This window comes from Nitrosospira sp. Nsp11 (assembly GCF_900142705.1).
Taxonomy (GTDB): domain Bacteria; phylum Pseudomonadota; class Gammaproteobacteria; order Burkholderiales; family Nitrosomonadaceae; genus Nitrosospira.
Genome location: NZ_FRBV01000005.1, coordinates 56398 through 171740 on the forward strand (window position 1 = coordinate 56398; position 115343 = coordinate 171740).

The 115343-nt window shown below is 54.1% G+C and carries 112 protein-coding genes and 4 pseudogenes (2 of these 116 only partly in view); 60 read left to right on the forward strand and 56 right to left on the reverse strand.

The window, feature by feature from the left end:
- The 6 genes from BUA28_RS07845 to BUA28_RS07865 all read right to left on the reverse strand — a co-directional run.
- Positions 1 to 1620: the 5' portion of a portal protein gene (locus BUA28_RS07845; RefSeq protein WP_178297955.1), read on the reverse strand. It extends 333 nt beyond the left edge of the window; the window shows 1620 of its 1953 coding nt (coding positions 1-1620); the start codon lies at positions 1618 to 1620; its stop codon lies off the left edge, out of view.
- Positions 1617 to 2870, reverse strand: a complete 1254-nt coding sequence (locus BUA28_RS07850; RefSeq protein ID WP_072767563.1) for a PBSX family phage terminase large subunit — start codon at positions 2868 to 2870, stop codon at positions 1617 to 1619. The genes BUA28_RS07845 and BUA28_RS07850 overlap by 4 nt, the downstream gene beginning before the upstream one ends.
- Positions 2871 to 2913: 43 nt before the next feature.
- The gene (locus BUA28_RS07855; RefSeq protein WP_072767564.1) at positions 2914 to 3450 is read right to left on the reverse strand and encodes a terminase small subunit-like protein; all 537 of its coding nucleotides are present in this window, start codon (positions 3448 to 3450) and stop codon (positions 2914 to 2916) included.
- On the reverse strand, positions 3447 to 3779 hold the full coding sequence (locus BUA28_RS07860; RefSeq protein WP_072767565.1) for a hypothetical protein: 333 nt from the start codon (positions 3777 to 3779) through the stop codon (positions 3447 to 3449). Before BUA28_RS07860 ends, BUA28_RS07855 begins: the two co-directional genes overlap by 4 nt.
- A 32-nt stretch (positions 3780 to 3811) precedes the next feature.
- Complete coding sequence (locus BUA28_RS15870; RefSeq protein WP_178297958.1) at positions 3812 to 3985, reverse strand: hypothetical protein; 174 nt, start codon at positions 3983 to 3985, stop codon at positions 3812 to 3814.
- 161 nt (positions 3986 to 4146) lie between these two features.
- A complete protein-coding gene (locus BUA28_RS07865; RefSeq protein WP_072767566.1) occupies positions 4147 to 4533 on the reverse strand; it encodes a hypothetical protein in 387 nt (128 codons plus the stop codon).
- 565 nt (positions 4534 to 5098) lie between these two features.
- Here BUA28_RS07865 and BUA28_RS07870 point away from each other — a divergent pair.
- The 3 genes from BUA28_RS07870 (at position 5099) to BUA28_RS07880 (ending at position 7870) form a co-directional block, all read left to right on the forward strand.
- Positions 5099 to 5674 carry a hypothetical protein gene (locus BUA28_RS07870; protein WP_143148465.1) on the forward strand — a complete coding sequence of 192 codons (576 nt, stop codon included), beginning with the start codon at positions 5099 to 5101 and terminating at the stop codon, positions 5672 to 5674.
- Positions 5675 to 5685: 11 nt separating this feature from the next.
- Positions 5686 to 6090 carry a Bor/Iss family lipoprotein gene (locus BUA28_RS07875; RefSeq protein ID WP_072767568.1) on the forward strand — a complete coding sequence of 135 codons (405 nt, stop codon included), beginning with the start codon at positions 5686 to 5688 and terminating at the stop codon, positions 6088 to 6090.
- Positions 6091 to 6286: 196 nt separating this feature from the next.
- Positions 6287 to 7870, forward strand: coding sequence for an FAD-binding protein (locus tag BUA28_RS07880; RefSeq protein WP_072767569.1), 1584 nt, complete (start codon positions 6287 to 6289; stop codon positions 7868 to 7870).
- Positions 7871 to 7926: 56 nt separating this feature from the next.
- On the opposite strand, the gene BUA28_RS07885 is transcribed toward BUA28_RS07880, so the two are convergent.
- The 3 genes from BUA28_RS07885 to BUA28_RS07895 are packed head-to-tail and all read right to left on the reverse strand — an operon-like array spanning position 7927 to position 9608.
- Positions 7927 to 8541 (reverse strand): hypothetical protein, encoded by a 615-nt coding sequence (locus BUA28_RS07885; RefSeq protein ID WP_072767570.1) that lies wholly within the window; start codon positions 8539 to 8541, stop codon positions 7927 to 7929.
- 45 nt (positions 8542 to 8586) lie between these two features.
- Positions 8587 to 8988, reverse strand: coding sequence for a hypothetical protein (locus tag BUA28_RS07890; protein ID WP_072767571.1), 402 nt, complete (start codon positions 8986 to 8988; stop codon positions 8587 to 8589).
- A gap of 53 nt (positions 8989 to 9041) precedes the next feature.
- Complete coding sequence (locus tag BUA28_RS07895) at positions 9042 to 9608, reverse strand: NADPH-dependent FMN reductase (RefSeq protein WP_072767572.1); 567 nt, start codon at positions 9606 to 9608, stop codon at positions 9042 to 9044.
- Positions 9609 to 9965: 357 nt separating this feature from the next.
- Between BUA28_RS07895 and BUA28_RS07900 the strand changes: the two genes are divergently transcribed.
- Positions 9966 to 10574 carry a PEP-CTERM sorting domain-containing protein gene (locus BUA28_RS07900; protein WP_072767573.1) on the forward strand — a complete coding sequence of 203 codons (609 nt, stop codon included), beginning with the start codon at positions 9966 to 9968 and terminating at the stop codon, positions 10572 to 10574.
- A 125-nt stretch (positions 10575 to 10699) separates the two neighbouring features.
- On the opposite strand, the gene BUA28_RS07905 is transcribed toward BUA28_RS07900, so the two are convergent.
- From BUA28_RS07905 to BUA28_RS07930, 6 genes are all read right to left on the reverse strand, one after another.
- Positions 10700 to 11830: an NAD(P)-dependent alcohol dehydrogenase gene (locus BUA28_RS07905; RefSeq protein WP_072767574.1), complete on the reverse strand. Its 1131-nt coding sequence runs from the start codon at positions 11828 to 11830 to the stop codon at positions 10700 to 10702.
- Positions 11831 to 11947: 117 nt separating this feature from the next.
- Complete coding sequence (locus BUA28_RS07910) at positions 11948 to 13492, reverse strand: FAD-binding oxidoreductase (RefSeq protein WP_072767575.1); 1545 nt, start codon at positions 13490 to 13492, stop codon at positions 11948 to 11950.
- Positions 13493 to 13515: 23 nt separating this feature from the next.
- On the reverse strand, positions 13516 to 14493 hold the full coding sequence (locus BUA28_RS07915; protein WP_143148466.1) for a hypothetical protein: 978 nt from the start codon (positions 14491 to 14493) through the stop codon (positions 13516 to 13518).
- Between the two features lie 40 nt (positions 14494 to 14533).
- Positions 14534 to 14866, reverse strand: coding sequence for a c-type cytochrome (locus tag BUA28_RS07920; protein ID WP_072767577.1), 333 nt, complete (start codon positions 14864 to 14866; stop codon positions 14534 to 14536).
- Positions 14867 to 15110: 244 nt separating this feature from the next.
- Positions 15111 to 15824 (reverse strand): autotransporter outer membrane beta-barrel domain-containing protein, encoded by a 714-nt coding sequence (locus BUA28_RS07925; protein ID WP_072767578.1) that lies wholly within the window; start codon positions 15822 to 15824, stop codon positions 15111 to 15113.
- Entirely contained in the window at positions 15818 to 16108 is a 291-nt protein-coding gene (locus tag BUA28_RS07930) for an autotransporter outer membrane beta-barrel domain-containing protein (RefSeq protein ID WP_072767579.1), read from the reverse strand. The genes BUA28_RS07925 and BUA28_RS07930 overlap by 7 nt, the downstream gene beginning before the upstream one ends.
- Before the next feature lie 168 nt (positions 16109 to 16276).
- Between BUA28_RS07930 and BUA28_RS15875 the strand changes: the two genes are divergently transcribed.
- The 7 genes and pseudogenes from BUA28_RS15875 to BUA28_RS07965 all read left to right on the forward strand — a co-directional run bounded on the left by BUA28_RS15875 (position 16277) and on the right by BUA28_RS07965 (position 20168).
- Positions 16277 to 16576, forward strand: coding sequence for a hypothetical protein (locus tag BUA28_RS15875; RefSeq protein ID WP_178297960.1), 300 nt, complete (start codon positions 16277 to 16279; stop codon positions 16574 to 16576).
- A 517-nt stretch (positions 16577 to 17093) separates the two neighbouring features.
- The gene (locus BUA28_RS16080) at positions 17094 to 17321 is read left to right on the forward strand and encodes an SDR family oxidoreductase (protein WP_256598267.1); all 228 of its coding nucleotides are present in this window, start codon (positions 17094 to 17096) and stop codon (positions 17319 to 17321) included.
- Between the two features lie 51 nt (positions 17322 to 17372).
- Positions 17373 to 17651 (forward strand): tetratricopeptide repeat protein, encoded by a 279-nt coding sequence (locus BUA28_RS07945; protein WP_072767580.1) that lies wholly within the window; start codon positions 17373 to 17375, stop codon positions 17649 to 17651.
- Positions 17652 to 18079: 428 nt separating this feature from the next.
- On the forward strand, positions 18080 to 18976 hold the full coding sequence (locus BUA28_RS07950) for an ArdC family protein (RefSeq protein WP_083569928.1): 897 nt from the start codon (positions 18080 to 18082) through the stop codon (positions 18974 to 18976).
- A 17-nt stretch (positions 18977 to 18993) separates the two neighbouring features.
- Positions 18994 to 19254, forward strand: a pseudogene (locus BUA28_RS16260) (DUF4160 domain-containing protein).
- The gene (locus tag BUA28_RS07960; protein ID WP_072767582.1) at positions 19209 to 19541 is read left to right on the forward strand and encodes a DUF2442 domain-containing protein; all 333 of its coding nucleotides are present in this window, start codon (positions 19209 to 19211) and stop codon (positions 19539 to 19541) included. The pseudogene BUA28_RS16260 and the gene BUA28_RS07960 overlap by 46 nt, the downstream one beginning before the upstream one ends.
- Positions 19542 to 19715: 174 nt before the next feature.
- A complete protein-coding gene (locus BUA28_RS07965; protein ID WP_072767583.1) occupies positions 19716 to 20168 on the forward strand; it encodes a hypothetical protein in 453 nt (150 codons plus the stop codon).
- 246 nt (positions 20169 to 20414) lie between these two features.
- Here BUA28_RS07965 and BUA28_RS07970 read toward each other — a convergent pair whose 3' ends face one another.
- Positions 20415 to 20696, reverse strand: coding sequence for an HU family DNA-binding protein (locus BUA28_RS07970; RefSeq protein ID WP_072767584.1), 282 nt, complete (start codon positions 20694 to 20696; stop codon positions 20415 to 20417).
- 651 nt (positions 20697 to 21347) lie between these two features.
- Between BUA28_RS07970 and BUA28_RS07975 the strand changes: the two genes are divergently transcribed.
- From BUA28_RS07975 to BUA28_RS07985, 3 genes are all read left to right on the forward strand, one after another.
- Positions 21348 to 25505: an RHS repeat-associated core domain-containing protein gene (locus BUA28_RS07975; protein WP_072767585.1), complete on the forward strand. Its 4158-nt coding sequence runs from the start codon at positions 21348 to 21350 to the stop codon at positions 25503 to 25505.
- A gap of 9 nt (positions 25506 to 25514) precedes the next feature.
- Positions 25515 to 26321, forward strand: a complete 807-nt coding sequence (locus BUA28_RS07980) for a hypothetical protein (protein WP_072767586.1) — start codon at positions 25515 to 25517, stop codon at positions 26319 to 26321.
- 176 nt (positions 26322 to 26497) lie between these two features.
- Positions 26498 to 26761, forward strand: a complete 264-nt coding sequence (locus BUA28_RS07985) for a hypothetical protein (protein ID WP_072767587.1) — start codon at positions 26498 to 26500, stop codon at positions 26759 to 26761.
- Between the two features lie 255 nt (positions 26762 to 27016).
- Here the strand turns inward: BUA28_RS07985 and BUA28_RS07990 are convergent, their stop codons facing one another.
- From BUA28_RS07990 to BUA28_RS08025, 7 genes and pseudogenes are all read right to left on the reverse strand, one after another.
- Complete coding sequence (locus BUA28_RS07990) at positions 27017 to 27787, reverse strand: autotransporter-associated beta strand repeat-containing protein (RefSeq protein ID WP_072767588.1); 771 nt, start codon at positions 27785 to 27787, stop codon at positions 27017 to 27019.
- Entirely contained in the window at positions 27711 to 28586 is an 876-nt protein-coding gene (locus BUA28_RS07995) for an autotransporter-associated beta strand repeat-containing protein (protein ID WP_072767589.1), read from the reverse strand. Before BUA28_RS07995 ends, BUA28_RS07990 begins: the two co-directional genes overlap by 77 nt.
- 19 nt (positions 28587 to 28605) lie before the next feature.
- A complete protein-coding gene (locus BUA28_RS08000; protein ID WP_143148468.1) occupies positions 28606 to 29046 on the reverse strand; it encodes a hypothetical protein in 441 nt (146 codons plus the stop codon).
- A gap of 159 nt (positions 29047 to 29205) precedes the next feature.
- Positions 29206 to 29841, reverse strand: a pseudogene (locus BUA28_RS08005) (IS5 family transposase); the annotation flags it as partial.
- Between the two features lie 55 nt (positions 29842 to 29896).
- Positions 29897 to 30154, reverse strand: a complete 258-nt coding sequence (locus tag BUA28_RS08010) for a hypothetical protein (protein ID WP_143148469.1) — start codon at positions 30152 to 30154, stop codon at positions 29897 to 29899.
- Positions 30155 to 30841: 687 nt separating this feature from the next.
- Positions 30842 to 32059, reverse strand: coding sequence for a DUF2252 family protein (locus BUA28_RS08020; RefSeq protein WP_072767593.1), 1218 nt, complete (start codon positions 32057 to 32059; stop codon positions 30842 to 30844).
- A gap of 47 nt (positions 32060 to 32106) precedes the next feature.
- Entirely contained in the window at positions 32107 to 32364 is a 258-nt protein-coding gene (locus tag BUA28_RS08025) for a hypothetical protein (protein ID WP_072767594.1), read from the reverse strand.
- Between the two features lie 272 nt (positions 32365 to 32636).
- Between BUA28_RS08025 and BUA28_RS08035 the strand changes: the two genes are divergently transcribed.
- Entirely contained in the window at positions 32637 to 33164 is a 528-nt protein-coding gene (locus BUA28_RS08035) for a DUF4142 domain-containing protein (protein ID WP_072767596.1), read from the forward strand.
- A 303-nt stretch (positions 33165 to 33467) separates the two neighbouring features.
- On the opposite strand, the gene BUA28_RS08040 is transcribed toward BUA28_RS08035, so the two are convergent.
- Positions 33468 to 33869 carry a hypothetical protein gene (locus BUA28_RS08040; protein ID WP_072767597.1) on the reverse strand — a complete coding sequence of 134 codons (402 nt, stop codon included), beginning with the start codon at positions 33867 to 33869 and terminating at the stop codon, positions 33468 to 33470.
- 608 nt (positions 33870 to 34477) lie between these two features.
- Here BUA28_RS08040 and BUA28_RS08050 point away from each other — a divergent pair.
- A complete protein-coding gene (locus BUA28_RS08050) occupies positions 34478 to 34987 on the forward strand; it encodes a hemerythrin domain-containing protein (RefSeq protein WP_072767599.1) in 510 nt (169 codons plus the stop codon).
- A 261-nt stretch (positions 34988 to 35248) separates the two neighbouring features.
- Here the strand turns inward: BUA28_RS08050 and BUA28_RS08055 are convergent, their stop codons facing one another.
- Positions 35249 to 37465: a sugar nucleotide-binding protein gene (locus tag BUA28_RS08055; RefSeq protein ID WP_072767600.1), complete on the reverse strand. Its 2217-nt coding sequence runs from the start codon at positions 37463 to 37465 to the stop codon at positions 35249 to 35251.
- Between the two features lie 740 nt (positions 37466 to 38205).
- Between BUA28_RS08055 and BUA28_RS08060 the strand changes: the two genes are divergently transcribed.
- Together BUA28_RS08060 and BUA28_RS08065 are read left to right on the forward strand one after the other, a co-directional pair.
- Complete coding sequence (locus BUA28_RS08060) at positions 38206 to 40845, forward strand: NAD(P)-binding protein (RefSeq protein WP_072767601.1); 2640 nt, start codon at positions 38206 to 38208, stop codon at positions 40843 to 40845.
- Positions 40846 to 40943: 98 nt separating this feature from the next.
- The gene (locus BUA28_RS08065) at positions 40944 to 41363 is read left to right on the forward strand and encodes a CBS domain-containing protein (protein ID WP_072767602.1); all 420 of its coding nucleotides are present in this window, start codon (positions 40944 to 40946) and stop codon (positions 41361 to 41363) included.
- Between the two features lie 139 nt (positions 41364 to 41502).
- On the opposite strand, the gene BUA28_RS08070 is transcribed toward BUA28_RS08065, so the two are convergent.
- Positions 41503 to 41784, reverse strand: coding sequence for a KGG domain-containing protein (locus tag BUA28_RS08070; RefSeq protein WP_072767603.1), 282 nt, complete (start codon positions 41782 to 41784; stop codon positions 41503 to 41505).
- Positions 41785 to 42034: 250 nt separating this feature from the next.
- Positions 42035 to 42754: an Npun_F0296 family exosortase-dependent surface protein gene (locus BUA28_RS08075; protein WP_072767604.1), complete on the reverse strand. Its 720-nt coding sequence runs from the start codon at positions 42752 to 42754 to the stop codon at positions 42035 to 42037.
- A 328-nt stretch (positions 42755 to 43082) separates the two neighbouring features.
- On the opposite strand from BUA28_RS08075, the gene BUA28_RS08080 reads away from it, so the two are divergent.
- Entirely contained in the window at positions 43083 to 43532 is a 450-nt protein-coding gene (locus BUA28_RS08080; RefSeq protein WP_072767605.1) for a site-specific integrase, read from the forward strand.
- A gap of 139 nt (positions 43533 to 43671) precedes the next feature.
- Positions 43672 to 43842 (forward strand): annotated as a pseudogene (locus BUA28_RS16265) (IS5/IS1182 family transposase); the annotation flags it as partial.
- Positions 43843 to 44323: 481 nt separating this feature from the next.
- Here BUA28_RS16265 and BUA28_RS08090 read toward each other — a convergent pair.
- Complete coding sequence (locus BUA28_RS08090; protein ID WP_072767607.1) at positions 44324 to 47143, reverse strand: PAS domain-containing hybrid sensor histidine kinase/response regulator; 2820 nt, start codon at positions 47141 to 47143, stop codon at positions 44324 to 44326.
- 480 nt (positions 47144 to 47623) lie between these two features.
- Between BUA28_RS08090 and BUA28_RS08095 the strand changes: the two genes are divergently transcribed.
- The gene (locus tag BUA28_RS08095; protein WP_072767608.1) at positions 47624 to 49732 is read left to right on the forward strand and encodes a PAS domain-containing hybrid sensor histidine kinase/response regulator; all 2109 of its coding nucleotides are present in this window, start codon (positions 47624 to 47626) and stop codon (positions 49730 to 49732) included.
- Between the two features lie 155 nt (positions 49733 to 49887).
- Positions 49888 to 50778 carry an alpha/beta hydrolase gene (locus BUA28_RS08100; RefSeq protein ID WP_072767609.1) on the forward strand — a complete coding sequence of 297 codons (891 nt, stop codon included), beginning with the start codon at positions 49888 to 49890 and terminating at the stop codon, positions 50776 to 50778.
- A 67-nt stretch (positions 50779 to 50845) separates the two neighbouring features.
- Here BUA28_RS08100 and BUA28_RS08105 read toward each other — a convergent pair whose 3' ends face one another.
- Complete coding sequence (locus BUA28_RS08105) at positions 50846 to 51874, reverse strand: fatty acid desaturase family protein (RefSeq protein ID WP_072767610.1); 1029 nt, start codon at positions 51872 to 51874, stop codon at positions 50846 to 50848.
- 158 nt (positions 51875 to 52032) lie between these two features.
- Between BUA28_RS08105 and BUA28_RS08110 the strand changes: the two genes are divergently transcribed.
- Positions 52033 to 52452 carry a MarR family transcriptional regulator gene (locus tag BUA28_RS08110; protein WP_256598269.1) on the forward strand — a complete coding sequence of 140 codons (420 nt, stop codon included), beginning with the start codon at positions 52033 to 52035 and terminating at the stop codon, positions 52450 to 52452.
- A 309-nt stretch (positions 52453 to 52761) separates the two neighbouring features.
- On the opposite strand, the gene BUA28_RS08115 is transcribed toward BUA28_RS08110, so the two are convergent.
- Positions 52762 to 53061: a hypothetical protein gene (locus tag BUA28_RS08115; protein ID WP_072767611.1), complete on the reverse strand. Its 300-nt coding sequence runs from the start codon at positions 53059 to 53061 to the stop codon at positions 52762 to 52764.
- Between the two features lie 89 nt (positions 53062 to 53150).
- On the opposite strand from BUA28_RS08115, the gene BUA28_RS15525 reads away from it, so the two are divergent.
- Positions 53151 to 53396, forward strand: coding sequence for a hypothetical protein (locus BUA28_RS15525; protein ID WP_143148471.1), 246 nt, complete (start codon positions 53151 to 53153; stop codon positions 53394 to 53396).
- The gene (locus BUA28_RS08120; RefSeq protein WP_072767612.1) at positions 53359 to 54858 is read left to right on the forward strand and encodes an FAD-dependent oxidoreductase; all 1500 of its coding nucleotides are present in this window, start codon (positions 53359 to 53361) and stop codon (positions 54856 to 54858) included. The genes BUA28_RS15525 and BUA28_RS08120 overlap by 38 nt, the downstream gene beginning before the upstream one ends.
- A 50-nt stretch (positions 54859 to 54908) precedes the next feature.
- Here BUA28_RS08120 and BUA28_RS08125 read toward each other — a convergent pair whose 3' ends face one another.
- Positions 54909 to 55637 (reverse strand): hypothetical protein, encoded by a 729-nt coding sequence (locus BUA28_RS08125; RefSeq protein ID WP_072767613.1) that lies wholly within the window; start codon positions 55635 to 55637, stop codon positions 54909 to 54911.
- Positions 55638 to 55769: 132 nt separating this feature from the next.
- On the opposite strand from BUA28_RS08125, the gene BUA28_RS08130 reads away from it, so the two are divergent.
- On the forward strand, positions 55770 to 56888 hold the full coding sequence (locus BUA28_RS08130) for a GGDEF domain-containing protein (protein ID WP_072767614.1): 1119 nt from the start codon (positions 55770 to 55772) through the stop codon (positions 56886 to 56888).
- A gap of 21 nt (positions 56889 to 56909) precedes the next feature.
- Here BUA28_RS08130 and pyk read toward each other — a convergent pair whose 3' ends face one another.
- Positions 56910 to 58397, reverse strand: a complete 1488-nt coding sequence (gene pyk, locus BUA28_RS08135; RefSeq protein ID WP_072767615.1) for a pyruvate kinase — start codon at positions 58395 to 58397, stop codon at positions 56910 to 56912.
- A 182-nt stretch (positions 58398 to 58579) separates the two neighbouring features.
- Positions 58580 to 59062: an MgtC/SapB family protein gene (locus BUA28_RS08140; protein WP_072767616.1), complete on the reverse strand. Its 483-nt coding sequence runs from the start codon at positions 59060 to 59062 to the stop codon at positions 58580 to 58582.
- 411 nt (positions 59063 to 59473) lie between these two features.
- Here BUA28_RS08140 and BUA28_RS08145 point away from each other — a divergent pair, with 411 nt between their 5' ends.
- Positions 59474 to 59899: a PRC-barrel domain-containing protein gene (locus BUA28_RS08145; RefSeq protein WP_072767617.1), complete on the forward strand. Its 426-nt coding sequence runs from the start codon at positions 59474 to 59476 to the stop codon at positions 59897 to 59899.
- Positions 59900 to 59968: 69 nt separating this feature from the next.
- Here BUA28_RS08145 and BUA28_RS08150 read toward each other — a convergent pair whose 3' ends face one another.
- Positions 59969 to 61720, reverse strand: coding sequence for a protein adenylyltransferase SelO (locus BUA28_RS08150; RefSeq protein WP_072767618.1), 1752 nt, complete (start codon positions 61718 to 61720; stop codon positions 59969 to 59971).
- A gap of 86 nt (positions 61721 to 61806) precedes the next feature.
- On the opposite strand from BUA28_RS08150, the gene BUA28_RS08155 reads away from it, so the two are divergent.
- From BUA28_RS08155 to BUA28_RS08170, 3 genes are all read left to right on the forward strand, one after another.
- Complete coding sequence (locus BUA28_RS08155) at positions 61807 to 62067, forward strand: hypothetical protein (RefSeq protein ID WP_072767619.1); 261 nt, start codon at positions 61807 to 61809, stop codon at positions 62065 to 62067.
- 482 nt (positions 62068 to 62549) lie between these two features.
- On the forward strand, positions 62550 to 62948 hold the full coding sequence (locus BUA28_RS08165) for a hypothetical protein (protein ID WP_072767621.1): 399 nt from the start codon (positions 62550 to 62552) through the stop codon (positions 62946 to 62948).
- Between the two features lie 213 nt (positions 62949 to 63161).
- Positions 63162 to 64091 carry a pyridoxal-phosphate dependent enzyme gene (locus tag BUA28_RS08170; protein ID WP_072767622.1) on the forward strand — a complete coding sequence of 310 codons (930 nt, stop codon included), beginning with the start codon at positions 63162 to 63164 and terminating at the stop codon, positions 64089 to 64091.
- A gap of 606 nt (positions 64092 to 64697) precedes the next feature.
- Here BUA28_RS08170 and BUA28_RS16270 read toward each other — a convergent pair.
- Positions 64698 to 64898, reverse strand: a pseudogene (locus BUA28_RS16270) (helix-turn-helix domain-containing protein); the annotation flags it as partial.
- A 128-nt stretch (positions 64899 to 65026) separates the two neighbouring features.
- Here BUA28_RS16270 and BUA28_RS08180 point away from each other — a divergent pair.
- Positions 65027 to 65530: a hypothetical protein gene (locus tag BUA28_RS08180; protein WP_072767624.1), complete on the forward strand. Its 504-nt coding sequence runs from the start codon at positions 65027 to 65029 to the stop codon at positions 65528 to 65530.
- Positions 65531 to 65630: 100 nt separating this feature from the next.
- Positions 65631 to 66992, forward strand: a complete 1362-nt coding sequence (locus BUA28_RS08185; protein WP_083569940.1) for a SulP family inorganic anion transporter — start codon at positions 65631 to 65633, stop codon at positions 66990 to 66992.
- 378 nt (positions 66993 to 67370) lie between these two features.
- On the opposite strand, the gene BUA28_RS08190 is transcribed toward BUA28_RS08185, so the two are convergent.
- Complete coding sequence (locus BUA28_RS08190) at positions 67371 to 67922, reverse strand: hypothetical protein (protein ID WP_083569930.1); 552 nt, start codon at positions 67920 to 67922, stop codon at positions 67371 to 67373.
- Positions 67923 to 67936: 14 nt separating this feature from the next.
- Entirely contained in the window at positions 67937 to 68407 is a 471-nt protein-coding gene (locus BUA28_RS08195; protein WP_072767625.1) for a hypothetical protein, read from the reverse strand.
- A gap of 323 nt (positions 68408 to 68730) precedes the next feature.
- On the opposite strand from BUA28_RS08195, the gene egtB reads away from it, so the two are divergent.
- The gene (gene egtB, locus BUA28_RS08200) at positions 68731 to 70038 is read left to right on the forward strand and encodes an ergothioneine biosynthesis protein EgtB (RefSeq protein WP_072767716.1); all 1308 of its coding nucleotides are present in this window, start codon (positions 68731 to 68733) and stop codon (positions 70036 to 70038) included.
- A 198-nt stretch (positions 70039 to 70236) separates the two neighbouring features.
- Positions 70237 to 70383, forward strand: a complete 147-nt coding sequence (locus BUA28_RS15885; RefSeq protein ID WP_178297962.1) for a hypothetical protein — start codon at positions 70237 to 70239, stop codon at positions 70381 to 70383.
- Between the two features lie 30 nt (positions 70384 to 70413).
- On the opposite strand, the gene BUA28_RS08205 is transcribed toward BUA28_RS15885, so the two are convergent.
- From BUA28_RS08205 to BUA28_RS08230, 6 genes are all read right to left on the reverse strand, one after another.
- Positions 70414 to 71775 (reverse strand): amidohydrolase, encoded by a 1362-nt coding sequence (locus tag BUA28_RS08205; RefSeq protein WP_072767717.1) that lies wholly within the window; start codon positions 71773 to 71775, stop codon positions 70414 to 70416.
- Between the two features lie 49 nt (positions 71776 to 71824).
- A complete protein-coding gene (locus tag BUA28_RS08210) occupies positions 71825 to 73099 on the reverse strand; it encodes an O-acetylhomoserine aminocarboxypropyltransferase/cysteine synthase family protein (protein WP_072767626.1) in 1275 nt (424 codons plus the stop codon).
- A gap of 101 nt (positions 73100 to 73200) precedes the next feature.
- Entirely contained in the window at positions 73201 to 73893 is a 693-nt protein-coding gene (locus tag BUA28_RS08215) for a hypothetical protein (RefSeq protein WP_072767627.1), read from the reverse strand.
- Between the two features lie 272 nt (positions 73894 to 74165).
- Positions 74166 to 74690 carry a hypothetical protein gene (locus tag BUA28_RS08220; RefSeq protein WP_072767628.1) on the reverse strand — a complete coding sequence of 175 codons (525 nt, stop codon included), beginning with the start codon at positions 74688 to 74690 and terminating at the stop codon, positions 74166 to 74168.
- 199 nt (positions 74691 to 74889) lie between these two features.
- A complete protein-coding gene (locus tag BUA28_RS08225) occupies positions 74890 to 77415 on the reverse strand; it encodes a mechanosensitive ion channel domain-containing protein (protein WP_178297964.1) in 2526 nt (841 codons plus the stop codon).
- A 291-nt stretch (positions 77416 to 77706) separates the two neighbouring features.
- Positions 77707 to 80079, reverse strand: coding sequence for a catalase (locus tag BUA28_RS08230; RefSeq protein ID WP_072767630.1), 2373 nt, complete (start codon positions 80077 to 80079; stop codon positions 77707 to 77709).
- 491 nt (positions 80080 to 80570) lie between these two features.
- Here BUA28_RS08230 and BUA28_RS08235 point away from each other — a divergent pair, with 491 nt between their 5' ends.
- Complete coding sequence (locus tag BUA28_RS08235; protein WP_072767631.1) at positions 80571 to 81509, forward strand: NAD(P)/FAD-dependent oxidoreductase; 939 nt, start codon at positions 80571 to 80573, stop codon at positions 81507 to 81509.
- A gap of 70 nt (positions 81510 to 81579) precedes the next feature.
- On the opposite strand, the gene BUA28_RS08240 is transcribed toward BUA28_RS08235, so the two are convergent.
- Complete coding sequence (locus tag BUA28_RS08240; RefSeq protein WP_083569931.1) at positions 81580 to 82035, reverse strand: carboxypeptidase regulatory-like domain-containing protein; 456 nt, start codon at positions 82033 to 82035, stop codon at positions 81580 to 81582.
- Positions 82036 to 82159: 124 nt separating this feature from the next.
- Positions 82160 to 82570, reverse strand: a complete 411-nt coding sequence (locus BUA28_RS08245; RefSeq protein WP_143148474.1) for a hypothetical protein — start codon at positions 82568 to 82570, stop codon at positions 82160 to 82162.
- Positions 82571 to 82984: 414 nt separating this feature from the next.
- On the opposite strand from BUA28_RS08245, the gene BUA28_RS15890 reads away from it, so the two are divergent.
- The 7 genes from BUA28_RS15890 (at position 82985) to BUA28_RS08280 (ending at position 87836) form a co-directional block, all read left to right on the forward strand.
- Positions 82985 to 83152, forward strand: coding sequence for a hypothetical protein (locus BUA28_RS15890; protein ID WP_178297966.1), 168 nt, complete (start codon positions 82985 to 82987; stop codon positions 83150 to 83152).
- A 171-nt stretch (positions 83153 to 83323) separates the two neighbouring features.
- Positions 83324 to 83848: a PRC-barrel domain-containing protein gene (locus BUA28_RS08255; RefSeq protein WP_072767634.1), complete on the forward strand. Its 525-nt coding sequence runs from the start codon at positions 83324 to 83326 to the stop codon at positions 83846 to 83848.
- A gap of 392 nt (positions 83849 to 84240) precedes the next feature.
- Positions 84241 to 84831 (forward strand): PRC-barrel domain-containing protein, encoded by a 591-nt coding sequence (locus BUA28_RS08260; protein ID WP_072767635.1) that lies wholly within the window; start codon positions 84241 to 84243, stop codon positions 84829 to 84831.
- Positions 84832 to 85099: 268 nt separating this feature from the next.
- Positions 85100 to 86080, forward strand: a complete 981-nt coding sequence (locus BUA28_RS08265) for a DnaJ C-terminal domain-containing protein (RefSeq protein WP_072767719.1) — start codon at positions 85100 to 85102, stop codon at positions 86078 to 86080.
- Positions 86077 to 86439 (forward strand): chaperone modulator CbpM, encoded by a 363-nt coding sequence (locus BUA28_RS08270; protein WP_083569932.1) that lies wholly within the window; start codon positions 86077 to 86079, stop codon positions 86437 to 86439. The genes BUA28_RS08265 and BUA28_RS08270 overlap by 4 nt, the downstream gene beginning before the upstream one ends.
- A gap of 256 nt (positions 86440 to 86695) precedes the next feature.
- Complete coding sequence (locus BUA28_RS08275) at positions 86696 to 86902, forward strand: hypothetical protein (protein ID WP_072767636.1); 207 nt, start codon at positions 86696 to 86698, stop codon at positions 86900 to 86902.
- A 70-nt stretch (positions 86903 to 86972) separates the two neighbouring features.
- Entirely contained in the window at positions 86973 to 87836 is an 864-nt protein-coding gene (locus BUA28_RS08280) for a hypothetical protein (RefSeq protein WP_072767637.1), read from the forward strand.
- Positions 87837 to 87987: 151 nt separating this feature from the next.
- On the opposite strand, the gene BUA28_RS08285 is transcribed toward BUA28_RS08280, so the two are convergent.
- Positions 87988 to 88401, reverse strand: a complete 414-nt coding sequence (locus tag BUA28_RS08285) for a Fur family transcriptional regulator (protein ID WP_072767638.1) — start codon at positions 88399 to 88401, stop codon at positions 87988 to 87990.
- Positions 88402 to 88613: 212 nt separating this feature from the next.
- Here BUA28_RS08285 and BUA28_RS08290 point away from each other — a divergent pair, with 212 nt between their 5' ends.
- The 11 genes from BUA28_RS08290 (at position 88614) to BUA28_RS08345 (ending at position 101395) form a co-directional block, all read left to right on the forward strand.
- Positions 88614 to 89483, forward strand: coding sequence for an all3515 family Zur-repressed PEP-CTERM protein (locus BUA28_RS08290; protein WP_072767639.1), 870 nt, complete (start codon positions 88614 to 88616; stop codon positions 89481 to 89483).
- The gene (locus tag BUA28_RS08295; RefSeq protein WP_371915210.1) at positions 89473 to 90744 is read left to right on the forward strand and encodes a GTP-binding protein; all 1272 of its coding nucleotides are present in this window, start codon (positions 89473 to 89475) and stop codon (positions 90742 to 90744) included. Before BUA28_RS08290 ends, BUA28_RS08295 begins: the two co-directional genes overlap by 11 nt.
- A 287-nt stretch (positions 90745 to 91031) precedes the next feature.
- A complete protein-coding gene (gene dksA / locus BUA28_RS08305) occupies positions 91032 to 91454 on the forward strand; it encodes an RNA polymerase-binding protein DksA (RefSeq protein ID WP_072767641.1) in 423 nt (140 codons plus the stop codon).
- Between the two features lie 27 nt (positions 91455 to 91481).
- Positions 91482 to 92246: a DUF1826 domain-containing protein gene (locus BUA28_RS08310; protein WP_218124742.1), complete on the forward strand. Its 765-nt coding sequence runs from the start codon at positions 91482 to 91484 to the stop codon at positions 92244 to 92246.
- A gap of 205 nt (positions 92247 to 92451) precedes the next feature.
- Positions 92452 to 92787, forward strand: a complete 336-nt coding sequence (locus BUA28_RS08315) for a hypothetical protein (protein WP_072767642.1) — start codon at positions 92452 to 92454, stop codon at positions 92785 to 92787.
- A complete protein-coding gene (locus BUA28_RS08320) occupies positions 92787 to 94931 on the forward strand; it encodes a VTT domain-containing protein (protein WP_072767643.1) in 2145 nt (714 codons plus the stop codon). The genes BUA28_RS08315 and BUA28_RS08320 overlap by 1 nt, the downstream gene beginning before the upstream one ends.
- A gap of 123 nt (positions 94932 to 95054) precedes the next feature.
- A complete protein-coding gene (locus BUA28_RS08325; RefSeq protein WP_072767644.1) occupies positions 95055 to 95741 on the forward strand; it encodes an endonuclease/exonuclease/phosphatase family protein in 687 nt (228 codons plus the stop codon).
- 501 nt (positions 95742 to 96242) lie between these two features.
- A complete protein-coding gene (locus BUA28_RS08330; RefSeq protein WP_083569933.1) occupies positions 96243 to 96788 on the forward strand; it encodes an SRPBCC family protein in 546 nt (181 codons plus the stop codon).
- Between the two features lie 366 nt (positions 96789 to 97154).
- Entirely contained in the window at positions 97155 to 97661 is a 507-nt protein-coding gene (locus BUA28_RS08335) for a DUF4142 domain-containing protein (RefSeq protein WP_072767645.1), read from the forward strand.
- A 95-nt stretch (positions 97662 to 97756) separates the two neighbouring features.
- Positions 97757 to 100603: a cation-translocating P-type ATPase gene (locus tag BUA28_RS08340; protein ID WP_072767646.1), complete on the forward strand. Its 2847-nt coding sequence runs from the start codon at positions 97757 to 97759 to the stop codon at positions 100601 to 100603.
- 264 nt (positions 100604 to 100867) lie between these two features.
- Complete coding sequence (locus BUA28_RS08345) at positions 100868 to 101395, forward strand: DUF1269 domain-containing protein (RefSeq protein ID WP_072767647.1); 528 nt, start codon at positions 100868 to 100870, stop codon at positions 101393 to 101395.
- Positions 101396 to 101615: 220 nt separating this feature from the next.
- Here BUA28_RS08345 and BUA28_RS08350 read toward each other — a convergent pair whose 3' ends face one another.
- The 3 genes from BUA28_RS08350 to BUA28_RS08360 form a co-directional block, all read right to left on the reverse strand.
- On the reverse strand, positions 101616 to 102062 hold the full coding sequence (locus tag BUA28_RS08350) for a YjjA family protein (RefSeq protein ID WP_072767648.1): 447 nt from the start codon (positions 102060 to 102062) through the stop codon (positions 101616 to 101618).
- Between the two features lie 46 nt (positions 102063 to 102108).
- A complete protein-coding gene (locus BUA28_RS08355) occupies positions 102109 to 102618 on the reverse strand; it encodes a hypothetical protein (protein ID WP_072767649.1) in 510 nt (169 codons plus the stop codon).
- A 219-nt stretch (positions 102619 to 102837) separates the two neighbouring features.
- Entirely contained in the window at positions 102838 to 103062 is a 225-nt protein-coding gene (locus BUA28_RS08360) for a hypothetical protein (protein WP_143148475.1), read from the reverse strand.
- 123 nt (positions 103063 to 103185) lie between these two features.
- Here BUA28_RS08360 and BUA28_RS08365 point away from each other — a divergent pair, with 123 nt between their 5' ends.
- A complete protein-coding gene (locus BUA28_RS08365; protein ID WP_143148476.1) occupies positions 103186 to 103692 on the forward strand; it encodes a hypothetical protein in 507 nt (168 codons plus the stop codon).
- A gap of 404 nt (positions 103693 to 104096) precedes the next feature.
- Positions 104097 to 104702, forward strand: a complete 606-nt coding sequence (locus tag BUA28_RS08370; RefSeq protein WP_072767652.1) for a UbiX family flavin prenyltransferase — start codon at positions 104097 to 104099, stop codon at positions 104700 to 104702.
- An 831-nt stretch (positions 104703 to 105533) separates the two neighbouring features.
- On the opposite strand, the gene BUA28_RS08380 is transcribed toward BUA28_RS08370, so the two are convergent.
- From BUA28_RS08380 to BUA28_RS08400, 5 genes are all read right to left on the reverse strand, one after another.
- On the reverse strand, positions 105534 to 105836 hold the full coding sequence (locus BUA28_RS08380; RefSeq protein ID WP_083569934.1) for an EexN family lipoprotein: 303 nt from the start codon (positions 105834 to 105836) through the stop codon (positions 105534 to 105536).
- A gap of 351 nt (positions 105837 to 106187) precedes the next feature.
- A complete protein-coding gene (locus BUA28_RS08385) occupies positions 106188 to 106709 on the reverse strand; it encodes a hypothetical protein (RefSeq protein WP_072767654.1) in 522 nt (173 codons plus the stop codon).
- Positions 106699 to 106821 carry a hypothetical protein gene (locus tag BUA28_RS16275; RefSeq protein ID WP_256598270.1) on the reverse strand — a complete coding sequence of 41 codons (123 nt, stop codon included), beginning with the start codon at positions 106819 to 106821 and terminating at the stop codon, positions 106699 to 106701. The genes BUA28_RS08385 and BUA28_RS16275 overlap by 11 nt, the downstream gene beginning before the upstream one ends.
- Positions 106822 to 107115: 294 nt before the next feature.
- Positions 107116 to 107793, reverse strand: coding sequence for a DUF6475 domain-containing protein (locus tag BUA28_RS08395; protein WP_072767656.1), 678 nt, complete (start codon positions 107791 to 107793; stop codon positions 107116 to 107118).
- The gene (locus BUA28_RS08400) at positions 107783 to 108766 is read right to left on the reverse strand and encodes a YdaU family protein (protein ID WP_072767657.1); all 984 of its coding nucleotides are present in this window, start codon (positions 108764 to 108766) and stop codon (positions 107783 to 107785) included. The genes BUA28_RS08395 and BUA28_RS08400 overlap by 11 nt, the downstream gene beginning before the upstream one ends.
- 179 nt (positions 108767 to 108945) lie before the next feature.
- Between BUA28_RS08400 and BUA28_RS08405 the strand changes: the two genes are divergently transcribed.
- The 4 genes from BUA28_RS08405 to BUA28_RS08420 all read left to right on the forward strand — a co-directional run bounded on the left by BUA28_RS08405 (position 108946) and on the right by BUA28_RS08420 (position 111009).
- On the forward strand, positions 108946 to 109488 hold the full coding sequence (locus tag BUA28_RS08405; RefSeq protein ID WP_072767658.1) for a helix-turn-helix domain-containing protein: 543 nt from the start codon (positions 108946 to 108948) through the stop codon (positions 109486 to 109488).
- 293 nt (positions 109489 to 109781) lie between these two features.
- Positions 109782 to 110003, forward strand: a complete 222-nt coding sequence (locus BUA28_RS08410) for a hypothetical protein (RefSeq protein WP_072767659.1) — start codon at positions 109782 to 109784, stop codon at positions 110001 to 110003.
- A gap of 87 nt (positions 110004 to 110090) precedes the next feature.
- Positions 110091 to 110423 (forward strand): hypothetical protein, encoded by a 333-nt coding sequence (locus BUA28_RS08415; protein ID WP_072767660.1) that lies wholly within the window; start codon positions 110091 to 110093, stop codon positions 110421 to 110423.
- 328 nt (positions 110424 to 110751) lie between these two features.
- Positions 110752 to 111009: a hypothetical protein gene (locus BUA28_RS08420; protein ID WP_072767661.1), complete on the forward strand. Its 258-nt coding sequence runs from the start codon at positions 110752 to 110754 to the stop codon at positions 111007 to 111009.
- A 138-nt stretch (positions 111010 to 111147) separates the two neighbouring features.
- On the opposite strand, the gene BUA28_RS08425 is transcribed toward BUA28_RS08420, so the two are convergent.
- Positions 111148 to 112326 carry an alginate O-acetyltransferase AlgX-related protein gene (locus BUA28_RS08425; protein WP_083569936.1) on the reverse strand — a complete coding sequence of 393 codons (1179 nt, stop codon included), beginning with the start codon at positions 112324 to 112326 and terminating at the stop codon, positions 111148 to 111150.
- Between the two features lie 17 nt (positions 112327 to 112343).
- Entirely contained in the window at positions 112344 to 113822 is a 1479-nt protein-coding gene (locus BUA28_RS08430) for an MBOAT family O-acyltransferase (protein ID WP_072767663.1), read from the reverse strand.
- Positions 113823 to 114533: 711 nt separating this feature from the next.
- On the opposite strand from BUA28_RS08430, the gene BUA28_RS08435 reads away from it, so the two are divergent.
- Positions 114534 to 115343: the 5' portion of an acetyltransferase domain-containing protein gene (locus BUA28_RS08435; protein ID WP_083569942.1), read on the forward strand. It continues 405 nt past the right edge of the window; only the first 810 of its 1215 coding nucleotides appear in the window; its start codon is at positions 114534 to 114536; its stop codon lies beyond the right edge, outside the window.

A 115343-nucleotide genomic window follows, 5' to 3' on the forward strand; every position in this document is an offset into this window, starting at 1 on the left:
TTGCTGCGCCCGAAAACTGGGCGTGGCAGGTATATCTTCCAGCACGACCTTGACCTGGGCGGTTGCGATATCGTTCTCCACTACCGGGCCCGTGTCGGTAATCACCGAGCGGTTGAAGTACACGGTCTTCTGGCCGGCGCCACGCTTGACCGCCACGGCGGTTGCGCTACCCAGCATGTCCTGCTTGATGAGTGCCAGAAGCTGCTGCCCGACTATTCGCCGGGCATAACGGAAATTATCGTTGGGTTCAGCCAGAACGGTGGAGCCCTGCTCCACCAGGCTGTTTATGGCGACGCCACTGGTGGCCGTGGTATCCGCCCCTAGCATGGCACGGTATATGCCGCCCACTTCCTCGATTCTCCGCTTGCGCTCCTGCATCAACTGGAACACTTGCGCTGCAAGCTGGTGCTCACGCGTTACCTTGAATCCCGCGGTGTTCCGGCGCTGGGCGTTCAGAACAGTCATCGATCGCAAGCTGCTGATATTCTGCGCAACTTCGTGGTATGAATTCTGGCTGAGGTCGAGCGCGTCATTGTCCACCTCGACTTTTACCGAATTCAGGACCTCATAGAGCAGAATATCCAGGTCGATAATCTGATCCTGTGGCCCGCGCATATCGCGAATCAACCCGTAGGGCGCTCTGCTGCGATCTTTGCGAAAACACCAGAACGGTACATAAGGGAAATCCGTATTCGGCAACGGGCTTGGCACGTCCATCAATTTATGCGGCCCCAGCCAGATCGAGACGCGCGTTCTTGCGAGCAGCGATTTCTGTACCTGTACCCGTCCTTGTACTACCGCCATGTGATGGTACGGATTCTCCTCCCGGTATTCGATGGCTTTACCATCCGGCAACGCCAGCACATACCCCTCCTCGAAATGCCGGTACCACAACTCGGAAAGCCTGACCATGCCCGAGCTCCGGTTCAGGTAATCCTGCTGGCCCTGGCCCCAGGCTCGCTCGATCTCGTAGGCTCTGGCCATGCCGGTGTCAGTTCCATCATAGACGTCCAGGTTGTTCCATCCGCACCAACTGTTCTGTATGAGCTCTGCCTGATCCGGCAGCATTAATGACGCTTGCAGGCGGTCCACCCATTTATCACGCCTCAGATAGCGCGCGTCGGACAAGTCCGGCTCCTTCGCTGTCCAGTCCCAGTAGATCTCGTTACGGTGCACTTCCCGCACGCGATACGGATATTTCAGCGGATCGAATTCCCGGGACACTTCAATCCACCCAATCCCGGCACGAATCATGCTGGAATAGGCGTCGGACATCGCGCGGTCGGCGCGTGACTCGGTTTCTGCCTCCTTGATCCTTGCGGAAAGCCCTTCAGCGATCTCGGCCTGGCTCTCGTCGTCCGAGGTAACTTTATAATCGGTGCGACTACGCGCTTCCAGGCCCAGCACGGCATTGATCGTAGGCTTGATCAGATTCGAGTCCTGGGGTGGAATGCCCGCTTCCTTCAGTCGCTGGACCACCTCCGGGGTTGTCTGAGCGCCGTCGTAGTAATCGCAATCGGTGTCTGAATCGAGCCGCCACTTCGGCTGCTGGCGAATATCGCGGCAGATCTTGTCGTAAGCCTCAACCGATATATCCGAGGTGATTTTATGTTCGATCATGCGCGCCACCCCTTCATGCTGACACCGCGCACGCTGGCACCCGGTTTCTCATCCTCCACCGATACAGCAAAATACCTGAACGCATCTGCGGCGTGGCTATGATAATCGTGTAATGGCCTGCCACTGAATTGCCTGGATTCAGGATCGACGTCGAATCGATAACGCCTCAAGCTTTGCAATCCTTCGGTGCATTTCTGTTCGTCGAAATAGCAACGATTGAATATCGTTCTCCCGGCATTGATTCCGTCGGCAACTGAAAGATTCGGCACTATCCTCACCTTTCGCCCGGCCGCAAGCATGATCTCCTCCACGCTCCGGCCGGTCGCCAGCGTTTTAGCTTTTGCATCATGGGGCAACCAATCAGTACCATATAGATATCCCTTGTTTTGCAGCACGCTGATGTAATGTTGTATCGGCATCTGGTTGCTGCTGTAATAATCGATCAATCGGAGTTCGTTCCCCACCGCCTGGGCAAACCATATACTGGTGTTATCGGCCCACCCCAGGTCAAAGAAGGTATGCACCTGCTTTGCGGCATCGTAGGGCACGCTCCGGATGCGCCCTTCTTCCTGGGCAAGCCTGAGTTCTTTCGCATAGATCGCCCCGTCCAGCGTCACCCTGCAATTTCCTTCCCAGACGTTCTGGTAAGCATCGGGATCACGGGCTTTCAACGCATCTTTTTCCCGAAGCAATGTTTCGGGAAACCATGGGTTGTCATTCCAGTTGATCTTCACCACGACGGCGTCAGGCGGGGGAATGACGACAAACCGCTGATGCGTCTCGTCAGTTTCCAGTTCCGGGTTGTAAGTAACCCATATTTCCGATCTGTCTTTACGAATAGTCGGAATAAGCGTATCCCAGCTCGATTTGCTGACCGTCTGCGCCTCCTCAACCCAGACCCGATCAACGCCTTCAAACGATTTGATCTTGGTCACATTATTGCGCAGCCCGGCAAATATGAATTCGGAACCATTGGCCCCCCGAATCAGGCTGTTTTGTATCTCATAAAAACGTCCCAGTCCCGTTGCCTCGATCTGCGCCTGCAACAGGTGATGCACAGATTCAACGATAGAGTTCTGGAACTCTCTCGCGCACAGGATGCGCAATGGGGTAGCAGCCGCCTGTATCAATAACGCCCTCGCTACACCCCAGCTTTTTGCGCCGCCGCGGCCGCCGTACAGAACCTTGTATCGAGCCGGCTCGAACAGGAACCGGAGCTTGGCCGGAAACTCCGCCCTATGCGGGGCCATAACATGAGGTCCTTGATGCCCTGTATCTCGGTCCCATATATTTTTATATGACCTGTTTGCCGGCATCGGTTGTAGAGACAAAAGCCACCTCGACGCTTTGCATCGCCTGTCTTTTTGTATCACCCGCCTCGTGCGTTATTGGAAGTTTGTCGCCGTATTTCCTGGGCGCCAACCTCGCGGCATACCATTTGCGCGCATCGATGCGCAATTGGGCGCGTGCGATAACCTCTCGATCTATCACTTGCTTGCCCTTTTCATCGATATAAGTATCTTTTGATCCGTCGTCGGAAATTTCGATGATTTCTTCAGCGTAAGCATCCACGCAAAGTTCTTTTGCGCGCAGATATTGCCGCATGAGATCTTCATCGCACGCCAACCAGTTCCATAAGACGCGTTGACTGATGCCGACTTCCACGCACATTGCCCGGGCCGATCTGCCAAGTGAAATACCAGCAAAAATCGCGTCCAGCAGTTCAGGTGTTTTAATTGTCGATGCGCCCTTTTTTTTTCCAGATACTGTCGCGCCTGCTTGATTCTTCGCTGCTTTTATTGAAAGCACTTCACGTTCAAATTCACTCATGATCCGGCTTTTTCAGCGCTCATCGCACCCTCTTTTTTTGTCTCTTTGTTACAGCCTTTCATGGCTGCGAGTAATTTAACCTCACATGCCCATCTCTCCTCGATTTCAGCACGCAGCGCCCTGTTGATGGTGACTGCATCATCTTTTGCCGAAGTACGATCAACCGCATAGGCTGATTTACATTCAGGTGGAGTCTCAACCAGACACGGCACAGCAATTTGTTTTTCGATTACCTGCGTCTGAATTACCGGCTTGCCAGCGCAACCGGCCAGCAGCGTTACAAATACCGACACCAGCGCGAGGCGGGCGTAGCGCGTCATCAATTGCATATAGACATACCTGAATGAATAAGGATTAAAAATCAGTTGATGTCGAACGCAGCAACACGGCACTCGACGGCCTCCGCCAGCACCTCGGCAGCATGCAAAAAGACGTGGGTTACCGCTAAATCAACGGGCGAAGCGTCCTTGATTAGCGCCAGGCAATGCGCGAGAAAGCGCATAGCTATTCCTATGTAACGGATAGCAACGAGCATGACGCGGACCGATAGGCATCAGGCAGGGCGTGAGGAGCTCATAGTTACTCTATGCAACAACGGGTACGCCGCATGAGCGCCAATTCGATAGGCATCAGGCAGGGCGCGAGAAGGCGCATAGTTAATCTATGCAACGCCGAGCAACACAGCCTGATGCCAATCTAGTTATTTTGGCGGCGGCTTTTTACGTACTCTATCTGCTCGTGGGCCAACACCTCACATTGATATTCCAATGCTACTGGCGGAAGAGAGATTATTTTTTTTGCGTGGTTTGTGTGTTTCGCAGCAACCGACTCTGCGCGTCGCATCGCCACCGCCGCGTTTTTATCTCGCATGGCTGAGGCCGCCTCCAGCGCATCCATTGCGCTGCGCACGGATTGAATATCCGTCGCGCATTTGTCGTTCGCTGCCGATAGCACGGCGTTACTGGAACTGAGCCGCTGTATCTCCGACGCGGACCGCCAATTGCTGACTGCAAAACCGCCACTAAAGGCAAGAGCGACAAAAATTGCGAGGACGATTGCTATAATCGCTGGACTGCTGATCATTTACGTTTGCCTATCAAGCTGTTGAGAGCGGGCAATAAAAAACCCGCATGAGGCGGGTTGGCTAGTAGTCAGGATACTGCGTAAGCGCAGATCCTATTTCATAGGACGTAGGCGTTGATTACGCAAAGCGCATTGCGCCGTATGGGCGTACAAGAATTTCTTCAAATATTATTGCTTCCTGGAGGGCAGGCAAAAAAAAGCCGCTAAAAAGCGGTCAATAAAAAACCCGCGAAAGGCGGGTGGATGTGAACCCCACTGTAGCGGGGTTTTTAGTTTTAGTGATCGTGCACGGAAATCCACAATATGGAAGCGAATTATACAGCGTTACCGGTCGTTGTCAAGAGGTTTCTACGTTAAAAGGTATAGAATGGAAAATCACTATGTTGCGGTATTCAATTTCCCATAGAGCGCTGCCGGAAATTGTCTTCACTGGAGAAAAATTCACTCAGCTACAATGAAAATTGATTTTTTGCCGCCGGCTGCTATAAATAAAAGCGACCGGGGCGGTGCGGTATAATGATTCAGCGGACCCTTGCTTCGATACTCACACTTTCTTGAGATATCCGTGATCAAACCTTTCATAGTGCTCTTCATATTCGGTCTGGCATATTCGGGCCAGGCGCCAGCACAGGAATGGGGGGCTGCAAACCAGGACGCCGCAGCCAATCCCCCTGCGGAGATAATGCAGGACAACCCGTTCATTTATCCCCCGGCAATGAGTAACCCGCTTGTGCCTTTGGGGGCGTCGCATAAACAGGCTCAGCGCCTTGATCGATCTTCACTTGGCGGGCCGGTCGTGGTATTGCCCATGCCCCCGATGGGCGGTGGTTCGGGCTATAACACCATGCAGGGGTTCCAGTATCCCGGCAGTTATATGCCGCGGGACACGCCTCTTCACAAAGTTAATGGTTATGTGGTTTGCGATCCGCCTGATCTGGCTGAGGAAGCGGCGACGGCCGAAGCCACGACAACCGCACCAGCGCGGCGTTTGGTCAAAATCACGTCAACACGACCCTTGGCGGCGCCTGGCCGTCAGCAGCCTTGTCCAGTCTATACGGTAAACGGCGAGATCGCAAAACAACAAAGCCACACCGCTACAACCAGGCCTTCAAGCCCAAACGCACCAAAAATTATGCGATAAGGAGAGCGGTAATGGGAACCGCAAGCATGAGAGAGCGCGGCACAGGTAAGGAATTTCGCTCCTGGTGTGTTGCTGCCTGCATGGGCCTTTTTTTCCTGTCCGGCTGCGCCAGTTTTCAGGTCAGTGTTCCAGATTCGGACCCTATAAGTCCTGAAGGGCATACTGCGGGTTACCAAAGCAGGACTATGCACGCGTATTTTTGGGGATTGATGCTGGACCCCCAGGTTTTTGCAGCGGAATGCCATGGCCAGGGTATCAACGATGTCGTAATCTACCGTACGCTGGCTCATGATCTTGCCGGTGTTATCACCTTGGGTCTTTGGATGCCGACGGAGGTGCACTTCCGCTGCAAAGCACCGCCGACAAGGCCGGGCACGCTTCCTGTACCGCGAAAAAGATCACGGAACGTTTCTTGATAAGTATCAGCCGGCAGCCTGTCGGACTTGAAGAATCGCAGCGAAAGTGACTCGGTGAGGAAAAATATTGAGGATTTTGAAGGCCAATAGTTATTCTACTGGCCGAAAAAGCGGCGAGATATGAGCCAACCAAGCGCTTTCGCAGCCGATTTCCTTTAAGTCCAACAGGCTGCCAGAACCATAAGGAAGCAAGAATATGCCAAACGGACGACACGAAAACAGCTCGGATGAACGAATTTTTTTTCGCCCCACCATCCTCGAAACCGGACGGCACGACTCTTTCAGGCAGACGATCGAAGGAGAATACGTCTTTCGCATCGATCGGGGCGGCAAGCCGCCTTTCGACACTTACAATGAAGCGACAAAGGGATTGCAGGGCATCATTCAGGCTTGCGTTCGGGATGGCAAGTCTCTGCGCGCGCATGGCAGCCTGTGGTCGCTGAGTACCGTCGCCGTCACCAATGGCCGCCTGATAGACAACACAGCATTGCGACTGGCGTTCGAGGTCCCGCATGCGCTGACCGATTCCGGGTATGCAGGCGATTCCGCGAAACTGCGCTTCATCGAATGCGGCAACTCGGTTGCCGCGCTGAACGAATATCTCTTTGCCAGCGGCTTGTCGATCAAAGGTTGCGGCTCCAACAACGGCCAGACCGTCGCTGGCGCGGTCTCGACGGGAACCCATGGTGGCGCTTACAACTTTGGTGCGATGCAGGAGATGGTCGTCGGGTTGCACCTTATCACCGGACCGAACAAGCAAGTCTATCTGGAGCGGAAATCATATCCCGTGATGCAACCCGCCTTTGCGGAGAGCATAGGCGCCGATTTCATACAGGACGATACCCTTTTCAACGCTGCGCTGGTGAGCCTGGGCTCCTTCGGCATTATTCACGGCATCATGATTGAGACGCGTGCGCTTTTCATTCTGAATGCGGTCCGATTCCGGCATCCGTATGACGCCACGCTCAAGGCCGCGATCGCCGCCTGCGACCCGACTCTGATTCCCCTGCCGGCGATAGCCAATGCCGTGCCCAAAGACAATCCCTACCATTTTGAAATATTCTTCAACCCCAACGAGGGCACACCCCCTGCCGAAGCCATAGTTCTCGTAATGTACGAATCAGCCTATGATCCGGATAATTACACATCGCCGGAATGGAATGCCGGAGAGCCCGGCCTGGGCGCCTCCGGCCTTGACATTATGGGCGCGCTGGTGGGGAAAATTCCCAGTCCGATAAACAAGCTGGCCCTGCCATTGCTCAACAGCCAGGTAGAGGCGGAGTTCTCGCCTTATTTCAAAAAGGCGATCATCCGCGATCTTTTCCGAGGTGAAAAAACTTTGGGCAAGACTCTCGGCTGCGGTGTCGGAATGCCCGTCTCCCGTGCGATCGAGGCAATGGAAATCGCTTTCAGGATATACAAAGACGCAAACGTCGTCCTGCCGCTGATACTCTCGCACCGTTTTGTCAAAGGCACACAGGCACTGCTCGGATTCACCCGCTTCGACATCACGGTAGTCCTGGAAATGGACGCGGTGAACACCCCGGAAACTCGCGCCTTCTACAACAAGGTCTGGGAAGCCCTGGATGCGGCAGGTATTCCCTTCACCTTGCATTGGGGGAAATATAATGCATTCCTTACGCCTGATCGTGTACGTAATTGCTATGGGGACGTCTCCGTCGACCATTGGCTTGCCAGCCGCGAGACGTTGCTCGAAAGCGCAGCAGTGCGGAAGATATTCAACAACGACTTCACTGCTGGCGTAGGGCTGACGAACTGAAACCGGATCCTGCGGGGAACCGCGGCATCTTAAAAAATGTAGATTTTTACCATGCGCTATTGCACGGGGGTGACGCGTATCACTCTTGGATCGTCGGCAAACTCAAGCAGCAGCCGCCGCACGCGTTCCTGCCAGGCATTGGCGAAGGCGACCCGCTGCTCATCGTCCGCGTTGCCATACAAAATGGCGGCCATGCGCGCGCCTTGGGCAGGGTCGCCGGGAACAGGAGAAACGTCCAGGCTTACCGTAACGCCCGCGCCGGTGTCGAGCCGCTTGAAGCTGATGGCTTCGCCCTCTTTGCGTTCAGCAAAGCTGAGTAGTCCCTTGCGTCTGAAGCGCCCCTGGATGCCGTGAAAGCCGTTGTCCGAGGCGGCCCCGGTAAGCAAAGTCAGCACTTGTGCCGTCACGCCGGTGGTGCCTTCGCTTTCTGGCGCCGGCATGTGTATGGCAATGGCGCCGCGTTCGGCAGGCTCATCCGGAAAGAGCGCAGCCAGCGCGGCTCGTCCCATCAGAAACGCGCCCGCGACGGTAGGACAGGAATGTCCAGCCAAGCGCACGGCGTCGGCATAATGATATTCAAGCACGCCATCTCGCGCAGCGCCCAGCATCTCGGCGAATGGGTCGCGGGTACGAACAACCGGAGCCTGTTCATAAAAATCAGGATAATTCATGCGAATCTCTTCCTTATGGGTTAGTTGAATAGACCGTGGCGAAGCCTAAGCATCAGCATTGTCAACGCAAGGGTGCGACTGCAGCCGGGGGAAAAACACGCGCTCCTCGAAGCGCACGTGGGTTACGATAAGGTCGGCAAACCTGCGCAATCGCACGGCTGGCTCAAGTAAGCATGGTCCGCAGGCAAGCATCCTCAGTTCGACGTGCTCGGCGAGAATACGTGCAACCGCTTGCGCCTCAAGCATATGCTCCGCAATTCGAATCAACCGCTCCTCCTCATCAAAGTGCGTAGCCATCACGGTATGCCAATGAGCTTCAATACCTGAAATCGCCCTGGACAACGCAGTTGCGTCTTTCTCATTCGCCGCTCGCCGCGCGTCACGCGCAACCACCAGCGAGGTATGGTGCTGGCGCGACAACAAGAGCAAAGCACCCGTTCGTGGCATTCAACTGGCGATAATGAAGTTGATCATGATAGCCTTCCTTTCGAGGAAAAAGTTCATTTCCTCATCGTTTTCAACGCCTCCGCCCACCGGTGCAGTTCGTCCAGCAACGAAATGCCTGACGTTTTATGAACATCACCTGGCAGAAAATTATCGTTGTCATCGAAATGCCCGGCAGCATTCTGAATAACGACGGCCTCCAGTATCGGCATCATTTTCAATGTGGTGAGGGTCAGCTTTTCCATCTGCGCCGCGCGCAGGCCACCCGAGATACCGCCATAGCTGACAAGCGCGGCAGGCTTGTAATTCCACTCCTTGTACACATAATCCAGCGCATTCAAAAGAGAGGGTGGTGGCCCAAAATTATATTCCGGCGTCACGAATACGTAGGCATCGGCCGCATTCACGCTGCCAGCCCATTTTTTTGTATGTTCATGTTGGTAGTTCTGCCGGATGGGATGCTCAGGCTCATCGTAAACCGGTAAATTGAATTCGGCGAGGTCGACCAGCACCGCTTCAAACTTCTCGTGTTGCACGGCGAGATCATGAAACCATTTGGCGATGGATGGACCGATACGACCGGGCCGTGTGCTGCAGATGATGGTATGAAGCTTGAGTTTCATTGGTTTCCCCGAGAAATATCTACATGAGCCCGCGTAAGCGGGCTTCTGCTTCTTACTGATTTTATCAGCTCGGTTGTATAATAAAAGCATTAACTTGCCTGTCGCCAACAAAGCTCGACATGCGCCGACGCGGTATCTTCAAATGTCCCCGAGCATGCCCAATTTTGCCGATTTACTCGAAAAAAATTACCTAATGCACGGATTCAGCTATAGAATTCTAATTGCCAGCAGTTTACCTTGCTGGCGAATTTTACGCCGCCCTTGCAACTGATACATAGCCAGTCAACGCAAGCATCAAGCAGAATCGTTTTATCTCGCAAACTCTGATGGTCAATAATACTAACCGGAGCGATATAGATGAAGAAACTTGTTCTTACAGCAGCGCTGCTGCTGAGCATGCCTGCTTATGCGGGATTAGATGGTACAGAGGTCAGTCTTCGAACACTTGCGCAGGCCAAGCCGTCAAGTATTCCAGTCGTCACGTCCTTCGAGCACGCCACGGTGATCGGTTCAGGTATCGAATATCCTGATGTGGCCGATCTCTTCAATCCGGCTACGCAGAGTCGATCCGGATTCGCGCATAGTCTCGTCGACGTGGCGATCGATGTCGCCAGCGATCACATCACGATCGATTTTCATAACTCGGCCCCTTTCACAAGATTTGCCTCGGCCTTTGAAAATACCTATGTTTTTCGCTTCGATAGCGCTGCTGCCGGGGACATCATCGGTGCGCAGATAGATAACAGCGTAACAACTCTCGGTCTGCAACCATCGGATGTTCGGTTCGCTGGAAATGAGCTGTTTATCAATGTCGAGGGCCTTGCATTCAACCCGTCCACCGTCGCTCGAGTGAATCTTCTTGCCGAGGGTGGACCGCTTCCGGTTCCTGAGCCTGCCACTTACGCAATGATGCTTGCAGGGCTTATGCTGATTGGATGGGCATCGGCCAGAAACCGAAGAATTTGAGTTTGACGAGCGCCCAAACTCCCAGTTGAATTGGGGTTTGGGCGGAAGGCTGAATGGCGACTGGGGTTTCGTTTTCACGGCCGCCCGTTGATCTCATACACACCAGTGCCCGTTGACGCGGCAGTTCAGGATTCCAGGCGGATGATGGGTTTAATGGTTATGCCCTTCTCGCTGTCTTCGGCTGCCTGATTGATCTGGTCCATCGTGTAGAATTTCACCAGTTTGTCGAAGGGGAAGCGCCCCTGCATGTATAGCTCGACAAGCGCGGGAATAAAAAGATCGGGAACGCTGTCGCCCTCGATAATTCCGATGATGCGCTTGCCGGTCGTCATCACGCCATTCACATCGAAACTTGCTTCGGTGCCCAACGCTGGCGCTCCTACAATGCCACAGGTGCCACGCGTAGCCAGCGCATCAATGGCTTGGCGCAGCACTGCCGGTCGACCGCTCGACTCAAGCGTAAAATCCGCCCCACCGCCCGTAATTTCACGCACGACCTCGACAGGATCTGTCTCGCGGCTGTTTACGACGTGGGTCGCTCCGAGTTCCATGGCCAGCGCCAGGCGCGATGGCACCACGTCAACAGCGATAATGATGGTGGCCCCCGCCACGCGCGCCGCCATGAGGGCGCTCAGCCCTACCGCGCCACCGCCAAAAGCCGCGAAGCTGCTGCCGGGGTTCAGCTTCAGCGAGTTCATCACCGCTCCCGCGCCGGTTTGAATACCGCAGCCGAGCGGGCCGAGCAATTCCAGCGGCGCATTCCTGGGCACCTTGATCACGTTGCGCTCATGCGCAAGGGAAAAAGTGCCAAATGACGATTGCCCGAAGAAATGGTCGTGAATGGGCGCGCCGCGCTCATGCGTACCGTGAGCATGAGTTTCATAAGTGGAGGTGGTGCCGTCTTCCCGCGCACCACCAAAGTTCAGCGGGTAAAAATTTTGGCAATAGGTCAGGTTGCCGCGCAGGCAGGGTTTACAGTGGCCACACCACAGGTAGGTCAGTACGACGTGATCGCCCGGCGCCACCTTTTTGACGCTGGTGCCGATTTTCTCCACTACGCCTGCGCCTTCATGCCCGAGCACAACAGGCATGGGCACGTCATACAACTGGTCGCGCGCCACCATATCGGTGTGGCACATCCCTGTTGCCACTATTCTGACAAGTACCTCGTCGGGACGAGGCTCATCCAGCAGCAGGGTTTCCACCTTGAAGGGGCCGCCCTTGCTGCGAATTGTCGCCGCCTTGATCTCTCTCATGCGTAGCGTCTCCTTATCCGTATTACATGACTGCTTGACGTGTGAAAGGATTGATCAGGCTCCGCGCTTGCAGTTAAACGGAGAGCTGCCCCATTCTTAAAGCCATGGCTTATGCATTTACCGGATGCCGGATTTCCCTGGCGCGAGGATGCCATTGGGATCCAGGGCTTTTTTGAGAATCTTGTTGACATTGCGCTGCACCGGACCGTAAGTATCAGCCACCTTGTCCATGAAAGCGGTGTTAACGCGATAAATCCCATATCCCTGCGCCGAAAACGTCGTCACCAGCTCATCAAAGCACCGATATGCCGCCTTCACCTGCTCCGGGTCTGTCTTATCGTACAGAACATCGACGACATGATGCATGTCTCGCATGCCCACAATGAATTCCCCAGAATAATCCAACCCGTGCTTGCCCAGAATCTGTTTGGTCAAGGCCATCTGTTTGAGCGTTTCGCTTCCCCGAGCCTGGGAGACCGGCGCAAACCACATGGACCCACCACCCCCTCGCCAGTTGTACAAGGAAAATTCCTGGAGTGTCATGTCTCCCCGCATGAGCTTGGCTCGATACACAAATGCAGGGTCGGCTGCAGCTTCCTCCTCCGTCAGGATTTTTGCCCTGCCGGATTTGCCAAATGCCTGCGTCACGATCTTCCAGTTCACCTCGATCTGTTCCGGCGTGCCGTAGAGGGCGGCATAAACGTTCCATATCCCCAGATTGTGATCCTTGGTGATCCGGCGCACCGCCTCATCCGGGATCGAACCTGATCCTTTTACATAGTCGCCTCGACGGGCCTTCACCGGCGCTTCATATAATGCGTGGGCAATGACTACGGCGTTGGGTATCACACCATTGATGCGCAGCGGGCGGATCGTTTCCACGATCTCCACGATGTCGTCCTCATTCTGGTACTGAATGGCAAATGGCTTGAAAGCCGGAGGCGCCGGCATCAGCCAGAAGCCGAATTTGGTGACAATGCCGTAATTGGACTGGGTGAAAATACCGTCCAGGTAGGGGCCGTAACCCCACTTGAATACCTGCCAGGTATTGGATTTCGGCATGGAGCCCATCCCCGTGCGCAGTACCTCGCCATTGGCGAGAACTACCTCCATCCCGCACGCATACATGAAATGTTCGCCATAGGGCGTATACCCGACTCCACGGTCCAGCGTATTGCCGACCGGTCCTGCAATCGCGGAAGGAGCCGGAAAGGACAACCACAAACCCAGCTTACGTTCGGCAATGTAGTCGTAGAGCTGCTTGTAAGTCACGCCTGGCTCGACCAGAGCATAAGCCAAATCTTTATCGACTTCGAGAATACGGTTCATGCCCTTGAGATCGAGCACGACCTGGCCGCGCTCGGCCGGCGCGGCAGAGCCATAGCCCAGATTCTTTCCGGTTGAGATGGTCCATACAGGCACTTTATACCGGTTGCAGACGCCTACGATCTTCTGGATCTGCTCCACCGTCGTGGCCAGCAGCGCCGCCGAAGGCGCATGTTCTGCATCCGGAACCGGCATCATGGTCTTGATGTAGGGCGCGAGTTGCGCCGCGCTGGTGAGTACGGACGCCTCGCCCAGAATAGCGCGAAACTCATTTATGGCGGCATCGAAAGTATTTTCGGATACACCGTTGGGCAGTGCAATATATTTGCTGGCCATAGCCTGTTCTCCTCGGCGCTACGCTAAATATCGATTACAAATGACGTAAACTCCGTCGCATCAATCCGCTCGCCCCGGTTTCCCAAAGCTGACCGATGCACGAACGCGCGACTGGAGCAGGATTCCTGAAGCGCACCCGTACCCAGCGCCGCAGCCATTACCGCATATCCTACCGATTCCACCCAACCTGCGGACTGTGGCCGCCCGGTCCCCATGATGGCTCCGTGCATGGGGGCCTGCTGCGAAACAGGCGCCCATCTTCCTGCGCTACTCCAGCCAAGCGATTCGCAGCCATTCGAGAGCGAAAGGCCGGAGCAATGAAGATGAATCGCATCCGGTCCATCAAGCCGATAGCTCAGGAAACCGGGGGCAAATCCGTCTGTCGTTGCGCTATCGGTCTGCGCCTGCGTGGCAGAATGCTCTGCGGAGAAAAAATTTTCTGTTATGGAAAAACTGCCCTGATTCCCAATGAGCTGGGAAGCAAGAATGGCTCCCGCGGTATGCGCAGGCGACGCCGCCGCCCATACATGGCGAAGCCTGGCAATATCAGGGAAAATACCTTGCTTGAAGGGGTCATGATCGGAGGAAACATGCGAGCCCAGCAAGAGCAGCCTGGCGCCGGCATTCCGCACCAGTTCCGTGAAAACCGCTGCGCTGCCGCTATCCATCACGGCAACCCAACGTGTTCCGCGGGACTTTTCCAGCAACCGTGCCGCTATCTCATAATCGCTGAGTAGTCCGCCTTTCAGCTTTACCACTTGCGGTGAGCCGTTACCTTCTCCCGCACCTGCCGCCATCACTCCACCACCCTTGGCAGAATATTGAGCGGCCGAGCGGAAACCAGCGGCAAACGCGGCGTCCACCGGTGTGTTTCCCAGCAGCAGTCCGAATTTTTCTGCCCTTCTCGGGGGGATTGCAAACGCGCCCGCAGGAATGCCCAACGCCAGCAATGTCCCGCCCGTAAGCGCACCTTTCATAAGATTACGTCTGTTAACGTCCATTGTTCAGCCTCCCCGCGCTTATCTGTTACTGCCGGTCGATTCAATTTTTCGAGATATATTCAGCCAGTTTTGCCAGGGACTCGTCGTCGATCTCGGAAGCCCTAAAAGCAGGCATCGCTCGGAATCCGTTTCTCACCACCGTCCGGACATAAACTGCAGGAAGCTCACGACCGCGAATCTGTGGCCCCACAGGACCACCTTCATGACAATAAGCGCAAACCTTGGTGTAGACTTCGGCGCCATCTTTCCACGCAAACCCTGACGCGGGAACTTTCTCAGGCGCTGCCCACGCGGCATCGGCGAAGAGTCCGGCAGTGACTATCATTGCGAGCATAAAACCGACAGCTGAGCCTTCTGGTCTTGTTTTCCTCATACCGCGCCTCTCATAGATCGTATTGCTTGTTGAGAACCGAATTCATGCGCTTCGCGCGATTCATCGGGGGATAGCGAGAGTCTTTTGCTTGTTTTATTATAGAAGAGAATTTTATAAGAGAAAGAAAAGTTGCGCCTAACTTGAAGACATACTATCCGGGCAACCGCAACATTGATCCTTCCGCTTCCACTCAGACCACTCAGCACGAGCAGGACCTAGCATAGTCTAATCCGGCAATACCCGCTCAGAATTTCCAGCTGAGATTCGCACGGACACCGTTATCCACGATATTGTGCAATACCTGACCGTTGTAATAAATGCCGAAAGTGGCTGCTTTGATAATATTAACATCCATGCCCGCGACCATGACGATGACATTGCCCGCGATCGGCACGCCTGCAGTGGCAAAGGAAGATCCTCCGGGGAGGGCGAAACTCGAGATAGGTGTCATTTCGCCGAAGGCATGGCGCCAGCCGAGCGAGCCGCGCAATGTGGTAGTCATCCTGTCAGAGCTTGAGAATATCTTCGCTGCGTTGAGACCAACAGTCGTATAAGCAGTGCCCTGGTTATCCTTCTTGCTGCGCAGGGCTGCGGGTCCGCCGCGTTCCTGAAAACTATTCGCATCAAGGTTGACATAAGCAATTCTGCCAAATGGCTCAAGCGATATCAGGGTAAATGGCAGGCTGTAACCTACTTCGCCAAATACCTGGGCGGTATGGGCGGTGTAATTCGCCTTGGCATGGTCCGAGAAGCCGGCGAAGGCGATGTTCCGGTTGGTTTCAAGATCATGCCATGCGTAAGCGGCGCCAACGCGCAGCCCAAGGGGACCCCACCGTGTGCCGCCATAAACGGAGATATGATAATTATCGCTGGAGCTCGCCAATAGCTGGCTCACGTTATATGAAGCATTGCTGTAGCCGCCGGCAACACCGATGAGGAATTTATCCGCAATCAGCATATCCCCCCAATGAAGATCCCGCCGATATTGCGGCCGATACGGCTGGCATTGCCGTCCCCATTGCGATGACCGAAAGAGACGAAGCCACGGCTCCAAAAGGCACGTCCCGTTGTTGGATTTCGCTGTAGCGTCTGACCCGGTATTTCCTGGGCCAACGCGGCGTCCGTGCTGAAAGCCTGCCTCACCCGATCGGAGATGGCTTCACGCACGAAGCGGCTGTCCTCGATTATTGCAGCTTTTTCACTCGCGTGGCCTTCGCCGGAGACATGCGGGGCTGGATTCATCGGTCCTGCATGTATCTGCCTTCCAACCCCACCCATTCCCAACCCTTACCCGTGAGGGCCAGGGCTTTCCCCACCACCGCCGCCCAGGCGGCCCGAGGAGAGTCCGAGCGAGAGGATCAGTTTTTAGCTTCTCTTCTTTCTTGCACCTCATTTTATGGAGAACGGGTTATGGAACAAACTACATTGCAGTCCCTTTTTTTACCGGGGCAGGTTGTGGCAACATCGGGCGCACTCGATAAAGTCGAGCCGGTGTGGATGGCAAATTGCCTTGCGCGGCACATGAAAGGCGATTGGGGCGTGGTATGCGAGGAAGATGCCAAAAATAACAATGCGGGAGCGCACGCCCTCCGCATACGGGAACGGTGCAATCCATTCCTCACCACACCCTATGACAGCTTACCGCACCTTACCGCGTTATTTTCCATTTTTGATTGCCTTGATCATGCCACTGCCAGTATTGTAATCTAGTACCTGGCGCCCATTTTGTGCCTTCCCACGTTAAGCAATAAGACGGACCACGCACGGTAGGAATACCTAAATTACCACCTAGAGGAGGAACCCTCCAAAGGTAACTGTCGTCCCAAATGAACGGGCGCAACTTCGGGTAATTCTCACCAGATGGTGCACTAAGCGCAAATGTGGTGTTATTAATATCAATTAGTAGCGCGACAGCATCTTTTTCAGGGTAGTAAATAAGCTGCCATTGCTGATCTGGGTTTGAGATATTTGGTACTTGGGCATAGCAGTACATATCTGCGCCAGCCTGAATCGCCAAACTCTCGCTGGTGATTATTACCTTAGGTACTGAAGACATAAGTTATTCACTCCTTTGTTGTTTAAACGACCATGCAAATATTCTTCAGGATAGGGAGCAGCATTAAGGTTCGCCATCCCTGTGAGAACAGATTCCTTCGGAACGGCGGAGCTGCCCTTTCAATCCTCTCTTCTTAACGGATCAACTTCGCTCATCTGTAGCGCACTCCGTTTGCAATCTTGCAATCTTGCAATCCTGGGATCATGGGGTCGTGGCTTGCGCCATCATCCCGCTAACGGCAACAACGAGCATTGCCCGACTGTCACACGGAATATTCCGCTGGGTCGCATCGGCGCCACCGAAGACATCGCTGAGGTCGTCGGACTGCTCGTGTCGGACCGCGGGAAGTTCCTAACCGGCGCGAATTACCCTGTCGATGGTGGCATGACGGCGCGCTGACCAATGTGCGCTCCAGCATGGGCCAGTGAATTGATCGTCTTTCCAATCTGATTGGAAACCGATGACCTGAATATCGAACTCAAGAACCGTAAGGCGATCGTCACTGGGTCAACGGCGGGCATCGGCCGCGCCACCGACCTCGCCTCCTGCACCGGGGAATGTGGTGATGCCCAGGCAGAGCGCGATCTGTTTGAGGCCCTACTGCCAAATCACGAGCAGGTGCTCGGCGCTGACCATCCAGACGTGCTCGCGACCCGGAACAACCTCGTATGGTTGACGTCGAAGGCCGATCCAAAGCATATTTCCGCAACTGCAAAAATAGATCAATGAACAGATCCACCCAAGAGCAGGATAGGTATTCGCGGGCGCGAATATCTTGTTTCTCCCGCTTTTCGCTGTCACAGGCCACGCCAGCCGCTGGCGCGGTCCGCTTTGCCTGTCATGCCCTGCGATCCGCAAGTTCTTGCGGCCGTGATGCGCTTGAACCCGAACCCCTGACGGCACAAGCCGACGCTCATCCCGCAAAGAATCCCTCCACAAAGCGCCCCCAATCTCTGCGAGGGGGACTTGTGGGGGGATAAACATTCATGCGGGGCCGGATCATCGGCTTTGCATCTGCCTGCCTTCTAACCCCACCCATTCCCAACCCTTGCCCGTGAGGGCAAGGGCTATCCCCACTCCCGTCGCCCCAGGGCGAGGCGAGGAGAGTCCGAGCGAGAGGATCAGTTTATTAACCTAAATCGCGAGGATTCAAGACCATGAAAACTACCAGCACTTCGAAGAAAGATATGTATGCACAGGTAACGGATGAAATTATCGCTATGCTGGAAAGCGGGAAAACCAGCCGTCTTACTTGGACGCGAAGCGGTGACGGTTTACCCCGCAATCACAAGACCGGGACCGCTTCTCAAGGCGTAAATGTGCTTTTGTTGTGGGCAGCAGCCGCGACTGGCGGCTATTCAGGCGACCGTTGGCTGACCTACAAACAAGCCACGGATATGGGCGGCCAAGTCCGTAAAGGTGAAAAAAGCGTTACGTGCGTTTTTTTTAAGACGCTTGAGCGCGGGTCGGAGAATGAAGCCGACTGCACCGAAAAAGCCAACTCCGTACGGATGATTAAACCGTTCTGGTTGTTCAATCTTGACCAGATAGACGGCATAGACAAGCCACAGGCCACAGCGCAGCTTAACGAGTTTCAGCAGATCGATGCAGCCGAGAGTGTTTTAAGGCATTCTGGCGCAGTTATCCGCGAACAAGGCGAGAAAGCGTTTTACCGTCCCTCGACCGATGAGATTTACTTGCCGGAGCGAAACCGTTTTTCATCAGAGAACGAGTTCTACAGCGTAGCCCTGCACGAGCTAACCCATTGGACTGGAGCCAAGCACCGTTTAGCGCGTGACATCGGCAGCCGATTCGGTACAGAATCCTACGCTTTCGAGGAATTGATTGCCGAGCTTGGCAGTGCTTTCTTAAATGCGGGACTTGGTTTTGCCGCGTCGACGATCCCGAATCATGCCGGGTATATCGAATCATGGCTGAAGGTGTTAAAAAGCGACAAACGCGCCATCTTCACCGCCGCCAGCCAAGCCAGCAAGGCACACCGCTATATCATGGATTTAGCGGGAGGCAACCAATGCGAACAGAGAGCCGCTTAACCAAGGAGAGAGTATCCATGCCAATCATAAGCACGTTTTATGGCATTATAATTCGAATGTATTGGGACGATCATGCCCCGCCGCATTTCCATGCGAGATATGCAGCGCAGCAAATAGTGATCGACATACGCACCCTTGGAATATTGAGGTGAACAATGTCACCGAGAGCTCTGTCCCTGATACTGGAATGGGCACAGGAACATCAAGATGAACTCATGGAGGATTGGGAATTATGCCAACGCATGCAACCACCAAAAAAGATATCGCCGCTTCCATAGTCCCGCCAATACAAATAGGCGGAACACCCTGGGACGTAATGGCCGTCGAAGCGCTGGACGGATACCGGCTTCATGTTCGTTTTGCTGATGGTCTGGAAGGTGAAGTCGATATGTCCGAGCGCGTACGCTCGCCCCGCGCTGGCGTGTTTACCGCGTTGGCCGACCCGGATGTATTCGCCCAGGCGTACGTCGAGCTTGGAGCGGTCACATGGCCGGGTGAACTTGACCTGGCACCGGACGCCATGTATGACGAGATCAAGGAAAACGGAATATGGAAGCTGAGTTGAAAACTTGGAATCATGCCGCCGTGACCAAAGAGACCGAGCGGCGCATCCTGATCTTATGATCCAATCACGTCAGCACTAGAGCTGAAGAGAAACGTAGCGCGGCCCAGGCCACGCTTGATCGTCTGTTTTCATCAAGCGACTTCCATCAGGATCGAAAACGGCAGAGGATGATCAATGGCGAATGACGATAAGCGACCCATCGGGATTGCCGATTTGGAGAAAGTCCGAAACCAACGACGGCTCACGAATACCTTTCGTCATCTCCTGGACGAAGCCCGCGCCGGAAACGTGAGGTGCTTCGTGTCCCGACTGTATTACAAGGACGGCACCAGCGAGCTGGTAGTGGCCGGGGGCACGCTCGAAGAACAGGCGGAGGTTCGCGCCAAGCTGGAGGCAATGGAGGCAGAGGTGGCAGCGCTGATGGCTGAATGCCGTCCCATCGCCGATGAGATCTTCGCGCACCTTCCGGAGGAAGAACGACTGCGGGTTTTCGATTCTCCGGAACGCATGAGGCTCGCGTTTAACGGCCTGCCCGATAATCAACGGACAAAGCTCAATCCACTCCTGGAGCGATTGAAGCAGTATCAAGCATTCCAGGAGGGGCTATTGCCGCCAGCACTTGATTAGCGGCCTAGTCATTTAGACCAGGCCGATCCACGGTAGATTTTCGCGAGCGTGAAAATCCTGTTTCTTCCACTATCACTATCACAGGCCACATTGGTATTTTCGCGCCCGCGAAAATCCAGCCTGCGCGCCATTTTTGCCTGATTACTATTGGGACCCAGAGTGATGGCAATGCCTTAGCCCGGTTTTCCGTTCCGCTGCACATCGACTCTATTTTTGCGGGCACAAAAATATGATTGATTGTTGAACCTACTTCTTTCCGTTGACCGCTGCCTTGAGCGCCGAGCCCGGCTTGAATGCCGGAATCCTGGACGCGGCAATATCCAGTTTTTCACCTGTTTTCGGGTTATGGCCGGTTCGCGCAGAACGCTCACGCACCTCGAAAGACCCAAATCCGGGCAATGAAAGCGAATCCCCTTTTTGTAGCGTATCCGAAATGATCTCGATCAGCGCGCCAACCATGCGGTTCGCTTCAGCTTTGCTGCATCCGGTCCTGGTTGCCATTGCTTCAATAAACTCGGTTTTATTCATATTTTAAAATTCCATTTTCAGTATTGGTTAATCGAGTTTACGACATTCCTTGAAAGTATTTTTCTATTTCTATCCATCGAATTGCATGGTTTTTCCGCTTTTGTTTGCCAAATTGATGGCAGCTCTCAGATGTTAAATTCGGTCATCCATGGCCGAGTTAGAGCAAACGGGAACGGCCAAATACGAATCTGGTGATTGTGTTTGTGTTGTTCCATACTCGTCATGCCCGCCAGTAGCAGCGACTCCCGTCCGATATCACCTGCAGTTAAGGCATCCGATCCTGATCTCACTCTAGAGCGTCGCTTCCCGATGCTTTAGATAGCTTTCTAAAGAAATTTGGAATAACAGGCTTTCCTGATGACATCTAAAGGAGATGGGCATGATACGAGAAACAATAAAAGCAACAAGTGGATATTCCATTTCATCCGGTCGATTGGCGCGTATCGGATATAGAGTGGCTTCTCAATTTCGCATGTTGTTGCTCCTGAGTTTGCTCACCGTCACGGTGAGCGGGACGGCAATATCCGCTTCGGTTATCTATACCTACGACACACTGGGACGTCTCGTCACATCGCTGTACAGAATAATGACAAGATCTACAACGCCACGTCCAGCAATTATGCCACCGGCACCAATATTCAGAGCCTTCTGGTGGCCTGTTCCGCTGCGCAGAAAGCCAATTTTCAGTCCTATATCAGTGGTAGTTACCGCCTGATCCTGCCCTCCAATTGCGACCTGACCGAGAGTGCCTGGACTGGGATCGGATACTTTGCAATCAGCAGCACCCAGTTGAACATAGGCGCCCTGATCACAGGTGGTTTGAAGGGTGGGTTCTCATCCAGCCCCCAGTTGCCCACCCCCTATGTCAGCAACACCTTCAGTAATACCCCGAGCCCGGCCTTCCTGCAGTATTCGACCGGGAATCTCTCACGTGAGCCGATCGACATGACGACGGGAGATTACCTTTATAGTAATGATGACATGAAGGTCGGTGTCGGCAGCTATCCGCACGCACTTACTTTCCAGAAGCTCTACAGTTCCAGCGCCCGGCTGCAGGCAGGTCCCCTGGGCAAAGGCTGGAGCCATAATTTCGCCGCCAGCACCACGGTGGGCAGCGACGGCTTTCAGGGCATGGGCGAGGACTCCGCACTGGATGCGGTAACCACCCTGGTTGAGCTAATGGTCTCGTTCGACCTGCTCTCGGATACCGCCAAGCCCCTGGACAAGCTGGTCATCGCCATCCTGGGCCAGCGCTGGTTCGGCGACCAACTCATCAACAACACGGTGATCGTGCGCCAGGGCCTGAACGGCGAGGTCTTCGTCAAGCTGCCCGACGGCAACTACAATCCCCCGCCCGGCAATCCTGCACGGCTGATCCTGAATGGCGACACGACCTATACTTATGAGACACTGACCCGCGACCGGCTCAACTTCAATACCGCCGGCAAGCTCGCCACCTATAACCATGCCAGCGGCCTGCAGGTCAAATTCACTTATACGGGCAATGACCTCACGCAGGTGCAAAACAGCCTCGGCCGCACCCTGACATTGACTAATGTGTCGGGACGCGTCACCGCAGTGGGCGACGGCACCCGCAGCATCGGCTACGCCTATGACGGCAACGGCAATCTCCAGACCTTCACCGACGCCGCCGCCAAGGCCACCACCTTCCAGTACGACGTGCCGGGCCGCTTGACCAAGTTCTTCTATCCGGCCAACCCAAGCACCGCCTACACCATCAACACCTACGACACCCTGAGCCGGGTGAATACCCAGACGAGCGCCAACGGCAAGCTCTTTACCTATTACTTTGCCGGCTCGCGCTCCGAGGAAGTTGGACCTTATAGCACCAGCAACGTCACGTATGCCGATGCTTTCGGCAAGGTGCTCAGAGCCATCAATCCATTGGGCAAGGTGACTCTCAATACCTACGATGGCCAGGAGCGTCTCGCCAAGACTGTGTTACCCGAAGGCAACAGCGTCACCTATGTGTATGACGATGCCCCCTGCGCAGCCGCCGACAAGCGCTGCACCCATAACGTCAAGACCCTGAGCAGGATTCCCAAGACGGGCTCCGGGCTGACCACGCTGGTCACCGCCATGACCTACGAAAGCGCCTTCAATAAAGTAGCCACGGTGACCGATCCCAAAGGATTCGTTACCGACTATACCTATACCGCCCAGGGCGATCCGCTTACCATCTCCCGTCCCCCGGACGTTAATCTCACACGGCCCTTTACGACCTACGGCTATACTGGCTATATTATCGCAGGGCTGCCTACCTTCTACCTGCCGACATCGGTCACATTCAACACCACCGAGTACGTCAACGTGACCAATACCACCGGGTACAATAGCGCCAACAAGTATGTGCCGCTTACCACCACTGCGGACTTCGGCACCGGCAGGCTCAACCTTGTCACCACCTATACCTATGACACCGTGGGCAACCCGACCGTGATCAACGGGCCGCGCACCGATGTCAGTGACGTCACCACCATCGCCTATGACAACCAGCGCCGGGCTATCCAGGTGACCGACGCCCTGGGCAAGCTGACCAAGCTGGCCTATGACGCCGACGGTAACCTCATCCGCTCATCCGCCCAGATCGGCGCCCTATGGCTGGTGTCCTGCAATACCTATACCCCCAGCGACAAGCTGCTCAAGGCCTGGGGCCCGGGCCAGACCGCGGCCGATGCCACCTGTCCCACCGCGGCTGCGCCGGTTGCGGTGGCCGATTATGTTTATGACGACCAGGACCGGCTCTTCCGCACAACCCAGAATCTGACGGTCGGCGAAGGCGGCAACCGGGTGACCGAAACTACTTACAACCTGGATGGCAGCGTACTGAACACCAAGCGCGCGGTGGGCACAGCATTGGCCCAAACCTATGCCGCCTATACCTATACCAATAATGGCCTGCCCGCCACTGTCAAGGATGCGAAGAACAACCTGACCACTTATCAGTACGATGGCCATGACCGCCTGGCCAAGATGCTGTACCCGGACAAGGTCACGGCCGGCGTGTCCTCCACTACCGACTATGAGCAATACGGCTATGACAATAATGGCAATATTGCCACCACGCGCAAGCGCGACGCACAAACCATCACCAATACCTACGACAGCCTCAATCGCCTCGTTCGGCGGAGTTATCCGGGGGTTCCGAACGATTTGGAGGACTTCACTTACGATGCGCGCGATCGCCTCACCGGAACCAGTGCCTTCCTCATCGGGGATTACCAAACTTATGTATATGACAACGCGGGGCGCCCGAGCAAATTCTTCCGAAAAGGAAACTTAATCCTCACCTACGAGTATGACGCCGCAGGCAACCGCACCAGCATCACCTGGCCGGAAGCCACCCCGTTCTATGTTACCACTGCCTACGATGCGCTCAACCGGCCAACCAACATCAAGGAACTGGGCACGACCAATCTTGCTACGTACGCCTACGACGACCTGTCGCGGCGCACCACGGTGACCCTGGGCAACGGCACTACCACCAGCTATGGCTATAATACCCAGTCGGCCCTGTCCAGCCTGACGCAGGATCTTGCCGGCACCGCTCAGGACAACACCTGGACCTATAGCCACAACCAGGCGCAGGAAATAATCAGCCCTGCCTGGAGCAACAACACTTACCAGTGGACCGGCTACACCAATGGCACCAAAGCCTATACCCCCAACGGTCTCAACCAGTACACCGTGGCGGCTGGCGCGACCCTTAGCTATGACAGCAACGGCAACCTGACTGGCGATGGCACATGGACTTACGGCTACGACGCGAGGAATCGCATGAAGAGTGCAGCCAAGACCGGTTTTTCGGCCACTCTGGCATACGACGCGCTTGACCGCTTTCGCCAGACCACTATTGCCGGAACCACCACTAACCTGCTGTATGATGGCGATAGACCCGACCTGGTTGCCGAGTACGATGGTAGCAATACCCTGCTGCGCCGCTATATATACGGCCCGGGCATTGATGAGCCATTGGTATGGTACGAAAGCAGCGGCACGGGCAGCAAGACCTGGCTGTACGGCGACCACCTGGGCTCCATCGCTGCCACTGCCGACAGCGCGGGCATCTCAACCGCCACGTATACCTACGGCCCCTTCGGCGAGCCGAACGTGACCACGGGGGTGCGCTTCCGCTATACCGGCCAGCAGCTGCTCGGACAGCTGGGCCTGTACTACTACAAGGCGCGGTTCTATTCGCCCTCGCTCGGCCGGTTCCTGCAGACCGATCCGGTGGGGTATGGAAGCGATCTCAACTTGTATGCATATGTGGGGAATGATCCGGTGAATAACATTGATCCGGATGGGAACGTTCCGATATTCATTGGGCCCCCAATAATAGGGGGTGTGATCAACGCTGGATTTGAGGGCTATGGAGCAAGCCAGGCGGGAGCGAGTGCGTATGAGATAGCCGCCGCAGCGGGCAAGGGTTTCATATCCGGCTTCGCAGGGACCGCCGCAGGATTTGTCACTAGGAGCCCCGCCGTTGCCGGAGCAATTGGTGGCGGCGTGGAAAATGTAATCAATTCGGGATTGAGTGGCAAGATACCGAATCCACCGGATGTCGTCACAGCGGCTGGTATTGGAGGGGTGCTGGGAAAAGGAGCAGGGCTACTGTTACCACCTGTAAAACCCGACTTGCCAATAGATATTTATAAAGCCCAAGCAGACTTTAGGCAGAATGTCAACACTAACGCCACTCGCCTCCTTGACCAGACGATCGGCACTAGCCTGGCTGGGGGTGGTATCCAAACGGTGGGAGGGTTTGTCAACAGTTTGCCCAGAAAATAGAGGAATGCGATGGCTTTAGACACGTCAGGCCGCGACTTGCTCGACATGGCTGTTGAATGCATAGAAGAGGAGGATCTCGATAATGCAAAGGATCTGATTGAGCGAGCAATCGCGCAGGCGCCGACGAATAAGAAGGTCATTGCACATGCAGTAGGTTCGCTTGTATATGCAGAACTCTATAGCAGCGCACGGCGGGTTTTCGAGAATTTCCCAGATAAAGAAGCACTGTTGTGGCATATGAGTTTCACCTATGAAGATATCGCCCAGTGGGAACAGACTAACTTGATGGTTGAGGACGTGCCAGTCTTCGACCTCTCGCAGGGGCCGATCCGGTTTAAAAGGTTGTCGGATCTGGAACGTGGAAGTCTTTTCAGCTATGTCACGACTTCCACGCCGGTTGAGTTCATCGAGTTTTCGGAACAAGGGCTTGCCATTACGCAATCCAAGATACAGTATTCATATAAATGGAAGGAAATCACCCGCGCGAACATTGTTACGAGGATGGTATCCAAGGGCGTAGGTACCGCAAGCGCAAATTACCCGCAGAAAATCTGCACGCTGGAGGCATCGGGAAAGCTGTTCCAGTTCGATGTTTCGTCAACCTACCCTGACTTCAGGGCTGTGGTGCTGCTTCGCGCCATACTGGCCCGATACCTGGATGTGGAATTCATCGACGAGCGCAAGCCGGGCTTCAAGGCGGCAAAGGATGATCCCATTCATAACTTGAAACGTGAGCACCTTATCAGGATGGGATTAATAGTAGGCGGACTCATTTTGTTTCTTTTATTTCTACATTTCAACCAGACTCCTTCCTAGCAAATACTCTCACTGAGAGGTTTTATGGGGTCTAGAGGTTCTATGGGGTCTGACCCTGAGCTATCCCCATAGATTCTACACCACGGTGACGCTGGGCAACGGCACCACCACCAGCTATGGCTATAATACCCAGTCGGCCCTGTCCAGCCTGACGCAGGATCTTGAGCGGCTTGGTAATGACAATACTGACATGGCTCGTCTACGGCTTAACTATGGGTGGAATATTCGCGCTGGTAACGATATATGCGGAATATAAAGCTGATGTAACTGAAGAGATGGAGGTTATTTTTGCAATTACACTTTTTGCGATGATTGGTCTCCTATTTGCTGTTGTAAAGGAGTGGAATCGGTTGTTGCTGAAAGAGAAGCGGAACGTAGATAGATTGTTGAATGCCCGTCGCACGCTCTCCTGGTCGGGTAAGCCAACAATGGCGCTATAGATCAGGTTGCCAGGCCCCAGACTCTCCGTACCGTTTCCGGCGGCACACTGATTACGAGTGCCAGCCATAGTGCAAAACCGGAGCACGTCAAGATAAACATGGGTTGGATCATAGACCAGGCCGAGATTAATAAGCGGCAAATTCTGAGTCAGCCTATCGAACTGGCCCGACAAGCCCCCGTCGGCTGTCAGAATAGTATAGCGGCTGCCAGGCGCGTAATAACCGGTCGTGTGGATAACGGAAACCGTGCCCCCTTTAATATCTGCCAACCCCCTTGACGATGATCTGGTCGCTGCGGTTCCCCGGCTCAACCTCCACCTCATAAGTGGAACCGGGAAGCTGGGTGTAGTTGCCGTCGACAGTCAGCGCGCCGATCGAGTTTCCTGGCGCAATGGTACCGGCTGTAATGGTAGTTCCAGTCGTACCGGTGCTTTGCAGACGGCCGCGGGCCAGCACATCCAGCGTACCGCCCAGTGTCCCCCTTATCGCAAGTGTGCCGTCATTCACGAACATATGTCCGCCAAAACCGCTTGAGTCACCGGTCAATGCGAGCACACCGGCTCCGTCTTTATTCAGCAACCCGGTACCGGAGATAATGCCGCCATAGCTGTTGTTGTCGGAACGATTAAAAGTCAACACCGCGTTATTCATTACATCGACATCGCCCGAGAGATTGCCCGTTGTGCCGCCGTTGCCGACCTGCAAGGTACCGGCAGTAATTGTCGTGGCCCCCGCATAGGTGTTGGTACCCGCCAGAATGAGCGCGCCTGATCCGGTCTTGTTCAGACTGCCGCCACCGCTTATTACACCGTTGGCCACCAGGTCCCCGTCGGTCTGGAAGGTATCATTGGGAGTGTTGAGCGTGATGCTGCGCCCCGTCGAGAAAGCCGCTGTGTTTACCAGCGTGGCCTCATTGAAGGTAAGCGTACCCGAGGCCGCGCCGAGGTTTTCATCCGAGCTCACCAATAACGTGCTGGAAGTCAAAACCGTGCCGCCCGTGTAGGTGTTGGCAGCGGTCAATTCCAATAAAGACGCGCCGTTTCCGGCAACGTTCAGCCCGCCGTCTCCAGATAAAACACCATTGATCCGAGCATGACCACTGCTGGCGCCACCCTCGACCTGAATCGTACGGAGCGCCCCGCCGAGGTTCTATTCCGTTCTGGAAATCAAGCATCCCATTGCCGGAAGCACCCAGGATGAGCCGGTGGCCGGTAGGCACAAACTCACCGCTCCCCCACGCCAGCGCGGCACCGGCGCCACCAATATCAACAACCCGATTCGATCCGGAGGATTGGAAACCGCCATCTCCGGCCCATTGTACCTGCCCGGCCCCAGTGTCAAGATTTCGTGTAAAGTCGCCCGACGAGCTGGTCAGCTCGATTGAGCCACCCGTGCCAATTTCACCGTTGAACGCCAGGTTGCTGCCGGCCGAGAGCGCATTCGCGCTACCCAGTTGCAGAATGCCCTGAGTGACCGTGGTCGCGCCCGTATAAGCGTTATTTGCGGACAACGTCATGCGGCCCGTGCCGTTTCTTGTCAGGGAAAGCACGTGGGCGCCGGTATCGCTTAGGTTGCCCGATAATGTGTCGTTTGCTCCATTCAAGTTCATGATGGTCGATAGGGTCAGCGTCGGGGAACCGTTCCAGGTAGCCCCCTCTCCTCCTTGCACGCTCACCGTGTTGCCCATCAGGGTGTAATCATGTGTGAAGTCCGTATTGAAAAAGAAAGTCGAATTCTTGTTCAGTACCAGGTCGGAAGCTGCCGTCGAGGTACCGAGCGCATTTGCATTATCCACGCGTAGCGTGCCGTGGGTGACCGTCGTCACGCCGCTGAAGCCCAGGTTTTCAGGTCAGGACCAGTGTACCCGCTCCGCCCTTCCTCAAACCGCTGCTGCCGCCAAGATTCGAGTTGATTATCGCCATGGGCGCGTCGACGATAACCGTGGGGCTGGCGCCGCTAAGCGTGAGTGTGCCGCGATCGATAATATATCCATTCGTACTGAAAGTAGGATTGTACGCAGTGATTGGCGTATCGAGCGTCACGCTGCCGGCCGTTCCATCGAAGATCGCGTTGTCGGACGCCAGGTTATGCCATGCCTGAAAGGTAGTGCCGTTGAACCAGCTTGGAGAACTCGTGTCCCAGCTTCCGGTACCACCAGCGCCCGCCGCAGCACCACTGGCATCCAAGGTGAGATTTTGTTGGGCATGGACCAAGGGCATTAAAACGGGACTTGCTAAAAGTGTTGCGATGATCAGTTGAACTCGCCGGTTCCTTCTTTTTGTCATACTTTTAGCACCATAAAATGGGTCCTCAATTCCGGAGAATCAGTTTTCGGTAAAATGAGTGCAGCGAAGCGTAACCCGTCGAAAAGGGTGACGCTTCGCTGCAACAAGGGGTGGCATTGCCTGAGCCCGGCTACTCAAACCTGTCGCCTATCCCACCATGTTGAGCAGCTTGTGCATCTGGCTCACATCCGGCTCGTTCGCCGCCGTGGTGACGATCGAGTGTGCAAGGCCGGTGTGCGCGTCCGCGCCGATGTGTACCTTCATTCCGAAGTACCACTGGTTTCCCTTCTTCGTCTGATGCATGTCCGCATCGCGCTCATGTGCCTTGTTCTTCGTAGAGGGTGGCGCGGCAATTAAGGTGGCATCCACGATGGTGCCTTCGCGCAGGATCAGTCCCTGCTGTCCCAACTGCTCCCGGATCAGTCCGAAGATGCGCGCGGGCATCTCGTGACGTTCCAGCAGCCGGCGAAACTTCAGCAGCGTCGTAGCATCCGGTGCCTGCCGTTCGATCAGGTCCACACCGACAAAGCGGCGCACCGCGATGCTGTCGACGATGGCGTCCTCAATCCCTTCATCCGACAGGCCCAGGCAGTTCTGGCACAGATACATGCGCAGCATCAGTTCCAGTCCCACCGGCGGGCGACCGCGCTCGCCTCGGTAGTAGTGCGGCTCAATCAGTGCGACCAACTGCAACCACGGCACCAGCCGGTCAAGATCAGACAGAAACTGCTCGCGACGCGTCGGCTTGCGACGCGCCGAGTACTCCATGTCGGCAAAGCTCGTCTGGCGTTTCATCGGGGGGCATTGTGAAGGATGGGATGACTCAGATATTCTACAGTGCGGGCTTAAATCAGTGTTTCCCTAAGGTATCGGCAAAGAAGAATCCGCCCGCCCATTCAAAACCGTAGACGTCAGCGCCATCGTTAACGTGAAGCGCACCGAATATGGTTGTCGTATCCCAGGAAATGTATTCGGCGGTTTCTGCCGTGATCCCTGCGTTGTCCATTTCATGGTAAATGCCGGCATGGACGGGATGCGCCGCCACTAAAACGCCGGCCAATACAAGTGGCCCGCAAAACTTCCTGAATTCCGATATCAATCTCATCATGTCCCCGTTAAAATAATATGTTGTATGGATGGAAACGTCTTATTCCATTAGTTTCCTCGACCAGGCACCTTCATCCATCGGCCCTCTCTATTCCGTGGACGCGGAAACCTCGTCTATTAACCGTATTCATCGTTTCGCCATTCAAAACCGTGCAGAATTTAACTGACTGATCATTTTGGTCCGAACGATAGGAATGCATCATACTCATTCCGTGGCAAAGTCCAATTGGACTAAAGTACACCGATCGATAGTCGAGAGCGCGTGAAAGGCGTCAGGAGTCCAGCGATCCGGACTGAAGAAGACGCTCCTGTTTCGCCGCTGCCGTGCAGCAGCATGGCAGCGGCGATGAGATCGATGCCGGGCGGGTTCGAGCAGCCTCAGGAGGTTGTGTTCTTTCCCCTTCAGCCCTTAAACCTGAATCTGGTAATCGGATGGGGTGGAGTGAGCGGTTTTTTGGGGTGCGGAGCAAAACACAACGACGCGGAATGCAACCGCGCAGGGCAGAGCAGTGCCGATGGGCCGAGCGAAACCCGAGGGTGCTCTTATGCTTTAGCCAAACATTCCGCATTCAAGGTGAAGGCGTTGCCACCAGCGGCTATGGTCTTTCGACCCTGGCTGAGCAGTTGCCGCCGCCCGTTTCCGATTAACCATTCACGTACGAAAAATCCATAACTCAGCCGTGGTTGATCAATGGGCAGCCTTTTCATGGCTGTATTTCCGGCAGTGCTCCAGATAACTTCCGGCGTGGTTCGCGACAAGTTCTACGATACTGGACCATAGCCAGGAAGGTGCGTCCAGATTTTTTGCCCGGTTATGTTGAAGTTCTTTTTTCCACAGCTTCTGTGTAGCAACGTCCATCTGCCGTGCATGGGCCCTGCCTACTATAGCGGCGAGATATCGTGCCAGCTTTCGGGCTTCATCCTGAGTCAACTGTTTTATCTGGATTTTCATATCTTGCGGAAGCAACTCCCGTATAAAGACAGAACGCCCCAAAATCTGCCCTGTAATCATCCGATCACCGAGATAAGGCGCCAGGCGACGCGCCCCTTCCAGCACCCGTTCGCCATTTCCCTCCGGCATGCTGCTGCCGGGATACGCAGGCGCCACGGCTTTAACCGCCTCCTTGATATCTATCAGGCAGCGGCCTGTTTTCCCGTTTTTGCCATTTTTAATATCCAGTAGAACGGCATATCGAAGCTTTCCGAGCGAGCTACAGCCTTTTATCCAATAGGCTGCATCAAGAACTTTGGCGGCAGTGTCTTCGTTTTTCGTGCCCGTAGGGGTGATATGACAAAATACGTTTTTCTTCTCGAAGATCTTTTCGATAGTCTTTTTTTCTTCTTTTGAAATGGGCCAGAATTTTTCTCCCACCGGAATGTGCGGCGTAGGATCTTCAATCCGTTCCTTGGCCAGGTCCTTCCAGGACCGGCTTGCGGCCTCTTTTACCGTCACCTTGATCATTTCAGGCCGAGGAGATCCGCCTTTTTCCTTATTTCCGTCAAAGCAATCCTCGTAGCCCGCCATTAACTGCTCGATCATCTGTGTAGTCACAACTCCCGACAAATCAGAATCCCGGGCAGCGGTTGCAAGAGACAGGCCAAGTCGTATCAAGTCATGCGCCGGGTTTCCGATTACAGTCTGATCCAGATCCCTTATCTGTACGTTGATTTTGCCTTCGATATTTCCGATCGGGCCCAGATTGCCTACATGACAATCGCCCGCTATCCAGATAGGCGGGCCCTGGGGTAGCGCGCGCCCTTCGGCACCGCTCAGCCACTCATAAAATTGGGCCGTATTGCCCCTGACAAAAGCATGGACGGAACGGGCCATTTTATGCCTGCGATAGGCCGCGAGGGTCGCGTCTCTGGCATCGGGAGCGGGAGGCTTGCTGGGTGCCCGTTTCATTTAAACCGTCAGGTTCATGCCGTGGCTATCTTCCAGGAAGATCCTGGCTAATACCGGTCGAGAGGAGCAGGTCCGGAATCCGGATGTTCGTTTCTGGTATCGTGATGCGGTTCAGATCCGGTGACGGATTTCGCCTCCTCGTGCGTCTCTTGTTTTTTGTTGCCGCGATTCTCTATTTTTTCTTCGACTCTATTCCCATGGGTTTCTTCGCTGACAAGAATACCTTCATCCGATTCCTCAGGCAGTTGATCCACTGGCTCATCTGCCTTTAATTCATCACCTTTGCTTTTTTCGGATTTTTCCATGAATGTCTCCTGCAATTAAAATTAGTTTGGCGAAAGCTGCAATATCAGTGATTTTCCTGAAGCGCGAGCGCAAGTTCCGTGCGATAGCGCACAGCCCCGGCTATTCAGCATTACCATCGCAATAAAGACAATAAAACCATGCAGATACAATGGGATTCTTATGTTTGCTATCGAACAGAGTTTTGCGCGGCGCATCCCCATTATTGTCGAGCCAGCTTTTTCTTGACGTGGCAGTCATTCCGTATAAATCGAATATTAAGGAGAAGAAACCGATGAAAAATTTACTCATGCTGACAATCGCTTTGATGCTTCCCACGTTTGCAGTCCACGCGGAAACAAGCAAGAAAGACGACCTGAATGATGCAGAAATTGCCCATATCGTGGTTACCGCCAACCAGGTTGATATCGATGCCGGCAATCTTGCCAAGAAAAAAGCATCTCATGAAGATGTCCATGCCTACGCCCATCGTATGGTTGGCGAGCACACCGACGTCAATAAGGAAGCGAAGGAATTGGCTGCCAAGCTCAATGTAACACCTCAGGACAACCCGATCAGCAAGAGCCTGAAGGAAGATGGCAAGAAGAATCTCGAAAAATTAAAGGGCCTGAGCGGCAAGGATTTCGACAAAGCCTATATTGACGGTGAAGTCGACCTCCACACTAAAGTAATCGATGTGGCCGACAATAAGCTGGTGCCCAACGTCAAGAACGAAGAGTTGAAAGCCTTGCTGGTAAAGGTACGCCCCACGCTTGTCTCCCACCTTGAGCATGCGCAAAAAATCCAGGCGAAATTGAAATAAAAGTATAGAAGCAAAAAGCGGAAGGAGGCCAAGTTGTATCGTTTTGCCTGGTCTCCCCCTGCTTGTAACAACCAGGAAGCTGTGCTGGTATTGCACTATTGATGGGCTGAGCGGACCTTCCAACCATGCGAAAACCGAAGACTGCCATCCTCGGACCACATACAGCAAGCTCGTGCGGCCGTCGGTGTTATAGCCCGCTTCGACTATTACCAGGTTGCAGCCGTACCTCTAGCTAAACTGGAGCCACCGGGAGCCATAGCGGAAGGTCCGGATCTGCCTCAGCCACTCTTCCACTATAAGAAATTAGTAGCCACCTCCTGATCCACCCGATTGGCCGGAGGAGCCCGCTCCTTGGCCCGATTGCCCGGAAGAACCCGCTCCCTGCCCCGATGAGCCGGACGAACCCGCCCCCTGCTCCATGGATGAGCCCCCGGACGAAGACCCGTCACGACTCGACCCGCTTTGACCGGAAGTAGAGCTGCGAGGCCTGTCGCTGCCTTGACCTGAAGAAACACCCTGCCCGGACTGCTGCCCCGCCGAGGACCCTTTCTTGTCTACCGGTCCGCCATGCCCGGACATATCGCCATACTGCCCTGTCTGGTCTCCCGCGCCTGCGGCATAAGCCGCACCAGTAGCGCCAAAGATCACAATGCCCGCAAAAACTACAGCTCGGGCCGTTTTTTTCAGCATAAAAATATTTTCCATGATAACTATCTCCTTTGCCAGCGGAATTGCTGAATGGAAATACTACTCAGAATACGGACGCGTTCCGTACGGTTTCCCACAAACCATAAAACTCGCAGTTGTTGGGGAACCGGAACGCATCTTTCGGGCTCATCAGAAATTTCAACTCTTTATTTCGCATATTACTGTCTTGCTATTCAGCAAAGAGACCAAATTCGAACTTGCCGCCATGCGCGAGGTAGACGATGCGAGGTAGCCGATTTTATCCTGAAGTCCGGCTCGTTTTATTTCTCTCTCGAAGTTCCCGAGCGGGGATATGAATACGGCATAGTCGTTGTAATGGATGGGAATGGCCTTTCTCCGCACGATGATCTTCATCATTCTGACACCCTCTTTCGCGTCCCTGGTAGCGGTGACAAGATCCAGAAATTGCGGTCCTCCCAAATGCAACAGTGCCAGATCTACGCAAGCCGGTCGGGGGTGATTGCGCAAAATGTGGGCTAACGAACAGAGCGACCGATAACCACGAGCTATCTTCATGAAAACAAGCAATGCGACCTTGTTTGAATTTGAGTAGACGCAATCTGCTTCCGACCACAAATTACAGGTTTATCATATTGGAGATAATAATGCCCACTACGCACAGTACCACGACAAGAAAAAGCCCGGCCCCGCGAACCACCACGCGCAGATCCAAGCACGACGCCATCAAGTTGCTGACCGACGATCATGCAAAGGTAAAAAAAATGTTCAAGGAGTTCGAGAAGCTATGCAAGAAGAATGAGGATGAGGGAAAGGAAGCGCTGGTAGCACAAATCTGCAAGGAACTTACGATACACGCGCAGTTGGAGGAGGAAATATTCTATCCCGCTGCTCGCGCTGCAATCGACGACGACGACCTTATGAACGAGGCGATGGTTGAGCACGCATCAGCCAAGGATCTGATCGGTCAGATTCAGTCGATGGAAGCTTCCGATCCCATGTACGAGGCAACAGTCAGTGTCCTCGGGGAATATGTCAACCATCATGTGGGAGAAGAGGAGAATGAAATGTTTCCCAAGGTGCAGAAGTCGAAAATGGACCTTGAGGAAATCGGCTCTGACATAGCTGAACGGAAAGAGGTTTTGATGGAAGAATGACGCAAGCAGATGCCTGAGGCTCCTGCGGACCGGCTTCGCTGCCATACCGGGGGCAAGCGGGAGCCGATCCGCAAAAATAGAATTTGGCACATCGGCATTTGCCGGATGCTTCATGCATGGCGTATTGTCCCCAAGGCGTAGCGGCTCGTGGCGGTATCCGGGTTTCGTGCGGTAACATCTCTGGCGGGAGTTGAAGGAGGATCACTACGAGGCTGTTGATCTATTCCTGCCCGTCACAGACGCCACCATCCCCGAATAGTCCTATGCGATTTCCTGCCGCCTGGATTCGATATACCGATCCATTGCATCCTCTAAAGTGGGTAAAAGAATCCCTCGTTCACTGGCCAACGCGCTATAAGCGGGGCGAAGGGCCAAAAAACCCATCTCCTCGCGCGTAAGTGCGTTCAGGCCGCTGGGATCAATACATGCCTTTGCAGCGATCTTGAAAGCAAAATCCGCCCAGGTCAGGGGTTCGCCATTGGTCAAATGCCAGATCCCCGCCTCCCTGTCGATAAGCAGGTCAAGGCAGGCATCCACGAGATCCGGCACATAGGTGGGAGAAACAGTAACATCTCTTGAGGCGGCAAACGGATTACCCTGGGCCAAGGCTTCAAGGGCAAGGGTAACGAAGTTGTAAGCGTCCCATGGCCCAAAAAATGCGCTGGTGCGCACTATCAAAGCTTCGGGGCACAGGTCGAGAACCCTGCGCTCGGCCTCGGCCTTGCTTCTGCCATAGTTGTTCAGAGGCGCGACCGTATCACTTTCCAGATAGGGGGACTGCTGCCTCCCGTCAAATACAAGGTCAGTGGAGAACGTCAACAACTGGATGCCGTGCGCCGCGCAAATTTCCGCCAGGACGGATGGCCCGATGGCATTCTCGCGGAAACAGCGGCTCACATCACTTTCCGCGTTGTCGACATGGACATAGCCGCTGGCGTTGACAACAGCCCACGGTTGATGCCGGTCAATGGCTCCCTCGACCGAAGACCTTACAGCGATATCCATTTCCTTACGGCTTAGCAATTTACACGTCAGATTGCGCTGCTCGCAAATTTTTGCAAATGCCCTGCCCAGCGTCCCGGTTGCTCCTGCGATAAGAATCGGCTGCATGGCTCCGTTTCTCGCACCATGGTATTTGGCATGAAGAGAAGCGACGGCTGTGCGTGATGCGACCGGCTTGCAGGTAAAGCGCCCTGCCCGGCGCCACCAGCCCTGCCCTTTCAATACGGGATGAGAAGGGGCGCGGCCAGCGGCCAGTTCCTGCATCAGGGTTGCAACGGCCGTGGCACGCGGGGTAAGAGAGCGCACATCGAATGGCCCGGGCTCATAATAACCTCTGCATTCGGTAACCAGGCAATTCCAGTCGTAAGAACCCAAAAGCGCCCATACCGTAACAGCGCGTATGTCTACTCCCTGCTGCCGTGCCTGCCTGGCGGCTTGCCAGATTTCGAGGAGCCATCGCATCTGGTCTTCCCTGCCAGCGCCCAAGTGTGCTTCGGTGATCGCCAACGGTAACCGATATCGTTTCCAGGCTTCCTCCAGCAAGGGTCCGACACCAGGCATCGAGGTAGCAAGCACCCGCACTGCCTCGATATCGGCAAAGCGATAACCCCGATAAGTACTGATACAGTGCGCGGGATACCGTTCAACACGCTGATCCAGCCAACGGTCGCTGGTAATATAATAGTTGATACCGATGATTTCTGGCGGGCACCTATTTTCCTTGAACCAGAGGAATTCGGAAGGATTGATTCCCGTGCTGGTCAGGTATTCCCACAGTGGATGTTCTTGCCCCACTTTTCCGCACAACAAATCCCAGGCCAGCCAGCGGCGAGTGTTATAAAAGCTTGCCAGCTCGGACATTTCAGGCGTGCTATAGGTCTTGCCCAGATCATCTGTCTGTACAAGCTTGGCATGGGGGTTAATTTGTCGGATAGCTCGCATCGATAGCACGATCGCGCGACACTGGTTCAGCAATGCCTGGATAAATGTCCGCTCGTCACGCCCATGCGGGTACCACAGGCCATATAACCCGCTGAAGCGCGCCGTAGTCAACGGTTCATTAATTGGCGTGTAATACTCCACCCAAGGGTAGCGCTGGGCTACGGCACCGGCAAAAGCGGCAAGTTGCCCTGCAAAACCGGGGTCGGTCAGGCTGGTATGCATCGGCCCGCTTCCATGATGCACCAACCCTGCAATCGGGATAATGCCGCGTGCTTGCAACTCTGGTAATCGGGCATCCGACCAGGACCAGTCAGCCTGGTCAAGCCCATCGGGCGCCGTATGCTCCCACAGAACCGGGTAACGTATCGCGCGAATACCAAGGGAAGCAAATCGCTCAAGATCGCATATCCGGTAGGCATGCCCATTACGATCCATCTGGCTGAAATACTGGTTTGCAACGCGGTTTACCGTGCATTCGAGGCCTCCCCATAGCAACACCTCTTTTGCAAAAACTCGGTCTTCTTTCTCGTTCATGTGAATTTTACCTTTAGCAATTCCTTGAGCAATTTCGTTCCGATCACCTCGTCAACTCTCAAGTACGATGCCCGCTCAGAGTATGAGCGCCGGTCAGACTAGTGAGCCACTTCTGCACTGTCAAGCACCGCCTTCCTGGGCGCAGCCGTTGTCTTCAAATAAATCCAGCGCCATTTTGTTCTCCTCATGATAGTAATGCAGCCTTATGGCAGGTGAGTTGGAGTTATGACATCACCCAACGCCGGGTTGGATTTCCTCTTCAAGCCGGGAAGGAGTGTGAACCGTTTGAAGTCAGCTCCCGAGCCCTACTTGCCTGAATTTGGGGACCATGGAACTCTACTTCGAACTCTACTTGAAACTATTTCGCCGCTTGCAAAGGCAGAGAATGGCCACATGCTAAGGGCCAAAAATTGACCTCTCTGTTCGAAAGCATACATAACTCAGGGATTTGATTTTTCCACCCGCCTAAAAATCGTTGCCCAGCCATACGTACCCTACGATGGCACTGTGGGTTACCGAACAGAACCGAGCGCTCGCTGAGGTTAATGTCCCCATCAAGAAAGCATGCAAGCATCAATAAAGCACAATGGTGGAAACCTTTCATCCTGCAAGCCAAGACCCGGTTAGTAATGAGATCTGATGAATGGGGCAACAGCGAGTACGCGAAGCCAGGGACGGGTTTCATAAATTCGATCACCTGAGCCTGGTCTCGATTCCACTGATGACTTTAGGGAGACCCAATGCAAACACTTATCGTGCTGTCACACCTGCGTTGGGACTTTGTCTATCAACGCCCGCAGCATCTTTTGTCGCACCTGGCGACACACTACAAGATTCTTTTCTTTGAGGAACCGAAGTTCCATGAAAAAGAGCGTCTGGCAGTACTTCCCACACCTCATCCAAACGTAATGGTATGTCGCCCGTATACGCCCGTAAAAGCCGCCGGCTTTCACGATGATCAACTGCCCTATCTCAAGCCGCTGCTGCGTCAACTGGTAACTGATCACAAAAGCCATATCGCCTGGTTTTACACACCCATGGCCTTACCGCTGCTAGCGGAACTGGACCCCTGCCTGATCGTATATGACTGCATGGATGAGCTGGCCGCTTTCAAAAATGCGCCTAAGCAATTGCTGCAGCGCGAAAATGCATTATTTAAAGTGGCCGATATTGTCTTTACCGGCGGCCCCGGTCTGTTCCGGGCAAAGCGTGAACGTCATCCTGATGTTCACTGTTTTCCAAGCAGCGTGGACATCGCCCACTTTGCGCAAGCATTGGACCGCACAGCCGATCACCCCTTACACTTGGGCATGCCTCGACCCCGGCTGGGGTATTACGGGGTGATTGATGAGCGCGTTGATATCGGGCTCATTGCAGAGCTGGCTGATGCGCATCCTGAATGGCAGATAGTGCTGGTCGGCCCGGTAGTTAAAATCAATGTAGCGGGTCTGCCCCAGCGATCCAATATTCATTACCTGGGCCAGCAATCCTACGAATCTCTGCCGAAATTCCTGGCCGGTTGGGATTTGTGTCTGCTTCCATTCGCGCTCAACGAATCCACCCGCTTCATCAGCCCTACCAAAACGCTGGAATATATGGTCGCCGAACTGCCGGTGGTAAGCACCAACATTGCAGATGTGGTGGAACTCTATGGGAAGGCTGTTTCCATTGCTTCCAGCAGGGCCAAATTCATTTCGACATGTGAACAGGCGCTGGATGAAAAACCGGATGAGAAAAAAAATCGGACGGAAATAACGCGAAGCATGATATCAGCCAATTCCTGGGCGTCTACCGCAGAGCGTATGCATCGTCTGATATCGGAAATCCTGGAGAAGCGGTCGAGTTTCAGGCAAACAGCCAGGCGGGAGCGTTCCCGGCGTGATACTGGATCCAAGGTGACAAACTATGAGTGCGTTATCCTGGGGGCCGGGCCGACTGGCCTGAGCGCCGCCTATCATCTTGGAAAGAACGCGCTCTTGCTCGACAAGAATGCAGCGGTGGGCGGCTGGTGCCGCTCTATCCAGGATAAAGGTTTTACTTTCGATCATGCGGGACACATCATGTTTTCGAATGATGACTATGTCCAGAAGCTCTATAAAATATTATTGGGCAAGAATGTCCACTGGCAGAACCGCGAAGCATGGGTGTACAGCAAAGGCGTTTATACACGCTACCCTTTTCAGGGCGCGCTGTATGGATTGCCACCCAAAGTGATCAGGGAGTGTATTGTCGGTGCGATAGAGGCCCGCTTTGGCGAAAGCCTGAGTCACTATGAGCCTCCCAAGGTGGTTGAAGCGGTTGAAATCCGTAACAGCACGGTTTCAGCGTCCGATGCCGGCAGTGATTGCTGCGCGGACGGTACTGTGACAATTCCATCAACTCCATCAACTGCCACTGCATCGGCCTGCGCGTCCTTCAAAAAGGACGGCTCTCAAAACTTCGAGCAATTCATTTACAAGATGTGGGGCAAGGGAATAGCAAAGCATTTTGCAATTCCTTACAACAAAAAGCTGTGGACAGTGCCCTTGAGTGAAATGGAAACTTCCTGGCTGGGTGGCCGCGTGCCATTACCTGATCTTGAGGAAATAATAGAAGGCGCTCTTGAGCCCGTTGCCAAGCCGATGGGACCCAATGCCCGGTTTGGATATCCTTTGAACGGCGGGTTCCAAGCGATGATGTCTGGATTTTTGCCTCATATCAAAGGCAAGATTGAACTGAATGCCGAGATTGTCGAGGTTTCGCCCACTCAACGGCTAGTAACGCTCGCGGACTGCAGGGTGTTCCAGTATGACGCTTTGGTGAGCACCATACCCTTGCCCGAGCTGATCAAAATGATTGGCGCTGAGGCGCCGCAGAGAGTCCAGGATGCTGCAAAGGGCTTGTGCCATATCTCGGTGTGTTGTGTCAATCTGGGTATCGCGCGTGAAAAAATAACCGACAAGCATTGGATTTACTATCCTGAAGATACAATTTTTCATCGTATTTTCGTGCAGGGGAACGCGAGCCCGGGGTGCAATCCGCCTGGTGGTTTTGGTTTGACCTGCGAAATCACCTATTCACCGTGGAAGCCCCTGCCTGTGAACGGACAGGAGCTGATCGACCGATGCTGGCAGGACTGCATCGAAGTTGGCCTGCTGTCAGGTGACGATCGGCTCATTACAGCCAACCTAGTGGATATGCCCTACGCGTACGTGGTCTACGATCATCAGCGTTCGAATAATGTCGCAATCATAAGGACGTGGTTGGCAGAACATGACATCATCCTGGCCGGTCGCTATAGTGAATGGGAATACTACAATTCGGACCATGCATTTCTCGCCGGAAAGAAAGCTGCCGAATCATTGGAACTCGGCGCAACTGCAGCGGCAACTCGCGTTTAGGAGAGCCCGTGCCTAGCAGGAAAGAGAGAGCGGGACTATAACGGAATCACGCGGTTTACCATGAACAGTTTGTTATAAACAGTCATGAGGAGGTTCACATGCAAACAGTGGGTGAAGTAATGACGGCGGACGTGCATACGATAAGTCCGGACGCCACGATCGAAGAAGCAGCGCAAGAAATGCGTGACGGCGATTACGGGGTCATGCCGGTAGGAGAGGATGACCAATTGCTCGGTGTGATAACTGATCGGGACATTACAATCAGGGCGGTCGCCGAAGGCAAAGACCCAAGCACCCCGGTTCGGGATATCATGTCGGAAGGCGTTATCTGGGCACATGAGGACGATTCGGTAGAGGAGGCCGCCCAGCTCATGAGCGACCACCAGATCCGCCGCTTGCCCATCGTCGATGCGGACCAACGTCTGGTAGGAATTGTGGCGCTCGGTGATTTTGCTGTCGAGGGTTCCGATATCGGATCTGTTGCGGACACGCTATCTGAAATCTCAAGCCCGCCATGATCAACATGGGTGGCATCAGCAAGGCATTTACGCGTATAAAACCGTGCGCTGCGATTTCCATGCTTTTATCACCTCATGGGGTAAATTCAAAAAAAAGGTGAGCTGAAGCTCACCTTTTTTTTACTCTGGTTCTATCTGCTTAATTGTTCTTATGACTCTGGGTGCCGCCCTTGGCAGGCTGCCCGGAGGACCCGCCACGGCCGGAAGATGAAGAGTGGCTGCCCGAACCGCTTTTTCCGCCATGCGAGGCTTCACCCCCTTTTCGACCGGCTTCGCGCGCTTCTGCGGAATCAAACTCATGAGCGGTTCCTTTTTCGTGGGCGGCTTTACCGCCTTTGCTCGCGATTTCGCGCTGCTTGTTTTCGTCCATCGAGGCAAAACCGCGCTTGCTATCGCCACCACTACTTTTTGATGTAGGCATTTTTATCTCCTGATATCCAAAAAATAAAGAATTCCCTGTGGCACCACCCCGGCATCCAGTTCTGACGCTTGAAGCGGCGGCAGTGCTGTCGTGGGAAGCTTATCTCCGCTATTAGAAGCTGAGACGTGATCCCATCTTAATGGGCGTAGATACTCTTTTATGTACGGCGGCGAACATAGACCTGAAAAATTAATTCATTTGTATTTATTACACCTGAATGAAAACAGGAACGAAAGCCTGCCTGGTTGTTTCATCCAGTCCGGCGACGGCGGGCAGTGATACCCGCAAACAGGCCAAGACCTAGAAGAGTCAGAGTACCGGGTTCGGGAACCTCACCTCGAATAGGAAGTGAGATAGGTTCATTGGCCAGCGCCACATTATCGAACTCAAATGCGTACCCTGTACTCGATGCAACCACCCTGTTAAAAGCATCGGATGAATTGATGTTTACATAAAATGTGCCGCCAACTCCTTGATTGCCATTAGCCAGACTACTTACATCAAGGCCAGTAAAATTGAAAAGAAATTTGTCGCCATCATAGAAGGACAGCGTGTTGTAATCATCAACCGAACCCCACAGCAAGCCAAAATACTGGTGATACGCATTTAGCTGCAGCGTGACCTGACCAATGCCGGTAGTCAAATACTGAGTCTTATCCGGACCGTCAGCCTGAGAATTGCCAAACAGTGTGCCATTGTTACCGGAAATGAATGGTGCGGCGTACTGCCCGGGTATATCCGGAAGACTGGCTGTGCCGGCTCCCGTACCGCTGAATGTTACGGTGATGCCGCCGGTGGTAGCGCCGCCTGTGGCTGCGAGGTGATCGAAATTTACATAAAATATCGCGCTATCGGGAGCACCGCCAACCGAAGCATTGATCACGGCCGCCATGCTGACGGACGATGCCAAAGCCGCACCAAAGGCAAGAACCCCGCCCACCGCATAAAACCTGATCGCTCTATTAATCATCTAAATCTCCTCTCTTGTTTTTGTAGAACAGCAATAATTCTTATTGTTGCCGCATAATGTCTTAAGCAAATAACGTGCCATACAAAAAAATATCAATTACTACTCATATACTTATATGAATGTAGCTATCCGGCACTTGAAACATGCAAGCTTTCCCGACATCTTGAAATGGGTAATGTGCCTCACGGGGTCAAATAGGGCGGGCCCAACGCCAGATTGACAAGGCCTTCAGATATGACCTCAGGAGTCAATATTACGGATTTGGAGAAGATCTAGATATTGGACCGAAGGACAGGTATTCTGGCCCTGTTCTGTCACGCCCTGCGGCGTGAAGAGCCATGCAAGCTCCTGGTTCAAGGACTTCAGGCATGAGCGGCGTGGGGTCGCGCATCTCAAACTTTCCGGCGAGGGCAGAAAAACGCGCTATATTCCGCTCCATCCCGCTGCAGATGACCTCATCCTGAATTATCTGGAAACGTCGGGTCATGGGGTTAATGTGGGCGAGTCGCTCTTCCGGCCTGTTCGCAACAACCGTACCGGTACCATGAACAAGGCGATTACGCCCAATATGGTGTGCAAGTTAGTGCGTGCGTATTCCGCAGCATTGGGTTTTGAAATTGGAACTCACACCTTACGCGCGACCGCGGCCACCAATGCGCTGGATCATCAGGCGGACATTGCCAAGGTGCAGAAATGGCTGGGGTATGCGAAATATGGCGACAACGCGGATTATGATCACCGCAAGACACGGCCGAAGCTAGTCCGACGTTTAAGGTGAGTTATTAATTAACTCATGAGGCTCTTGCAAAACTTGCTCGATGCGCAGAATTTATTTCACGTGTAGAGACGTGAGACGGGGTTGGGCGCAGCCATTGCTGGCATGATGTGAGTTATCGAGACAAACATCTACGCCCAAAATGAATAATACGCAACGCGGATTGATAATGCAACGGTGGTCGGTGGTTCAGCAGGCGTTGATACCCGAGCTGAGATGGGAAGTGGGTCCGCTCACACCGAAGCTGGAGAAAGTGATCCACGTGCTGGAATGGGTGCGGATCGAAGGATTTGTCGAATCGGCCTGGTGTGGGTCGGCCGTGTCCAGATCCAACGTATTCATGAATGCTGACACATCTTTCGATGGTACGTTCTCACGGCTGGAAACGGTATTGACCGAAAAAGCCAGCAAGTCCAGGAGGTCTTGCGCAGCTGCTCCAACAACGACTGAAGCAGATTCTTGCCGCCCTGCTCCGCGCTCCTTACATACCTTACGCTTTTCCTCGATTGCCATACCGGCGCAGCCCTGCTCCATGTTCTCCACATTCGGCTTGAGATAGGGATGTTCGATATTGACGTGCGCCATGCGGTTCGACACGTATCCATGTGGGAAAACCTGCAATGCCAGCCTAACGGGTGCCGCCGGTGCCACGTGCGACCCGTTTGTCATTGCTGCCCGAATGGCTGCGGTGCGCCATCAGCATGTGTGTGAGTTTTTCCGGATGCAGTGGCTTCGGTGCCTCACTTTGGCAGGTTCTTTTTTTGCAGCTGATTTCCTTTAAGTCCAATAGGCTGCTAAATGGCGGTGATCAAATCCTTGAGCACCTTGAAATTCACAGGCTTGGTCAGATGATAATCAAAGCCGCTCTCACGCGAGAGCCGGCGGTCTTTCTCCTGACCCCAGCCAGTTAACGCTATCAGCTTGATATCGTCGAATTGCGGTTGCTCGCGAATGCGGCGCGCCACTTCGTTACCATCCATGCCCGGCATGCCGATATCCATGAGGATTACGTTGGGCCGGTAATCGGGAATGGCCGCAAGCGCTGCCGAACCACTATTAACCGCCTCAACATGGAGGCCCATCGATTCAAGCAGCATGACAAGCACTTCCGCCGCATCATGATTATCGTCTACCACCAATACGCGCAACTTGCGCGCCGTGGCGTCCGCTTGCAGCGGTTCAGGCGTTTTTCCATGCATAGTTGTTTCCGATAACGGCAAATGTACAATAAATTCGCTGCCTTTATCCTCCCCCTCGCTTATGGCTTCGACAGAACCGCCGTGCATTTTAACGAGACGATAGACCAGGTTGAGCCCAATACCGAGCCCACCTTGCGTTCCCTCCCCATTCCGGCGTTCCTGAGCGAACATGTCGAACAAACGAGGCAGCATCCCCGGCAAAATTCCAATACCGTTGTCCCTCACGGATACGATGGCATTACCGCCTTCCTGACGGGCAGTCAACCAGATTCGCCCGCCCTTTCTGGAATACCGTGCTGCATTGTTGAGCAGATTCGTAAACACCTGCTCCAGGCGTACGGAGTCGGCGTAAACGATTAAAGGCACCTCAGGTATGGATACCTCCAATTTGTGTTCCTTCTCGCTGATCTGCGCCCTGCTTGCCTCGACAGCATTACACAGCACAACAGCCAGATCCGAGGGAGCCAGCCGCAGCTCAACCTTTCCGCTGGTGATGCGCGATATCTCCAGCAGATCGTCCACCAGCCTGACCATATGATTGACCTGGCGGTTGATCATAGGCAGGAGGCGGGGAACATCAACGGCGCCGCCGGGACGCGCGATGATCTCCAGCGCGTTGGCAATCGGCGCAAGCGGATTACGCAACTCATGCGCAAGCGTGGCTAAAAACTCATCCTTGCAGCGGTCGGCATCCAGCAGGGCTGTTTCGGCGTTGACTGCCTCGGTGATGTCTATTGATATGCCGATGTGCCCCGCATACTCGCCGGCGGCGGTAAACCACGGCAACGCATAAGACTTCAACCAGCGCCATTCCCCTTCGGCAGTCTGGATCCTGAGCCGGTGCCGAAAACGTACGCGGTCGCGCAACGCCTGCTCGAACGCTGCCACGTACGCCGGAGCGTCGTCCGGATGAATGACCGACCGCCATCCGGTGGGCATCAGATCCTTCACGGCAATACCGAGTACGTCCTCGAATCGCTGGTTAAGATAAACCGCATCCCCCTTCGTATCCACTTGCCAGGTCAGTGCGGGGGACGCTTCCGCGATAGCGCGGAATCTTGTCTCGCTCTCGCGCAGGCTCTGCTCGGCCCGCTTGCGCTCGGTAATGTCAACAAGATACCCGACGCACTCGTTATCGTTGAGTTCTTTTGCTGCAATCAGCGCCCACCAGCGTGAGCCGTCCTTGCGAAATAATTCCTTTTCATAAGGAGAAATACCGCCCGTTGCCTTGAGTTCCTCCGTAGCTCGGGAAGAAACTGTTCTCCATTCCGCCGGCGTAAGGTCTTCGCAGCGCAATAGACCCGCGCTCGCATCTTCGCGACTGAAGCCACTCATCCTCAGAAAGGCGCTGTTCGCTTCGGTAATCCGGTTATCCTTGGTGAAGAAAATAACACCGACCGTGTCGATCTCGAATGCAGTTCGGAATCGCTCCTGTGCTTCACGCATCGCCTTTTCGGTTTTTTGGCGCGTTTTCACATGCTCGGTAACGTCAATTCCCTGACCCAGGATACGCTGGCGTGTGCCCCCCTCGCACGCGAGAGGGAGATAAATAACGTCAATAAAGCGATCTTCAGGCTGTTGGCCAGGATTAGGAATAACTGTCACAGGTAATTCGAATTCCATGAACGGCTTTCCTGTTGTCAGCACCCTCTTGAGCTTGCAACGATAATTGCCGTTCTCCGCCTCGGGAAGCGCTTCAAATAGCGGGCATCCCAGCAGTTCGCGGTGGCCCACCAACTGGTAGTACGCGTCATTGGCAAGCTCGAAGACAAATTCCGGTCCTTGAAGCACATGCAGGAAAGACGGCGCATTACGGAATACTTCTTCCAGCAGTTGTATTCGTTTCGCTTGCAGCGCCTCTTTGAGGCGATGACGTTCCGATTCCCACGCACGTATTTTGATTACTTCGGTCTTCTCGCTAACCGCCACAAACACGGCGCGCGCCCCGCCTGATTCAGTAAGGGCTTCATCGGAATGACTGCGTGGAAGGCCGATATCCTCTGAAATAGGACTGAAGGTAAACTTGAAGAAAGCCTCTTCAGGTGCATCCGTCCGATTGATAACGAGCCGCTGATCATCAAAAATAAATGATTCCCGCCGTTTCATCACACCTTCACAGATAGACGACAGAAAATCCGATGCCTCGGGCCAGCATGCGGAGACTGGCTGCCCCAGACCCATGGGATGTTTCGCGCCCATCAAGTCGCGATAACCGTCGTTATAGATCTGTATGAGCTTCGGCCCGCATAATAACAAGGCAGGGGAAGGCAGCAAAAGCATGAAGCTAACTGAAAACTGAAGATTCAGGGGCCAAGTAGAGATTGGCCCGAGGTCAGATTCAGCCCAATCATGATCAAAGATAAGCTCGCCCATTTCGCTGCCGCGCAACCAGCCCGGCATTTCTGCCTGAATCATATGTATCCGCTCCTCCGTTTCAACTTCAGCCTCGATATTTGATATATCGATTGATTACCAGATATACAGGAAGAACGTAGCCAAACTATTTTTCCACTTCTCGCTACCTATGCAGATTAGCATAATCTTGCGTTTTGCCTGGTTGCATGCCGCGAACTTGGGCATTATTCCCAAGAAAAAAAGAAATTATGCCATATCGTGATGATTTTCCCGGAACAGGGCACGATATCGCCAATACCAATTAGGAACAGGTCCCATATATACTAATGCCTTCCTGGTTATGTAACGAACTGATCCGAAAATGGTATTGTTCGGTCTTTTGGAATTGAATCGGACTTGGGGAATCTCCCGTCCGGCGATGCCTATGATGATAAAACCTACCACGTATACCATTGTCAAAGAAAGAATTAACAAGGCTCGGCGCCTGTTGCTTACCGTCGCTTTATAGCTGTTGCCGGATTTGAAAAAAGGAAAGATGCAATGATGGAAGATAATGACGAAAGGCAGCCGCCCTTCCGTACCTTGCAAACTTCCGATACCATTCTTCATGCGAGTGAGGTTGTCGAGCACGAGCTCAAGCAGGTCAAGGAAGCGTTGGAAGAGAAAACCAGGCAACTTGACCATTCGCTGTCTATCCTGCGTGCCACCATAGAATCGACAGCCGATGGAATCCTGGTTACCGACGAGCATGATAATGTACTTCGCTTCAACGAGCGGTATCTGGAGATGTGGCAGATCCACCCCGCCATTATCGATACGGGGCAACACCTGCATCTTCTGAAATTCTGCTGCAAGCATTTGGCGGATCCGCGGCAATTCCTGGATAAGCTGGAGGAAATCTACGCAACCTGGCCACCGGACAGTTATGATTTGCTGGAACTGGCCGATGGCAGAGTGTTCGAGCGCTTTTCAAAGATACAGCACATTGAAGAGCGGCGCGTCGGCCGCATCTGGAGCTTTAGAGACATCACGGCACGCAAGCACGCGGAGGAAGCCCTGCGCGAAAGCACCGAGCGCTTGCGTTTCATGGCTGAAGCAATGCCGCAAAAAATATTCACCGCCCGGGCGGACGGAGCCCTGGATTATTTCAATCAGCAATGGAAAGATTACACAGGCCTTGCCCCCGAGCAAATGGCAGGCTGGGAATGGACAAAACTCATCCATTCCGAAGATATGGATGAGAGCCTCAAGCGGTGGCGGCATTCTCTGAACACAGGCGAGCCTTTCCAGATGGAATGCCGTTTCCAGCGAGCCGACGGGAATTATCGCTGGCATTTGATCCAGACTCGGGCGAGACGCGATGCGAGAGGAAATATATTGATGTGGGTCGGTTCAAATACCGATATCGACTCTATAAAGCGGGCAGACGAGGAAAAAAAACAACTTCTCGAGAATGAAAGAATCGCGAGAAGCGAAGCCGAGCGCGCCAATCAGTTGAAGGACGAATTTCTCGCTACCTTGTCTCACGAGCTCAGGACGCCGCTCAATGCGATCCTTGGCTGGTCGCAGCTCATATTGCAGGGAACGATGGGCAAGGAAGACATCCAGCGAGGCCTGGAAACCATCGAGCGGAATGCGCGTGCCCAGAACAAGCTTATCGAAGACCTTCTCGAAATGAGCAGTATCATCTCGGGAAAGGTAAGGCTTGACGTGCAGCTACTGGATTTTGCGGACATCGCCGAGGCCGCGGTTGAATCCATCGCGCCCGCGGCCGAGGCCAAAGGGATCCGCATCCGGAAAACCATCGACCCGGCTGCCGGATGGGTTTCAGGGGACAATAATCGGCTTCAGCAGGTCATCTGGAACCTCCTTTCCAATGCGGTTAAATTTACTCCCAAGGGCGGTACCGTAGAGGTTATAGTCGAGAGAGCGTCTTCTCATCTTCACGTTGTCGTGAAGGATTCGGGGATGGGCATCAAACCCGAGTTTCTCGCCTACGTTTTTGACCGTTTCCGTCAGGCTGACTCTACACTCACGCGAAATCACGGCGGCCTGGGCCTGGGGCTTGCCATCGTGAAGCAACTCGTGGGACTTCACGGAGGAACGGTTCGAGCGGAAAGCGACGGCGAGGATAAAGGGTCGGCGTTTATCATCAGCCTGCCGCTCGCTCCCATCAGCGAAAAAAAAGACCATCGTTCCGCAGCGTCCACGCAAATTACCTTTGAGGATGGACACATTGCGCTTCCCGGCGTAAAGGTACTGGTCATTGATGACGAACAGGATGCGCGTGAACTCATCAAGGAGGTGCTTACGCTATTTCAAGCCGACGTGATTACCGTAGCCACCGCCGCTGCGGGCCTGGAAATCCTGAAAAACCAACGGCCCGATGTGATAGTAAGCGATATCGGCATGCCCGAAAAAGATGGATACCAATTCATTCGCGAAGTCAGGAGTCTTCCCGCAACCGACGGTGGGAAAACGCCCGCCATCGCCCTGAGCGCGTTTGCCCACTCTGAAGATCGGACGAGAGCGATAACTGCCGGTTATCAGATGCATCTCTCGAAACCTGTCGAATCGCATGAACTGGTCGCCGCCATTAAAAATCTGACTGGGTTGATGCGAAAACCAGGTGTGCGGGAACATCGCTAGCGGGTCTTGTTTTGAACCGGCCCTTTCCGCTCGAGAACTCACTTGCCGCGACTCTGTTTTGATCTCACCAAAACCTGCAGGGCAAAATAGCTGGTTTTATATCAGCCGCTCCCGCCATGAATCGACTATGAGCAACCGACCATGAGCAGCCAACCATGCGCCGCGTGATTTTGCTCGGCGTGCTCGCCTTTTTTTCCTGCATCGCGGCCATATTCGTGGTCGCCGTTGGGGTTGGCGAACTTCTATCCGGCGCGGCGCCTACTGCCGTCAATACGCTATCCACCGATTTCCCGGTCGAGCCGGTACAGATTCCCGTTAGTACCCTTGCAAGAGAGGAAAATTCCAGTGTGCACGGCTGGCTGGCGCGGGGAGTCCGAGGTGGCGGCGCCGTGTTGCTTGTTCATTCGATTCGGAGCAATCGGGTCGAAATGCTGAGCCGCGCCAAGTTCCTTAATGAGCGAGGGTACAACGTTCTCCTCATCGATCTCCAGGCACATGGCGAAACGCCAGGAGACCGGATCACCTTCGGCTTGCGCGAGTCGGAAGACGTGGAAGCCGCAGTCGCCTATCTGCGTAATACTTTCCCGGGGGAGCGGATCGCGGCCATCGGGGTTTCACTCGGGGCGGCCGCGATCGTACTCGCAAAAAATCCGTTGCGGCTGGACGCGGTGGTGCTCGAATCGCTCCATCCCACCATCGAGGAAGCTGTTGAAAACCGCTTGAGGCTCCATCTTGGGCAACTCGGTCCCGTTTTTTCTCCACTCCTGTTATCACAGTTATCGTTTCGTCTGGACGCCTCTCCCGATGAGTTGAACCCCATCAGCCGGATAGGCGATCTAAACGCGCCATTACTACTGATTTCCGGCACAGACGATCGGCATACCACAGTGGCGGAAGCCGAACGTCTGTTTGATGCCGCCGGGCAGCCGAAAGAAATCTGGATCGTCCCTGGAGGGGGGCATTTCAATATGCACGCCTATGCGGGTAAAGAATACGAGAATCGTATATCCGATTTTCTTCAATGGTACCTGCGCAAGCGGGACTGATTTACTTTCGAGCCAGGCCATATCCCACCAGGTTAGCGCAATGAAAATCCCGGGGTTCCCGAAGTGGCTAAAGCGGCGTCAGAAAAGAAACCCCGCCCGCGCCCACCGCGGTGCAATCCCGAAGCCGTTGCGCAAACTGATTTCCCTGCGTTTCACTGTCGTCGCCAATAACTCGTCCTATCCGGTTCTTATGGAAGCTCGATAACTGTTTCCCGAAGGGAATGACAACGCGCGTATCATTCCCATACAACATGTCATGCAGCTTGGGCAGTTCGTGCCAGGGTGCCGTAGGCCTTGCGTGGTGCGCATTGTGATAGCCGAAGTTGAGGGTAAGAAGATTCAGCCACGGATGGCGAGTCGAAATCAGGTTGCTGAAGGTATGGGATTCCTCGTAGCCCCGGTCGCCTCTATGCCTTGCCAGATCGCCACTGCTGCCGAGCGCCGGAACAAGAGCATAATTGTGTTGAAGCGCATCCATGAAGCGCAAAATCGTCAGGAATATCGCGTAGGCCAACAAATAGCACGCATAAGCCAGTGGAGAATGCAGGAATACCATCAGAAGCAGGCTGAAACGGATGATGGTTATCCTGATTACCCGGGTCCGCTGGTCCTTTTTTTCCTTGAAGATAAATGGCGCGAGGATAAGCATTCCATGCATAAGGAACTCGATAACCGGCACATACAACCATTCCAGCGCCTCCACAGTGCGCCGCTGAATCGGGTGACGCGCAAGATAACCCCTATAGTCGATTAAAATAACATCGGCGTTATCCACGTGGTGCCTCATGTGCGTCGTACGCACATTGTCATACGTTGCGTAACAACCGCCAGTGAGCCAGTTCAACGCGCGGCCCATCAAGGCATTGTGGCGCGGTGACTTGAACAGCGCGTTGTGGCCTAAATCATGAATAAGATAGGCCGCTATCGTCATCCCATGCGCCATGGCGAATATACCCAGTATCATTGGAATCGGATGCACGGAAAGGATGAGCGCGGCCCCGCCAAAATAGGAAAACTGGCAGTAAAGGAAAGCTAAAAGGTTTGGGCGCAAGCTGCCCGAAAGGCGAAAGTAGCTCTTTTCAATTCTGTTGAACATGATTGGGCATTCCCGACAATATGCAGCTTTCCGTTTTCGATATATTTTTTACCTTATCTTCAGTAATTATACATGTAAAATTGCATACAAATAAGAATAATCACTGCAATGGATATAGAAATGGTAGAAGCCGCGAAGAAGAAAAAATCTGAAGAGAAATGAGCAACCCGAAAAAACAGGCAGACGCCAGGCGCCGCCAATTCATACACCTGCAAAATGATACGGATCAGTATTGGATGGATGTTCTGGGAGACACGCTTTTCCACGACCTGAACTACTACGACCTCTTCACGCGGATGTGGTTAAGGTTCAACGATGCCAATGACACCAGGTTCCACAAATCGGAGCTGTATCAGCTCATGCCGAACGTCAGCCAGCGTACCGCGATAAAGTATATTCAGATTGCGATCGATCACGGCTTGCTCATCGAGCACGTGGATCCAGATGACCTGCGCTCCAGGCGCATCACAATGTCAAGTGACCTCAAGCGTAAAATCGAGCTTTTTCTGGATTATTCGATATCGGTGTTCGAGACACTACCTCTGCCGGCGCCTCGGCAGCAGCAGCGTAACAGGTGACTCGTAGCAGGTGACGACTTATACCAGAGCAATCGGGTAATCAGCTCATTCGGCGGTTCACGCCACGCAGCGAGCCCGACAATTAGCCAGACTCGCGCTCCGTGGCGGCCACGACAGCGTGCGTAATTTAAAGCTGCAGGTGATTTTAACGATGAGCACGCTCGCACAAGGTAGTCGCGTGGGAGTTTCCAATCCTAAGCAGGATCATGGGTACAATTTCTACGCCAGGCCCGATCTCGTCACACCGGACTGAGGTACGACTTAAGCTCAGCGGCAGAGATGACCTTGCTCATAATCTACTCGGGGGTCTCATCGGCCATCACCACCCGTGTCATATATCGCCGGCGGGTTTGTCGCGTACGGGTTATTGGCGCTGTCATTGCTGTAGGCGCTGCCATACCGCCCGTATGGGTTATTAATGGAATCGTCGCTGTACTCGCTCCCATAACGGCCATACGGGTTGCTTGTCGAGTTGGAATCGTATGGGTTGGCGCTGAGATTGCCCAGATACTTGCCGGTTTGACGGTCCTTCAAATGTGGAGGCTCGGCTTGGGCAACGGTAACTGCAAACGTAAAAAAAATGGCAGAAATGATAAATGGCGGTTTCACAGCAGCTCTCCTTTTTCGTAGGTCGGGCTCCGCCCGACATCATTTTTACGATTGTCGGGCAGAGCCCGACCTACCTTGATGGAATTTGCATGGACGGCATTGTTGACCACTTCTGGCACGCGCAACTATCACCAATTATCAGTATTTATCCGACAACCACAGCACTAAAATTTCCTCCGCCTGCGCCACTTTACGCGCTGTCAAGGCTGGGCTTAATGTGCCATAGCGTACAGAACAATTCCGGTTTATGTTCAACGATAGGCATCATCGCTTATTCTGAACAAAAAGGAAAATACCATGAACACGATTTCTGTCTGGCGCGCGACTGCGCCTGAAGCCGGCTTTCCAACACTTCAGGAAGAGATTACGGCCGATGTGGTCATCGTCGGGGGTGGTATTACCGGCGTTACACTCGCGTTGAATCTGGCTGAGAAAGGCACCTCGGCCGTGCTGCTGGAAGCGCACAATGTCGGCTTCGGCAGCACGGGTAACTCAACAGGCAACCTGTACGAGACCATCAGCAAGGGGATACATCATATCGTTGACCAATGGGACAGCGATACGGCCCGTGCGGTTGCTACTGCCCGTCGCGCAGCGGTGGAACAGATCGACCAGCGGGTGCGTAAATTTGATATCCCCTGTGCTTTCCGCCGCTGCCGCCTCTACCGTTATGCCACCTCCGAGAACGCGCAGGAGTCCGTGGAGAGAGAGTACCAGGGATCGCTCAAGGCAGGACTATCCGTCCATCTCGAAAAAGCGCTGCCCACTCCTCTTGCGCCGCCCTCCGGGCCCGTGCTGGCGCTGGATAACCAGGCGCAGTTTCATCCGCAGGCTTATGTTCGCGGGCTTGCGCGCCAAGCTGCAAATCAGGGCTGCCGTATCTACGAAAACTCGACAGTTATCGAGGTGGATAAAGACAAGCGCGTAGTGCGTACAGACAAAGGCAAGGTAACAGCCAGGGAAATCGTGTTTGCCACTCACTCGCCGAAGGGCGTGCACCTGGTGCAGGCAGAGATGATTGCGAACCGCGAATATGGGCTCGCCGCACGCATTGCCAGGAATTCCTTTCCCTCGGGAATCTTCTGGGGCACCGGCGTCGAACGGCTGTCGATTCGTAACGTGGATGTCGATGATGCAACATTCCTCGTCTGCGTCGGAGAGGAACACAAGACGGGACAGGAAAACGCGAAAATCAGCCTGGACCGGCTCGAGTCCTCCGCGCAGGCCCATTTTAACGTACGCGAAGTGGCGTTCAGGTGGTCCGCGCAGAATTACAGCACAGCGGATGGCTTGCCTTATATTGGGCGGGATGCGACAGGATGCTTCATTGCTACCGGTTTCGCGACCGATGGTTTAACCTATGGAACGCTTGCTGCATCGCTCATCGCTGACCAGATCGCCGGGCGCGATAATGTTTTTGCCCCCCTCGTCAAAGCAAGCCGTTTTTCACCGCTGAAGGGAGCCAAAGGCATGGCCGAGGAAACGGCGAGCGTGGTGAAATCCCTCATCAAGGACTACGTGATCAACCGGGAGACGACGCAATTATCGCAGCTAATGCCCGGTAAAGGCGCGATCGTGGAGTTCGAGGACGAATCGCTGGCGGCATATAGGGCTCCTGACGGGACCTTGATTGCGGTCTCGCCGGTATGCACGCATATGAAATGCAAAGTGCACTGGAATAGCGTCGAGACAAGCTGGGACTGCCCTTGTCACGGCAGCCGCTTCGCGCCCGACGGGTCAGTGATCGAGGGTCCTGCGATAGAACCGCTGGAACGCAGGTTTCTGACAGGACAGTAATCAAAATAAAGCATTCTGTCCTGCATTGAAGGTGTAAGCAAGATCGCCGATTACAACCGGTTCGGCGTGAAGACAGCCAGGTAAGTTGGGGTGAAGCACGAACCCCCGCATTTCAAAGCGAAACTGAACATCGGGGTTCCAGCGCTACCCCAATCCACAGGCGGCAGGCCCAGCCAAACCAGCTCGCCGCGACTCTGAAAATCCTCCAGCGCACGCAGGATCATCTGTTCAAGCACTTTTCCGAACGCCTGGTTCGCCGGAAAAACCTGAACATTGTCGGGTACGCTCATGTTGCCGATAGCGGTATGAACGGCATGCTGGATGCCCGTGCGGCTGAACGTCTTTCCATTTACGCTGATAAACATCGACAGCTCATAAGCGTCCGTAATCAGTTTTCCAACCATCCACAGCGGAATTCCTGTGCGGGATGCTTCCACTGCAACGGTGCCGCTGTCGGCAACATTGTTCAGTACGATCCTGATTTCGCCATCTTCCTGCTCCGGCCCCAGTGAAAGCTCATCAACGGGATAAATCACGCCAGTGTCCCTGAGTATCCGGCCTGAATAATCTCTCAGCGGGACCTCTCCCATGGGGAAGCGTACGCCATTTCGCTGAAACTCGACAACAAGCTTCAGCCGAAGCGGTACGTCTCTCTTTTTGATATCCTTATAAGTTACAGGCAGAAATGAACTTCCTAAAAACGACCGTGGCGACGCGCATCCCGCAAGTGCAAAGGAGACAACGACAGATGCCAATATTACGTGGCGGCCGAGATTCATGAGGTGCTCCGTATGGGTACGCGAGAGTGTTGGCTGTAGCAATGTCGAGGTTAACCCGTTATCCTTCATGCTGCAACTTTCTCCACCCCCGTATGGATTCCAGATGATTTTATCTCATGTATATACCCAGATATGAATCCTCAAACAACCCCTTATTGTGCAACGCTGGGATTTGACAACACGCGAATCCGGGAAGTACTTTCCATATTGGGACTCAATGCGGAGCATGTCGCGCTCGCCGAGCGCATGCGCACCGAGGTAATAGCCGGAAAAGCCGACGAGCTGGTGGATTCCTGCCTTACGCCGCTGGCGCGCAGCCGGGGCTTTACGCTGATCGAGCGAAATATCGGTATCGAATCCTTCAAGAGAGCCTGGATCGAACGCTTGCAGTACTACGGCCGGAACTTTGATACCGCCGAGTATTTTAGAGACCGGCTTGCAAGCGCCGCTGCTTATGCGCGCGCGAAAATTCCTCTGGGCATTTTTCAGGTGCAGCACTGCCTTATCCAGCAAGTGCTTATAGATAGCCTATCGGTTAAATTCGCGGATGTTGCTTCAACCGCCCGACCTCTCGTAGACTGTGTTTTGAAGCTCTCATCCCTTGATTTATATCTGACGGCGGAGGGTTATCATTTGCCGGAAGTTGCGGAACTGCAAAAGGCGCTGGACAACCTCCGCAAAGAAACATACCGGTTACACCAGGAGGCCTCGATCGATCAACTCACGGGCCTGATGAATTATGCCGGCCTCATGGAATCTCTTGAGCATCAGGTTAACGCCGCGCACGCGAACCTGCATAAGAGTCAAAGGGGTTTTCCCGGCAATATGTGCCTGATCATGATCGATCTCGATTTATTCAAGAAAATCAATGATACCCATGGGCACGTCGTCGGCGACTTCGTGCTCCGGCATGTCGCGAGCCGAATTCAGGCGGCAGTACGCGATTTTGACATGGTAGGCAGGTTTGGCGGGGAAGAATTCGTTATTATCATGGCCAATACTGATCTGGAACTGGCAACCGTCGTTGCCGAGCGCGTACGTAAAGGGGTGATGGACACGCCGTTACATCTAAAGGAGCTGACTATCCCGGTAACCATCAGCCTTGGCGTCGCAATGCTGAGGCCGGATGAACGCAAGGAATCATTGCTTGAGCGGGCGGATGTGGCAATGTATGAAGCAAAGAGCGCCGGGCGTAATCGCGTAATAATTGCGAAAGATGCCGACGATATCAGAACCCTGCCGGAGTTATAGGCGCCCCTGATTAAAGGCCCATTAACCTTTCAACCGGACCGTCTGCAGCGTATCCACCTTGTCGCCAGTAGCGCCGGAGGCGGATAACAACACAGCCGGATCATCTTCCTGCGCCAACCCATGCGCAAACAACCACTCTCGAGCTTGTGCGAGACAAGCCCCGGGGTCCGCTCCATCATCACGCACGTTGACAACGAGTGGCGAAATACCGCGGACCAGTGCCAGACTTCTATACAACCGCACAGAATCAGCGACCATGACAAGCGGCGCCTGGGGGCGAAAGCGCGCAACAGACAGCGCCATCTCCATGGATTGAACGGGAGCAATGATAGCCCGAGCACCGAGACGGGCAGCCAGCAGGCACGCCGCAAAGCTCAGGGCGTTTCCTGCGTCGTTCGCAGGGCTGGCTGTTTCCGCCGAATTCATCCAGTCTTGCGCCATGCGGGCGCCATACACCTCCTCGGTGGCGATAAGCACGCGTTGGAGAAATCGCACTGCCGCCACCGGGAAGTCGCCGATGGCTGTCTCCGCTGAAAGCATGACAGCATCCGTCCCATCCAGCACGGCATTAGCCACGTCAGTAGCTTCAGCACGCGTGGGATGCTCGTGCTCCACCATCGACTCGAGCATTTGCGTAGCGGTAACAACGGGTCGACCTTGAGCATTAGCTACCGGAATAATGCGCTTCTGCACAATCGGTATTTCGGCAAGATTGGTTTCGACGCCCAGATCGCCACGCGCCACCATTACCCCGTCGGACGCTTCCACAATCGCGTCAAGATCCTCCAACGCGCGGCGCTTTTCTATCTTGGCCATCAGCAGCGGTTTGAGACTTGGCCCAGGGGGAAAACAAGCCCGCACCCGTGCAAGATCGCCAGCCGATTGCACGAATGAAACACCAACCCATTCGGCCTCCTGCGACACTGCGAATGCGAGATGCCTTCGATCTTCGTCGGTCGGAATCAGCATGTCTATCGCAGATTCCGGTAGATTGATGCCGGACCCGGAGCGAACAGTGCCGCCGATGCGCACCCCGCACACGGCCCGGGCTGGGTTTGCAGCCACGCTTTCCACGCTGAGCTCGACCGATCCGTCTGCCAGGAATACCGGTTCCCCGGTTCGCAATGCCTGAAGCAACCCGCGGTTTCGCACTGGCAACAGACAGCAGTTGGCGGTCGCACTGACACTGTCCGCCTTTGCATCCTCATCCGCCTCAGCCAGCGTGACCATCGTTCCTTCCTCCAACTTACAGAAGCCTTCCGGAAGATCGCCCAGGCGGAACTTGGGACCGGGCAAGTCCATGAGTAAGGCCACAGGTTGGCCGAGCGCGTGTGCCGCCTGTCGGACCTGCCGAATGCGCCGCGCATGGTCGGCATGATCCCCATGCGATGTATTGATGCGCGCGACATCCATCCCGGCCTCGATCAACCGTTCGATCACGCCGGGCCGGTCCGTCGCCGGACCCAGCGTGCATACAATCTTGGTCCGCTGCCAGTTGGATTGGGTCATATTTGCGACAGGTTCAATAGAGCAGGGATTTTGATATTCCCGGATAAGTGGATAACAACCGGTATCGGACGATCCCGAATGAATCGATAGTACTCCTGATCTCGTTCAGGTCGATAGTCTTGTCCGTGGGTCTTGATCACAGCATAAATTCATTTATAGGTTCAGGGTTTGATACAAGTTGGCTAGCTGCCCGTTCTTGGCCAGATTTTCGGCATCAGATGCAATATTATTAGCGCCAGGACAGCACCCAGAACGGCTGTGGCTTCCCGCCCAAGCCCCGCGGCGATACCTATCGCCACCGTCAGCCATAAACCTGCGGCCGTGGTCAGCCCTTGCACTGTTTCTTCACTGGTGCCTTTAAGAATAGTCCCGGCGCCAAGAAATCCCGCCCCGGTGATTATCCCTTGAATTACGCGCGACAATTCGGCGTCTGACATATGCATTTGCTGAGGAACGACGACAAAAAGTGCGGCACCGACAGAAACCAGCATGTGTGTTCGCATCCCCGCCGCCTTGCCGCTTTTCTCTCTCTCCCAGCCCAGAAGGGCGCCCGATATGGCGGCGATCGTCAGACGCAAAATGATTCGGACAAATTCCGTGATCGTTGGGAGATCGGAGAATTCGGCTGCCAGCATATTAATAGCTTCCCGCCACCATTCATGCATTGCTTCTTCTCTCCTTTTCTAATAATGGATTTGCGTTTTTACGCCCCCGCACCATTAATGTTCAAGACAGCTTTGATCCGGAACGGATAGAGCTGGCGCCTCCAAATTACCGCAAATCAGCGGCGCTATATCTCAGCCTGAATCTGTAGCTGCACCGCCCTGAAGACACGAAGGACCGAGGTAGTTTTCCGCTATCCTGTCAATTCTGACAAATTAGAAACTTTCACAATTAGAAACTTTCGAATGGACCTCCAAAGCAATCGAGGATGCCCAACCGATATGCTGTGTTCGCCACCGAACCGACCTCATCGGCTGGCTCAGGCAGACTCATCACCCATAAGCTTCACGAAGAGGCTTGAGGAATACGTCGCATCACCAGACTATCCCAATTATATATTGCAGGAGATCAACATGACTTACGAACACAATACTCAAGGCTTGGATAAAATAATGCCGGAAAGTAACAGTCCCGCTCCCAGATATATGGGCGCCACCTGGCCTGTGGGAATGGATGTTTACACTCAGAAAGGCGAAATCCTTGGTGCAATCAAGGAAGTAATGCTTGATATGGAGCATGCCAGCGTTGCTTATGCAGTGCTCGCCACCGGAGGTATCTTGGGCATAGGCGAAAAACTTCATGCAGTGCCATGGCGCGCGCTAACGCTTCAACTCGAAACCTTGGACAGGCGTTTCATACTGGATATCGAGAAGGAGCGCCTTGAATCCGCCCCAGGGTTCGATAAGGACAACTGGCCGGATATGATCGATGAGTCCTGGATCAGCCAGACCAATACATACTACGGTACCCAGCATTACGAGTCACGCAGGGACGATTAGGCGGGCAGATAGGACCAACGCTGCGATTAGCGGACTTGCTGCCGATATCCCCCGGAAGTCCCCCTGAAGCTACGAACTGCACGATAATGCCGAACAGCCCGCCTTGTGCCGCGCCCACTCCGGCCGCCGGCCCGCAAGCTCGTCATGCTCGGGCTGTTCGTCATATGGACGTTTCAGAACCTCCATGAGCCGTGTAATGACAGAAGCGTCGCCGCGCTCCAGCGCTTCAATTGCCTGCTGAGCGAGGTAATTACGCAGTACATACTTGGGATTCGCCCGGCTCATCCGCTGATAACGCAGATCCGGAGGATTATCATCCAGCCGCAGCCGCGCAATATAACGGCGCAGCCAGCCGGCCAGGCGGCCAAGCTGCGCAGGTTCGAATGCTCGCTGCTCATCGTAGAATGCCTTCCGGAATAGCTCCGCCAATGCCCGGTCATCAATATGATCCACATTGCCGAGATTGCCGGAGTTGTCCATCGCCGAGTCGCCCATTGTTCCGGCTGTGCTTCCGGGCGTGCCATTCACAGGAATTTTCATCAGGGCGCGAAAGAACAGCGTCATATCCGTCTCGACTTGTTGCAGCAAATCGAACAGCTCGCCGATGAGCGCATCGTCATCTCTATGGTTCAGTGAAGCGAGTCCAAGCTTGTCGGCCAGCATTTCACGCCAGCTGTTATTAAAGGTTTCGCCATAGACCGCTAATCCCTGCTCCAGCGCGGCGTGATCCCCGATCAGGGGCGCGAGCGCGTTTGCGAGACGTATAAGATTCCATTGCGCGATTTGCGCCTGGTTACCAAAGCAGTAACGTCGTCCCTGGGCATCCGTGGTGTTGGGTGTCCACTGAAAATCGAAACCTTCCAGCCAGCCATAAGGGCCATAGTCGATCGTCAATCCCAGGATCGACATATTGTCGGTATTCATCACGCCATGGACAAAGCCTACGTGCATCCAGTGGGCAACCAGCAAGCCGGTGCGCCGGCAGATCTCCTCGAACCAGCGGGCATAAATCGAAGGTACGGAAACAGGAGAAGATATCGAATGTGTAGAAGAGGAAGGTATCGGCAGTTCAGGAAAATGCTCTCGTATCACGTAATCCGCCAAGCGCTTGAGTACATCGGGCTCATCCTGCGCGGCAAGTATTTCGAAGCTGCCGAAGCGTATGAACGAGGGCGCGACACGGCAGACGATAGCGCCCATCTCGGCCTGTGGATTGCCGTCGTAGAACATATCGCGCACCACCGATTCACCCGTTGCAACCAGGCTCAATGCGCGCGTCGTCGGCACCCCGAGATAATGCATGGCTTCGCTGCACAGGAACTCGCGGACTGATGAACGGAGCACCGCCCGGCCATCTGCGGTGCGCGAATACGGCGTTTTGCCCGCGCCCTTGAGCTGCAGCTCAAATCGCCTGCCGTCATGGCGCAGTATCTCGCCCAGGGTGATGGCGCGGCCGTCACCCAGTTGCCCCGCCCAATGGCCAAACTGATGACCGCCGTAGCGTGCCGCATAGGGTTGCATGCCGGGAAGGATACGGTTGCCACCCAGTACCTCCGCCGCCATGCCTAAAGGCGAGCCCGGCGGCAAGATGCCAAGCATCTCCCCCACGGGTTCGGCCCAGGCGAGCAGCCGTGGCGCGCATACAGGAGTCGGCGCGACGCGGGTATAGCATGCTCCGCGCACTGCACGGGGCACATTATTCGTTACCGGGTCACCCGGGAGGCAACGCACAAAGCTGTTGTCGAATTTCGCATCGCACAAGTCCACGAGCTCAGCGCGTTCCAGGGCCACATCGCTAAGCTTGAGATTTTGCTGGATCATATAGTCCTCGGCATGGAATAGAGGTTCCTTGACAGGTGTCCATAGTAGACCTAAATTCATTTATAGACATGAACAAGGAGAAAAAGATGCCTAAACTGACGGACTACGTCAAAATGGCAGCGGATGAATATGTGCGGGAAGCAGGAAGCACCGAACTGGATACGCGCTGGATCGCGGAATTCTTTCAGGACTCTGGTGTGCAGGATGCATACCCCCGGCAGGATCTGGTCGCTTTCGCAGGCCTTGTGCAAAAAGAATTAACGAAAGAAAGCGAACGAGCGGCAAAAAAAGCAGACCTCCAGCTTGACAAGGTCATCCGCGGCGTCAAGCTCCCCCGCAGGCCATAAACGCTCGTTCATCATCCACCATCACGAACCCGAACCGCTTCGAGCAGGAAATCCTGGATCATCGAAGTCCGGACCCTGCACTCACAGGTACTGCACTTGAGTCGAGTACAGTTGGGCGCAAAGGCCAGCGGTTCAACAACACCGGACCAAATTTTCACTTCCCGCCGCCCGCTTCAATACCGCAACAATCTGCCCCACTGAAAACCGTTTCTTCTTCATTGCAAACAGACCTCCGTTCAAGGTCAAGTTTGCCGAAAAATTGACTTTCTGTCTGGTCCTGAATTCCCACATCAGATCACCATTTTTTGGCATATTCCGGGGATGCTGCAGCCAGGATTCAGGGTTCTATATATAAATAAAATATTATGGTTACAATCAAAACATGTGACTTTTATTTATAGTAATACTGAGTACAATTCGAACCATGGACCGCATTACGATGAAGCGGCTTTCAGTTCATCCATTTCATTGGAGTCTACCTCATGCAAAAAGAAATAAGGAAGTTTGTAGCGGCTATATCCATGCTGGGCCTACTGGCAGGCTGCTTGGAGACCGGTGCAATCGAAGCGAAGAAGGACGACACAAGTTTGTCCGCACAAAATATCAGGCCTTTTGTCGACCACGACGGCCTCGCCAGGCGGTATGAAGACCGGGCCAGCAAGCTGCTGGAAATAGCAGCGGAACACGAGAAACGGCTCCAGTATTACAAGGACAAAAGCTACCTCTACGGGAAATCCGGGCGGGATTCACAAGCGCGTGCCATTGCCGTGGTGCAAAAATACAAGCTGGCGGCAGAAAAAGCCGCTGAATCTGCTTTTCACCACAGGATGGTGTCGAAACTTGCGAAACGCGATTATATTGCTTCGACGGCGTCACATTGATTTGGGTTGACCCAGGAGCTCAGCGGTGGCTGGAACTGGATGAAACAGTACGGCTTGATTCTGCGGCACTGGCCGCAGATTAGCTGTTCGCAGCTTATCTCCTTTCCGGATATTTTTGCCTCTCGAACCTTAAAGAAGTCACTTACTCGTTATGACCAGTCCCAAACGGGACCGCATCACTTTATTGAGTCAGGCCCAACTTTCGAGTCATAAATGCCGCTATATATTGAAACGCCACTAGTTGAATCCCACTCGATTAGCCGTAAAGTGGGTCAAACCATCTGGCTGAAAATGGAGTCCGCGCAACCATCCGGTTCGTTCAAGACCAGAGGAATCGGGTATGCATGCGAAGAATATTTTAAACGAGGAGCAAAACGCTTCATTGCGTCATCGGGCGGGAATGCAGGGCTGGCAGTTGCTTTTGCTGGACGGCGCCTTTCGGTACCGGTAACCATTGTAGTGCCTGAGACAGCCTCGAAGCGGGCGGTGAATTTGATGTATTTAGAGAATGCGGAAGTTATAGTCCACGGGAAGTCTTTGGACGAAGCGCACCGATTTGCACTATCACTTATGCAACCTGACGATGCATATATACATCCTTTCGATGACCCGCTGATTTGGAGAGGTCATGCCAGTCTAATTGATGAAATATTCCTTGCTGGTCTGAAGCCTGATGCGATCGTTCTGTCAGTTGGGGGCGGCGGCCTCCTATGCGGTGTCATAGAAGGATTGAAGCGGAATGGAGGTGCCGATGTGCCTGTCATCGCTGTTGAAACTGAAGGTGCGGACTCCTATGCGAAATCCTTGAACGCGGGACGCCTTGTCGAGCTTGCAACCATATCGAGTATTGCGACGACGTTGGGAGCACGCACAGTTTGTGCACAAGCATTGGCATACTCAAAAAATCACCGAATCGAAAGTGTTGTGTTGCCGGACAAGTTGGCCGTTTCCGCTTCTTTGCAGTTTTTGAAAGACCATGGAACCGTCGTTGAGCCTGCTTGCGGCGTTGCGCTCGCTGCAGTGTACGAAAAAGTTGCAGCGTTATCAGGGTATAAAACGATATTAGTTATCGTATGCGGCGGTGTTGGTTCTACCGCTGATGACTTGGTTGAGCTGTCACGTCGGGAATGCGACGTGACATAATGTTGTGCTCCCAAGGTCGACATCGCCAAGGTCAGGAATGACTTGCAAACGTGAAACGACTTTTTTTCGGAGAGCGTGGAAATGGACAGGTTTGATCTATTTCTGGCTGAAAACCTCTCCTGAACCCCCCCCTGAAACTGACTCTCCAAAGAGCTAAAGCCGAGTTCAGTTTCACATCCGGCATCTCCAATCAGGCATTAATTCCTCCCGGCGTGGTGGGGTTCGCGCCTAAATACTGACCAGGTAGAGAATGTACCGGCAAGCAGTCACTTAACCGTGTTATCCACAGGGTTTTCCAGTAATTTTGTGAGTGGTTGAGCATCTCGACGTTTGCATTAACTCGATGCCTTTCATGGCGCATGACGCGCCGCATGTTTCACTCGCACAATCTCCACAATGCGGCCCTCCGCCAGCACACGCTAAAAAATGATGTAGTTCGACGCACCAGCTCGTGCACAGAGTCCGGCGGGTCGGACCTTCCGGTGCGGCGTAAGCCCCGGGTGCTGTGCAAGCAGCTTGGTCCTTTCGCGCAGCTCCTGGCCTATTCACATGGGCGACAAGGCGAACACCGTCACCATATCGCCCACGATGCTCCATGAGCATCGAGAGTCGGCAAGGCTTGGGCCGAAGCGCTCGTTGCCAGGTTTTCTCGTCCGCGTCAGCCGCCCGATATTTTTTAGCGCCGCCGTTTCGATTAACCTCGTGACTAATGGTTGATAGCACCCTCCCAAGCTTTGCAGTGATTTGTCGAAATGAGCAGCGCAAGACAAGACCCGTTGAGATCTCCTCGCGCTCCATAAGCGTCAAACCACTAACTGATCTATTGAATCCACCACATCAAACTTTAAGCCCCGTCGAAAGATGCAGTTGACAATCACCTAGGTGATGCACTAGCATCAGGTGCATCACTATCGGCTCCATAGAAGAGAAAAGATATGCCTACATCCAAGCCACGTATAACCATTACGCTTACCGAGGAGCAACACGCCATTTTGCGTCGGATCAGCGGGGCGAGCGGGCAAAGCATGAGTAGCGTGATTTCGGAATTCATGCTGACGGCACAACCCGCGCTGGAACGCATGGCAGTTGCGCTTCAGCAGCTCAAGCAGGAACGCGATGCTGACCGCAAGCTGGTCGCTGATATGCTTTCAAAATCTCATGCGGACCGCGCCCACAAGAAAGTATCGGCGCTTCCCCGCGCGTCGCCGCACGCCCTCTTCGAAGCGATGGAACGTGCGATCCCCAGCGAGATAGAACCGGACGCGATCCAGTTTTGCGCAAGCGTAGACTTCGTCAGGCCAGATTCAGACATGGCTGCTGATTTCCTTGCAGATGATGACGTTGGTTCCGCCTACGATAAACAGAAGCGCAGCACGTCCCCAAGGACGCGCGACGCTGTCAGGAACGCCAAAGGAGCATCAAAGAGGGCAAAAAAATAGGGAAATTTACCGGGATCAGACAGGCGTAACCCAGGCTTTTTTCAACCCCCGGCACATTCCGGTAAACCAGCAGCAGTTACCTTCGGAAGGAATGATCTATATGTCTCCAACCAAGCACCACGATATTCCCGTATCGCCGGATCATTCACACCCTGCGGCGGCCGGTGCCGGAATACAGCTGGACATTAAACCGGCCTCTGCCGCATTTGAAGCGAAATACCTCGCTCGCGACATACAAGCCGGCATCATAACCGGCGCAATGGCCATTCCACTGTCTGTCGGCATCGCGTTGATGTCCGATTACCCCATCAAGGTTGCGCTCGCAACCGTCGCGTTTGCATGTTTCATCGGCTGGATTAATGCTTTTATCAAACCCGGCAATTATATTGGCGCACCTGGGGTCGCCGCAGGCCTCGCGCCTGTGCTGGCGATGGGTGTTGCGAACTTCGGGATGGAAAACATGGCGTTCGTCATTTTCCTGACCTCCGCGATGCAAGCCCTGATATGGAAATTCAACTGGCAGAAGTATATCTTGCTGGCTGTGCCAAGTTATCTTGTCGAGGGCCTCCTGGCAGGGGTTGGCCTGAAGATAGCGCTAAAGTTCCTTACGTTTACTTACGAGATACCGGCAGAGCAGGAGTCGGCTGAGGTATTCTGGAACGGGGCGCGTATTCAGATGGCGCTTGTTTCCCTGGCTGGATTTGTTGCGTTTTTGTACCTGTTCTCCAAATACAAGGACAACAAACCTGCTGTACCTTACTTTTTGCTGATCGGCGCGAGCATTGTTGTAGCGCAGTTCCTGCCCGTCCCGATGCTGCACGTGGATAACGTGGACCTTATGCTCGCGCTGCCGCTGCCGCATTTTGATAGTGCCTTGACCTGGGTTTATATAATCAGCTTTGCGGCAATGCTGGCTGTGATCGATGTTATTGAGCAGGTCATGAGCAATGCCGCAATCGAGAAAATCGATCCGCTGGGACGCAAATGCAATACAAACAATAGCCTTCTCGCCATGTGGATAGGAAATATGGGCGCAAGCTTCTTCGGCGGCATGACCAATCTGGACGGCTTGGCGAAAAGTACGACCAACAAGCTGGCGGGTGCCAGGACCAAGTTCTCGGTGCTCGTAATCGGAATCGTGATCACCTTCTTCGTCATGAACTCACAGTACCTGGAGTATCTGCCCAAGTTTTCGCTGGCCGCCATCATGATTTTTACCGGCTGGAAAATGATTATGGGGCTTTGGCATGTGATCCATTACGGGCAATATGCGATGGTCCTGGCTACGGTGTGTGCCTTGCTGGTTTATAAGGTGGGAATTTTCGAGGGGCTACTGATCGCTATGGCGGTGCACGGCCTCATCAATTATGTTGTCTTCAGCCAGGCGGACAAGATACCGGGCAAGGTCATCATCAAAAAATACCTCGATAAATTTTCCTCAAGTGGGGGCGGGGCAGACTAGCTGCCCATAGGGCAGTAAAAGGGGTCAGCTCGCGAAACGGAAAAAATCGTACGTTAAGCCTCGATGAATATTCGTAGCGAGAGGAATTTGCTTTGTTCGAACTGCTTTCTTCGCCGCGTTGACCCTGCAAGACGCCCTCTCGAACCAACAGAATAGATTTGATTTTCATGAAGCATTTCGAGATCCCTGGCTGATTTCATCAAGGCAAGAAAGGAGCGAGAAAATCGCGATTTCCTCACCGCTCGACAGGCGAAGCAGTAACCTCGTACGTGACAAAACGGGCATCCAGCCATTTTGTCCACTTAGCGCCCTTGCGCATCAGATCCGCCAAGCATAGGGCGCTTTGCCGCCAACCTGCACCAAATACAGTACCGGAGTTTATGGCGGTGGAGGTGGAGGGTTTCCAGGCGGCGGAGGCGGCGGCATCGTAGGGTTCGATAAAGGTGGGGACGGCGCCCCTAAAGGCTGGTTACGCGAGTTATCCATGACCTGGCCGGATACCGGTACCCGATTACCTTTACCGTACATGCATTGGATATAACCCGTATCGTATCGTTGCTGGCGGATATCGCCTGAATCACGCGCGGTGCCGGTTCCCATCAGTCCACCCAGCAAGAGGCCACTACCCGCGCCAATCGCAGCACCGGTTCCCCCGCCGAAAGCCCCACCTGCCGCCGCGCCAACACCTGTACCGATGGCGGCAGTTCCCAAGCCGCTGAGTATCGAGGCCCGATTCGGCGTCTCTCCTCCAATTTGCGCACTCGCGTACTGTTTGCAGTAGGTATCGTCTTCTCGAAACTGATCGAATGTTTTGCCTGAGCCAGGCAATGCCATTACGCTGGGGCCGCTGGGAATGCTTGCGCACGACGCCAGGAAAAAAGGCGCAAGCAGTGTCAACAGTAAAGGCGCGCCGTATTGCATCTTTGTCATGGTGGATTCTCGTCTCAATTTTGGCTGGAAGGTTCAGGCGCTACCTGCAACCAGCCATCAGGGCACTTTTTAACGTAAGGGTAATAGCCTTCAGGATTTCTGCAATAGTGCCAGTAATTGATTTGTGGCTGCGGCACAGCTTGCTGGGGCTGCGGTTGCTGTTGTTGAATATATATTTGCGGAGCCGTTGGCACAGCCACTACGGGGGGATAGGCATAGTACGGGGCGCCATAACCATAACCGCCATAGCCACCGTAGCCACCGTAGCGAAAACCACCATAATAGCCCAGGCCATAACCCATCCCTAATCCTAGTCCATATGCACCGAAGGCATAGCCCGGATAAAAACCTCCCCCATAATGATGGTGGCCACCCCCATGATGGCCGCCGCCGTGACCTCCGCCATGGCCACCCCTTGCCCACAAGGCGGAGCCGGAAGTCAGCCCGAGCCCAAGGACGATAAGGCATACTAATTTAATTTTCACATAAGCTCCAGTTCTGTATCAGCGCACCTTCGCAATTTAGCTTAACGCATCAAGCCCGCATTAGTGAACACATCAATATCATTTCATTTGGTTAGAACATCAATCGCTCGCGGCGTTCCAAGGCCCGGATGAACCGGGTGAGAGTACTGTTGCGTCGCGCTGAATGAGCGTAGGCTATGGATATTGATAGTACTGCCTGGATCGGAACCCAGGATTTTTGGTGGAAACCCGGGCAGAGCAACCATGCATCTTTAGCAAGCTGTTCTTTTTCGATTAGAATTACCACATCCAATCTCCTGCGAACCCGCTTTAAAGGAACAATTATGACGCTGTCATCACTATCTCCTGAATATACCGCCATCCGCAACCGGACACTGGAACTGGTCGAGCCGTTGCTGGATGAGGACTGCTGCGTACAGTCGATGCCCGAAACCAGCCCGGTCAAGTGGCACCTGGGCCATGTGGCCTGGTTCTTTGAAGCCTTTGTGCTCCGGCATTATGAAAAGCCGTTCAAACCCTTCCATGATGCGTTTCTCACCATGTTCAGTTCTTATAATGCCACCGGCCAGCCCCATCCCGATCCCAAGCGAGGACTGTTCACGCGGCCTTCATTGCTGGTAACCCGGGATTATTGCCAAAATGTCTCCGAACGGATGGGCCGGCTTTTAAGAGAATCCCCCGAGGATAAAATGCTGCGCATGCTGGTTGTCCTTGGCCTGCATCATGAGCAGCAGCATCAGGAGCTTATACTCGCCGATATCAAGCACCTCTTATCGCAGAGCCCGTTGAATCCATGCTATAAACCGCCGCAGGCGCCACAATCGACATCGCACCCGGCAGCACCTCCTCCGCTTAAATGGCATCATTTCGATGGGGGTCTTGTAGAGATAGGCTACCAGGGCGAGGGGTTCAGCTATGACAATGAATCTCCCCGGCACAAGCAGTATTTGCAACCCTACCAATTGGGATCGCGATTGATAACTAACGGAGAATATCTTCACTTCATGGAAACGGGCGGGTACGACAACCCCGCAGTATGGCTCGTGGAAGGATGGGATTGGATGAAGACCAACGAGCGTAACCATCCCCTATACTGGCGCCGGAATGACGGCGGATGGGACGAATTCACGCTCAGCGGCCCCATGTCGCTGAATCCGAGTTTGCCCGTCATCCACATCTCGTTCTACGAGGCAGACGCCTTCGCGCGATGGTCCGATGCGCGGCTACCTAGCGAAGTTGAGTGGGAGAATGCCGCCTCGCAACAGAAAATAGAGGGGTGTTTTGCCGATAACAACCGTTTTCATCCTTGCTCTGCGGGTACCATCGCTGATGCGGCTGATAATGGGGAGCTTGCCCAGCTTTATGGCGATGCGTGGGAATGGACGCAGTCGAGCTATTCGCCCTACCCCGGCTACAACCCGGCAAAAGCGAATGCCAATGAACCCATGTCGCAGGTATGGGATGAGGCGGTGGGCGAATACAACAGCAGATCGATGGTGAACCAGTATGTGCTGCGTGGAGGCTCCTGTGCAATTCCGAAGGCGCGGATTCGCGCAAGCTTCCGCAACTTCTTACCGGCGAGCACGTGCTGGCAGTTTTCAGGTATCCGGCTGGCGCGCGATGTCACCTGAGAGCCACGTCGGAGAAGCTGAGGAACGAATGTTCAGTCTGTTGAAGAACATCGCCTTGAGTGCTGCCTTTATCGGACTGGCGGCAGGCTGCTCCACTACCCAAAAAGCAACCTCGTCGCTCAATTTCAGACCGGATATGTAAAGTTCTACCTGGATATCTTCAAGCTGCCGTCAGAGCAATTTGTCCAGTCCACGCCCGTGTTCCTTGCCGAGACCTATTACAACAATCATACGTTGCTGCTTTTTGTATCGTTTACCCGCACCGATCTCACCGCTCCGCCACAAATGAGTATTTTTCGCAAAGCGGTCAATACGGGAGATATTCCGCTGGAAAGCGGGAAATAAGCCAACGCGGTCAGGCAGCCCGGGTCTCGGTTACTTCGAAACGTCCACAACCTGGCCCGTCAAAAAGGCGGCCGTCATCAGTGCCATGGTTCGCGTACCAACCACGAGCGCCCGCTCATCGACGAAGAAATTCGGACTGTGGTTTGGCGCCGCCTTTAAAGGATCCTGACCTTCGGGCGTGATGCCCAGAAAGAGATACAAGCCAGGAGCCCCTTGCGCCAGATAGGAGAAATCTTCGGATGCCCCGGTCAACCGCGCAACGGCAACCTTGCCGTCGGCAGCCTTGCGAATGATCGGCTCCATCTTTGCAGCCAACGCAGTGTCGTTGACCGTGGTTGCGTAGATGGGTATGACCGCAACCTCAGCCTTCGCTCCGGCGCTCTCGGCAATGTGCTCGGCGCTCAGCTTCACATCCCGGCCGACCTGGTCGCGAACGCTTTGATCGTAGGCCCGGATAGTGCCCGACATGTCGACGCGATCCGGGATGATGTTCGGCCCGCTCCCGCCTTTGATCATGCCGATCGTCACGATTGCGGGGGACAATGCCAGATTCGCCCGCCGACTGACGACGGTCTGCAAACCTGCAAGCACTTGCCCTGACGTGACGATCGGATCGATCGTATTCCACGGCATGCCACCGTGGCCCTGACGGCCGTGGACGCTGATCTTGAGCATGTCGCCACTTGCTGTGGTCGCGCCCGTGCGCCAACTGATCTCGCCAGATGGCCCCGGCATGACATGAACCGCAAAGATGGCATCCGGCTTAACGTTCTTGAAGAGTCCCTCCTCCAGCATCAGCTTTGCCCCCCAGCTTTTGCCTTCGCCGGGCATGACGATGCTGGAGCCTTCCTCGGCCGGCTGAAAAATGAACATCACCGTTCCCGGCAATTGCTCCTTCATGCCTGCAAGGACCTGGGCTGTCGCCATCAGCATCGCCGTGTGTGCATCGTGGCCGCACGCATGCATGACCCCCACCTCGTCGCCGTGATAAGCTGCCCTCGCCCTGGAGGCGAAAGGCAGTCCCTCAGGCTCCGTGACAGGCAGTGCATCCATGTCGGCGCGCAGTCCTACGACCGGTCCCGGTTTTGCGCCCTTCAGAATGCCGACGACGCCTGTTCTGCCCACTCCGGTCCGGACATCCAGACCCAGACGCTTCAGGTGCTCTGCGACAAGTCGGGATGTGCGCTGCTCCTGGTCTCCAAGTTCCGGGTGCTGGTGTATGTCGCGACGCCAATCGATCAGTTGCTTTTCGACTGCCGCCGAGCGTTCGCGAATTTGCGCTTCCAACGATGCCTCCTGGGCTTCAGCCGATGGCGTCCCAACTATCAAGAGCGCAACCACCAGCGCCCGCATCTTGAAGCAAACATCTGCCGCAAAACCGGTTTTCTTCATCGTCAGCCTCCTTGGATCCAGAAAAGCTACAAGCGAGTGCCCAAGCGTTTCAATCCGCTGCATCCAGCGCCTGGGATATATCCGCGATAATGTCCTCGATGTGCTCGATACCCACGGATATTCGGACCAGGCCTTCAGAAACCCCGGCTTTTTTCAACTCTTCCGGATTGAGCTGGCGATGGGTGGTGGATGCGGGGTGGCAAGCAAGCGATTTCGCATCGCCGATATTGACCAGGCGCAAAATCATCTTCAGCGCATCGATGAACTGCGCGCCGGCGGCAGCCCCGCCCCTGATCCCGAAACTCAGCAGGCCGGACGCTTTTCCCTTGCTTAACCGATTACACAGGTCATGATACCGGTTGCTTGGCAATGCCGCGTAGTTGACCCACTCCACTTTTGGATGCTGCTCAAGGAATTGCGCGACCTTCAATGCGTTTTCGCAGTGCCGATCCATTCTCAGGCCCAGCGTTTCCAGCCCTTGCAGTAGCAGGAAAGCGCTGTGCGGCGACAGTGCCGCACCGGTGTTGCGTAGCGGCACCACCCGGCACCTCCCAATGTACGCTGCGTTTTCGAAAGCCTCGGTATACACGACCCCATGATAGGACGGGTCGGGCTCGTTCAAAAGCCGGAAACGCGCTTTGTGCTCCACCCAGTCGAACTTCCCTGAATCGACTATCGCGCCCCCTACTGTCGTGCCATGGCCACCGATGTATTTCGTGAGGGAGTGTACGACGATATCGCCGCCAAACTTGAAAGGCTGGCATAAGTAAGGCGTGGAAACGGTGCTGTCCACAATGAGCGGTAAGCCATGCTTGTGCGCGATATCAGCCAATTTTTCAATATCGACGACATTACCCGCGGGATTCCCGATCGATTCGCAAAAAATCGCCCTGGTATGGTCATCTATCTGTTTCTCCACCGCGCCATAGTCATCATGCGAGACCATGCGCACCTCTATGCCTTGCCGCGGAAACGTGTGGGCAAACAAGTTGTAAGTGCCGCCATAGAGCTGGGCAGTGCTGATGATATTGTCGCCAGCGCTCGTAATGCACTGGATGGCATAAGTGATCGCCGCCATGCCGGAAGCCACGGCTAGCGCGCCGACCCCACCCTCCATCTCCGCGATGCGCTTTTCCAGCACATCGGTGGTGGGGTTCATGATGCGCGTATAAATATTCCCCGCCACCTTCAGGTCGAACAGGTCGGCACCATGCTGGGTATTGTCGAAGGTGTAGGAAGTTGTCTGATATATGGGAACCGCCGCCGCTTTCGTCGTCGCTTCGGATTCATACCCATAGTGCAATGCCAGCGATTCTAATTTCATATCGGCCCTCTAGTTTTATCTGGATAAGTGATCCATTGTCATATGGCTTCCGCGACTTTAGCAACGACTTCAGCAACAATTAGTACTTAGGCGGCTACATTCTAAAACCAGCAAGCGTTAAGCCGGTCAAGTTTCCTGCCGCCACTTGCCTCTTGCCACTGGAAAAATCCTACAGGTTTTCCATCAATAACGAAACGACGCCCTCCGACATTTTTTTCATATGTCTCCATCATATTCCCGGGGTCTTCGAGGTACTCTTCAAATGATCGGCCCGGCAGGCTGTCATTCCTGGCAGGAAGGTAATCATATCGCTCCCACAGTTTCTCGCCTTTTGCTGACATCAACCTGCCGGTGACTCCCAGTATGGGTCGATACTCACTCGAGAATCCATGCGTTTGGGTTATACCGTAGACTTTTACCTCGACTTCAAATCTGCCATCCGCATCGGTGGCGGCAGTAGTAAATTGCTTATCGAGAAACTTCGGGTGTTTTTTTACCTGGCTCTGGAATTCCTCAAGAACAATATTGCCGATATCGATCCCATTACTCTTCATATAATCCGTTATGAGCTGATCATTAGTCTTGATCGCCTCCGTAAGAAGCACCCCTATCACCCCAAACGCCAAGCCTGCAGATTGCGCCGGCCCATGGTAATAGGCTTTGGGAGGCACTTTGACAGCACTATCGAAGCTTATAGTCCTGATATCGGCCTCGTTTTTGCCAGCCAGCTTGGTAGTGGAAGCACAAGCAGTAAGCAGAAAGCATAAAACCCAGACCAGATAATTTTTTGTCATATTCCCCTTATTTTCTTTTATTTTCCTCTCTCTCGATACGCTCCCGTGCTGGATTAAACACGTGCGTGTCGAGCCTGCGAGCCCAGAATTCTATCAAATCTGTCGTATCTGTCATCATCTGCGGGAAGGAAAACCGGAAGAGACACGTCGGGCAGCAAAGGTGACCTGCAAGCCGTGCGATTCCTGGCGGCAGGCACAAAAAAGGGAAGGACGAAGGCCGGGAATCGAGGATGAGCATTGGAACGGGGAACCGGCGCATCGACGTCCCGCGCTTACTCGCGCTTCTCTCGTACCACCCCGATCAGGTCACGCGCGGCAAGCCCTATGGCAAGCGTGGCAAAGATGGTAGCGAGTGATTTTGGGGAAAGGCGTTTTTCGAACCCAGGCGTGAAACGTTTAGGGATAAGGTGATAATCGATTACATAGGCGGCCGTTGTCACCGCCGCTGCCCCGAGGATAGGCTCCGCCAACGATGCCGGCGCCGTGCGGCTGCAGGCGCGGGCGCGGCCATGCTCTGCAGAGTGTCGGCCAAATAACTTTTCATAAAACAATGCCCAGAATATTGCCGAAGCATGGTTCAGCAAAAAACCGGTAAGCGTATATTTTAGTGAAGGGCTATCCTGAAGCGCCGCTTCATCTCCCCATATGATATGACTCGTCGCGTTCAGGGGCGCGTAATATGAGCCCGTTTCACGCTTTCCTTCCACTAGTGCAGCGGTCGCGGTTGCCAATCCACTTATGGTTCCCGAGGTCACTGCGCGTTTGAGAAAGCCTTGCGATTCCTGTTTTTTTCTCATATTGCTCACCTGATTTGATACTGATAATTGGCTCGTAAGATCATAACTGCCTCCACCATGCTACCCCCGAAGACGTGAAACTGCTGTTCGGCCGCGCACATACGCCGGAATGACAGCCTGTCAATGGTGAAAGCAATTTATAGAGACAGGAATATTACCGACTCGGGCTGGGCCTGTACCGTGCCGTTTGTAGCCTCCTTCACCTGGTTTCCGGACTCTCGCCCTGATGCGCTGCAATAACGGCCGTGCCGGTCCCTGCCTCGGCTTCCGGCGGAGGTGTTGGGGAAGATCCGGGCAATTGCGCCACCACTTGCCTTTTCTGGGGATTGGCAAACTGGATGCCCCGTTCGCGGAAGCGCTGCAGGATGAGCCGGTTAAAGCCGCGCTGCACTGGCCATCGGCCTCTATCCATCGTGCGTATTTGCCCAAGGATGGTAATCATTGAGCCATCGACCTGATCCACCCCCCAGATATCCACATCCGCGAGGATCAGATCCTTAAATCTTGGATCGGCCCGCATCTCTTCGCCCACGCTCGTGATCGCCTCAAGAACCTTGTCTACATCCGAGTCGGGCGTTACGCTGACTCTGACGGAGGCGTTGCCAATGCCGCGATTGACATTGGTGACGGTTGAAACGGAGCTGAACGGCACCACATGCAACGCGCCATCGGAAGCACGTAGACGCACGGTACGTATCGACAGGTGCTCGACCGACCCCGACACATCCGCCACCGTGATGAAGTCGCCAACCTGAATGGCGTTTTCCATCAGAAGGAAGAGGCCGGTAATGAAATCCTGCACCAGCTTCTGGGAGCCGAAGCCCAATGCGACACCGATAATGCTGGCGCCCGCCAGCAGCGGCGCAATGGTAATGCCTAGCTGGTTTAGCGCTGCGAGCAGCACGATCAGCCCAATGATAAAGAACACGGTGGCCCGCAACATGGGCACTAAAGTGCGAAGACGTGCGGCCCGCGCAGCATCCCCAACCTCCGTCCACTGGTCGATGCGCTGGCACATCGCTCTGTTGAGCGCTTCCCACGCCATGAACGCCATCATGCAGGTAACGGCGATCGTGGCGACAGCAGAAGCAAGGCGGCGCCCTACTGACCCGCTTTCAAACCAGGAAAGGGTATCCACTCCCCACACTTGCAGCAACGCAATGAACGCGACGATGCCGATCAACGTGGAGACCGCGCGATACACCAGCAGGTGGTAAGTGTTTTTTGCGGCGGACTCGGGCAGCGTAACCGCAGGCTGGTCGGATTGGCCCAGCTGCGCCCGTTTGTTTTCTATATTTTCGATGAATGCGCGGTCAATCGCGCCCAGAACAAAAATTGACACCAGACTCGCGCAAACGATTACCGCCGCGGACCAGGCAAAGACTTGAAGCACGTGCTGAAAACCGTTCTCCGCCCCTGCCGACCACAGTAACCACATGGCGACGATAACGAATGTCGCGACAAACGACCAGCTATCGGCCAGCATCCCGCGAATTCCCAACAAGTCCTGGCTATCTGAAGCGGTACCACGGATAGCCGCCGCCGTGGCTTTCCGGCTGCGGAAGACCATGATCAGCAACATCACATGAACAGCCAGGCCGACCAACCGGGAAAGCGCAAGATGCGTATCGGAGGTCGCGCCGGTTTGCAGGGCGATATCGGCAATGGCGGTGCCAAATACCGCGACCACGACAATTCGCCGTAGCCAGCGATTGAGGAAATCCGCTGCGCCATCGCTGATGTGCATGAGCCGAAGACGCTGCCCGAGCGGTGAGGCCATGAGATGAACCACGCTCAACGCTATTCGCGTAGTGGCGAACGCGCCGACTATCAAGATTGTAGCACTGTAAAACGGAGTGGATCGGCCCCCGAACGCATTGAGCAATACGATGGAGACAGCAACAAAAGCAGCCAGCGGAAGCAATTCCAGTACCCAGTGCGCGACTGCAAACGGCAGGCGGCGCAGAAGGCTCCAGTGGCGATCAGCGGCGGGGACCTTTTGCCTGGACTCAACAGTTTGTTCACTCGGGGAAGCCGGACCAGGGACCGCTTCCCCTTTCGGTTGTGCAACGGCCGGCTGCCTGAAGGCCTGACGGGCAGCCGCGCGATCCTCGACCAGCTTGCGAGGACGACGGAGCGCGAACGCCAGCAGCCAAAACGCGAGAAGCGCTCCAGCCAGTGTAAGGGCTGTTTCCGCCAGTGCATCGAGCACCACCGCGCGGCGCTCCGGTACACCCAGGTTATACTCCCACCAGTCGCCCACGGTCCTGATCTGAAACAGCATGCGCGTAGTGGATCGCAGTTGATCAACAACGGCATCCACGCGTTTTGCCAACAGGTCAAACACCTGGGCAATCAGGCCGCCTTTCGCCAGTTCTATAGGCAGTGCTTTTTTTTCCACCGCCGGTTCGGCAGGCTCTACAGGCGTAGCAGTTGCAGCGGGCATGGTTACATCGAGCGGTACTCCGCCCGTGGCTTGGGCTATTGCGCTCAAGGTTTCTTCGAGCTCTGCTCGTTTCCTGTCATCCTGAAGAATGGCAAGCGTACGCTTCGCTTGTGCCGGGGTCAGCTGTGCTGGCGCGGGTTGTGCCGGGGCGAGTTGTGCGGGCTCGGCGCCGGGTTGACGAACCTGTTCATCCGCGAGTACCGTGTTGAAGAAGGGGCTAACCAACGATAAAACGAGCGCCACCAGCAAGGCGGCAACTGAATTCATTTGGAAGAACATGGGCAAAGACACCGTGTACAGATGAGGGAGATGCTTGTGCCGCAGCTGGCGAGGCAGCCCGACAAGACAAAGCAGAGCGTCCGGAACGGTCCCAGGTACGCGCTGTAAAATCGCCGGCGCATACACTTTGTTGCCGTCCCGACGCATCGCGGAAGTGAAGTTACACCTTTTTCATCCGCGAAAGAATTATTCCATCCTTGATACGCAACGGGCAGGCCGGCGCACCGGCCGCCCGTAACTGCGGGTTCATTACATGGACTGAGTTACATTGATAAAGTTACGTTCACCGAGTTACGTTGACAGAGGCGGCTCGATTTCCCTTTCAAAATGGCGGTGCGCGGCAATCGCTTCAATGAACTGCGGCAGGATATCGTCAAGGTTGCCATCCTGAAAATAAAGTATTCCAGGATCGAGCTCGCCGGAAGGGAGCGTCAATTTTACACCTGCGCTTTCGATCATGCTCCTGCCATTTCCCAGTACCAGGATGGGCTTGCAGTGGCGATACTGGTCCTTGATGAATTGGGTAGCCTCCGCGGAATGCGCCAGAACCTTGCTACCTTCGCGGAAACCGGGCACTACAAGGGCATCAAAAAGAACAGATGGCATTGTTTCAAAGGTGGCGTCGACTTCGATCGCATCACTATCGCCGGCTTGTACGGCGCCGAGGCGGGCACCCACAAAACGCGGCACGGCCTGCTCGCTCGAGAGCCCGGCGTATAACGCCGCTGCGGACTTCCCATCTACCCCATCCGCGACCAGAATTGCGATTCTGCGTGTGCGGATGCTACTCTCGCCCGGCCGGGCAAAAAGCGAAAGCGCGGGCGACGACATCACTTCCGGCACAGGTGGATTTTGCGTTGCCCTCGGTTGAGCAGGCGGAACACGCATGCCAAGTCCATCGGCGACACTTTCCGCCAGATCTTCTGCAACATTGACGAGCAGCGAAACCATGCGTTCCCGTATCGCGGGTGTTTGCACCCGCGTCAGCTCGAAACGAAACGCGTTGATGATATGGGCTTTTTCGATGGGGGCCTGGCTGTTCCAGAATAATGTTGCCTGGGTATAGTGATCGGCGAACCGCTCCGGCTTCCCACGCACCTTATCCCCCTCCACCGGTTCGCGAAATGAGGTGAAACCGGCTGCGCCGGCCTGGAATGGACACCCTCCTCCCAGCGAATTCGGCTCATAGGCAACACGGCCTCGGTTGATAGCCTGGCGATGCATTCCATCCCGCTGGTTGTTATGCGCTTGCGCCACCGGAGAATTGATGGGTATTTCGTGGAAATTCGGCCCGCCCAGGCGCGATATCTGGGTATCGACGTAAGAGTGAATGCGGCCTGCCAGCAGCGGGTCACTACTGAAATCCAGCCCAGGCACGATATGCGCCGCGCAAAAGGCAACCTGCTCTGTTTCCGCAAAGAAATTATCCGGGTTCCGGTTGAGTGTCATTTTGCCGACAGGCATAACCGGCACGAGCTCTTCCGGGACTATTTTCGTCGCGTCCAGCACATCGAAGCTGAATTCGGCGGCTTGCGCTTCAGTAAAAATTTGCATGCCAAGCTCATATTCCGGGTAGGCTCCGCACTCGATCGCTTCCCACAGGTCGCGGCGGTGGAAGTCGGGATCGGCACCGGAGATTTTAACCGCCTCGTCCCATTCAAGCGAGTGGGTCCCGGCAAGCGGTTGCCAATGAAACTTCACAAAGTTTGATGTGCCATCGGCTGCCACCAGCCGGAAGGTATGAACGCCGAAACCTTGCATCATGCGAAAGCTGCGCGGTATCCCGCGATCCGACATCGCCCACATCAGCATGTGCATGGATTCCGGCATAAGGGAAACAAAGTCCCAGAAGGTATCGTGCGCGGTTGAAGCTTGCGGCATGGCGAAATGAGGCTCAGGCTTGGAGGCGTGCACCAGGTCAGGAAATTTCATTGCGTCCTGGATAAAAAATACGGGAATATTGTTCCCCACCAGATCCCAGTTTCCTTCGTCCGTGTAGAATTTTACGGCGAAGCCGCGTGCATCCCGCACCGTGTCGGCCGAGCCGCGTTCCCCAAATACCGTTGAAAAGCGCACGAATACAGGAGTTTTCTTTCCGGCGGCCGAGAACAGGGAAGCGCGGGTATATCTTTCCAATGACTCGTAACATTCAAAGTATCCGTGTGCGCCCGAGCCCCGCGCATGTACGATGCGTTCCGGTATGCGCTCGTGATCGAAATGCGTGATCTTCTCCCGGAGAATGAAATCTTCCAGCAGAGCTGGACCGCGATAGCCGGCTTTCAAGGAATTTTGATTGTCGCCGACAGGCACACCCTGGTTGGTCGTCAGCACCCGGCTACTTGAATCGGCCCGCACCCGATCGAGCGATTCATTGCCGGCGTTGAAGCCGGGCTGTGGATCGCCACTGCCCGTTTTATCGGAGCCATTCATTTCGGTTAACGTGCTCCCCGTCGTAGCGGGATCGGCAGGCTCCACCGTCTGGCCTTTTTCCGGAACGCCGGAAACGTCTCCGTACTCAAGCGCCTTGTTGGTATTGTAAGGCATCGCCGCAGCCAGTTCCTGCGTCGCGGCAAGCTTGGCAGTGAAATCATTCGCTGGCGTGCCGTCCTGATGGGCGGGACCACCGACGGTAGAACAATTGTCTGTTTTATCGGGTGCTTTCATAGATCTGCTCCTGAATGTAATCGAGGGATTTTGGGTTAACGACCATATTGATCTCTCCACGCAGCGGCTTCCGTGCGACATCATACATAGGGAAGCTATTTCTTCGCCCGATTGCGATCCATGGATAACGGGTTCAGCCACATCCTCATTTCCACCAGTCATCGTTGCCCCGGCCTGCTTTGAAAGGCTGCCCCGCGCGCAACTGCTGCAACCACGGCGAGCAGGCAGAACATTTCAAGTTGAGCGTGAAGTTGAGGGTGAAACCGGCGGCATTCAGGATTACATTTTTTTTCTTAGACTTACTGACATTGGCTGGCAAGTGTCCATGTGCTTACATACCGTCAGCGGGCTGCTGCGCCTAATGTGTTGCTTCGTACGGAAGCGAAAAGACAATAGGAGTACAGTCGCCGGCAGAACTCGCGTTGTGTAGGCGTCCTTTCAGATGCATCCCCATTCTTCGCGATTAAAACGATGAAACACGATGAAACACGATGAACCTGAGCCCCATCGATAGGGTCGATTGCCTGATCATTGGCGCAGGACCCGCTGGTTTGACGGCTGCAATCTATCTAGCGCGGTTTCGCCGCACGATTATGATCGTGGATAACGGATTCAGCCGCGCCTCACTCATTCCCGCCAGTCATAATTGCCCAGGTTTTCCTGAAGGGGTATCCGGCACGCAACTGCTGCATCTGTTGCGCAAACAGGCAGAGCATTTCAATGTGAGTGTCGAAACGGGCGAGGTTACAGCCCTGAAGCGAACTGGCAACGCATTCGAAGCGACTACTGCGGGCAGCGTCGAAAGCAACGGAGCTTCTACAGCGGTGCATGCAGCGACCGTATTATTGGCGACCGGCACAGCGGATAGAATCCGCAACATCCCTGACTGGATAACCGGCGTCAAGCGCGGCGTCATTCGCCTGTGCCCTATTTGCGACGCCTATGAAGCAAAGGATCAAAGGATTGCGGTGCTATCCTCTTCGGCGCAAAAAGGGATAAAGCACGCCTTGTTCTTGCGCAGCTATACTCCCGCCTTGACCTTGATCCTCTCTGAAGCGACGCTGCAAGAGGCCGAGCGAAGAAAACTTCGCCGGGCAAATATTGATGTGATTGAGGATAACCCCCGCGATATTCGCGTCATCGGGCAGGCCAAGCCCACGATTACTCTCTCGGACGGAAAAGAACTTTATTTCGACGTCATCTACCCCATGCTGGGCGAAAGTCCGAGATCGGCGCTGGCAACCGAATTAGGCGCCAGATGCAATAAAGAAGGGAAACTCGTTGTTGATCGTCATCAGCGTACGACGGTTCCTGCTTTATACGCCGCGGGAGATGTGGTTGACGAACTGAACCAGATCAGTGTGGCTGTCGGGCATGCCGCGCTCGCGGCGACGGATATTCATAACCGGTTGGACCGGTCTCGCACCTAATGAAAGCTGTAGCGGAAGAACCGTTGCGCCTGCAGGCCTGACAAACCCGAAAATGGACAGGCCCGAGCTATTACGGAATGGCAGGCCAGATCAGTGTAAGCTTCTCATGCTGCCCCTTCTGAATGTTCAGCTGACGGTAAAGCTTTATCGACTGGTAGGTGGCCGCCAGAGAATATTTTCCCGGGGGAAGTTTTATCAGCAGGAAAGGACCCTCCGCAACCGTATCCAGCACAATCTTGCCCGATTCATCGCTAATTGTTACCGGGACATCACTGATATATTCAGCGCGAGGTGTGCTTGTTTGTGCCAGTTCAAGCATGAGTGGCCATGAAATTGCTGCCTTCTTTATAGCATCCGATTCATCCCCGCCGATACCGCCTGAAAGAAACTCTGCGTGACCTTGCGACCGTGTCGGCGGCAACGATGTGCTCGGGCTCAGGTTATCGCTCTCAGCAAATCCGCATGTCGAAAATACGGCGAGAAATGTCAAGGCTAAACCTGCTTTCGTGAATTCAGTTCTCTTCATCAACCACTCCTCATTAATGAAAAAATTCCTGGCAGCAGCAGCACGTCCTGCCCGCACATGCCAGCCCTATCGCGCGGTTCGGCACATTGAGCCGGCAACCTTTCACGCTAATGCGATCGCCCACTCAAGGGGATTTACCGGCCTTTTTGTCTTTGTCGCCGGAAGGATTATCCCCGCCTTTCCCGGGATTCTTGCTTTCAGCGGCTGAAGGAAGCGAGCAGTGGCCGAAGCCGAAAATATCGGAAGGTATCCCCCTGCAATCGGTATCCTCCAGGCCACGTTCGATGTCATCCGCCGCCTGCCCCATCACGGCACGTCCTAGTTCGGTTTCATTAGGATTACCGGTTGACGCGGCGCCGGTCGTTTCGTCCCGTTCGTGCGGAAGCAGAGACTGCCCCTCTGCCTTCTCGTGCCCCTGCTGCGCGGAATCCGCTTTATTAAGCTTTACGTCCTCTGTTACCAGACCGGTTTCTGTGCAATTCGTTTCCCCCGGTGGCGCTTCCTTTCCTGGGTGCCTGTCAGCGTTGGTCATCACTTCCCCTCCTCTGCATTGTTTAGCCTATGGCCCACTAGCCTGTACTTTGCCGCGACTACGATACAGCATTTGCATTTACTCGCTGTATGCCACCGCACATAACCCGCATTGCCAGATAGTCGCGAGATCGACCATACAAATACAGCAAGAATACGTCAATACACCCGAACTTATGTGCGCTGGCGTACTGTTCATAGAGGGATATTCGCTTATATTTGTTCAGGGAAATACGCAACAAATTGACGTCTAAATGACGTCCGCACATGAATCGACCGTGTTGTGAATCCTCGCTCTCAGTGATTAAACACGCACGTCTCTTTGCGTTTCGGATTCAGGCTGCGCTTTGATAAAAATTATGCATTGTGATTACCCGCCATGCTCCCTGTGTATGCGCGATTGGAGAGGTATACGCCCTTGCCTTCAAAACTGAAACCCGAAAAAACAGGTGGCTGTGCTCCTCCAGGGCTTATCGATTTTGCTGTTGAAGAAAAATCCCATCATCGCTTGGCGCCGAGGTATGACGCCGCCGCTGCTGGCATGCGTAACACACCCAACCAGCAAAACGGTGAGGGGGAAGCATAGACACTTTCATAAGTTCCGGCTAATCGTGAGCGGATACGAATATAAAGATTGCCAAAGTGTTTGGAATGGCATCTCGCGATGACGAACCGGGCCACCTTCGGTAAGTGAGCGCACCGCGATACCACGCAATTAAATAGCAGACATCAATCAATCAATCAATAGGAGATCAACATGAACCTGAAACGTATCCGACAAATAATTATTGCGGCAATTTGCAGCTTTTCCTTGATCGGCATAGCGGCAGCCCAGAAAGATATGACGAGTGCTCCCGGAACGGGTACAACCGGCGAGGATATGAAGAGCGCTCCGGGAACCACTGCTGCCCCCGGCGCCATTACGACTGCCCCGGGAACGAATACGCCCGCTGAAGGTTACCACAGCGCTCTCGCGCCCACTGCGGCTGAGTCCGGCCTCATTGCCACTGGCTGGCGCGTATCGAAACTCAATAAAGCAACTATTTATAACGACGCCAATGAGAAAGTTGGAAAAATTGATGATTTTATCGTTACCAAAGATGGCTCCTTGACTTTTGCCATTGTTAACCTGGGCCGATTCCTGGGGTATGGAAATTATCTGGTTGCTATTCCCGTAAATAGATTCTCTCAAATCGTTCCCAAGGCAATTCTTCCCGGGAAGACCAAAGCTGATCTGGAAAAGCTGCCCAGATTCGAATATAAGCTCATCCTGGGGAAATAATATGACGTCCGGGAGTTGTCTCGGGGCCTCCCGGCCGTGAAATCTTTTTTCCTGCTTCACATTGGAAGTCCGCATTCCAGCGGGAAGTTTTGGCCAGTTCAGTTGCGACGCGAGGAGGAATGTGCGCCGCAACATTAAAACGCGCTCAGGTATAAAGTCAGCTCGCTGAAGCAGGTGGCGCCAAAGCGATGGGGTGAAGCGCAAACAAGATTTCGCCAGGCATGTTCTCGCACGATTTAATTTATAGAAGCTTGCTCAATATTGGAATACAAAGATTACTAAAAAATAATGGGTGTTGTACGCGATGCTTCGCAGGACGACATCAGGCGGGGTACAGGAAGTGGGCGCACCGCAAGGCCGCGCAATTAGATGGCAAACAATAGGAGACCAACATGAACCTGAAGCGTATGCGAAAAATAATTATTGCCGCAATTTGCAGCTTTTCCTTGATAGGTGTAGCAGCAGCGCAGACGACCGCTCCCGGAACGGATACAACGCGCACCGATATGAAGAATACTCCTGGAACCAATGCCGCTCCTGGCATGACGAACGCTCCCGGAGTGAAACCAGACCGCAGGCCGATGCGGGGTCCTGCTCCCGGGCCCACTGCTGCTCCGGGTGCCATTACGACAGCTCCCGGCATGGATACGCCTGCTGCCGATAGCAACGATGCCGTGCGGGACCCGGTCCAGTCCGGTCTTATTGCGAGCGGCTGGCGCGTTTCGAAGCTGAAAAAAGCAACTGTCTATAACGACGCTAACCAGAAAATTGGAAAAATTGATGACTTTATCGTTACCAAAGATGGTTCTTTGACCTTTGCCGTTGTTAACCTGGGTAGATTTCCGGGCCGTGGCACCTATATGGTCGCGATTCCCACGAATGACTTCTCACAAATCGTCCCCAAGGTCATTCTTCCCGGGAAAACCAAAGCAGATCTGAGACAGCTGCCCAGATTCGAGTATAAGCTCGTGCTCGGGAAATAATCTGACGTTCTGGAGTTGCCGCGGCAGCTTCAGAACGTGCGATCGTTTTTCATTTTTCAAATATTGAAAGTTCGCGTTCCAGGAGTATCAGTTTTGGCTAGGGCTTTTGGCCAGTTCATTTGGCACTTCAGGAAGAATGTGTGCCGTAACATTTAATTTAGAACACGATCGGGTATAAAATCAGTCCGTAAAGCGGCGACCGTGAAGCGTAAACAGATTTAGCGGGCGATGTTCCCGCACGATGCAATTTATAGAAGCTCGCTTATCGATGGAATACAAGGATTATTACAAAATAATGGGTGTCGCACGCGACGCCTCGCAGGACGACCTCAAGCGTGCGTACAGGAAGCTGGCGCGCAAGTACCATCCGGACGTAAGCAAGGAACCACAGGCTGAAGCTCGCTTCAAAGAGTTGGGCGAAGCCTATGAAGTTCTCAAGGACCCTGAAAAACGGGTTGCATACGACCAACTCGGCACGAACTGGAAAGCAAACCAGGAGTTCCGGCCGCCGCCGGGCTGGAATGCCGGTTTCGAATTTTCCCAGCAGGGGTTTACCGGGGGGGACGCTTCGCAGTTCAGCGATTTTTTCGAATCATTGTTCGGCCGGGGCTTTCACTCACAGGACAACCGGTCCGGCAGCGCGCCGGGCGCTGGCCGAAGCCCATCTCATCACGCTCCGGGCGAGGATCACTATGCAAAAGTAATGATCGATCTGGAGGATTCCTACACGGGCGCCACCCGCACCATCTCTTTGCAAGTACCCGAAGTCGACGGTCAGGGACGTGTATCGACGCGCGAACACAAGCTCAACGTCGTCATCCCGAGTGGTATTCGACCCAAGCAGTATATTCGCCTTGCGGGACAGGGCGCATTGGGCCAGGGACAAGGCAAACGCGGGGATCTGTATCTTGAAGTTGAATTTCGCCCGCACCCCTACTATAGGGTGGAGGACAACGACGTCTATCTCGATCTGCCGGTTGCGCCATGGGAAACCGCCTTGGGCGCCACCGTGAAAGTACCTACACCCGGCGGAACAATTGAACTCAAGATACCTCCGGGTTCAGCGACAGGGAGCAAGTTGCGTTTGAAGGGACGCGGCATCCCCGGCAAAACGCCGGGCGATTTCTATGTCGTATTGCGTATCGTATCGCCGCCAGCCACCGATGAAACGGCCAGGTCGTTCTACCGGAACATGGCCGAGCAGTTCAAGTCTTTCAATCCCCGGGCCAAACTTGGAGTGCCACCATGATGGAGGAAAACAGAGGGCCGGATATCCGGCCTGGAAGACTCCCCGAGGCGCAGGCTGAGCTCAGCGCAATCGTTATCGATGAGCAAAACGCCCTGACGCTGTCCGAGCTTAGCCGCGCCTGTGCCGTACAAACCGGCTATATCATCGAATTGGTAGACGAAGGCTTGCTCACCCCGGAAGCGGCGGAAGAGCATGAGCCTCAGCGCTGGCGCTTTACGGGCACGCAAATGCGCCGCGCCAGAGTGGCGCTGCGGCTGCAGCACGATCTTGGCGTCAACCTTGCCGGCGTAGCACTGGCTCTGCAGCTGCTGGATGAAGTTGAAATGCTGCGAACGCGGTTAGATACCGAACGCGGTTAGGTACGTTACACCGGATGACCAGTGATTGAGATTGATAGCCTACTCGTTAATCTGCGCTTAGTCTGCGTTAGTCTGACAACGATATTGCAACATTGAATCTGCAACATCGTGCTGCCGCATCGGTTGGCTCATCTCTCGCCTGTATCATGGCTTATGCTGCAGTCGTCTCCTTGATTTTCTTGACACCAATTAGATAATATGCTAATAAGTTAGCTATCTTTCTTTATGGAGAAAATCAGGATGAGAGGCAGCGGCAATGCGGGTTCTTAAAGAAAAAGACAGAATTCTATATGACAAACTGGTTCGTCTTGCGGGCGGTAACTCGGGGATTGTAATTGAGGTTCTTTCCAACCCGCATAGATCTTCCGTCGACCTGAGAACGGCTATCAGAGAAATTGAAGAACTACGTAATCGCCAAAGCCGCGAACCCGCTTCTTCCATTTCCCAGGCAGCGACTGCTTAAAACTTTGAACGAGCCCGGGGCGCGCTGCGCGCCGAAGCTTATTCAACAATTCCCCCATTCCTGACCACTCATGTCCATTGCCTGGGCAACAGTTGTAATCGTTGTCCTGCTGCTGCCCGGATTTGCCTTTTTCTGGGGACTTTACGCCCCGAACCAGGTCACGCGAGAAGTATCCCCCGCCAGTCCGCTGGCACAACTGGCTGGTGTCGTCGTCATCAGCTTCTTTGTGCATGCGTTTGCCTATTTAATCATCAACACAAAGCTTTGCACGAGCCCAAATTTCTTTTTGGAACCGCCCTGTGTCGATTTCGATGAGCTTTCCGCCCTGCTCCGCATCGACGCCTTCACGCAATCGGGTGCTGGCCCTCACGTATTCCAGCACATGCTTGACCGGTACGTTGCGTGGATTCTCTTCTACTTCCTGGCGACGGGCTCCCTAACGGGTGTGACCGGGTTCGGGGCCGGTAAGCTGATTGAAAACGGCCATCTTCGCGGATTCACGCGCCACCGGTATTTGTTCATGCTGGAGAGAGGAAGAAAAAAGAAGGCATCCGAACTCGTGCGGGCACACGTTTTATCCCGTACCCAGAATTCGAATAATGTCGTTTTCTATGATGGGATAGTGCAGGATTTTTTTGCGAAGGCAGACGGCACGATCAGTTATATCGTCCTGCATGATGCAAATACTTCGGCAATAGAGATAACCGCGAGCGGCGCCACACATTCCCCAACATCGATTCCTCTCGACATAGGCGGCGGAGGCCGTGGAACAAAACCTTTTCTGGTTATCACCAGCGATGATATCGCGAATGTATATTTCGAGCCGCTCAACACTGTAAGAATCGAAAGTGGCGTTGATACGGATATTCTGGACAGAGCCATCGACGAACTGGAACACTTGAGGAATCAGAATCACTTCGAAGCGGCAGAATGAGTTCCGGGAGGCAGAATGAGTTCCGGAAACTTGGGTACCCGGAATCTTACCTTTCGCACCCGTAGTCAAGGGTTGCGAAAGATATAACTGTTCCAGCGCAAGACGGTCGAAAAAAGATGCGTGTCCTGCTCATTAAAAGGCCCGCCACCCTTTAAATCAAGTGTTTTGCTGCCTCTGGCTCTGTACCTCCAGACTTCGGAACGCACTCGCTACAGCGACCATAAAGAATAAGATCATAACTCTCGACGATGAAATCGGCGGGCGCCGGAAGATTGTTATTCTTGATCCTCTCATGGATATCAAAAACCTTGCTGCATGAACTGCACTTGAAGTGGTAATGCTTCCCTAGCCTTGTAAGCTCGTAGCGGTCCGCCTCGCCGGGAAGTTTTACCGGCACGATCCAGCCTTCGGTGATCAAATCCTTCAGCGTCCGGTAAACCGTCGCAATACTCAGCGACGGCACGACGGCCTGCCCCTCTACTAGAATTTCCTGTGTCGAAAGTGGCCGCCCGACTTCTGTAATCACACCAAGAATGGCATTGCGCTGCCGGGTATTACGCTCCATGCATCTTATCCCGATAAAAAGAAATATAAGTGGCGGTAGAGGTTGAATGCCTGAGTTTAACGCCGCCGAAAAATCCCTTGAGCAATAATCAGCCTTGACCATATGCTATTGATAAACTATTATCAATAGCGCGATTCCCCGGTATAAGCTCGGCTTATGCATTGGCAATGACACGACTACAATTTTATCTTACACCTACACATGGAGAAAGTATGCTTTCGAACGCGTTATATGTCGGCTTGGCTGGCTGGGCGGTTATGATGGTTTCCTTCAATGTCTCGGCATCATCACGGCATGATGAAGGTATCGGCTTCTACATCGGTTACGATGGGCTAGCAACTATCGCTTCAGGCACTTATGCCGGGTTGCCCAATCCCAACGCGGACCATCTCACTCTATTGCTCGATCACGGCGAGCATTTTCACGGTATCGGCGCCTACAGCTACAGCGGGCAGGCATCTGCCCCCGATGTACTGCCTACCAATGCGAACAATCGTGTTCCGGAAATTTCCTCCCTCGAAAGTCCCTTGCCACTTGAAATGGGCAGCGGACTCTACGATGGAACATTGCGCAGCACCGTTGGAAGTTCGGAATACAGCCATCTCGGCATTGCGTCGATCCAATCTCTCTCGGGTCACGCTTCGGGAAGCATGGAGGACATCCTGTTTCAGAGCAGCAGTAATCGCTGGTCGGGACCGTTGAACAATGTGGAGCTTGGCCTCAGGCTTGTTGAGAGCACGGAGGGGTTGCATGTGGGAACCGAAGCGACAAAGGATATCTATGGCACCGGTGATGTATTCAACCTGGGCATGAGTAATAACTTCGAGTTCAAGCCGATCTACTGGGTCGACGCATCCGCTCCTGGCGGCATCTATTCTGCGACTTTTGAGCTGCTGAATACGGAAACAGGCTCGTCCATTAAGGATTCGGGTACTTTCCATCTGGATTTTGCTGTTTCGCCGATTCCGGAACCAAGCACCTACGCCATGCTTCTCGCAGGCCTGTTCTTTGTGACGTGGGCAGCGCGCAGGCCCCGGACAAGAGCGACAGAGTTTCATCGGCGTGCCAACCATGATGAGTGAGATTGTAATGACAACAGTGGAAAAACGTTTGCCGGTGACGGTACTCTCGGGATTTCTCGGCGCAGGCAAGACGACCTTGCTTAATCACGTCCTGGCCAATCGCGAGGGGTTGCGCGTAGCGGTAATCGTAAACGACATGAGTGAAGTCAATATCGATGCCTCTCTCATCGAAAGAGGCGCCCAAAACGCAGGTGCTGCTTTATCGCGCACTGAAGAAAGATTGGTGGAAATGAGTAACGGCTGCATTTGTTGCACCTTGCGCGAGGATTTGCTTACAGAAGTACGCAAGCTCTGCGCCGAGGGTCGTTTCGACTATCTCCTGATCGAATCGACCGGAATCGGTGAACCGATGCCTGTCGCAGCAACATTTGATTTCCGGGATGAGGATGGCAATTCGCTCAGCGATATCGCCCGGATAGACACTATGGTCACTGTGGTCGATGGAGTGAACCTTTTGCGGGATTTCTCCAGCGAAGATCTACTGGCCCAGCGCGGCGAAGTGGCGGGTGATGAAGACAATCGATCTTTGGCTGGCCTATTGACGGAGCAGATCGAATTCGCGGACGTAATCGTGATAAGCAAGATAGATCAGGTAACACCAGGCCAACTCAATGAAGTCATGGGCGTGATCAAGGCCTTGAATCCGGAAGCGGAAATAACGTACGCCAGGCATGGCGATGTTCCGTTGAACGAAATCCTCAATACAGGCCGGTTCGACCTAGATCGTGCCAGCAAGATGGCGGGTTGGTTTAAAGAGCTTGCCGGAGAACATACGCCGGAAACAGAGGAATTCGGCATTGTCAGTTTCGTCTTGCGCTTGCATGCACCATTGCATCCCCAACGTTTTGCAGCCTTTATCGAGCGTCCGCTACGGGGGATCCTGAGGGCAAAAGGCTATATATGGCTGGCAAGCCGTCCCGAATGGGCAATCTCCTATTCGCGCTGCGGCAACATCGCCAATGTGGAGCCCGTGGGGCGTTGGTGGGCGGCGGTGCCAAAAGAGCGCTGGCCAGCGGAAGGAAGCGAAGAGCGTGCATCGATAGAGCAGAACTGGCGACAGCCATACGGAGACAGAATCAATGAAGTCGTCTTCATTGGTCGCGATATGGATCGGGATTTGATAAAAAAAGCTTTTTCCGAATGCCAGCTTCGGTCTTATGAAATCCGCAAGGGCCTGGATTACTGGCAGAAGCTGCCAGACCAGTTTCCGGAGTGGGTTGCGGCGGCAGCGCTCGCGGAAGAGGCAGTGGAACACATATGAGCGCGATAATTCCACAGGCTTTCGATAAGTGGCGGCAGTAAGTTGAGCACGACTGCGGGCTTCCACTTACTCAGGAATTCATTCAAAAGCGATTAACCGTATTTCGTCAGCCACGGCATGAGGAAACACTCCGCTTCATTCATCATTATGGAGAAACGCACTTGAAAAGAATCCTGGATTATAAGCGTGCGTTTAACAAGCTTTTTAAATAATGGGCCGCACGAGGCTGATGGAACCAATGGAAGTTCGCATGTTGGCACGCCAGCTTGGCTTAACTATGATATGTCATGAAAACTAAGCACTCCTCTTCCGTGGAGCACGCCATTCGCGAGGTCCCGTCCGGGGAGTACATGTGCGCGGCACAATTGGCATTCTTTCGTTTCCGGCTGGAAGATGAGCGGCGCATGTTGCTGGACAGCGCCAAAGGCACGCTCGAGCAGATGCAGGCTATTGTTTCGGAGTCGGATTCAAACGACCGGGCAAGTATGGAGGAGAAATTTTCCCTTGAGTTTCGAGTGAGGGACCGCGAGCGTAAATTGCTCAAGAAAATCGAAGACGCCCTCCTGAGTATCGAGGATGGGACGTATGGCTGGTGCGTGGAAACCGGGGAGCCCATCGGCATCGCGCGCCTTTTGGCGAGATCGACGGCGTCGCTCTGCCTTGAAGCACAAGAGCGTCACGAACGTTACGAGCGAAGTTATCGAATCTAGTGTCCAGGGAAGGTGTCGCAATCGACGATGAATGATGAACTCGCTTGCATTGGGATGGGTGGTCCAAATCTGCTGCAGGATAGTCGCGAGGCCAGCTTGGCTCAAGCGATGGATAAGCATGCCGAGCCTTCTCAAGCATCATCGCAAGATCAAATATCTCATCCGTATGCATGCACTACGGCTGAGCCCGTTGAACTGATACGGATATTTCATCCGCTTATCCAGGTTGTCCGGTGGCGGCGGCAGGCTGATCCTGGTATGGAGGCTTACTTGCAGCAGACGCCGGTAGATAGCCATTTAAGAAATGGTTTTCGTACCGTTATTCAGGCTGGGGAGAGCCTGGAGCTTGATTTCTTGCCAGACCTTCCGGGCCGACGAGCGATGGCTCAGGATATTTCGCTTATTACTGATATTTACTCTGAGCTTCTTGGTTGCGATGAAATCGCCCTACGCCTGGAAGTTTCCAGCAAAGCCATGTGCCCACGTTTTCACGTGGATCGCACAGGCATCCGTCTCATTTGCACCTATCGTGGACAGGGAACAGAATGGATAGACGACAAGTGGGTTGATCGTAGCAAGCTCGGGCAAGGATCGCTGGGTCTTGCCGATGATGCGTCTGGCTTGTTCGATGCCAGAACCACGGTTGAGGCAGCCTCACCATTCGACGTCTTGCTCTTGAAGGGCTCGTTGTGGCAGGAGAACATTCGAAAAGGTGCAATCCATCGTTCACCCTCCGTCATTGCCGGGAGCGGACTGCGCATTCTCCTTGTGATGGATGCACTCTGGACTTGATAAAATAAGCCTGACTTCTCCCCCGAAGCTTTCCGATCCATTCAACGGTCGCTGATCGTACGAGTGGGCGCTGCCGCTCTCCGCTTCCGCCTTTATGTACGAAAACGAACGGACGAGCGGCTCAACTACCCATACTATCCAGGCTTGATATTCGCCCCTATGAAAGACGGGGCAATATCCCCATGGAACGAATCAGGAGCTGATAATGGAAAAGGAACCGTTGATCAAGTTAACCTGGCGCGGCCATGAAACGATCGAATCGATACCGCCGTTGCTGAGTGATGCGCGGCAAATAGAAATTATCCTGCCAACCAACTATAACCACTCTTTGTTTTGCGCGCTTCATCCTGGCGAGCCTCCAGCTCAGTTGGAAGAAATTAATACTTCGGGTGGCCCGGAGCTTCTCGCTGCCATCGCGACCGTCAAAGGACTGGAAGAGTTTATTGCACTCGCAAGAGCGCTGACCACAGCGCACATCGAGGTGCATGTCGTCAGTCCACCCAGTGTGATCATCAAGCCCGTCAAGCATCCCGACGCATAATGGCGCATTCCGCCATCCTGAAGCCAGGCGTTAACTGTTGGCGCATCGAACATGCCGATCGGGCCGCATTTCTTGTGGATGGGGCTGAATTTTTTCGGGCTTTTCGTGAAACAGTAAAACAGGCACAGCGTTCGGTATTGATCATTGCCTGGGATATCGACAGCCGCATCGATCTTGTTCGGGAAGGCAAACCCGACGGACTGCCGGTGAATTTGAGTGCTTTCCTCAATTGTATGGTCCAGCGCAATAGCAAACTCCATATCCATGTGCTGGACTGGGACTTCACCATGATCTTCGCGCCCGCGCGGGAGTGGATGCCGCTTTACAAGCAGGAATGGAACGGCCATCGGCGATTGCACTTTTTCCTTGACGATCAGCATCCAACGGGCGCGTGCCATCACCAGAAAATTGTCGTGGTGGATGACCAGGTGGCGTTTGTGGGCGGGTTGGACCTGACAACCGGTCGCTGGGATACGCCCGAGCATCGGCCTGAGGATCCGCGCCGGCGCGATCTGGAAGCAGAACCGGTACCACAGCCCTATCATGATATTCAGATGATAGTTCGCGGCCCTGTTGCAGCCCTGCTGGGAGATATCGCGCGCGAGCGATGGTTTCGCGCAACCGGGCAGAAGCTGGCTGCTCCGGAGCGCCGGGCCGGCGCCAGCTACTGGCCTGGCTACCTGGCGCCGGATGTGGAAAACATCCAGGTCGCCATTGCCCGTACTATTCCAAGATATAAAAACACCGCAGAGGTGCGCGAGGTGGAACAGCTTCTGCTCAATGCCATCGCCGCTGCCCGGAATACAATCTATATTGAAGCCCAATACTTCACGGCGGACAAGATCGGCGCCGCGCTGGCAAAACGCCTGGAAGAACAAGACGGCCCCGAAATCGCCGTGGTGTTGCCTGAACATACGGATGGCTGGTTATCGCAGAACACGATGGATGTCCTTCGGGAACGCTTATTGAGGCGGCTGAAGGCGTCAGACCGTCAGGACCGTTTCCGCCTGTACTACCCGTGTATACCCAAGCTTGATGGGAAATGCGTCAATGTACATTCCAAAATGATCATCATTGACGATCAACTGGCACGCGTAGGCTCGGCGAATCTCAACAACCGCTCGATGGGGCTTGATACCGAATGCGATCTCGTGCTTGAGGCAAAAGGCGAAACGCACGTTCAGCACGCTATCGCGGCTTTCCGCAACCGCCTGTTGGGGGAGCATCTCGGCGTGGAGCCCAGCGAGATCGTTGCACGCCTGGCGCAAGACGACTCCCTGATCCGTGCCATCGAGTCACTTCGCGGTACAGCGCGTACCTTACTTCCGTTGCCGCTTCGCGTAACGGCCGAGATGGATGCTTTGGTGCCGGATGCCCAGGTTATCGATCCGGACCAGCCTATGGACGCCGACCAACTAATCGACGAGTATGTGCTTGGGGAAGAACGCGAACCCGCCCGCTATCATATCTACCTGGTCGCATTCATCCTCGCATCCATCCTGGGATTAACCACCCTATGGCACTGGTCGCCGCTTCGGGAGTGGGTTAACGTAGAAACATTGGTAGGCTTGGCCGCCGAATTCGAGCAAGCCCGCGGCGCCCCATTATTTGCGCTTGGCGTTTTCCTCATCGGCGGCCTGATTGCGTTTCCGCTTACGGTACTTATTATTGCTTGCGTCCTGGTGTTTGGCCCATGGCAGGGTTTTCTTTATTCGCTGATCGGCGCGTTGTTGAGTGCAATGTCAACCTACGCGCTGGGCCATTTGCTGGGCCGTAATACCGTACGCCGGTTTGCCGGCAAAAAGATTCGGGAACTGAACAGGCGGCTGGCTTATCGGGGAATCATGACTATCATTATCGTTCGCATCGTTCCACTCGCGCCGTTTTCGGTCATCAATATGATTGCCGGGGCCTCGCAAATTCGCTTCCGCGATTTTGTCTTCGGCAGCGCCATTGGATTGCTGCCGGGGATGGCAGGAATATCGTTATTTACAGATCGGCTGGCTGCCACGATCCAAAAACCTGATTTACCGGCCTTTGCGGTCTTGGCAACAGTTGTCGCTATCATTATCGTCAGCGGCTGGACATTCTGGCGGTGGGAAGAACGCAAGCGAAACTCCCGATTGAGAGCGCACGCCGATTGAAAAATACCTGACGTGGGTTTGCAGCCCGGCAAAAACACTGTGATATTAAATAACAGCGCGGCAGCTTGCTCGTACTGCTATTCTTCATGATAGAAAGTTTATTCTTTGATCATTACGTAATTTATGCACCTTACGCTGGTTACATACAATATACATGCCTGTGTCGGCACCGATGGCCGCTTCGAACCAGCGCGCATCGCAGGCGTGCTTCGTGAGCTGGACGCAGATGTAGTGGCGCTGCAGGAAGTGGACCACCATCATGTCGACGGTCATGACCTGCTGGATTACCTGGCTGCGAAAACCGGCTTGACCGCCATTGCCGGCCCTACCCTGCTGCGTGAATCCCGGCATTATGGAAATGCGATATTGACAAAACTCCCCATTTTGACAGTGAATCGCGTGGATCTGACCCTTCCCGGCCGGGAACCGCGCGGGGCGCTTGATGTGACCCTCGACGGTAAAGAACGGCATGTGCAGGTGGTCGCAACCCATCTTGGACTCAAACCCTGGGAGCGGCGCCAGCAGGTTCGTCAGTTGCTCAAGCTGTTCGACATTGGCTCCAAGGATATTTACGTGCTGCTGGGCGATTTGAACGAATGGTTTCTCTGGGGACGTCCGCTGCGCTGGCTACACGGCCACTTCAGATCCACGCCTCACGTCGCAACCTACCCGTCGCGCCAACCCTTCATGGCCCTGGACCGGCTTTGGGTGCATCCGCGTCGCCGGCTCGCAAAATTGGAGGTCCACGCCAGCAGCCTCGCACGGATTGCTTCCGACCACCTTCCCTTGAAAGGTACTATTGAAATTTAACTCGCGAAGATGGAGAGATTTCACCTCATCCTGGGGTTTTCTTGTGCTTTATATCGCGGTGCTACAGTCTCGTTATCAGCCTGCTTCGGAATTCTCATAGCTGAATTCGGGAATTGGCGCGATTGGGATACATAGCCTCAGCGGGTCATCAGGAAATGGCTCTTCTCAGAGGTATACCGTGGACACCGTGCAAATACTTGAATAATTGAATAATTGATTGCTCTCACTCCGCGATGGCAGGCTCTCACATGGCCCGAACTTGCAGTACTTTTGGACTACGTGTACAACCGCACAGATCGCTTGCGGGGGGAAGTACATCATTTTAAAAGAGGTATGATTTGGTGCTGTGTTCACTCAGCCTGTATAGATAAAACGCAGACAAATTTTCTCTCACGGTCGAGCGAGTCTTCCGCCAGCTCAAGTATCAGGCCAGGTAGAGCTCGCGAATGAAAAAAACTTTCGGAACGGTGATGGTGCGGCATCTACTTGGAGGAAATTAAAATGTTAAAAAAACTTGTAACGATCGCTGCGGTTACCGCAGGCGGACTCATGCTGTCAAAAAAAATCAGGAACTCTCGCGGTTCTGAAAACACGTCGATGATGGAAGATTCGATCGAGGTTAATTTGCCGATAAGCACGGTATACAATCAATGGACCCAGTTCGAGGATTTTCCCCACTTTATGAAAGGAGTATGCGAAGTACGGCAAATTGATGACACGCATTTGCACTGGCGCGCAAAAATTGGCGGTAAAGAAACGCAATGGGACGCTGAGATCACAGAGCAAGTGCCGGAAACGCGAATTGCCTGGCGCAGCACGAGCGGCGCTAAAAACGAAGGCGTCGTCAAGTTCTACAAGATATCCGATTCGATAACCCGGATCGTGCTGCAAATGGATTACGGTCCCAAGGGTATTATTGAAGAGATTGGCGATGCGTTGGGGCTGGTAAAGATGAGAACGAGCGGAGATCTCAAGCGTTTCAAGGAATTTCTTGAAAACCGCGGGAAAGAAACGGGAGAGTGGCGCGGCTCCGTCGCCCAACACTAGCATTCCAGACAAGCCCCTGAGTTCACTTACGGGGACGGAAGCAGCTTTCCCTGGGCAGGATGGTCGGAAGGCAAAGAGGTGGAGATACGCATCCGCCGACTCTTGACCACGAAATTGCAAAGTAGCTCGCCAAGTAGCGCGCGCAGTAACACGTCTTTGCTACTTCAATCCGTACCACCTTTCATGGTGTTCAATCCGGTAGCGCTACCCCTTTTTCACGGCGTTCCTCAGGTAACCTCCTCACATATCTCCAGGGCGGGCAGAAGCGCTCCACTGGCAACAGCTGGTGCAAATTCCGCAGTAGAGTTTTCATGGTAGAGTTCATTGCTCAGTTTTTTACTCGACCTATCAAAGCAGGGGATCAACATGAGAAATCTGCTCTTTTTGGCTGTTGGGCTGGCCGGTTCCGCATTTTCCGCTGAACAAAAGATCGGCATCGACGATGCGCAAATCGCTCACGTCCTGGTCAGCGCCAACGATGTGACTGTCGAGGCCAGCCAGCTGGCAGGGCTTAAATCATCCAGCGAGGAAGTCAAGGCGCTCGCTCATCAAGTTGCATATGAGCACTCGAACGTGAATCAGGCGGTCGCCGAGTTGACAACCAGGCTTGAGCTGGCCTCCCGGCATAGCCCGATCAGTCAGGAGCTGAAGGCCGATGGTGAAAACCGCCTTGCCGGACTGAAAAGTGCATCTGACGACGAATTTGACAAGGCATACATCGACCAGGTAGTCGCTTTTCACCAGAACCTGCTCGATTTGATTGACAATACACTGATGCCCAACGTCAAGAATCAGGAACTGGCAGCGCTATTATTCGGCTTATTCGCGCCCCTGTCCGACCATCTCGAGCGCGCCCAGCAGATTCAGAAATAGCAGAATAAAGCTTGGGCTTGGGCAATCCCAAGCTTATCCACTGCATGAACTCTCATGCTCGGCCTCCAATTACGAGAGCATCTTGAACCAGGCGGATGAATACAGCACATCCTGAGCAAGATCAGAAGATCTTTTACCAGCAAGAGATTGAGAACGTATTGATCGTGCTCGCCATAGACGCGCAGCGCGGCTTGAGCGAGGGGGAAGCGCGGGCACGGCTCGATAGATATGGGAAGAACGAGCTGGAGGCCGAAAAACCTGTTCCCCGGTGGAAGAAATTCCTCGCCCAATTTCAAAATGTACTGGTTATGCTGCTGCTGATTGCAACGGCGATCTCCACGGGATTGTGGCTGTACGAACGCGAATCGGCGTGGCCCTATGAAGCGACCGCCATATTCGCGGTCGTGTTGCTGAACGCGCTCATGGGCTACATACAGGAATCACGAGCGGAGGAAGCGGTAGCTGCGCTACGCCAGATGTCGGCGGCGCACGCACATGTTATTCGCGATAGCGCCCAGCGAAGCATTCCTGCAACCGATCTCGTGCCCGGCGACATCATTCTCGTCGAGGAGGGCGATACCATTCCCGCGGACGCCCGGCTGATCGAGTCCGCTGCGCTCCAGACGGCGGAGGCGGCGCTCACCGGCGAAAGCCTGCCTGCATCAAAAGACACGCTTACGATCAGGGAAGATGTCGAACTCGGCGACCGCCGCAACATGATCTTCAGCGGTACCGCGGTGGCTTCCGGGCACGGGCGTGCGGTGGTCGTGGCAACGGGAATGCAAACTCAGATGGGGCACATTGCCGGGATGCTGAAAAATACGCCGGCAGAGATAACACCGCTACAAAAAGAACTAACGCACGTAGGCAAACTGCTGGGAATCATCGTTGTCGTTATCGCCATTGTGATGATAGCGGCCATTATCACTGTCGAAAATGTAAGCGGCGCCGCGGCTCTTTTCGACGTGCTTATCCTTGGGGTAGCGCTGGCTGTCGCGGCAATACCCGAAGGTCTGCCTGCGGTGGTAACCGCCGTCCTATCCCTCGGCGTACAGCGCATGGCAGCCAGAAATGCCATTGTCCGCCACCTCCCGGCCGTCGAAACGCTCGGCTCGGCAACTGTCATCGCCTCCGATAAAACAGGTACGTTGACCAAAAACGAAATGACCGTGCGTACCATCGTCACCGCAAGCGGGCGTATGTCCGTGGGCGGCGTGGGCTATGCACCGGAAGGAAAGGTAGCCCAAGTGGGTCCGCATGAAGATGAAGAGCCCGGCCCATACGAAAACAGGATGATTGAGGGCATACTGCGAAACGAACTGGAACAAGCGCTTACCATCGCCGACCGCGCCAATAATGCCGCTTTACAAGAGCATGATGGGCACTGGAGCGTACAGGGGGATCCCACGGAGGGAGCGCTCATCGTAGCGGCGCGTAAAGCAGGACTGGAAGTTGGGGTGCTCAATGCGCGTTTTGAACGTGTTGCCGAAATACCCTTCTCATCCGAGCGCAAGCTGATGACGACAATTCATACCGACGACCTAAAGCGGGAGCAACTGATCGCATTCACCAAAGGCGCGCCGGACCTGCTGCTTGGGCGCTGCTCTTACGAGCTTGTGGGAAGCGAGACAAAAGCTTTGGAGCCTGATCGCCGTGCAGCGATCAGGAAAATGAATGAAGAGCTTGCGGGCGAAGCCTTACGCACCCTCGGGGTTGCTTTCCGCTTGTTGCCGCCTGACGCTTTCCAGATCGATGATGTGGACGAACGCGTCGAGCAAGACCTCGTGTTCGCCGGACTGATCGGCATGATCGATCCACCGCGTGAAGAGGCAAAGGAAGCCGTCGCCCGCGCTAAGAGGGCCGGAATACGCCCGATAATGATAACCGGGGACCATCCGGTCACTGCGGGGGTTATTGCGGCCGACCTTGGCATAGCGGGAAATGCGCGGGCCGTTACCGGCGCCCAGCTTGAGAGGCTTTCGGACGATGCTCTCGACCAGACGGTAAAAGAGGTATCGGTTTACGCGCGCGTCAGCCCCGAGCACAAGCTGCGCATCGTAAAAGCGTTGCAGCGAGGCGGTGCGGTGGTGGCGATGACTGGAGATGGCGTAAACGACGCGCCTGCCTTGAAGACTGCCGATATCGGCATAGCAATGGGCATCATGGGGACCGATGTTTCGAAGGCTGCTGCCGATATGGTACTTGCGGACGACAACTTCGCTTCAATCGTTGCGGCTGTCGAAGAAGGACGCGCCATTTTCTCCAACATCAGAAAGTTCTTGCGCTATCTTCTGTCGTCGAATATCGGTGAAGTGTTCACCATGTTCTTCGGTGTGCTGTTGATGGATGTCATCGGGCTGAAGGCCGAGGGACAAACCATAGCGCTCCCGTTGCTGGCGACGCAACTCCTGTGGATCAACCTTGTGACGGATGGCGCACCCGCGCTAGCCCTTGGCGTCGACCCCGCTGACGCCGGTGTAATGCGCAAGACGCCCCGGCCGAAAGGCGAAGGCGTCATCACGTCCCGGATGTGGTTTGGCATCCTGTTCACTGGCATCGTGATGGCAACCGGTACCCTGCTGGTGCTCGACGCCAGCTTGCCCGGCGGGTTCATGGACGGTTCGGGCAGCATGCGCTACGCGCAGACGATGGCGTTTACAACCCTGGTGATGTTTTCACTTTTCACCGTTTTCAACGCCCGATCCGACGAGCAGAGCGCATTCGTCGGGCTATTCACTAATAAATGGCTGTGGGCCGCTGTTATGCTGGCGCTCGTGTTACAAGTGGCAGTGGTTTACATACCCGTTCTGCAACAGGCGTTTTCCACCGTAAGCCTGAGCTTTGGAGATTGGCTGCTTTGCGCGGCCGTGGCAAGCTCGGTGCTTTGGTTGCGTGAACTCAGCAAACTGATACTGCGCATGGCACGGCGTCGTCGTGGTTAACAATTTGATTATCTACAAGGTCGCTTCGCTGTTTGACCTATCGGCAATTTCTCGCCCCGCTTGATGGACTCTACCGGCAGCTATGCGCGCCATCGAACAGACAGCCGCACGTGAAAATTTATAATCAGTGCCTTATCGATGCCGTTCACCATTCCCCTGGCGACGCTATCCCCGCAGTTGGGCTCATAGTCAGCCAAGTCACTTCAGGTGATGGGGAGTGAATTTTGTACGTTATGACGAACAAAACAATCAGGGGGAATAAATATGTCTGAATTAGTTGTAGTGGGCTTTGAAAACGCCGAAGAAGCCGATCGTGTACTGTTGAGGCTCAGCAGGTTAAAAAAAGAATACCTTCTGGATCTCGAGGACGCGGTGGTCGTCGTTCGCGATGATGAGGGCAAGGTCCATCTCAAACAAAGCATTAATCTCGCTACCGCCGGCGCGACGTCTGGTTTTCTTTCCGGTGGCCTCTGGGGCACGCTGGTCGGATTGCTATTCCTTAACCCGTTTGCCGGATTCGTACTCGGCGGCGCTATTGGCGTCGGAGCAGGGGCACTGTCAGGCTCTCTAATGGATTATGGCATCAACGATGACTTCATCAAGTCATTGGGCAGCACCATTCCGAATAACTCTTCGGCGCTTTTCATTCTCGTGCGCAAGGCACAGCCGGAAAAAGTCCTGGCTGAACTCTCCGGCGTTACCGGCAAGGTACTACGTACATCCCTGTCTCCTGATCAGGAGAGGAAGCTTCAGGAAGCGCTGGCGGGCTCAACAGGGGCAGCCAAAACATAGCCTTTTGAATTTTAGCCGAGAGCCGATTTGGGTTCCGGCGCAATGAACGCAATGTTCATAATATCTTGCTCGTCGCCCGAAAGCTGTTTATACAGCATCCAGGTAATGCGTTTAACCCATGCACGGAAGAAGTCAGGGGCCTGGCTGACTTTTTTATAAACTGCACTCCCTGGGGTTATCGATAAGGTTATATTTACGCCTGGCAGTCAAGACCCGGCGATCAAAGCATGGATTTGGCCTGGTCGAGTATCTTGTTGCATACTTTCTTGATCGCCTTGGCCTTCAGGCCAGCCATACTCAAATCAACGCTCTGGCCGCCACTGCCAGTAAGGAGGCCATTCACGCCGTTGATATAGTCGGGGTTGTTCTGGGCTGGCTGATCCTCGCTACCGGAAAGTTTTCCCATCAACTGATCCTTGACGGGAGCGGCATTTTCACCGCTCAGGTAATTATTCTTGACGCAGTATTCGATAACCCCTGCGGCATTGCCAGTACTTCCTGCCGTTATGGATGACAACGACCCCAGGGAAGAGGCTGCGCCGCCGATATCGCTCCCGCCCATGATGCCTTTCAATTGACCCAAGTTTTGCGCTGCAACGGAACCGGAGAATATCGCTATAGCAATGCTGCCGCCTAATAACAAGGGATGACGCCTGGAAATATTCATTCGATCTTTCCTCCGGAATGTTAACAAACTGCTGTGATGAGGCGCATCATGGTGCCGGTAAATTCCGCAAGACCGCGATCTGGCGGTACCAGCGGGCAAGAACGGCTTCCGGCTCGTGCAGGGAAAAAGTCAAGCCGGACTCCACGTCTGCATAACGCGACAAATGCTTGTGTATGCGCTGTACCTGTCCTTCGAAAATAGCGAGCGCAACGCCAGCAGCTTTACTCTCACCCAGCTTTCGCATTTTCATCCTTATTTCACACATGCCGCGGTCGAGCGGCATGGTCAGCGTCGAGCGGCCGTCATGAGCCATATTGGTGGCAGTACCCGAACTCGGAAAGATAATGAGTCGGATATGCCCGTCCGGCAGCACTAGCATCTCACCGGCGCTGAGCAGGGCGACGTGAGGCCAGCCGTCCGAATCCACAGTAAAGAGCTGGAGAGCAACATTTTTGGTGGCCAGGTCTTCCCCATTCAAATAGATGGAAATTTCATGGGGAATGTCAACCCGCGATATTTCAGTTGGCGGCAGGTAAAGCGGGTTGGCTTCGCTCATGTTGGTTTCGTCCGCACTGATAGGTTACAACTTACCACTTAAACCTAGCACAGGCTCAATCCATCGTCAACGTAGATATCGGATATTGCGATACCGCGAAGTACGAAGTCTATGGCGAAAGCAGAATGCGATTGCGCAACGGCTACGGGAAGCCGCAAAGATTAAAAAAGCCAATCCTGTTTTAAAGCTACCGGATCCATTTTCACATACGCGAAATAGCTACATAAAATTACCCGCTTGCGCTGGTTGCCGATAATTTAAGGTGGCTTCGAGGATTGACTGTGCTCGCGGCGTGTTGCCGCGCATTGAATTGCGGCCATCGGTTACGATCTCTTTTGCAATAGCATAAATAGCAGCCTCGCCATTTAAGCCAGGGCAATCCAAGAAATATTTTTCTTGCTCTACCGGCATCCCTCCCGGCATGTATAAGGCGAGTTTTTTCACAGCCTGGTATGCGAAAACAGAAAAGACACGAACAATGATGAGCAGGATGAAACAAGCTCATACGCCAGCTCATCAATATCCTGATAAAATTCAGCCCCTTTTACTTTTCCTCAAGGGCGTTGCATGAATCCAGTCTTTAATCGATACGTGTCCGGTTTTTTCATTGCGCTGTTTCTCTCAGGATGCGCCATATACACACCGAAGAAGATGTATGAAAGTGAAATAAAAAGTAAAAAGGATGTTGCAACAATTCTTGGGCTGAATTACAGCGAGACCTGGAACTACCATATACGGGTAGCAGTGCAGAAGGTTGACGGAAATGCTGTATTTTCCAGCTGGCTGCCGGAATTGATCCCGTTTGTAATTGAGGTTGATCCTGGAGCACATTGGCTAGGGATATTCGCAACTTACGGGAACGGCATGCACTATGTCTTTCATCCAAAACAGCCAACAATTCAAGTAGACGTCGAAGCAGGACAGGTATACCAGATAGATGCCCAGAATATGGGCGCTTCCGCGGTATACGTGTTGCGGCACATAGGAAGCCACGAGGAGTACGAGGACTACCTTTTAAAACATCCGGAATATAAGCAAGGCGCATTTCTTTCCAAAATGGAATACAACAAATAATTTTTACCGCCTCCATTCCAAACTGACTGCCGCTCCGTCCGATTTCACAATAAGTAAATGCGCAGGAAATTCCTGCACGCGCTACCTCATGACCTGTTTTTGCACATGCGAAAACAGAATAAGTATCAGGTAAGCTCTAGCAGAAAAGCCCCAAACTCGGGCGGTCGGCTTGGAATGTATTATCGGCAAGGAAGAAATGGGATGTTGACATGAAAAGTGCGACCCCAGTAGTCCGCTTGCGGCGTTCGCTCTGGGTTAGAGCGACTGGAGCTGATAAAATGTTTGTAAAGCTGGATCTGCCACAAGGTAATCATTTATTTCGGGATAAGCGGAGCAAGGCTTTATTAAAGCGACTAGAATCTGGCGGATGACGCCTCTCAATTGAATCCGGAGTACCGAATCTAATGGTCCCATCACCCAAACAGAGACTTATCGTAGGCATAAGCGGCGCTACCGGGATCATTTATGCGGTGCGAGCCCTCAAAGTGCTTCGTACCATCGGCATCGAAACACATCTGATCGTCAGCCGTGCCGCCGACCTGACGCGGGCGTACGAAACCGATCTCAGCAGGGAGGAACTGGCCGCCATGGCCGATCATGCGTACAACATCAAGGACGTGGCAGCCCCGATCTCATCAGGTTCGTTTAAGACGATGGGAATGCTCATTGCCCCCGCATCGATGCGGTCGGTCGGAGAAATAGCCACGGGCGTTACCTCCTCGCTCCTGACGCGCGCTGCCGACGTCGTACTCAAGGAACGGCGTCGATTAGTGCTGATGGTCCGCGAAGCACCGCTGAACCTGATTCATTTGCGCAACATGGCAACCATTACAGAGGCCGGTGGAATCATCTTTCCCCCCGTGCCCGCGTTCTACTCAAGGCCCACCACACTGGAAGAGGTGATCGATCAATCCGTCGGGCGGGCTCTCGACCAGTTTGGCATCAATACGGATATATTCCCGCGATGGGGAGAAGGCCTCCGCAACAAGATGACTCGCCAAAATGAGTAACACCATATAGCTACCGCTCCTTATCTCACCCGTCCCTATCATCGTCAGGCTCATGAGTATTTCCCGGCTTTAGCTCCCCTGTCGAGCCTCAATTCGAGGTTGTCCCCCTCCTCCAGCTTCTGTCGTTTGCCCGGTAAAGAGTCGTCGGTGGGATTTATTGTTGACTAAGCCACTGCCTCCCCTCCGTATTAGGTTCTATGACGAAGCCCTAAGCACACGGGTGAGAACGCCCTAAGGCTTGCAGGGAAACACGATACGAATGGGAAAAGAAATTCCTGAATAAGTTGCTTATGTGCGCTGGCGCGCAGAAAACCACAATGAGTCAGGGGAGAATTGATGACAAGTGGACGCGGCTATCCAGCTTCGCGTTATTCCATCAATAACCCGATATTCAAGGAAACGAAATGAACAATATCATCTGGTGGGTAGGCTTCATTGTTATTCTTCTCGCTGTATTGAGTTTCGTCGGGCTGCGTTAAGGAAAAATACCTCGGTGTACTTGTGTACGCCGAGGGGAATTCCTTGTTCTCGAAGACATGGTCAGCGGACAAAGGCGGAAGGATCACGCTGTCAGCAAAAGCGGACTCTGACCTGTCAATGTAGCCGACGGAACCGCTGGCCGGCCCGGCCTTCGTGCCGGGGCTCCGCCAGGCGCTTACCACGGGCTATACGTCAAGAGCATAAAACGGGGTCCCGCCCCTCCCCCTTCTCTTTTACGCCTCATTCACCCACAGCATCATCACGACTGATTCCCAGGACAATAAACACCTGCATAAATTCCCGACCACGAGGCAGGGCAATCCTCTACTCGTCAATTAGCACAACGCAGAGTCAGTTGGGACTGGGAAGAGTGGGCACCGTTCTGACCCCTTCGCTTGACGTTCCCCACTTGGCGTTGGCTTTCACGTTATTTTCCGCGCGGCTCGCGTTCACGCAATTGGGGGTTGCGTCAATGCTGCGCGGACTATTCTTGCATTCATTCAGCTTCGCAGCACGCTCGGGGTCATTTGCTTCATACCAGTCAACCGGGCGGACTTCTTCCTGCGGCTGATGGGTTTCACAACCCATCAGCGTCATTAGCAATAGCGCCCCCACTGCCATGGAAACAGCCGTCACTGTCTTTTTTGTATTCATGATTTTCGCTCTTTAATATGCGCATTAACAATTCAGACTCGTGCTCTCGGAGGATGCGTAAGCATAGGGCCTGCTCTACTTTTCCTGCACCAGGAACACAAACACATCCTCGATCGTGTAGCTGGCAGGTGGATGGAGGCTGAAAACCGGGCTTATCGGGATCAACGATGAGCCCGGTTTTGCCCTACCCCATCCTTTGTCATCAGGACAACATCCGATAAGGCCGGGGGCAGCGACGACCGGAGGTCTTGTCTATTTCATTTTGAGCATTACATGACACAAATTGTTGCTCTGTGCGCTAGCGAACCTATAGGTGAAGATGCGGTTGGGCTTACATAACCACGCCGCCAGCTACGCCATCTCGCCAACCATCGGGCTCCGCAACAAATCACGACTCTCCATTTCTTTTCGCAAGATATCCATGGCCTGGTTATGGATCATATCCAGCGCGTCATAGCCCCGGTTGCGCAACGATGCTGCCTTGAGCATCCCGCACGCCATCGATTTTCTGAGTTCGCGCAAACCTGATTTTTCCCCGCAGTAGGTGCGGATTATTTGTTCCGTGCCTCTTCGGCTGTGCATCCCCGTGCCAAAATTTGCGGTCAGGTGGCGCACCAGCAAATCAAAACCGCTCGCTTCCCTGCCGAATTGGACGCTTATGTAAGCCATGTGCAACGCGGGCAATATGCGTTCGCACAGCCCGAGTATCAACGCCGCTTGAGCGTGCCGGTCGTATGCGGTCAGCTCGCCATTGGCGCCCTCCCCGCCCCCATCGGTTCCACGCATGGCATTCACGGACGAGATTTTCACGATCGGCCTGCTGCAGGTTTCATAAGCCCATCCAAGGGCGTGCTGCGGATCATTAAATTTCATTGTCATATTCCTTCTGGTTGATCTGGTTGATATAGCGCACAATGTTTCCCATGCTTCCGCCCTCTCCCGCAATATTTCGTGTGTTGCGACGCAAAAAAGATAGTTTCTTCATATCGACAGCCATGACACGACTGCGCCTGCCTGCGAGCGGCAACCTCTTCGGGATTTCCGTATTCCCAGCGCTCGAGATTCGCGGAGGCGTTGCCTGCTTTGGTCGCGCTGGTCGCGCTAGTCGTTACTCTGGCGCTATTCATTTTCCTCCGCTCCGATGTACCGGATGTTCCTCATGCACCTCGAAGGTTGCGATATTTCGGGTATTTCTCCTTGTATCCATTTGTTTTTACCTTCTCCATGTTTAATTATGACTTCACAAACTTCCGTTGCCCCTTTCTCGACACCGTACCGATCAACCTGCCTTTCTTTCATATTTCGCCTGCCCATTTCGGCTATGCAATCCTTCTCCAATAGCCTCGTCCAGACCATCGCTCATGCGTTTCAAACCCAGCGCCGGCTGATCCGTTCCTCCGTGCAGCACCTGCTTAGCCAACTGCTCGTTCCCGATCAACAGCGGCCGGTCATTGCGGAAACCCTTCAGGTTGTTATGGGCTGCCGCGATGCCGATTAGTGTCGCCGGGTAGTGCGGACGCTCGCTGCGTGAACAGAAGCCCCGGTAACGGTTCTCGAATTCCTTTGCCACAAACGGCCATTCATCTTCGGCTTTGGTTCCAAGCGCAATCCAGCCGCCCATGTCATGGATCACCCGGTGGATCAGCGCGTCATCGAACACCACGTCGCAATAAGTTCCCGCCTGCCGCACGGCCTGATCGACCTTGGCCCAGGCTCTCAGCGCGGCATCCTGCGTCGAGCCTTGTAACATGCGGATGATGTCAGCGGGTTTGGGCGCAAACTGTCCCGAGTCCGGATTCGCCAGATGCCGGTTAAAAGCATCCACAATCGCGGCCAAGTCATACCTCTTGAGCGCCGTCCACCATACATCCAGCGCAAAAGTGGATACGCTTTTGCCATAAAACCCCATTACCCCGGCAATTCCATCCTGAAATTTCTGAAAATCATCAGTTTGCATGCTGGGCATCCCCTGATTGCGGCTCTCCAGCTTCCGCCAGCCTCAACTCCGGCGGCAGCCATCCTTTCGTCGCAGCCCTGTTCGATGATTCGAGCAATTCCTGCCTGTTTGGCATCCGCCCCTGATGCAAGACCAGTTTTGCGGCCTCTTCGCGCTGGCGCTTTACCGTACCTATGACGTAAGCAAAACTCTCCTTTCCCTTTGCAATGGCATTTTTCGCCGCCTGCACAAACTCATCCTCCACCGCGCCTGCCTGCAATAACGCAAGCAACGTCGGATGATGAGGATTGCTGCCTTGCACCCCATGCCGGGCCAAAGCCTTGCAACAGGCCCCTGCCGCGCCCGGTGGCGCTGAACTTCGGCTTTCAGCTTCAAAGGGTTGGATGGGGCTGGAATGGACGTCGCAAATAACCGGGGAAGTCACACCAGACGCGATGTCGGATACACGCACCTGCTCTTCTGGCGAGTAAATAGTTCGTGTAGAACTACAGTCTCTATCTTGATTGGGTTGGTGCTGGTGCTGGTGCTGGTGAGCTTTGCCACCGGGCTCCCCAACGGGTATTGCGGCGGTTATGTTGCCGCAACCCATGGATAACCCATCGGGTATGCCCCGGGTTTCCTGCCGGGTTTGCTGGAAGGATTCTTTTGGCGGACGGCCGCCTTTTTTGCCGTTGATACGTGCTGCCTCTATTTTAGGCCGGGCCTTGGCGATCTCGCGGTCGGCACGATGGTTATGGCGCAATCCATCCATCTCGGAAACAGGAAAAAACTGATCGGCAACCACCTTCACGGCGTGCTGCTCAAGCCGGGTCATTGCCCTGCAAACCCTGTAGAGACTGGACAAATCCTTGGGCAAGGGCTTTTCTACGCTAAAGTAAGTATCGAGCAGCATCGTGTAAGCCCCGTGCTCCGCCAAAGACAAGTGTGCTGTGTCCCGCTGATAGTCGCCGCAATATCGTTCGTAATAATTCACGAAATAACTCCATTTATTCGCTGTAACTGAATATGAATCCGGTAATCCGGCTGGTCGGATCGCATAATGAAACCTTTTTTAATCGGCGCTCTCCAATAGAAGGCATTATTACAAGTTTAACTTGTTCAGTCAAGTTATTCTTGTAAGCAGATTGCAAGAGTTGCTTGTATTATGAATGAATGGATATTGCGAAAATAATTCGGGAGGGGCGTGAAAAGCTTAACTTGAACCAGTCCCAGTTGGCTGATCTGGTTGGCGTATCGCCGCAGGCTGTTCAACAATGGGAGGCGGGCGCAACCCAGCCGCGCGGAAAAAGATTGAACAAGATTGCGCAGATACTCAAGCTGTCGCCAACGGTGACGCATTTCGGTGCGCCCTCGGACGCACCGGCGGCGCCTGGAGTAAAACCACATGGTGAACGCAGGGGCACAAGAGCCGGCCCATCCGCCAAAGCGGATCCTGAAAAACGCAACTCGGATCATGATCCGCTTATCGATCAAGTTATTGAAGCAATGCGGCGCATGTCGAAAGAAGACGCTGCCCGCCTGGTAACAATAAGCAAGGCCCTTGTCGGCGAAGGGTCTGTGGAAAGGGCGGAGGCTATGCCCGACCTGAAACCATTGCCTGTTCCCGATCTAGCCGCTCATCCGGCACCCGCTTTTCCTCCGCGTCGGATGTCCCCGGCAGGAACAAAGGGTCGGGGAAAGACGGCAGTCAGATAGAAGGCTGCACGATCGGCATCAACTGGACAGGCGGAAATTTGACAGGCGCCGAGGCTAGCAGCCTGTCGGACTTGAAGAATCTCAGCTAAAAAGTGACTGGGCGAGCGACAGATTTTTAAGGATTTTGAAGGTCAATAGCTATTCTATCGGCAAGAAAGCGGCGAAATATGAATCGGCCAGACGTTTTTGCAGCCAATCCCCTTAAGTCCGCAGGTTGCTGGTAAGCTGCCGAAGAGAAGCCAGGGAATAATAAACAACCACAGTGCAACCGACCTAACCAAGACCATAACAATATGAAATCCTCCAACGGTATTCTCCCCTATGACAGCACAGAGATGCTGTTCGCTTTTCATGTTTCGGAAAAGGCTCGCGCCAAACGAGAGAAATATATTATGCAATTCCCTCCACAATTGCGCGAAGTGGAAAAGCGTAGCTATACGCTCGAGCAAGCGGTAAAGGAAATTCTTGCGGATGTGGCCGAAGTCGCCCTGCTCATCAAGGAATTGGAGAGCTAGCACGCCTGGGCCCGTCCATGCGGGGGCTCTTCCGCTTACCGCGTAACGCCTTTTAAAAATAATTATTTGTATCTTTTGGAGTGCACTATGAAACCCGCTATTGTCGCTTTGCTCAGCATATTAGTCCTTTCTTCATGCGCCATGGGGCCAAAAATGAACCGCCTGCATGAAGGCATGACAAAATCCGAGGTCCTGAGCGCTGTCGGTAGCCCCGATGGCTACCAGCGCAGCGGCGAGTATGAGGTATTGCTCTACGTTGACCGGAACACCACCCCCTGGACTTTTTTTGGGGGTTATTATCGCGATGTCTCGGATTATTCAGTCATCTTACAAGACGGCCAGGTAGTGGAGTATGGCCCAGGACGTACGCATCAGCGCGACTCCGAGGTGTCGCCTTTCGTAAGAATACCAAGCCGATAAGCTTCGTTTAGTCAAATCCGCAATCCCTCAGTTCGAAACTTGTAGTGCGGGCAAGGCGCTACAAGTTCTCCTTGACAATTACAAGATTAACTTGTAATATGCTCTCCGTGCTGCAACACCTCAGTTTGTTTGGTCCAGGTGTTTGCAGCATCCGCGAAACAGACGTGTAGCCCGATCCGGCATAGCCTCGATCCAGTAAGCCCCCGGCGGCGTGGAAAGACAAGCGGTCGCGTGAAGGAAACGCACAAAGAAATGTCCAGGCTGTGCCTGGCGCGGAATTGAGCCCGATTTGAAAGGGCAAACAACGTAAACTCGAGGGAAAAGCGTGATGACGGAAAACGGGGCCGGGCGTTGGATGAACTGGATGGAGATATGGACCGAACGCCGCCCGGCTCCCCTTAATCTCTCAGATAGCGAAATACTGGACTGGTTAGGCGAATACTGCGACCAGGCAATTTATAACCGCCCTACCCCGCAATATGGAGGCGGCTTCACCTTGTATTGCGACGAGATCAAGACAAAGGGCGCGACCCTGCGCGAAGCGGTTTGCCTTGCGGCGGCGAAGTGGAATGAGGTTAATGAATAAGCAGCCACAGCGGCTACAGATATTCTGTAGATTGTGCGCTAACATAAAGAGCCTGTAGCGCAACAATGGTGTTTTAGCACATAGCACAAAAAAAATTAACGGCTAAGCGCATGAAATAGTGGCGCTTCCGCAGCCCTCTTATTCCCTATAGCTGATTTGAGACAGAAAACCTTCGCTTGGGGAGGCGATTACTTCCGGCTCTCTTGAAGCAACGATGGGGGGCGGGGGCGTTCCGAACCGCTTCCTGCGGGCTGCGCGTTCAACCACTGTGATGAATACATAATCCGGCTTGAAGGTTTCCACCAGGCGGGCAAACACTTCCGGATGCGCCTCGTCATAATGCAGTTGCAGTGTTTCGGTAAAAGTGGCAGCCATGAAGGGTGACATCGCCGTCCCGAAAGAATCGCGTAACCACAACACTCTCTTCTCATTCAAGGCATGTTTCGATTTAACGAGTAATGGACGCCGCGCGGTATGAATTTCAGGGTTGCCCCCCGATCGCTTGAGGCTGCCCGTATCGAAATCGTAATGCTCGGTTTCGATAGCGCGATCACTGATAATTTTGATGACCACCTCTGTATCTCGCAACGTTTCCTTCAATCTCAGGAATTTCGCCAAATCCCCTCCCTGGCGCTCAGTCACCATGAAACGACGTATCGGTTGCTCGGTAAGCCGCCGCAACCCTTCCTCGGAGCGAGCAATTTCGGTTTCGAAAGCGCTAAAAGCGACCCATGCGCCAAGGCTGTTCCAATGCGTGTCTGTTTTGTAGTAGAGCGATTCGGGAAACTGAGACTTTGCGGCTCGCAAGGCCGTTCTGGTGTCAACATAGAGCCCCTCGCTGACATTGGCCAGCAACATATCCGTTGCAGAGTGGGCAGCAGGCTGCGCCCAGTCCGGCAGGAACTCGGGATAGATCGTCCCCTTGTCGGGTCCCAGCATGACCCGAAACATGCTGACGCCTTTTTGATTCAGCCACTGGCTCCAGGATTCGGTCGCACTCCCTATCAACCCGGCTATTTGCGCGTCCTTGGCCGTTGTCCCGTGACGTCCCTGGGCGACGGTTTTGTTGTACTGATCCCCGAGATAAAGCCAGTCTTCTTTTCCGATGAACACCTGGCTCGGATTAGTGGAAATCCCATGGGGATAAGAAAAACGGCTCAGCAAAGCCAATGCAAAGTCGAAATTGTAGAGTACGGATTCGCTCCACCATTCCTGCCCTTCATTCTTCTGCCCGTTCAGCATGCTCAGGTTGATCACGGGCACCACCGCCAATGCAAGCAAGGCAACGCAAACGAACATTAAAACTCTTTTTTTCATGCGGGGGCCGCTTAGACTTAAAAATTGAAGTAAAGAAATATCGAGCTCGTCGTTACCATCGTGCAATACATGGCAACGCAAAACAACAGCAGCGCGCCCGATAGTTTTGCGGTCCCATAGCCGTCCGCCATCAACTCGAAGGAGTTCTTCCGGCTGATGATTCCCAGTGTAAGCAGGATCGCTGTGAAGCAGAATACGTTCGCCGCAAGACCAGCAGGCAGCCACCTCAGGAGATGATCGGAAAACCAGCCGCCCCACATGAGGCCGCTGGTTTGCACGTCCATTGCCGAAAAATGAAAGAGCGAGCCCACATCCGCCATTCCACGCATGACCCTGAGTGCATCTTCCAGGGTATTGGCTCGAAAGAAAATCCAGGTAAAATTGATGAAGTTGAATGTCAACAGCCATGCCAATGCCTTCGGCATGCGCAGGCCCAGCCCGCTCCATGCCCGATGCAGAACAAGTGCAACACCGTGAAATGCCCCCCACATCACGAACATCCAGCTTGCACCATGCCAGAGCCCGCCCAATATGAAGGTTGCCATGAGGTTCAGGTACACCCGGGGCGTGGAGCAACGATTGCCGCCAAGCGGAATATAGAGGTAATCGCGCAGGTAGCGGCTGAGCGTAATGTGCCACCTTCGCCAGAAATCCTGGATATCCAGTGCCTGGTAAGGAGAATTGAAATTGATGGGCAGCCAGATGTTGAACAGCAATGCCGCCCCGATCGCCATGTCGCAGTAGCCGCTGAAATCGAAATAAAGCTGAAAGGTATAGGAAAGGCTGGCTCCCCAGGCACTGAAAAAATCAAGCGCTGTTTCACCATCGAACCCGGCATTTGCCCAGATTGCAAAAGTATCGGCGATGACCACCTTCTTGAACAAGCCGATGCTGAAGATGAACAGTCCGAGGGCAATATTGCGGTAGCGCACCGCGAGGTTCCAGCGCGATTTGAACTGCGTCATCATCTCATGGTGATGCAGAATGGGCCCTGCTATCAAATGAGGAAAGAAGGTGACAAACAGTGCGTAATTCAGGAAATCATATTCCCTGGCTTCGCCGCGATAGCTGTCGACGAGGTAGGCGATTTGCGTGAATGTAAAAAAACTGATGCCGAGCGGCAGCAAAATGTCGGGCAAGGCAAGGCCAACATTGAAAGCGGCATTGATATTGTCTGTCAGAAAGTTGGCGTACTTGAAATATCCAAGCAACCCAAGGTTTGCAGCAATTCCGCCAGCCAGAACAAGACGGGGCGGGAACCTCGAATATCCTGCCGCAGAGTTCGAAGAAAGATGGGTGCCGACAGCGAAGTTAAATAGTATGGAGCCGACGAGAATCGGCAGGTAGGCTATGTTCCAATACGCATAAAAAAAAAGGCTTACCGCCACCAGCCATGCCTTGCCCGCGAGGACAAGCCGCATTCGAATCAACGCGAAATAACCGAGGAACGCGATCGGTAGAAACAGCAGAATGAACGTCGGGGAGCTAAAAATCATCTGTGTATCGCTCTTCCATGGATTAGCCAGGCACGTTTTATTGCGCCGGCATTTTTACAGACGATCCCACGCTCGCCTGTATCTCATCAATCTTCTCCCGGGCCGAGTTGTGCTAGCGGAGCTCCTTCCAGCCTCGCCTTGAAAAATAACGCCTCGGCAATCATAAAAAATTCTGACGCGGGTAGGTGCTGCCGAGACAAGCCCGGCCAAGGTATACCCTACAATGGGGCGAGAAGTCGTTAACCCCATCTGCGTCTTGCAATATTCGGATACGATGCCACTGAAGTACCAAGTACCAATCCTGATATAAACCTGACCAGCGCGGAATGGGCAAGCGGCATGAAAAATGAGGCTGGCTTAAATAGGGCTGAATCAGGCTGCACGCCACCCCGACAGCTTATTCTGCCCTGCCGGAAAATTATACGCTTTTGAAGCCCGACGTCGAGGGGCTATTTTAAAATATGCCTCTGCACCCTTCTCAGCGTTATGGCGCACCTTATATAGGATGGGTGGTGGAGCGTAGTGCAATCCATCATTCTGGCAGTTATTTTGCTACTCTCATACCCTACTCATACCCTACCACGCAGGCATCGCAACGGTATCCGGTCGTGGTTAATGTTTAATGTAACTGTTGCGTGCTTTTGATGGGTTGCGCTACGCTCCACCCATCCTACTTAAAACCGCACAGAGGCATATTTTAAAATGCGGCCGATGCCAGCAATAAATGCCAGCAATACCGGGCTATCAGGTGTGAATCATCCATCTTCGGCAATTCCGGCAAGGATCCCCCACATCGCGTCTTTGGATTTAATGCGCGGGCTGGTGATCGTCCTCATGGCGCTGGATCATGTGCGCTGGTATTTCCTGGATGCCGATTTCAGTCCTACCGATCTTTCGCGCACGGATTCGGCCCTGTTTCTGACCCGCTGGGCGACGCATCTTTGCGCGCCTACCTTTGTCTTCCTGGCCGGCACCAGCGCCTTCTTATCGGCGGCTCACAGTACGGATCGCCATCAGCTTGCCGCCCGGTTGTTCACCCGGGGGCTCTGGCTCGTCATTCTCGAGCTTACGATTGTCCGCCTTGCGTGGTTTTTCAATCTGGACTATAGCCAGATGGATCTGCAGGTCATTTGGGCCTTGGGGTGGTCGATGGTCGTGCTGGCCGGGCTTGTCTATATGCCATTGTGGTCGATAGCCGTGTTGGGTATCGGCATGATTGCGGCGCACAACCTGCTGGATGGTATACGGCTCGAGGACTTCGAGATGGCGGATGGATCGCTGGGGTGGCAGGGATGGTTGTTAAGTGTGCTCCATATTCCGCGCTTCCCGGTGGGGTATCCCCTCATCCCCTGGATCGGCGTCATGGCTGCGGGCTACGCCTTCGGCCCTTTGATGCTGACGACGTCGAAGACAAGGAAACAGCTGGCGCTTGCAGCTGGCGCGGCCCTCATCGCGGCCTTCGTTATTTTACGGGCCTACAATGCCTATGGCGACCCTTCGTCCTGGTCTACTCGGGAAACG

Coding starts and splice junctions, on each gene's coding strand:
- BUA28_RS07850 (WP_072767563.1), bottom strand. CDS start 2,870: ATGGCCCCGCATAGGGCGGAGTTTCCGGCCAAGCTCCGGTTCCTGTTC.
- BUA28_RS07855 (WP_072767564.1), bottom strand. CDS start 3,450: ATGAGTGAATTTGAACGTGAAGTGCTTTCAATAAAAGCAGCGAAGAAT.
- BUA28_RS07860 (WP_072767565.1), bottom strand. CDS start 3,779: ATGCAATTGATGACGCGCTACGCCCGCCTCGCGCTGGTGTCGGTATTT.
- BUA28_RS15870 (WP_178297958.1), bottom strand. CDS start 3,985: ATGCTCGTTGCTATCCGTTACATAGGAATAGCTATGCGCTTTCTCGCG.
- BUA28_RS07865 (WP_072767566.1), bottom strand. CDS start 4,533: ATGATCAGCAGTCCAGCGATTATAGCAATCGTCCTCGCAATTTTTGTC.
- BUA28_RS07875 (WP_072767568.1), top strand. CDS start 5,686: ATGGGAACCGCAAGCATGAGAGAGCGCGGCACAGGTAAGGAATTTCGC.
- BUA28_RS07880 (WP_072767569.1), top strand. CDS start 6,287: ATGCCAAACGGACGACACGAAAACAGCTCGGATGAACGAATTTTTTTT.
- BUA28_RS07885 (WP_072767570.1), bottom strand. CDS start 8,541: ATGAATTATCCTGATTTTTATGAACAGGCTCCGGTTGTTCGTACCCGC.
- BUA28_RS07890 (WP_072767571.1), bottom strand. CDS start 8,988: ATGCCACGAACGGGTGCTTTGCTCTTGTTGTCGCGCCAGCACCATACC.
- BUA28_RS07895 (WP_072767572.1), bottom strand. CDS start 9,608: ATGAAACTCAAGCTTCATACCATCATCTGCAGCACACGGCCCGGTCGT.
- BUA28_RS07900 (WP_072767573.1), top strand. CDS start 9,966: ATGAAGAAACTTGTTCTTACAGCAGCGCTGCTGCTGAGCATGCCTGCT.
- BUA28_RS07905 (WP_072767574.1), bottom strand. CDS start 11,830: ATGAGAGAGATCAAGGCGGCGACAATTCGCAGCAAGGGCGGCCCCTTC.
- BUA28_RS07910 (WP_072767575.1), bottom strand. CDS start 13,492: ATGGCCAGCAAATATATTGCACTGCCCAACGGTGTATCCGAAAATACT.
- BUA28_RS07915 (WP_143148466.1), bottom strand. CDS start 14,493: ATGGACGTTAACAGACGTAATCTTATGAAAGGTGCGCTTACGGGCGGG.
- BUA28_RS07920 (WP_072767577.1), bottom strand. CDS start 14,866: ATGAGGAAAACAAGACCAGAAGGCTCAGCTGTCGGTTTTATGCTCGCA.
- BUA28_RS07925 (WP_072767578.1), bottom strand. CDS start 15,824: ATGCTGATTGCGGATAAATTCCTCATCGGTGTTGCCGGCGGCTACAGC.
- BUA28_RS07930 (WP_072767579.1), bottom strand. CDS start 16,108: ATGAATCCAGCCCCGCATGTCTCCGGCGAAGGCCACGCGAGTGAAAAA.
- BUA28_RS15875 (WP_178297960.1), top strand. CDS start 16,277: ATGGAACAAACTACATTGCAGTCCCTTTTTTTACCGGGGCAGGTTGTG.
- BUA28_RS07950 (WP_083569928.1), top strand. CDS start 18,080: ATGAAAACTACCAGCACTTCGAAGAAAGATATGTATGCACAGGTAACG.
- BUA28_RS07960 (WP_072767582.1), top strand. CDS start 19,209: ATGCCAACGCATGCAACCACCAAAAAAGATATCGCCGCTTCCATAGTC.
- BUA28_RS07965 (WP_072767583.1), top strand. CDS start 19,716: ATGGCGAATGACGATAAGCGACCCATCGGGATTGCCGATTTGGAGAAA.
- BUA28_RS07970 (WP_072767584.1), bottom strand. CDS start 20,696: ATGAATAAAACCGAGTTTATTGAAGCAATGGCAACCAGGACCGGATGC.
- BUA28_RS07980 (WP_072767586.1), top strand. CDS start 25,515: ATGGCTTTAGACACGTCAGGCCGCGACTTGCTCGACATGGCTGTTGAA.
- BUA28_RS07985 (WP_072767587.1), top strand. CDS start 26,498: ATGACAATACTGACATGGCTCGTCTACGGCTTAACTATGGGTGGAATA.
- BUA28_RS08000 (WP_143148468.1), bottom strand. CDS start 29,046: ATGACAAAAAGAAGGAACCGGCGAGTTCAACTGATCATCGCAACACTT.
- BUA28_RS08010 (WP_143148469.1), bottom strand. CDS start 30,154: ATGATGAGATTGATATCGGAATTCAGGAAGTTTTGCGGGCCACTTGTA.
- BUA28_RS08020 (WP_072767593.1), bottom strand. CDS start 32,059: ATGAAACGGGCACCCAGCAAGCCTCCCGCTCCCGATGCCAGAGACGCG.
- BUA28_RS08025 (WP_072767594.1), bottom strand. CDS start 32,364: ATGGAAAAATCCGAAAAAAGCAAAGGTGATGAATTAAAGGCAGATGAG.
- BUA28_RS08035 (WP_072767596.1), top strand. CDS start 32,637: ATGAAAAATTTACTCATGCTGACAATCGCTTTGATGCTTCCCACGTTT.
- BUA28_RS08040 (WP_072767597.1), bottom strand. CDS start 33,869: ATGGAAAATATTTTTATGCTGAAAAAAACGGCCCGAGCTGTAGTTTTT.
- BUA28_RS08050 (WP_072767599.1), top strand. CDS start 34,478: ATGCCCACTACGCACAGTACCACGACAAGAAAAAGCCCGGCCCCGCGA.
- BUA28_RS08055 (WP_072767600.1), bottom strand. CDS start 37,465: ATGAACGAGAAAGAAGACCGAGTTTTTGCAAAAGAGGTGTTGCTATGG.
- BUA28_RS08060 (WP_072767601.1), top strand. CDS start 38,206: ATGCAAACACTTATCGTGCTGTCACACCTGCGTTGGGACTTTGTCTAT.
- BUA28_RS08065 (WP_072767602.1), top strand. CDS start 40,944: ATGCAAACAGTGGGTGAAGTAATGACGGCGGACGTGCATACGATAAGT.
- BUA28_RS08070 (WP_072767603.1), bottom strand. CDS start 41,784: ATGCCTACATCAAAAAGTAGTGGTGGCGATAGCAAGCGCGGTTTTGCC.
- BUA28_RS08075 (WP_072767604.1), bottom strand. CDS start 42,754: ATGATTAATAGAGCGATCAGGTTTTATGCGGTGGGCGGGGTTCTTGCC.
- BUA28_RS08090 (WP_072767607.1), bottom strand. CDS start 47,143: ATGATTCAGGCAGAAATGCCGGGCTGGTTGCGCGGCAGCGAAATGGGC.
- BUA28_RS08095 (WP_072767608.1), top strand. CDS start 47,624: ATGATGGAAGATAATGACGAAAGGCAGCCGCCCTTCCGTACCTTGCAA.
- BUA28_RS08100 (WP_072767609.1), top strand. CDS start 49,888: ATGCGCCGCGTGATTTTGCTCGGCGTGCTCGCCTTTTTTTCCTGCATC.
- BUA28_RS08105 (WP_072767610.1), bottom strand. CDS start 51,874: ATGTTCAACAGAATTGAAAAGAGCTACTTTCGCCTTTCGGGCAGCTTG.
- BUA28_RS08110 (WP_256598269.1), top strand. CDS start 52,033: ATGAGCAACCCGAAAAAACAGGCAGACGCCAGGCGCCGCCAATTCATA.
- BUA28_RS15525 (WP_143148471.1), top strand. CDS start 53,151: ATGGACGGCATTGTTGACCACTTCTGGCACGCGCAACTATCACCAATT.
- BUA28_RS08120 (WP_072767612.1), top strand. CDS start 53,359: ATGAACACGATTTCTGTCTGGCGCGCGACTGCGCCTGAAGCCGGCTTT.
- BUA28_RS08125 (WP_072767613.1), bottom strand. CDS start 55,637: ATGAATCTCGGCCGCCACGTAATATTGGCATCTGTCGTTGTCTCCTTT.
- BUA28_RS08130 (WP_072767614.1), top strand. CDS start 55,770: ATGAATCCTCAAACAACCCCTTATTGTGCAACGCTGGGATTTGACAAC.
- pyk (WP_072767615.1), bottom strand. CDS start 58,397: ATGACCCAATCCAACTGGCAGCGGACCAAGATTGTATGCACGCTGGGT.
- BUA28_RS08140 (WP_072767616.1), bottom strand. CDS start 59,062: ATGCATGAATGGTGGCGGGAAGCTATTAATATGCTGGCAGCCGAATTC.
- BUA28_RS08145 (WP_072767617.1), top strand. CDS start 59,474: ATGACTTACGAACACAATACTCAAGGCTTGGATAAAATAATGCCGGAA.
- BUA28_RS08150 (WP_072767618.1), bottom strand. CDS start 61,720: ATGATCCAGCAAAATCTCAAGCTTAGCGATGTGGCCCTGGAACGCGCT.
- BUA28_RS08155 (WP_072767619.1), top strand. CDS start 61,807: ATGCCTAAACTGACGGACTACGTCAAAATGGCAGCGGATGAATATGTG.
- BUA28_RS08165 (WP_072767621.1), top strand. CDS start 62,550: ATGCAAAAAGAAATAAGGAAGTTTGTAGCGGCTATATCCATGCTGGGC.
- BUA28_RS08170 (WP_072767622.1), top strand. CDS start 63,162: ATGCCGCTATATATTGAAACGCCACTAGTTGAATCCCACTCGATTAGC.
- BUA28_RS08180 (WP_072767624.1), top strand. CDS start 65,027: ATGCCTACATCCAAGCCACGTATAACCATTACGCTTACCGAGGAGCAA.
- BUA28_RS08185 (WP_083569940.1), top strand. CDS start 65,631: ATGTCTCCAACCAAGCACCACGATATTCCCGTATCGCCGGATCATTCA.
- BUA28_RS08190 (WP_083569930.1), bottom strand. CDS start 67,922: ATGACAAAGATGCAATACGGCGCGCCTTTACTGTTGACACTGCTTGCG.
- egtB (WP_072767716.1), top strand. CDS start 68,731: ATGACGCTGTCATCACTATCTCCTGAATATACCGCCATCCGCAACCGG.
- BUA28_RS08205 (WP_072767717.1), bottom strand. CDS start 71,775: ATGAAGAAAACCGGTTTTGCGGCAGATGTTTGCTTCAAGATGCGGGCG.
- BUA28_RS08210 (WP_072767626.1), bottom strand. CDS start 73,099: ATGAAATTAGAATCGCTGGCATTGCACTATGGGTATGAATCCGAAGCG.
- BUA28_RS08215 (WP_072767627.1), bottom strand. CDS start 73,893: ATGACAAAAAATTATCTGGTCTGGGTTTTATGCTTTCTGCTTACTGCT.
- BUA28_RS08220 (WP_072767628.1), bottom strand. CDS start 74,690: ATGAGAAAAAAACAGGAATCGCAAGGCTTTCTCAAACGCGCAGTGACC.
- BUA28_RS08225 (WP_178297964.1), bottom strand. CDS start 77,415: ATGTTCTTCCAAATGAATTCAGTTGCCGCCTTGCTGGTGGCGCTCGTT.
- BUA28_RS08230 (WP_072767630.1), bottom strand. CDS start 80,079: ATGAAAGCACCCGATAAAACAGACAATTGTTCTACCGTCGGTGGTCCC.
- BUA28_RS08235 (WP_072767631.1), top strand. CDS start 80,571: ATGAACCTGAGCCCCATCGATAGGGTCGATTGCCTGATCATTGGCGCA.
- BUA28_RS08240 (WP_083569931.1), bottom strand. CDS start 82,035: ATGAAGAGAACTGAATTCACGAAAGCAGGTTTAGCCTTGACATTTCTC.
- BUA28_RS08255 (WP_072767634.1), top strand. CDS start 83,324: ATGAACCTGAAACGTATCCGACAAATAATTATTGCGGCAATTTGCAGC.
- BUA28_RS08260 (WP_072767635.1), top strand. CDS start 84,241: ATGAACCTGAAGCGTATGCGAAAAATAATTATTGCCGCAATTTGCAGC.
- BUA28_RS08265 (WP_072767719.1), top strand. CDS start 85,100: ATGGAATACAAGGATTATTACAAAATAATGGGTGTCGCACGCGACGCC.
- BUA28_RS08270 (WP_083569932.1), top strand. CDS start 86,077: ATGATGGAGGAAAACAGAGGGCCGGATATCCGGCCTGGAAGACTCCCC.
- BUA28_RS08275 (WP_072767636.1), top strand. CDS start 86,696: ATGCGGGTTCTTAAAGAAAAAGACAGAATTCTATATGACAAACTGGTT.
- BUA28_RS08280 (WP_072767637.1), top strand. CDS start 86,973: ATGTCCATTGCCTGGGCAACAGTTGTAATCGTTGTCCTGCTGCTGCCC.
- BUA28_RS08285 (WP_072767638.1), bottom strand. CDS start 88,401: ATGGAGCGTAATACCCGGCAGCGCAATGCCATTCTTGGTGTGATTACA.
- BUA28_RS08290 (WP_072767639.1), top strand. CDS start 88,614: ATGCTTTCGAACGCGTTATATGTCGGCTTGGCTGGCTGGGCGGTTATG.
- BUA28_RS08295 (WP_371915210.1), top strand. CDS start 89,473: ATGATGAGTGAGATTGTAATGACAACAGTGGAAAAACGTTTGCCGGTG.
- dksA (WP_072767641.1), top strand. CDS start 91,032: ATGAAAACTAAGCACTCCTCTTCCGTGGAGCACGCCATTCGCGAGGTC.
- BUA28_RS08310 (WP_218124742.1), top strand. CDS start 91,482: ATGAATGATGAACTCGCTTGCATTGGGATGGGTGGTCCAAATCTGCTG.
- BUA28_RS08315 (WP_072767642.1), top strand. CDS start 92,452: ATGGAAAAGGAACCGTTGATCAAGTTAACCTGGCGCGGCCATGAAACG.
- BUA28_RS08320 (WP_072767643.1), top strand. CDS start 92,787: ATGGCGCATTCCGCCATCCTGAAGCCAGGCGTTAACTGTTGGCGCATC.
- BUA28_RS08325 (WP_072767644.1), top strand. CDS start 95,055: ATGCACCTTACGCTGGTTACATACAATATACATGCCTGTGTCGGCACC.
- BUA28_RS08330 (WP_083569933.1), top strand. CDS start 96,243: ATGTTAAAAAAACTTGTAACGATCGCTGCGGTTACCGCAGGCGGACTC.
- BUA28_RS08335 (WP_072767645.1), top strand. CDS start 97,155: ATGAGAAATCTGCTCTTTTTGGCTGTTGGGCTGGCCGGTTCCGCATTT.
- BUA28_RS08340 (WP_072767646.1), top strand. CDS start 97,757: ATGAATACAGCACATCCTGAGCAAGATCAGAAGATCTTTTACCAGCAA.
- BUA28_RS08345 (WP_072767647.1), top strand. CDS start 100,868: ATGTCTGAATTAGTTGTAGTGGGCTTTGAAAACGCCGAAGAAGCCGAT.
- BUA28_RS08350 (WP_072767648.1), bottom strand. CDS start 102,062: ATGAATATTTCCAGGCGTCATCCCTTGTTATTAGGCGGCAGCATTGCT.
- BUA28_RS08355 (WP_072767649.1), bottom strand. CDS start 102,618: ATGAGCGAAGCCAACCCGCTTTACCTGCCGCCAACTGAAATATCGCGG.
- BUA28_RS08365 (WP_143148476.1), top strand. CDS start 103,186: ATGAATCCAGTCTTTAATCGATACGTGTCCGGTTTTTTCATTGCGCTG.
- BUA28_RS08370 (WP_072767652.1), top strand. CDS start 104,097: ATGGTCCCATCACCCAAACAGAGACTTATCGTAGGCATAAGCGGCGCT.
- BUA28_RS08380 (WP_083569934.1), bottom strand. CDS start 105,836: ATGAATACAAAAAAGACAGTGACGGCTGTTTCCATGGCAGTGGGGGCG.
- BUA28_RS08385 (WP_072767654.1), bottom strand. CDS start 106,709: ATGAAATTTAATGATCCGCAGCACGCCCTTGGATGGGCTTATGAAACC.
- BUA28_RS16275 (WP_256598270.1), bottom strand. CDS start 106,821: ATGAAGAAACTATCTTTTTTGCGTCGCAACACACGAAATATTGCGGGA.
- BUA28_RS08395 (WP_072767656.1), bottom strand. CDS start 107,793: ATGCAAACTGATGATTTTCAGAAATTTCAGGATGGAATTGCCGGGGTA.
- BUA28_RS08405 (WP_072767658.1), top strand. CDS start 108,946: ATGGATATTGCGAAAATAATTCGGGAGGGGCGTGAAAAGCTTAACTTG.
- BUA28_RS08410 (WP_072767659.1), top strand. CDS start 109,782: ATGAAATCCTCCAACGGTATTCTCCCCTATGACAGCACAGAGATGCTG.
- BUA28_RS08415 (WP_072767660.1), top strand. CDS start 110,091: ATGAAACCCGCTATTGTCGCTTTGCTCAGCATATTAGTCCTTTCTTCA.
- BUA28_RS08420 (WP_072767661.1), top strand. CDS start 110,752: ATGACGGAAAACGGGGCCGGGCGTTGGATGAACTGGATGGAGATATGG.
- BUA28_RS08425 (WP_083569936.1), bottom strand. CDS start 112,326: ATGAAAAAAAGAGTTTTAATGTTCGTTTGCGTTGCCTTGCTTGCATTG.
- BUA28_RS08430 (WP_072767663.1), bottom strand. CDS start 113,822: ATGATTTTTAGCTCCCCGACGTTCATTCTGCTGTTTCTACCGATCGCG.